This is a genomic window from Streptomyces spongiicola (assembly GCF_003122365.1).
GTDB classification, from domain to species: domain Bacteria; phylum Actinomycetota; class Actinomycetes; order Streptomycetales; family Streptomycetaceae; genus Streptomyces; species Streptomyces spongiicola.
In genome coordinates, this window is sequence record NZ_CP029254.1 from 4,117,501 (window position 1) to 4,232,843 (window position 115,343).

Sequence of the window (115,343 nt, forward strand, 5' to 3'; positions counted from 1 at the left end):
TCGTCATGGGCTGTCACCCGCTGCTGAACACATAGGCAGTGTGGAGGGAACGAGGGGAAGTGAAACATCTCAGTACCCTCAGGAAGAGAAAACAACCGTGATTCCGGGAGTAGTGGCGAGCGAAACCGGATGAGGCTAAACCGTATGTGTGTGATACCCGGCAGGGGTTGCGCATGCGGGGTTGTGGGATTGCTTTTTCATTGTCTGCCGGCGATGAGGCGAGTGAGAAACCGTTGATGTAGGCGAAGGGCATGCGAAAGGCCCGGCGTAGAGGGTAAGACCCCCGTAGCTGAAACATTAGCGGCTCGTTTGAGTTATTCCCAAGTAGCACGGGGCCCGAGAAATCCCGTGTGAATCTGGCGGGACCACCCGCTAAGCCTAAATATTCCCTGGTGACCGATAGCGGATAGTACCGTGAGGGAATGGTGAAAAGTACCGCGGGAGCGGAGTGAAATAGTACCTGAAACCGTGTGCCTACAAGCCGTGGGAGCGTCGGACGTGTTTTGCACGTCTCGTGACTGCGTGCCTTTTGAAGAATGAGCCTGCGAGTTAGCGGTGTGTAGCGAGGTTAACCCGTGTGGGGGAGCCGTAGCGAAAGCGAGTCCGAAGAGGGCGTTTGAGTTGCACGCTCTAGACCCGAAGCGGAGTGATCTAGCCATGGGCAGGTTGAAGCGGAGGTAAGACTTCGTGGAGGACCGAACCCACCAGGGTTGAAAACCTGGGGGATGACCTGTGGTTAGGGGTGAAAGGCCAATCAAACTCCGTGATAGCTGGTTCTCCCCGAAATGCATTTAGGTGCAGCGTCGTGTGTTTCTTGCCGGAGGTAGAGCACTGGATAGGCGATGGGCCCTACCGGGTTACTGACCTTAGCCAAACTCCGAATGCCGGTAAGTGAGAGCGCGGCAGTGAGACTGTGGGGGATAAGCTCCATGGTCGAGAGGGAAACAGCCCAGAGCATCGACTAAGGCCCCTAAGCGTACGCTAAGTGGGAAAGGATGTGGAGTCGCAGAGACAACCAGGAGGTTGGCTTAGAAGCAGCCATCCTTGAAAGAGTGCGTAATAGCTCACTGGTCAAGTGATTCCGCGCCGACAATGTAGCGGGGCTCAAGCGTACCGCCGAAGTCGTGTCATTGCGATATGTGCCCCCAACGGGGATCGTGATGGGTAGGGGAGCGTCGTGTGCCGGGTGAAGCAGCCGTGGAAGCGAGTTGTGGACGGTTCACGAGTGAGAATGCAGGCATGAGTAGCGATACACACGTGGGAAACGTGTGCGCCGATTGACTAAGGGTTCCTGGGTCAAGCTGATCTGCCCAGGGTAAGTCGGGACCTAAGGCGAGGCCGACAGGCGTAGTCGATGGACAACCGGTTGATATTCCGGTACCCGCTTTGAAACGCCCAGTATCGAGCCCATTTATGCTAAGGCCGTGAAGCCGTCGGCTGAGTCTTCGGACGAGGTCGGAGTGGTGGAGCCGCTGACCCGAGGTGGTAGTAGGTAAGCGATGGGGTGACGCAGGAAGGTAGTCCAGCCCGGGCGGTGGTTGTCCCGGGGTAAGGGTGTAGCCCGAGAGATAGGTAAATCCGTCTCTCATGTGGGTGAGACCTGATGCCGAGCCGATTGTGGTGAAGTGGATGATCCTATGCTGTCGAGAAAAGCCTCTAGCGAGTTTCATGGCGGCCCGTACCCTAAACCGACTCAGGTGGTCAGGTAGAGAATACCGAGGCGTTCGGGTGAACTATGGTTAAGGAACTCGGCAAAATGCCCCCGTAACTTCGGGAGAAGGGGGGCCACGCCTGGTGATCCGATTTACTCGGTGAGCTGGGGGTGGCCGCAGAGACCAGCGAGAAGCGACTGTTTACTAAAAACACAGGTCCGTGCGAAGCCGTAAGGCGATGTATACGGACTGACGCCTGCCCGGTGCTGGAACGTTAAGGGGACCGGTTAGCTCCATTTCGGTGGGGCGAAGCTGAGAACTTAAGCGCCAGTAAACGGCGGTGGTAACTATAACCATCCTAAGGTAGCGAAATTCCTTGTCGGGTAAGTTCCGACCTGCACGAATGGCGTAACGACTTCTCGACTGTCTCAACCATAGGCCCGGTGAAATTGCACTACGAGTAAAGATGCTCGTTTCGCGCAGCAGGACGGAAAGACCCCGGGACCTTTACTACAGTTTGATATTGGTGTTCGGTTCGGCTTGTGTAGGATAGGTGGGAGACTGTGATGCTTGGACGCCAGTTCAGGTGGAGTCGTCGTTGAAATACCACTCTGGTCGTGCTGGATGTCTAACCTGGGTCCGTGATCCGGATCAGGGACAGTGTCTGATGGGTAGTTTAACTGGGGCGGTTGCCTCCTAAAGGGTAACGGAGGCGCCCAAAGGTTCCCTCAGCCTGGTTGGTAATCAGGTGTTGAGTGTAAGTGCACAAGGGAGCTTGACTGTGAGACCGACGGGTCGAGCAGGGACGAAAGTCGGGACTAGTGATCCGGCGGTGGCTTGTGGAAGCGCCGTCGCTCAACGGATAAAAGGTACCCCGGGGATAACAGGCTGATCTTCCCCAAGAGTCCATATCGACGGGATGGTTTGGCACCTCGATGTCGGCTCGTCGCATCCTGGGGCTGGAGTCGGTCCCAAGGGTTGGGCTGTTCGCCCATTAAAGCGGTACGCGAGCTGGGTTTAGAACGTCGTGAGACAGTTCGGTCCCTATCCGCTGTGCGCGTAGGAGTCTTGAGAAGGGCTGTCCCTAGTACGAGAGGACCGGGACGGACGAACCTCTGGTGTGCCAGTTGTCCTGCCAAGGGCATGGCTGGTTGGCTACGTTCGGGAGGGATAACCGCTGAAAGCATCTAAGCGGGAAGCCTGCTTCGAGATGAGGGCTCCCACCCACTTGATGGGGTAAGGCTCCCAGTAGACGACTGGGTTGATAGGCCGGATATGGAAGCCAGGTGACTGGTGGAGTTGACCGGTACTAATAGGCCGAGGGCTTGTCCTCAGTTGCTCGCGTCCACTGTGTTAGTTCTGAAGTAACGAACATGCCGAGACCGTATACCGCCGGTGGTGGGGTGCTGGTCGGCTGGTTCGATGTTTTCATAGAGTTTCGGTGGTCATAGCGTTAGGGAAACGCCCGGTTACATTTCGAACCCGGAAGCTAAGCCTTTCAGCGCCGATGGTACTGCAGGGGGGACCCTGTGGGAGAGTAGGACACTGCCGAACGATTGTTGAGGGGAAGCCCCGGGCCTTACGGCCCGGGGCTTTTCCGCGTTCACCGTCGCCCGGTCCTGTCCTCGTTTCCTAGGATCGAGGACATGCGCTACGACCTCGTGATCTTCGACAACGACGGTGTCCTCGTGGACAGCGAGCCCCTGTCCAACACCATCCTTGCCGCGTACCTCACCGAGTTGGGGCATCCCACCACCTACGCGGAATCCGTGCGCGACTACATGGGCGCCGCAGTGCACCGGGTGCACGACCTCGTCCTGGAACGTACGGGGAAGCGGCTCCCCGACGAATTCGACGAGACATTCCACGCCCGTGTGTTCGCCGCGTTCGAGCGTGAGCTGACACCCGTCGCAGGGGTCCTCGACATCCTGGGGAAGCTCACGGCGGACGGGGTGCCGTACTGCGTCGCGTCCTCCGGGAGCCATGAGCGCATCCGGGTCGGGCACCGGAAGACCGGACTCGGCGCATGGTTCCACGCGGAGAACGTCTTCAGCGCCCAGGACGTGGGCCGCGGCAAGCCGGCGCCGGACCTGTTCCTGTACGCCGCAGATCGGATGGACGCCGCCCCTGCGCGCTGCGCTGTGATCGAGGACAGTCCTCTCGGCGTCGCCGCCGCCCGTGCGGCGGGAATGGACGTGTACGGGTTCACCGCGATGACACCGGCCGCGACCCTCGCCGGAGCCAGCGGACTCTTCGACGACATGTCCGATCTGGCCGATCTGCTCGCCTGATCGACCTGCCCATCGGCAGGTGAGGGGAGGCGTGGAACCAACGGGAGCGATGCCCGTCCCGACGGTGCTGGTGCCTGTGACGTGGCGGTACGCGAGGTCGTTCGAGCCGGAGCCCGACCGGTACGGTGTCGGCCATGAGCGGCCGCGCACTGTTGATGTGGGACGAAGCGGTGACGGGGTACGACTTCGGCCCCGGTCATCCGATGGATCCCGTGCGGCTCGCGCTGACCATGGGGTTGGTGCGGGCCTACGGGCTGGACCGCGCCGTGGACGTGGTCGCGGGCAGGCCCGCGGGCGAGTCGACCCTGCGGCTGGTCCACCGCGAGGACTATGTGGCGGCGGTGCGCGCCGCGTCGGAGGATCCTCGGGCGGCGGACCGGTCGTACGGTCTGGGCACCCCGGACGACCCGGCCTTCGCGGGCATGCACGAGGTGTCGGCCGTGATCGCGGGCCAGTCCGTGGGAGCGGCCGAGGCGGTGTGGCGGGGCGAGGCACCCCACGCGGTGAACTTCGCGGGCGGGCTGCACCACGCGATGCCCGGTTCGGCCTCGGGCTTCTGCATCTACAACGACGCCTCGCTGGCCGTTGCGCGGCTGCTGGAGCTGGGCGCCGAGCGGGTCGCCTACCTGGACGTCGACGTGCATCACGGGGACGGTGTGCAGGCGGCGTTCTGGGACGACCCGAGAGTGCTGACGATCTCCCTGCACGAGCACCCCGGCACGCTCTTCCCGGGCACGGGGTGGCCGGAGGAGACGGGGGGCCCTGGGGAGGGCGAGGGCTCCGCGGTGAACGTGGCGCTGCCCGCGGGGACCGGGGACGAGGGCTGGCTGCGCGCGTTCCACGCCGTCGTGCCGGAGCTGCTGAGGGACTTCCGCCCGCAGGTCCTGGTGTCGCAGCACGGAGCCGACACGCACTTCGAGGACCCGTTGGCGCACCTGGCCGTGTCCCTGGACGCCCAGCGGCTGGCGCAGGAGGCCTGCCACTCGCTTGTGCACGAGTGCGTCGAGGACGGGCGATGGCTGGCACTCGGCGGGGGTGGTTACGCCGTCGTCGACGTGGTGCCGAGGTCCTGGACCCACCTCGTCGGGATCGCCGCCCATGCGCCGGTAGACCCGGAGTCGGTGATCCCGTCCTCCTGGCGGGACGAGGTGTACGCGCGGACACGGCAGTTGGGGCCGGGACGGATGACGGACGGGCGCACACCGGCATGGCGGTCCTGGGAGGACGGCTACGACCCGGCGGACCGGCTGGACCAGGCCGTCCTCGCGACGCGACGCGCGCTCTTCCCGCTGCGTGGCATGCTCCCGTAGCCGTAGCCGTAGCCGTAGCCGTAGCCGTAGCCGTAGCCGTAGCCGTAGCCGTAGCCGTAGCCGTGCCGCGGCCCGCCCGCTGACGGGAGGGCGCCCGCCATGTCCGGGGCGGTCCGCGGCCGTTACGCCGACGGTGGGGATTCGCCGGTGTTCCCGGGGCGCCGCACCGGGCGCTGCGGCAGCATCGTCGCTGTGTTGTTGAGCAGAGGGGCGCTGCGGGCGCATCTGTTGACGGCGGGACTCGCCGGCCCGGTGGCTACGTCCCGGCAGGACAGCCTGCGGAGCTACCGGCTGTTCGCGGCACGGGACCCGAGGGTCACGCTCGGGCTCGCTCCCCGGCGGGCCTGGGGCGAGCGGGACCTGATCGCGCTGATGGCGGACAGATGCGGGGTCTCCGGGGACCCGGAGCACGTTTCCGGTCAGGACGTCATCGACCCGGAGCGCACGCTGAACGGGCTCGACGCGTTCGCCGGACGGCTGGCGGCGGTCGCCGAACGCCGCGGGACCGTGCTCTTCGGGACCGGGCATCCGCACCGCCTGCTCGGTTTCTACGCCGCGTTGGCAGACGCCCTGTCGGCGGCGGGCTGTCTTGTTCTCACACCCGCGCAGGGCCGATGTGTCGACATAACGACCCGGTTCGGCGTACGCACGTACACCATCGACTACGTACGGGGAGTCGCGATGGTGCGATCGCCCGGAGTGCGGGCCGCGGGCCGCGGGGCCGGCGTGCACACCCATTCACCCCTCCCGGTGCGGGCCGCGCTGGAGGGTGCGGCGGAGTCCGGCACCCCCCTGCCCGAGCTGGTGGTCGGGGACCACGGCTGGGTCTGCGGTGCAGGTCAGCTCGGTTTTGAGGTCATCGGCCTGGCGGACACGGACGATCCGGCGCTGTTCGTCGGGGAGGCCGAGGGGCGCGTGTCCGTCGCCGTCCCGCTGGATGACGCCGTGCGGTCCGCCTACTACCGGCCGCTTACTCGCTATGTACTCAATCGAGCGTGTCTGTCACGGTAAACGACCGATGGCTGCTCCTCTTCCCCACTCGCACCACCCGCCCCTACTCTGGGGAGTGAGCGCACCGCGACGAAGAGTCACCGGAGGGGAAGCCGGTGGGCGTCGTGTGCGGAAGGTACAGGTGGGTCATGGCTGCTGGCGAAAGGCCTCTCAACGAGGTCAAGTTCCTGACCGTGGCGGAAGTCGCCTCGGTGATGCGCGTGTCGAAGATGACCGTGTACCGCTTGGTGCACAGCGGTCATCTGCCGGCGATCCGGGTGGGCAGGTCCTTCCGGGTTCCGGAGCAAGCGGTTCACGAGTACCTCCGGGAATCCTTCGTGGGGGTCGAGTCGGCCTGAGATGCCCCTCGGATTACAAGCTCGGAGCTCGGGCCGGTAGGCTGGGCCGACGTAGGTCGTGTGGGCCCAGACGCCCCGCACCGAGTGAAGAGAAGTGAGCGAGGGTAGTCGTGGGCTCTGTTATCAAGAAGCGGCGCAAGCGGATGGCCAAGAAGAAGCACCGCAAGCTGCTCAAGCGCACGCGTGTCCAGCGTCGCAACAAGAAGTAAGCGACAGCTGTCGCGAACGCCGTGGCCCCTTTCACCCGCGAGGTGGATGGGGCCACGGTGCTTTTCCGGCCGGTGGTGTCGTGCGTTGGGACCAAAGAGCCGGGTAGCAGGCCCTGCGGTCAACACGGCGCAACGTCAACCCGCTACGGTGACGGATAGCCAGGACCGAACGGAAGGCGCTGATCTTGGGCAGGGTCGTGCTTGTCACCGGTGTGGCCCGGCAGCTCGGGGGCCGCTTCGTACGCCGTATCCAGCGCGATCCCGGAGTGGAACGGGTGGTGGGCGTCGACGCGGTGAACCCCGGGCATGGCCTCGGCGGAGCCGACTTCGTACGGGCCGACATCCGGCAGCCGGCCATAGCGCGGGTACTGGCCGAGCACGACGTGGACACCGTGGTGCACCTGGACGTCACGGGCACCCCACTCGGGTCGGGGGGGCGTACCGCCGTCAAGGAGACCAACGTCATCGGCACCATGCAACTGCTCGGTGCCTGCCAGAAGTCGCCGACCGTCCGGAGGCTGGTGGTCAAGTCCAGTACGAGCGTCTACGGCTCCGCCTCGCGGGACCCGGCCGTCTTCACCGAGACCACGCCCCCCAAGTCACTGCCGAGCGGCGGCTTCGCCAAGGACGCCGTGGAGGTCGAGGGCTATGTGCGGGGCTTCGCGCGCCGCAGGCCGGATGTGGCTGTGTGCGTGCTGCGGTTCGCCAACATCCTCGGGCCGGGCGCCGACTCCCCCCTCGCGGACTACTTCTCGCTGCCCGTCATGCCGACCGTGCTGGGCTATGACCCCCGGCTGCAGTTCGTCCACGAGGACGACGTCGTCGATGTGCTGCGGATCGCCTGCCACGAGCCCCGCCGCGGCACGCTGAACAGCGGCACGTTCAACATCGCGGGCGACGGAGTGCTGCTGCTGTCGCAGTGCTCGCGCAGACTCGGCCGGCCCACGGTGCCGGTGCTGCTGCCCGCGGTGACCTGGGTCGGTTCGGCCCTGCGCACGGTCGGTGTCACCGACTTCTCCCCGGAGCAGATCCGGCTCCTCACGCACGGCCGGGTGGTCAGCACCGTGCAGATGCGCGAGACACTGGGCTTCGACCCCGCCTACACGACCGCGGAGACCTTCTGGGACTTCGCGCGGAGCCGCGGGCCGGGCCTGCTGCCGCCGGAGACCCTGGCGAGGGCGGTCGACAAGGTCGCCGCGCTGTCGTCGGACGGCGGTGCCACCCCACCGAGCGCCGGATAAGGAGCGCGAGCAACGATGGCGGACGCCAAGGTCATTCCGTTCGACGACGACCGGTCGCGCAACGGTGCGCCGCAGCGCTCGGTGCGGCGCCGCGCCGGTTCGGGCCGGCGGAGATCCGCGGCCGAGTCGGCGCGTGAGATCACGGTCGGCTCCGTGCCGGGACAGCTGGGCGGGGACCGGGCGGTGCAGAAGCAGGCAGCGGCCCGCGGGGGCGCGGGCGCGGACGGGGAGCCGCCGCGCGGCCCGGGACCGGGCCGTACGGCCACCGGCTGGGACCGGCGCATCGCCGGTGGGCTGGCGTTTCTGCGCCGCCGGCTCACCGGTGACTACGACGTCGACGAGTTCGGCTACGACAGGGAACTCACCGACCAGGTGCTGATGTCGCTGCTGCGGCCGTTGTACGCCAACTACTTCCGGGTCGAGGTGAAGGGCATCGGCAACATCCCCGCCGAGGGCGGGGCGCTGGTCGTCGCCAACCACTCCGGGACGCTGCCCCTGGACGGCCTGATGATGCAGGTGGCCGTCCACGACAACCACCCGGCCGGCCGGCATCTGCGGCTGCTCGCCGCGGACCTGGTCTTCGTGCTGCCGGTGATAAACGAACTGGCGCGCAAGGCCGGGCACACGCTGGCGTGCACGGAGGACGCGGAACGGCTGCTGCGGCGGGGTGAGGTCGTCGGGGTGATGCCGGAGGGCTTCAAGGGTGTCGGGAAGCCGTTCAGCGACCGCTACAGGCTCCAGCGCTTCGGACGGGGCGGTTTCGTCTCGACGGCTCTGCGGGCGGGTGTGCCGATCGTGCCGTGCTCGATCGTCGGGGCCGAGGAGATCTACCCGATGATCGGCAACGCGAAGACGCTTGCGCGGCTGCTGGGATTCCCGTACTTCCCGATCACGCCTACGTTCCCCTGGCTCGGGCCGCTGGGAGCGGTACCGCTGCCGACGAAGTGGACCATTCAGTTCGGGGAGCCGATTCCGACGGACGGCTATCCGCCGGAGGCGGCCGAGGATCCGATGCTGATGTTCAACCTCACCGACCAGGTGCGGGAACAGATCCAGCACACGCTCTACAAACTGCTGGTGCAGCGGCGGTCGGTCTTCTTCTGATCGCTTTCCGCTGACTCTGCTCGGCGGTGACCGCGAACGGTCCCGCACCGGAGGGCGGGGCCGGATACGCGTGGAAGCGTATCCGGCCCCGCCCTTGCGACTCTCACCGGCCCAGCCTGCCGCGGGCTACGGCGTGTCCTCGCCGTCGAGGCCCAGGCCCGGCAGGAGCCCCGGCAGAAGCGGCGGGATCGTCACGTCGGGCACGGGCGCGGCCGGGTCCGGGGGCTTGGCGGACGGTGACGGGGAGGCGCTGTTCTGCGGTGGGTTGAGCAGTCCGCCCGTGTTGCCCCCGATGAGCTGCTCCTCGTCCACGGTGCCCGATCCGGACGGCTGGGGCCGGTTGTCCCCTTCCGGTCCGGCGGCGGACGGCGAGGAGGGCGCGGAGGGATGTGTCTCCGAGGAGCTCGGGGAGTCCCGCGGGGGTGATCCGGGCTTGCTCGACCCGAGCCGCTCCGTCTCGGGAGGAGGCGGTAGCAGCGACCGCAGCGGGCCGACCTCCTGGTCTATGGCGTCGAAGACCGAGCTGACCTGGTCGCGGACGTCCGTGAGCTGTGCGGGCAGCCTGTCCCGCAGCCCGTTCCACACGTCGCGGTGGCTGTTCGAGAAGGAGGACAGGGTGGCGATGGGGGCGAGCGAGCCGTCCCGCTCGTACGCCTGGTGCAGCAGCCGGTGGCCCTCGGAGGCGTCGTGCCGCATGCCGCTGAGCGTGTGCCTGATCTCCTTCATCGACTCGGTGTCCAGCTCGCCCGCGCGGCCGCGCTCCATGAGGCGGCGTGCCTCGTTCAGCCGGGTGGACGCCTGGTCGAGGTAGAGCCCGCCGCGGTCCGCGTCGTCGTCGGCCATGCCGAGCTTCAGGTCCTCCATGCCTCGCTTCAGCCCGTAGAGGGAGTCACCGGGGAGGGCGTCGGAGCTGGCGGCCGCCACGCCGCCGAAGGCGCCCGCGGCGACTCCCACGGTGAGTCCGCCGGCCGCGAGGCCCTTGGACCACCGGGAGCGCGGACGGAGTTTCCGCAGTGGGGAGGACCGATGGGCGCCGCGGCGGGAACTCCGCTGCTCCGGAACGGTGGGACCGCGGGCCGCGGAGCCCTCCGCGAGCATGGCTTCCATGGCAGCCACGAGCCGGGCCCGCTGCACCACCTTGACATCGGGATCCAACTCCGGCTTCGGCAGCTCGCCGAGGCCGTTCGCCAGTGCCAGCAGCTGTCCCTGCTCGGCCCGCTGGGCCGAACTCTCGGGCAGCTCGGCCGCCGCGCCCCGGAGCGCCTGAGTCTCCAGGGCCTGGGCGAAGGCGTTCGCCCGCCGGTGCGCCGAAACGTTCGCGATCACTGGCGGCACCTCCTCTCGTCATGACGGTCGACTCCCCGGGGGGTCCGTAAGGTTGCACGCCTTGAGCACATCCACACGAAGGAGTGAGTGGCTGCGCGCACGATGTGACCGCAGGGAGCCTGCATTGCGCACAACGAGCGGCTCGGCAGTTGGGTTACGCGCGAAGGATGATCGGACCAGTGCGTCATCGAGTGCTCACGGATGGTGAGTTGGGGGTGGATGGGCAGGGGACGGGCGCGTGGGGGCGGAGTGGTGCGGGTGGGGCTTTGACGGCGTGGACGGGAGGAACGGGAGGGGCGGGGAGCGGGACAGGGAGCGGGGCGGACGATGTTCAGTGGGTGTCAGCGGGCGTCGTCGGGCAGCAGCCGTGCCAGGGTGCGCACGGCCCGGTACTGAAGGGTTTTGATCGCGCCCTCGTTCTTCCCCATCACGCGGGCGGTCTCGGCGACCGAGAGGCCCTGGAGGAAGCGGAGGGTGACGCACTCCTGCTGCTGCGGGTTGAGCTTGCGGACCGCCTCGAGCAGCGCGGCGTTCGAGAGCGACTCGAGTACCGAATCCTCGGGGCTGCGCTCCACCTCGTTGGCGTCGAGCATCTCGCCGGTGGTCACTTCCAGCCGGAACCGGCTCGACTTGAAGTGGTCGGCGACCAGGTTCCGGGCGATCGTGACCAGCCAGGCGCCGAAGTCGCGGCCCTGCCAGGTGAACGTCGAGATGCGGCGCAGCGCCCGGAGGAAGGTCTCGCTGGTGAGGTCCTCCGCGGTGGCCTTGCCGCCGACGCGGTAGTAGATGTAGCGGTAGACCGTGTCGCTGTACTGGTCGTAGAGCCGGCCGAAGGCCTCGGCCTCGCCGTCCTGCGCGCGTTCGACCAGTTCCATCATCCGAGCGCTGTCGCTGTCGGCACTCGGCCGGCGGGTGGTGGTCGAGGTGGCTGCGTGCCGGCCGCCTCGTCTGCCCGCCTCCCGGTCGCCCGGCCGTCCGCCGGCCACGCCGCTGCGGGCCGGTGCCTTCTCGATGCGGTCGGCCAGGGCGTAGCAGGGACCGGCATGACCGAGGACGGCCGGGCTCGCGGCGAAGGCGGGGACGGCGTACGCGGTGGGGACGAAGCCGCGCATGTGGGCGAGGACCACCGCGCGGAGCGTAGCCAGGCCCGAGGCGTCAACCCCGACGTGTGGGTACACGGGACTCCCAGAGGCAGAGCTTCCATCACGTGCTGTGCGGGACCTGTCACTCGTCGTGGCGACGCGTGGGGGTCCATGTGCGTCTGAGGAGAATAACGCTTCGTACAGGCAGTGCTACACCCAGTTGCTCAAATCATCGAATCCGTCGCTTCTGTTACGGCAACAGTGCATGTTCGGTCGCAGTTTGTGATCGCTTGTTGATCAGACTTCTTCGCCAACTGCCGGGAGGCGTGATGGGTTGTGTTCGTCTGGGTGCGCTGCGACCGGCGGGCCGCGTGGCGGGTAGGGCCCCCGGAATGCCCGGTACCTGAATACTCGGTACCTGAATACCCGGCGCCGCAATACCCGGCGCCGCAATACCCGGTGCCGGAATGCCGGACGCGGATGCCCTTCGCCCGATGGGCGGGGTGCCCGATCCGCGATGCCCGATCCGCGATGCCGTACGGCGCTCGCCGGGCCCCGTCGCAGGGCGAGGCGCCCGCGGGTGTGCTCCCGCCGCCGGGCCGGAGGCCGGCACCGGGACCGGCCGGGCTCCGAGGCGATGCCGGCCGTGCGGTGTGGCGGCCGGGTCCACCTGCGGCGGGTCCGGCCGGCGGCTCGGCGTGTGCGTGCCGGGGCGGCCGGGCCCGGGCGCGGGGCCCCTTCGGACACGCGCGGGCGGTGCCGCCCGGTGCCCGTGGCGTGCCGTCAGCGGCGGCGCCGGTGCAGGGCCACGGCCGCCGCCGTACCGCCCGCGAGGGCGCCGACCCCGGCGGCGGCCGGGATGCCGACCTTCGCCGCCTTGCGGCCCGTGCGGTAGTCGCGCAGCCGCCAGTCCCGTTCCCGGGCGTGCTTGCGTAGTTTGGTGTCCGGGTTGATGGCGTACGGGTGTCCCACCAGGGAGAGCATCGGGATGTCGTTGTGCGAGTCGCTGTAGGCCGCGCAGCGCGACAGGTCCAGTTCCTCCGCGCTCGCGAGGGCCCGTACCGCCTCGGCCTTGGCCGGGCCGTGCAGCGGCTCGCCCACGAGCTTGCCGGTGTAGACGCCGTCGACGGACTCGGCGACCGTGCCGAGCGCGCCGGTCAGCCCGAGCCGGCGGGCGATGATCGTGGCCGTCTCCACCGGCGCGGCGGTGACCAGCCACACCTTCTGGCCCGCGTCGAGATGGGCCTGGGCGAGGGCGCGGGTGCCGGGCCAGATGCGGTCCGCCATGTACTCGTCGTAGATCTCCTCGCCGATCGACATCAGCTCGGAGACCCGGTGGCCCTTGACGATGGACAGCGCCGACTCGCGCACGTCCTGCATGTGCTCGGGGTCCTCGACGCCCGCGATCCGGAACCACGTCTGCTGCCAGGCGAACCTCGCCAGCTCCCGGCGCTGGAAGAACTTGCGCTTGTACAGGCCGCGGCCGAAGTGGAAGATCGCGGCGCCCTGCATGACGGTGTTGTCCAGGTCGAAGAAGGCGGCGGCGCCGACGTCCCCGGCCACGGGGAAGACGGGCTCGGCCGGTGCGGTGTCCGCGCCGGTCCGGGCCCGGGCGTCCGTCTCGAACTGCTGTGACGTCTTGCGTGCTGCCTCGGCTGCGGCCTCGCCGGCGAGAACGCTCCGGGCGGTCGAGGAGCGCCTACGGGGAGTGAGCCATCCCAGTGCGGCCATGTCGTGAGCATAGCCAGTCCGCTCGCCGGTTCCCGACTCACCGGTATGCCGGGTGCGTGAACTCTCGGCGGCCTGATCGCCGAAGGGGCCGTCCGGGCGGGTCCCGCGCGGGCGGACAATAGGGGGCATGACCCCTCTGCTGCCGCGTAGCGAGAAGAAGGCCGGTGACCGCGTGGTGACCCTGATCGGAAAGCCCGGGTGCCATCTCTGCGACGATGCGCGGTCCGTGGTCGAGCGGGTGTGCGCCGAGACCGGGGCGTCCTTCGAGGAGAAGGACATCTCCCGGGACGAGGAGCTGTACCGGGCCTACTGGGAGCAGATCCCCGTGGTGCTGGTGGACGGGGAGCAGCACACGTTCTGGCGGGTGGACGCCGCCCGGCTCCGCCGCGAACTGGGGGCGTGACCGAAAGACGGCTACCATCGTGGGCGTTTTGCTGGGGTCTCGGGGGCGTGGCCGTGAGGAGTGTGACCGCTTTGCCCCCTTTGGGTTCTTGGCGAGAGCCGATCGTCCCGGGTTCCGGAATGGCTCGTTCGGATTGCGTGACCCCGGTCACTTTGCACGGACAAAGCGGACACCATCTTTGTGCACGTGTTCACAAAGACATAGCCTGCTTTCGACGGGGCGGTCCTGGGACGCATGGCCGCCTGCCTCGCTCATCCCGCAGGAGCACCGTGGCAACTGGCCGAACCCACCGACCGGCGACTCGCAGCCGAGGAATCCCCGAGGCCACCGTCGCCCGGCTTCCGCTGTATCTGCGCGCGCTGACCGCGCTGTCGGAGCGCTCCGTGCCGACGGTCTCCTCCGAGGAGCTCGCGGCCGCCGCGGGGGTCAACTCCGCGAAGCTGCGCAAGGACTTCTCGTACCTCGGCTCCTACGGGACCCGCGGTGTCGGATACGACGTCGAGTACCTCGTCTACCAGATCTCCCGCGAACTCGGCCTCACCCAGGACTGGCCGGTCGTGATCGTCGGCATCGGCAACCTCGGTGCGGCTCTCGCCAACTACGGCGGGTTCGCCTCCCGCGGCTTCCGTGTCGCCGCGCTGATCGACGCCGACCCGGCGATGGCCGGGAAGCCGGTCGCGGGCATCCCCGTCCAGCACACCGACGAGCTGGAAAAGATCATCTCTGACAACGGCGTGTCCATCGGGGTCATCGCGACTCCCGCGGGCGCCGCCCAGCAGGTGTGCGACCGGCTCGTCGCGGCAGGGGTGACCTCCATCCTCAACTTCGCGCCCACCGTGCTCTCGGTGCCGGACGGCGTCGACGTGCGCAAGGTCGACCTCTCGATCGAGTTGCAGATCCTCGCCTTCCACGAGCAGCGCAAGGCCGGTGAGGAGGCCGAGGGCGAGACGACCGTGCCGCCCGTCGCCCCGGCAGGCGCCACCACCGCGGCCGACGGCCGGAAGGGACCCGACGGGGACGTGCCCGCCGTGATGCCGGCATGAGCCTCCTCGTCGTCGGCCTCAGCCACCGCAGCGCCCCGGTCAGCGTCCTGGAGCGGGCCTCGCTCTCCGCGGAGGCCCAGGGCAAGCTGCTCCAGGACGCCCTCGCCGTCGAACCCACGGCGGAGGCGGCCGTACTCGCCACCTGCAACCGGATCGAGCTCTACGCCGACGTGGACAAGTTCCACGCGGGAGTCGCCGAACTGTCGACTCTCCTGTCCCAGCACAGCGGGGTCGGGCTGGAGGAACTCACTCCCTATCTGTACGTGCACTACGAGGACCGGGCCGTCCACCATCTGTTCTCGGTGGCCTGCGGGCTGGACTCGATGGTCGTCGGCGAGGGCCAGATCCTCGGCCAGATCAAGGACTCGCTCGCGCTCGGCCAGGAACTGCACAGCGCCGGACGGTTGCTGAACGACCTCTTCCAGCAGTCCCTGAGGGTCGGCAAGCGCGCCCACAGCGAGACGGGTATCGACCGTGCCGGGCAGTCGCTCGTCACCTTCGGCCTGGAGCAATTGGCCGAGGGCACGCCAACCGGGGAGTGGGCCGAGGGCAGGAGCGCGCTCGTCATCGGCGCGGGCTCGATGTCCTCGCTCGCCGCGGCCACCCTGGCCCGCGCCGGGGTCGCCGAGGTCGTCGTCGCGAACCGCACCCGCGAGCGCGCCGAACGGCTGGTGCGGATCCTCACCGAACCCGGCGGGACGGGCGTGCGCGCCCGGGTCGTCGACATGGCCGCCGTCGCCGGCGAACTGACGCGTACCGACGTCGTGGTCTCCTGCACCGGCGCGACCGGGCTGGTGCTCGGGGCCGAGGCCGTCGAGACCGCCCTCGCGGCCCGCGAGGAGCCGCTGGCGCTGCTCGACCTCGCCATGCCCAGGGACATCGACGCCGCGGTCCACCGGCTCGCCGGGGTGCGGCTCGTCGACATCGAGTCGCTCGCCGGGGCGTCCGCGGACGTGCCGATGGCCGCCGACGTCGACCGGGTGCGCGCCATCGTGGCCGCCGAGGTCGCCGCCTTCGGGGCCGCCCAGCGCGCCGCGCACATCACGCCGACCGTGGTCGCCCTGCGCGCCATGGCCGCCGACGTCGTGGCCGGCGAGATCGCCAGGCTCGAGGGCCGGCTGCCGGGCCTGGACGAGCGGCAGCGCGCGGAGGTCGCCCAGACGGTGCGCCGGGTCGTGGACAAGCTCCTGCACGCGCCCACCGTGCGGATCAAGCAGCTCGCGGCCGAGCCCGGGGGCGCCGGGTACGCGGACGCGCTGCGCACACTCTTCGACCTCGACCCGGAGACGGTCGCCTCCGTCAGCCGGGCCGACGTCACCGACGCCGACATCAAGAACCGAGGGCGAGTATGACCGAGAGGGCATCGGGGACCGAGCGGCCCCTGCGGCTCGGAACCAGGCGCAGCAAGCTCGCCATGGCCCAGTCCGGGCACGTGGCGGAGGCCGTGCGGCGGCTGACCGGCCGCTCCGTCGAGCTCGTGGAGATCACCACCTACGGCGACACCTCGCGCGAGCACCTGGCGCAGATCGGCGGTACCGGTGTGTTCGTCACGGCACTGCGCGACGCGCTGCTCGCCGGCGAGGTCGACTTCGCGGTGCACTCCCTGAAGGACCTGCCGACCACACAGCCGGACGACCTCGTCCTGGCAGCGATCCCGCGGCGGGAGGACCCGCGTGACGCGCTGGTCGCCCGCGACGGGCTGACCCTGGACCGGCTGCCGCGGGGCGCCCGGGTGGGCACCGGCTCGCCGCGCAGGATGGCCCAGCTCAACGCGTACGCCCGCGCCCACGGGCTGCGGATCGAGACCGTGCCGATCCGGGGGAACGTCGACACCCGCATCGGTTTCGTGCGGGACGGGGAACTGGACGCGGTGGTTCTCGCCGCGGCCGGCCTGAACCGCATCGGCCGGATCGGCGAGGTGACCGGTTTCCTGCCGGTCGACGCCGTCCTGCCCGCCCCCGGCCAGGGGGCCCTGGCGGTGGAGTGCCCGGCGGCCGACGCCGCCCTCGCCGCCACGCTCGCGGAACTCGACGACCCGTACACCCGGGCCGCCGTGACCGCCGAGCGGTCCCTGCTCGCCGCCCTGGAGGCCGGTTGCAGTGCGCCCGTGGGCGCACTGGCCGACCTGCCCGCCGGCGAGCGGGCTGTTCATGAGATGCGCCTGCGGGGCGTCGTCGGCACCACCGACGGTTCCACGCTGGTGCAGCTGTCCATCACCGGTCCCGTGCCCTCGTCGCACGACGAAGCCGTGGCACTCGGGCGCGAACTCGCCTCGGAGATGCTCGCCAAGGGCGCGGCCGGTCTTATGGGGGAGCGCGCACTTTGAGCCCCACCACCTCGAACGTCCCTGCTGGTCCCGTACATGGCCAGGTCACCTTCCTCGGCGCCGGTCCCGGTGATCCGGGCCTGCTGACGCTGCGCGCCGTCGAGGCGCTGGCGGGTGCGGACGTGTTGATCGCCGAGCCGGAAGTCCTCGACGTCGTTCGCGGCCACGCGCGCGCCGGAGTGAGCACGCCCGAGCTGACCGTTGTTGACGATGCCTCAACAACCGCCGCCGTCCCGGTGTTGAGGGACGCGGCCAATCTTGTCATGGAGGCCGTGCGGGGCGGCAAGCGGGTGGTCCGTGCCGTGAGCGGGGACCCCGGGCTCGACGGCGACTCGGGCGCCGAGATGCTCGCCTGCGCAGCCGAGGGCATCCCCTTCGAGGTCGTGCCGGGTGTGGCGACCGCCGTCGGGGTGCCCGCGTACGCGGGTGTGCCGCTGCGTGACGCACACGGCACGGACGTGCGGTTCATCGACGCCCGCACGGCCGACGCCCGCTGCTGGACCGAGGTCGGCGCCTCCGACGGCACCGTCGTGGTGTCCACGACGCTGGACGCGGTGGCGTCCGCGGCCGGGGACCTGGTGTCGGCGGGGCGCAAGCCCGACACCCCGCTGACGGTGACGGTGGCCGGTACGACGACGCGGCAGCGGACCTGGACGGCGACCCTCGGCACCATCGCCCAGGTCTTCAAGCAGGGCAAGGTGCTGCCGTCGCCGGAAGGCCACCGGCCGGTCATAGCCGTGGTCGGTGAGCGCAGTGCCCCCGCGCAGCGCGACCGGCTCGCCTGGTTCGAGTCCAAGCCGCTGTTCGGCTGGAAGGTGCTCGTGCCGCGCACCAAGGAGCAGGCCGCTTCGCTCTCCGACCAGCTCAGGTCCTACGGCGCCGTGCCGCACGAGGTCCCGACGATCGCCGTCGAGCCGCCGCGCACCCCGCAGCAGATGGAGCGCGCGGTCAAGGGTCTGGTCACCGGCCGCTACGAGTGGATCGCCTTCACCTCGGTCAACGCGGTGAAGGCGGTACGGGAGAAGTTCGAGGAGTACGGACTGGACGCCCGCGCCTTCGCCGGCATCAAGGTGGCGGCGGTGGGGGAGCAGACGGCGCGGGCGCTGATCGAGTTCGGCGTCAAGCCCGATCTGGTGCCGAGCGGTGAGCAGTCGGCGGCCGGTCTGCTGGAGGACTGGCCGCCGTACGACCCGGTGTTCGATCCGATCGACCGGGTGTTCCTGCCGCGGGCCGACATCGCCACCGAGACCCTCGTGGCGGGCCTGATCGAGCTGGGCTGGGAGGTCGACGACGTCACCGCCTACCGGACCGTGCGGGCCTCGCCGCCGCCGGCCGAGACCCGGGAGGCGATCAAGGGCGGCGGTTTCGACGCCGTGCTCTTCACCTCGTCGTCCACCGTGCGGAACCTGGTCGGCATCGCCGGCAAGCCGCACAACGTGACGGTGATCGCCTGTATCGGTCCCGCGACCGCGAAGACGGCGGAGGAGCACGGGCTGCGGGTCGACGTGCTGTCGCCGGAGCCGTCGGTGCACAGGCTGGCCGAGGCGCTCGCGGAGTTCGGCGCGCGGCGCCGGGAGGCCGCGCTGGAGGCGGGCGACCCGGTGACGCGGCCGAGCGAGCGGCGTCCCGGAGCGCGCAGACGGCGGACGACGTGACCGCGGACGGTTGAGGCCGTACGACGTGACCGCCGACGGTTGACGCCGTACGACGTGACCGCGGACGGCCGCGGCGCACGGCGCGACACCGGGATGTGATCGGAATCGGAAGGGGCCGCGGGGCTGCTCCCCGCGGCCCCTTCGCGCGCGTTCCGGTTCCTGCCGCGGCCTGTTCCGGGCCGTGGCGAGGCCGCTCCGGGCCGTGGCGTGGGGGGAGCCGCGCGGTCTCCTCCGGGGACACCGTGTCGGCAAGAGCGGTCCCCGCACGGGCGTAGCGTGGTGGGCATGACTGTGTACGGATCCTTCCCCGGGGCGCGGCCGCGACGGCTGCGGACCACCTCCGCGATGCGGCGCATGGTCGCCGAGACCAGGCTGAACCCCGCCGATCTGATCCTTCCCGCCTTCGTGCGGGAGGGCGTGAGCGAGCCGGTCCCGATCGCGGCGATGCCCGGCGTGGTGCAGCACTCGCTGGACACCCTGCGCAAGGCGGCGGTCGAGGCCCGGGAGGCCGGGGTCTCCGGGATCATGCTCTTCGGCGTGCCGGAGGACTCGAAGAAGGACGCAGCGGGAACCGCGGGGACCGACCCCGGCGGGATCCTGCAGGTCGCCATCCGCGCCGTGAAGGAGGAGGTCGGCGACGAGCTGGTCGTCATGTCCGACCTCTGTCTGGACGAGTACACCGACCACGGCCACTGCGGGGTGCTCGACGCGGGCGGCCGGGTCGACAACGACGCCACGCTGGCGAGGTACGCCGAGATGGCGCGGGTCCAGGCGGACGCGGGTGTCCATGTCGTCGGCCCCAGCGGGATGATGGACGGTCAGGTCCGGGTGATCCGGGACGCGCTCGACACCATCGGCAAGGAGGACGTGTCGATCCTCGCGTACACCGCCAAGTACTCGTCCGCGTTCTACGGGCCGTTCCGGGAGGCCGTCGCCTCCTCGCTGGAGGGCGACCGCAAGACGTACCAGCAGGACCCCGCGAACCTCCGGGAGTCCCTGCGCGAGCTGGCACTCGACCTGGAGGAGGGCGCGGACATGGTCATGGTCAAGCCCGCCGGGCCCTGCCTCGACGTGCTGGCGAGGGTCGCGGAGTCGGCGGACGTGCCCGTCGCGGCATACCAGATCAGCGGCGAGTACGCGATGATCGAGGCCGCGGCGGAGAAGGGATGGATCGAGCGCGACAAGGCGATCCTGGAGACTCTGACCGGGATCCGGCGCGCGGGCGCGCAGATGATCCTGACGTACTGGGCGACGGAGGTCGCGCAGAAGCTCGGCGGTGCTCGGCGATAGCGCCCTGGCGGGCAGGTCTGCGGGAAGGCCGGTGGGAAGGCCGGCGGGAAGGCCGGCGGTGTCCGGTGCCGTGGGGCCTCCGGGGACCCGGTGGCGAACGCGGTGGTGTCAGCAGCCCATGCGGCGAGGGGGCGTGGCAACGCTCGGCAGCCCGCCCTCCGGTGGTCCGCCGAGGGGCGGCCGGGCGGGGACGGGGTGGTGATCAGCCTGCCCTCGGCGCACCCTGGGAGTGGTACCGCTGTGGAGGTGATCCGTCATGCAGACTCTCGTCGGCTGGCACGTCGATACGGAGTTCCGCGAGGAGGGCGACAAGACCAGGGCGGCCGCGATGCTCCGGCTCGCCGACGGCACGGAAGTGCGCGGCCACGGGCACGCCAGCCGCCATCCGTCCGACCCGGCCCAGCTGCGGGTAGGCGAGGAGATCGCCGGCGCCCGGGCGCTCATGGACATCGCGCAGACCCTGCTCAAGAAGGCCCATGACGAGATCGAGGAGACGACGGGACGGCCGGCCCACCCGATCAACCGCTGACGAGCCGGCGCGCGGCGAACGACCGCTGACGAGCCGGCGCGCGGCGAACGGGGGACGGCCCCGGCGGTCGGTCGCCGGGGCCGCCCGTGCCGGAGCGCCGGACCGTCCCGGTCCGGCGCCGTGTATCAGAGGCGCGCGGGGGTGCGGATGCCCAGCAGGGCCATGCCCTGCTGGAGCGTCCGGGCGGTCAGGTCGCAGAGGAAGAGCCGGTTCTCCACCCGGGCCGGGGTGTCCGCCTTGAGCACCGGGCACTCCGAGTAGAACGTCGTGTAGAGCGACGCCAGCTGGTACAGGTACGCCGCCAGCTTGTGCGGTTCGTAGCCGGATGCCGCCTCCGCGACCGCCTCGCCGAACCGGTCGACGTGCAGACCCAGCGCCCGCTCGGACGGCGTCAGGCCGATCTCCTCGTGGGCCTGCGGCTTCGCGTCCCCCGCCTTGCGCAGGATCGACTGGATGCGGGCGTACGCGTACTGGAGGTACACCGAGGTGTCGCCGTTGAGGGACACCATCTGGTCGAGGTCGAACTTGTAGTCCCGGCCGGCCGACGTGGACAGGTCCGCGTACTTCACCGCGCCGATGCCGACCTGGGCGCCCCGCTCGGCGATCTCCTCCTCCGACAGGTCCCGCGCCTTCTCCCGGACGACGGTCGAGGCCCGCTCGATCGCCTCGTCCAGCAGGTCGACCAGCCGCACCGTCTCGCCCTCACGGGTCTTGAAGGGCTTGCCGTCCTTGCCGAGGACGGTGCCGAAGGCCAGCTGCACGGCCTTGACCCGGTCGTTCAGCCAGCCTGCCCGGCGGGCGGTCTCGAAGACCATCTTGAAGTGCAGGGACTGGCGGGCGTCCACGACGTAGATCAGACTGTCCGCGCCGAGGTGCCGCACCCGGTCCCGGATGGCGGAGAGGTCCGTCGCCGCGTAGCCGTAGCCGCCGTCGGACTTCCGCACGATCAGCGGGACGGGCTTGCCGTCCGGGCCCTTCACGTCGTCGAAGAACACGCACAGGGCGCCCTCGGAGCGCACGGCGACGCCGGACTCCTCCAGGATGCGGCAGGTCTCGTCGAGCATGTGGTTGTAGCCCGACTCGCCCACCACGTCGGAGTCGTGGATCTCCATGTCGAGCTTGTCGAAGACCGAGTAGAAGTAGATCTTCGACTCGTCGACGAACCGCTGCCAGAGGGCGAGGGTCCGCTCGTCGCCCGACTGCAGGTCCACCACCCGCCGCCGGGCGCGCTCCTTGAACTCCGGGTCGGAGTCGAACAGGGCCCGGGAGGCCTTGTAGAGCCGGTCCAGGTTGGACATGGCCTCCTCGCCGGAGACGGCGGCCTCGTCCTCGTGGTCCAGCTCGTGCGGGTGCTCGATCAGGAACTGGGTGAGCATGCCGAACTGGGTGCCCCAGTCGCCGATGTGGTGGCGACGGACCACCTTCTCGCCGGTGAACTCGAGGATCCGCACCATGGCGTCGCCGATCACGGCCGAGCGGAGGTGGCCGACGTGCATCTCCTTGGCCACGTTGGGCTGCGCGTAGTCGATCACCGTCGTGCCCGCGCCGTCGGCGAGCGGCACGCCGAGGCGGTCGTCGGCGGCCCGGGCGGAGAGCGTCTCGGTGATCGCCCGGTCGGCGACCGTGATGTTCAGGAAACCGGGGCCCGAGACCTCGACCTCCCGCAGTACGCCACCGGCCGGGACGGAGGCGGCGACCTGGGCCGCGAGCTCGCGCGGATTGCCCCCGAGCTTCTTGGCGAGTGCCAGGATGCCGTTGGCCTGGAAGTCGGCCCGGTCGCTGCGTCGCAGCAGCGGGTCGGCGGAGCCCGCTTCCGGCAGGGCTGCCGAGAGGGCGTCCGCGAGGCGCTGCTGCACGGTCGAGGCGAGGGAAGGGACCGGGGCCATGAGCTTCCGTTTCCTGTGAGTCGGGCGTCGTGAGATGTCGCGGGTCGTCGTAGGTCGTCGTAAGTCGGTGTGGGTCGGTGCCGGTGGGTGCCGGTGGGTGCCGAGTGGTGGGGTCGGTGCCGGTCGGCGAGCGGTGCGGTCGGCGCTGACAATTCGGTAGTCAAGTGTCCCACGGGGGAGCAACCTGTTTGTTCCACGGGACCCGTACCTGTGGACGAACCGGAGCGGCGGGCGTGGGCCTGTGGACAACCGGCGGGTGCGCTGTTCCGTCTGGGACAATGGCAGACGCGGCTTCGACAGACTCAAGCGACCTCAAACAACCTCAAGCAACCTCAAGCAATCTCCGGCAACCTCAAGCAACCTCAAGCAACCTCAAGTAATCAAGGACGTGCCGATCGTGGCTCAGAGCAGCAACGAGACCGACTGGGTCTCCCGTTTCGCGGACGATGTCATCGCCGAGTCGGAACGGCGTGCGCCCGGGAAACCGGTCGTGGTTGCGTCTGGCCTGTCCCCGTCCGGGCCCATCCACCTGGGCAATCTGCGTGAGGTCATGACCCCGCACCTGGTCGCGGACGAGATCCGCCGCCGCGGGCACGAGGTCCGCCATCTGATCTCCTGGGACGACTACGACCGCTACCGCAAGGTGCCCGCGGGCGTGGAGGGGGTGGACGGCGCCTGGGCCGAGCACATCGGCAAGCCGCTGACGTCGGTGCCCGCGCCCGCCGGTTCGCCGCACCCGAACTGGGCGGAGCACTTCAAGGCCGCGATGGTCGAGTCGCTCGCCGAGCTGGGTGTCGAGCACGACCCGGTCAGCCAGACCGAGCAGTACACCTCGGGTGCCTACCGCGAGCAGATCCTGCACGCCGTGAAGCACCGCGCCCGGATCGACGGCATCCTCGACCAGTACCGGACGAAGGCGAAGGCCCAGGCGAAGAAGCAGCAGAAGCCGGTCGACGAGGCCGAGCTGGAGGCCGCCGAGGGCTCCGGCGCGGCGTCCGAGGACGACGGCAGCGGCGGTTCGGCCGGCTACTTCCCGTACAAGCCGTACTGCGGCAACTGCGAGAAGGACCTGACAACCGTCACGGAGTACCTCGACGCGACCACCGAGCTGACGTACTCGTGCGCGGCGTGCGGTTTCTCGGAGACGGTCCGGCTGAGCGAGTTCAACCGGGGCAAGCTGGTCTGGAAGGTCGACTGGCCGATGCGCTGGGCCTACGAGGGTGTGGTCTTCGAGCCGAGCGGTGTCGACCACTCGTCCCCGGGGTCGTCGTTCGTCGTGGGCGGCCAGATCGTCCGCGAGGTCTTCGACGGAGTCCAGCCGATCGGCCCGATGTACGCCTTCGTGGGCATCTCCGGCATGGCCAAGATGTCGTCGTCGCGCGGTGGCGTGCCGACCCCGGCCGACGCGTTGAAGATCATGGAAGCCCCCCTGCTGCGTTGGCTGTACGCCCGCCGCAAGCCCAATCAGTCCTTCAAGATCGCTTTCGACCAGGAGATCCAGCGCCTCTACGACGAGTGGGACAAGCTGGAGTCCAGGGTCGCGGAGGGTGCCGCGCTCCCGGCCGACGCCGCCGCGTACGCCCGCGCGGCCCGCACCGCCGCCGGTGAGCTGCCGCGCACGCCGCGCCCGCTGCCGTACCGCACGCTCGCGTCCGTCGTCGACATCACCGCCGGCCACGACGAGCAGACGCTGCGCATCCTCAGCGAGCTGGACCCGGCGAACCCGCTCTCCTCGCTCGACGAGGCGCGGCCCAGGCTCGACCGCGCGGAGAGCTGGATCACCACCCAGGTTCCTGCCGACGCCCGCACGATCGTGCGTTCCGAGCCGGACGCGGAACTGCTCGGCTCGCTCGGCGACGAGGCACGCGAGTCGCTGCGCCTGCTGCTGGAGGGGCTCGACGGCCATTGGTCGCTGGACGGCCTGACGACCCTGGTCTACGGAGTGCCGAAGGAGATGGCGGGTCTGGCTCCGGACGCCCGGCCGACGCCCGAGCTGAAGGCCGCCCAGCGTTCGTTCTTCGCGCTGCTGTACCGGCTGCTGGTGAGCCGGGAGACCGGCCCGCGCCTGCCCACACTGCTTCTGGCGGTCGGGGCGGACCGGGTGCGCAAGCTGCTGGCTGTCTGAGCGGTCGGGAGTCCGGAGGGCTCCCGGCGCTGCCGTACGGAGGCGGCAGGGGTCTCGCCGCGCACGGGTTCCGGAGGTGGGATCGCCGCGCGGGCAAGAGCCCTGCCGCGTCGCGGTGCCGGCCCCGACCCGAGTGCCGGAACCCGACCGCTCCGGATCTCGGTGTCCCGGTCCGGTGTCCCGGTGCGGTGGTCCGGTGTGGTGGTCCGGTGTGGTGGTCCGGCCGGGGAGCCGGGGCGGGAGCCGTGCCGGGCTCAGGCGATGTGCTCGGCCTCCATGTCCGCCTGGTAGCGGTTCTGGAACTGCTCCTTGAGCTTCCGCAGCAGGCTGGCGCTCCGCGGGTGGGTGATCCCGTGGATGTCGTTCAGATGTATGTCGAGCTGGTCACTGGTGGGGTGGCGGCCGTGCTGGTCGGTGTACTCCTTGAACACCGGGTAGGCCAGTTCGGCGAACTCCGTGTCCTCCAGGGTGGGTTCCTCGGCGGCGGCTGCCGTCTGGGCCGCCGTTCCCCTCGGCCCGGGCTCGTACCGCGGATCCGCTTCGTACCGCGGATCGGCATCGTACGGGGCAGCCGTGGTGTACCCCTCCGGTGGCCGCTCGCCCGTGTGCTCAGCCTCGGCGGTCCGGTGCGCGGTCTCGTCACCGTGACCGGCCCCGAGGCCGTGCTCCTGCTCGGGGGCGGGTTCCCGTCCGTTGCGCGGGCCGGGGCCGGGGAAGGCGCCGGGGCCGACCGGGCCGACCGGGCCGCCCGTGCGGGGCCCCGGGCCCTCCCCGTGCGGGTCGTACGCGCCCGCGTACCCCTCCTTGGGCAGCTGGGGGGCGGAGAACCACGGGCTCGCATGGGCGACCGCCTGTTGCGGCCGCTCGAACCGCTCGTCCGGGTGCGGCTGTTCGAACGGCTCGTCCGGGTGCGGCTGCGGCAACTCCTGCCGGGGCGGCGGCGCCGCGGGCAGCTCGGCGGCGGTGGCCGCCGCCGCGGACAGCTCCTCGGCGCGGGCCGGGCCGGGCGGCAGCAGCATCGGCTCGATCCCGGCCGCGGCCAGCCCCGCGGGCGCGGTCTCCGCCAGCGGCACCCCGTACCTCGCCAGCCGCAGCGGCATCAGCGCCTCGATCGGGGCCTTGCGGCGCCACGCCCGCCCGAAGCGGGCCTGCAACCGGGCCTGGTATATCAGCCGGTCCTGTTCCAGCTTGATGACCTGCTCATAGCTGCGCAGCTCCCACAGCTTCATCCGCCGCCACAGCCGGAACGTCGGCACCGGGGAGAGCAGCCAGCGGGTGAGACGGACACCCTCCATGTGCTTGTCCGCGGTGATGTCCGCGATCCGGCCGACCGCGTGCCGGGCGGCCTCGACGGACACCACGAACAGCACCGGGATCACGGCGTGCATGCCGACGCCGAGCGGGTCTGGCCAGGCGGCCGCGCCGTTGAAGGCGATCGTCGCCGCGGTGAGCAGCCAGGCGGTCTGGCGCAGCAGGGGGAAGGGGATGCGGATCCAGGTCAGCAGGAGGTCGAGCGCGAGCAGCACGCAGATGCCCGCGTCGATGCCGATGGGGAAGACCAGGGAGAACCGGCCGAAGCCCTTCTGCTCGGCGAGTTCGCGCACCGCGGCGTACGACCCGGCGAAACCGATCGCGGCGATGACCACCGCCCCGGCGACCACCACGCCGATGAGTATCCGGTGCGTGCGTGTCAGCTGCATCGCGGCCACCCGCGATCCCCTCCCTCTTCTGTTCGTGGCGCCCGCGGCGCGGCCCAAGCCTGGCACACGGAGGCGGAGTCGGGCCCTCCGGGGAGGGGCGGACTTCCGGCCGGGCGCCCGGTTCGAGGGACATGGACGACAGGTCGGGCGGGGCGCGGCGGCCGCCGCGGGTGCGGAGGGTGCGAAGCGCCGGGGCCGGCGCCGGGGGTTCGCCGGGCCCGAGCGCCGTCCCACGCCGCCGGGCTGCCGCGAGGGACGGGCTGGGGCGGGTTGTGAAGGTTCCTGCTGGCTGGTGGCGTCCGGCACACACCGCCGCCGCCCTTCGGGCGCGGAAGACGCCATGCCGCTTTGCCCGAATCGCCCCATCGGGTCCAGTGTGTCTGGTGCACCTGGCGCATCCAGTGCATCCAGTACATCTGGTGCATCCACTGTGAGGGTGATCCCCCGCCCCCGCGGTCGCACGCACCGGACGCCGCGGGCACCGCGGGCACCGCCCTGCGGGCGGACGGAGCCGGTTTCGCAACCCGCCTAGTTGGCCTTGGCGACGGAGGCGGCGGCTTCCTTGGCCGCCGTCACCGCGTCCTTCATCAGCTGCGCCGGGTCCGGGTTCTTGGCGCCCGCGAAGCCCGTGCCGTTGTAGCCGAGGGTCATCACGACATTGCCCGTGCGGGCCACGATCGTGGCGTATGCGAAGTCCTCGCCGGACTTGGTGAGGCCGTAGGCGATCGCGGTGGCCTCCTCGCCGACGCCCGCGGCGGGCGAGGACTTGACGCTCTCGGCCTTCTCCGTCGACTTGACCGCGCCCACTTCCTTCTCGTAGGCGTCCCTGGCGCGGTCCGCACCGCTGCCGATGCCCGACTCGGACGCGAAGCGCTGGAACGACACGTCGAGCCAGCGGTAGTCCGAGCCCTTGACGCCCTTGTCCTCCAGGCCGTTCCAGGAGCAGCTGCCGCGGGCGGCCGTGTCGTTGGAGGTGCCGGCGGTGCCCGCCTTGTTCTTCACCTTCGGCACCAGTGCCTCGACCGTCTTGGTGGTCAGCGCCTTGCAGGGCTCGGGCAGCTTGGCGTACTTCGCGGGCTCCACGGGCGCCGGGGACTGCTCACCGCCGGCGGCGGAGGCCTCGGGCGAGGAGGAGGAGCCGCCGGCCGGACCGGAGCCCTCGCTGCCGGAGTCCGACGAGCAGCCGGCGACGACGAGCATCACCGGGACGGCGGCGCAGGCGAGTATGCGGGTGAGTCGCGGGGCTGATCGGTGCATGGTTCCTTCAGTCGGTTGTCGTACGGTCCTCCGGAGTACCGGACGCGGGTCCGGGCCCTCCGGGTGGACGGTCCGGTGTTCCCGGGCGGCCACGGTACGCCGACACGGTACGACGGCACGGCGGTCCGGCGGGACCGGGCGGCGGAGCGGCCGAACCGCACCGGAGGCCAGGCCCGCGCGCTAGTCGTTGAAACGCTCGGCGAGTTTCCGGGCCAGTCCCCGGGCCTTTTCCTGCAGTTCCTCGCTGTCCGGGATCTGCGTGACACGGGCCGGCTGCTCGCCGTACTCGACGGTCACGATCACGTTGGATGTGCGGAACACCACGCTCACCGTGCGGTGCCGGGCGGTGGAACCGGTCCGGGTGAGGACGTCGTCGAGGAACGCGCCGTCGCCGAGGCCGTCGAGCACGCGCGGTTCGAGGCCCTCGGAGGTGCCGGGGGTGCCGGGGGAGCCGGGGGAGCCGGAGGCGGTCGCGCCGGACGGGGCGGTGGTGCCCGGGGAGGGCTCGGCGCCGGGGGAAACCGTCGCCGGGGCGCCGGTGCCGCCCTGGCCGCCCGCGGTGGGCGCCGGCAGCTGCGCCGCGTCCTGCTTCCTGGTGTACACCTCCAGGGTGCGCTGCTCGTCGCTGACGTCCAGGTCGTAGGACACCACCCGTTCGACGTCGATGCGGAGGTTGTGCGAGGCGTCGGGAGCGTCGGCCTTCCAGCTGCAGCCGACGCGGCGGTCCGTGTCGTAGGTGACGGCGGCCGTACCCCGGAAGATCTTCTCCTGCTGCTCGTCGGGGAGCTGGGCCGCGCCGGGGAGCAGGTCCCTGAGCATCGTGCGCTCGACCGCGCCGCAGGGCTCGTAGAGCGTGCGGTACTTGCCGGGAGCCGCGACGGGCCCGGCGGTCTCGCCGGCCTTGGCCTCACTGGTGGCGCCGCCGTCGGCGGATCCGCCGGTGCAGCCGGTGGCGAGCGCCGCGAGAAGCGCCGCAACGACGGGCGCGTACCCCTTTCGCCGCACGTTCCCAGGCTCCCTTCTCCGCCGTCCTGTGTCCTGCGTCCTTCGGCCCGAACCGGGAACCGGGAACCGGTCGCCGGTCGCCGACCGGTTCCCGGTGCCGCCCGGCCGCCCGTGGCCGCCCCGCCGTTGTCCGCCGTCGTCCGCGGGGAAAACGTGTTGCCGCCCGATGCGCGCCGATGGACACAATGTCTACCGCACGCGGAGCGGTGAACGCCGGTTCGACGACCCTTTCCTGGGTATCAGCGACGCTTCTGCGTTATACGTCTCATTGGGGGAATCGAGAAGCTATGTCGTATGTGGAGGTGGCCGGCGCCAAGGTCCCGATCCGGATGTGGACGGACCCGGCCGGGGTCGAGGACGTCGCCATGCAGCAGTTGCGGAACGTCGCGACGCTGCCCTGGATCGAGGGGCTCGCCGTGATGCCTGACGTGCACTACGGCAAGGGCGCGACGGTCGGTTCGGTCATCGCGATGCGAGGCGCGGTGTGCCCGGCGGCGGTCGGCGTCGACATCGGCTGCGGGATGTCGGCCGTGAAGACCTCGCTCACCGCGAACGACCTGCCCGGCGATCTCTCCCGGCTCCGCTCCAGGATCGAGCGGGCGATCCCGGTCGGGCGTGGAATGCACGACGACCCGGTCGATCCCGGGCGGGTGTTCGGACTCCCGTCGGCGGGGTTCGGCGACTTCTGGTCGCGGTTCGACGGTATCGCCGATCCGGTCAGGTTCCGCCGGGAGCGCGCGGCCAGGCAGCTGGGGACGCTCGGCTCCGGGAACCACTTCATCGAGTTCTGCCTCGACGAGAGCGGATCCGTCTGGCTGATGCTGCACTCCGGCTCGCGGAACATCGGCAAGGAACTCGCCGAGTACCACATCGGCGAGGCCCGGAGCCTGCCGCACAACCGGGGCCTGGTCGACCGCGATCTCGCGGTGTTCGTCTCGGACACCCCGCAGATGGCTGCCTACCGGAACGACCTCTTCTGGGCGCAGGAGTACGCCAGGTACAACCGCGCGATCATGATGGGGCTGTTCCGGGAGGTCGTGCGCAGGGAGTTCGCGAAGGCCAGGGTCACCTTCGACTCCGTCGTCTCCTGCGAGCAGGAGGACGCCGAAGGCCGGATGCGCACCGAGGACTGCCGCCCCGGTGTGATCAGCTGCCACCACAACTACGTCAGCGAGGAGCGCTACGAGGGGATGGATCTGCTGGTCACCCGCAAGGGAGCCATCAGCGCGGGCTCGGGGGAGTGGGGGATCATCCCCGGTTCGATGGGAACGGAGTCGTACATCGTCCGCGGCCTGGGCAACCCGAAGTCGTTCAACTCCGCCTCGCACGGTGCCGGCCGCAGGATGAGCCGGAACGCCGCGAAGCGCAGGTTCTCGACGAGGGACCTCGAGGAGCAGACGCGGGGCGTCGAGTGCCGCAAGGACTCGGGTGTGGTGGACGAGATCCCCGCTGCCTACAAGCCGATCGGCCAGGTGATCGACCAGCAGAAGGACCTGGTGCAGGTCGTCGCCAAGCTCAAGCAGGTCATCTGCGTCAAGGGGTGACGCCCACGCCCCCCGCGGCGGCGTCGAGGTTCCTGTGGATCGCGCGGGCCACCGCCTCGGTGGTCTCGACTCCGGCGGCCATCGTCCTGCTGCCGTGGGTGAGCACGGTGATGCTGTAGTCGTGGCCGCCGCCGAGGAAGGCGCCCAGGCCGTGCACCCGCCAGCCGTCCGCGGCGCGCGACAGCCAGCCGTTCTTGACGTGCGGTGCCGCCGACCGCGGTGCGCCCGCCGGGGTGCCCCAGCGCTGTGCGGGGACGACCTCGTTCATCAGTCTGAGGACGTAGGCCCGGGCGTCGTCGCCGAGCACGCTGTTCCTCGCGGTGATCAGGTCCAGCAGTTTCTGCTCGTCACCGGCCGTGATCTGGGTCAGGCCCCAGTGGCCGTCGCCGCCCGGTACCGTCCGGTTCATGCCGGCCGCGGACAGGAAGCCGCCGACCTTCGCGGTGCCGAGCTGCTTCCACAACGCGGTCGTCGCCTTGTTGTCCGACTTCGTGATCATGGCGGTTGCGAGGTCGGCCTCACGCGCCGTGAGATGGCGGTCCCGTCTGCCCGCGTCCCACAGCAGTGTCGCGAGGACGGTGACCTTGACGGTGCTGGCGGAGTCGAACCGCTGGTCCGCGCGCAGTTCGCACACCGTCTTCGTCGTGCGGTCGTGCAGGGACACCGCGGTGAGGGCGGTCCGGCCCGCCAGGGCCGCCGTGATGTCCCGCTGGAGCTTCGCCGCCAGTCCGGCCTTCTCCGAGCTGCACCTCACCCGCGGCGCCGCCGCGTGGGCGTCGGCCGCCGCGGTTCCCGCGACCACGGGGGCCACCGCGCCGACGACGAGCGCGGCGGCCAGACCGCGCCGGCCCCTTCGTATATGCACCACCTGGCTCTGATCCTCCGCTTGTCGGCCGCTTTGTCCGAACCAGTGTTGGCGACGAGCGCGCGGGACGGGGTGTGACGTGCGCTACGGAGGAGCCGGGCGGTGAGGGCCGCGGCGGGCCCGCGCCGGCGGACCCGGCCCGGCCGGGGCCCTTGCCCGTACGGGTTCCGCCGCGGCAGGGGCGGGGCGCGGTGAACCGTCCCGGGCGGTGGCGGCACCGCCCGGGTGTGACGAAGGACATGCCCGCAGCCCGGCCCCCGGCTACCGCGTCCGGGCGTCGTCCGGCCGTCTCTCACCGCGTGCCCGTTCCGTCTCCCCCTTCCACGGCTCCCACGGCTCCCACGCACCCCTCTCCCGCGACCCGCGACCCACGACCCACGCGCCCACGACCCCTGTCCGCTCTCCTCCACGAGGCGGCCGGGCGTCGCCCCGGCGCCGTCAGCCGGCCGCCGGGTGGAGCGTCGCCTCTCCCGTCACACGGATGCCCGTCCGCCCGCCGGGCCGGACCGGTACGGGGCCGGGGACGCGGATGCCGACCGGAGCGTCCACCCCGTCGACGGCGACGGTGACCATCGCGTCGTGCCCGTAGAAGTGCACGTCGGTCACCGTTCCCCGGACGTCGGCGGCGGCCGGGTCGGTCAGCCGGAGCTGCTCCGGCCGGAGCAGCACCCGGCCCTCGCGGAGCCCGCCCGGTGCGCCCGCTCCGCCCGCCAGGGCGACGCGGCCCAGGGGGGTATGCACGGTGCCGCCCTCGGCGGCGCCGCCGACGAGCACCGCGTCGCCGACGAACGCGGCGACCCAGGGGTCCGCGGGGCGCCGGTACAGCTCCTGCGGTGCCGCGCACTGCGCGACCCGGCCGTCCCGGACGACCGCGACGAGATCCGCCGTGGAGAGCGCCTCCTGCTGGTCGTGGGTGACCAGGACCGCCGTGGCGCCGGTGGCCCGGAGCGCTGCGCGCACATCGGCCCGTACCCCCGCCCGCAGTGCGCTGTCGAGGGCGTTGAACGGCTCGTCGAGGAGCACGAGGTCGGGTGCGGGGGCGAGGGCGCGGGCGAGGGCGACGCGCTGCTGCTGTCCGCCGGAGAGTTCGTGCGGCATGCGGTCGCCGTAGCCGTCGAGCCCGACGAGCCCGAGCATCTCGCCGACGCGCCGGCCGCGGGCGCCCCGGTCCAGCCCGGTGAGCCCGAAGGCGACGTTGCGGGCCACGCTGAGGTGCGGGAACAGGGCGCCTTCCTGCGGCACGATGCCGATGCGGCGGCGCTCCGGCGGCTGATGGACGCCGGGTGCGCCGAGGACGCGTCCGCCGAGGGTGACGGTGCCCGCGTCGGCGTGCAGGAAGCCGGCGACGATGCGGAGCAGGGTGGTCTTGCCGCAGCCGGAGGGGCCGAGGACGGCGGCCAGTGAGCCTCCGGGGACGGTGAGGTCGAGGTCGTCCAGGACGGTGGCGCCGGGACCGTACGCCTTGGCCAGTCCCACGATCTGAAGATCGGTCATGTGCGGTGCCTTCCGAGCAGGTACGACGGGACGGCGGCGAGGAGGATCAGCGCGGCGGCGTAGGGCGCGGCCGCGGCGAACGAGCCGGCTCCGGTCTCCGTCCACAGCCGGCTCGCCAGGGTGTCCATGCCGGTGGGCCGCAGCAGCAGGGTCGCGGGGAGTTCCTTCATGCAGACCACGAAGACCAGGGCGGCTCCCGCGGCGACCCCGGGGGCGGCCAGCGGCACGGTGACCTCGCGCAGCACCCTCAGCGGTGAGCGGCCGAGCGAGCGGGCGACGTCCTCCAGCACCGGCGGGGCCTGGAGGACGGCCGCCCGGGTGGCGGCCACCGCGACGGGCAGGAACAGCACCGCGTAGGCGCAGACGAGCAGCGGCAGTTCCTGGTAGAGCGGGCGGGCGTAGCGGACGGCGAAGAACACCAGCGCCAGGGCCACGGTGATGCCGGGCAGGGCGTGCCCGGCGTACGCGGCCTGCTCCAGCAGGTGCGCCGCCCGGCCGCGGTGGCGGGCCGCGATCACACCGACCGGCAGGGCGAGCACGGTGGTGAGCGCCGCGCCGGCCGCGGCCACGCCCAGCGTGGTGAGCGCGGTGTCGGCGAGCAGGGCGGGCTCCCAGGTCGCGGACGAGCCGACGGCCAGCCAGTAGCCGAGCACGCCCAGCGGGAAGCCCACGGCGGCGACGACCACGGTCCCGAGCCAGGCGAGCGCGGGCAGCCGAAGCCGGCCGAGCGCGAGGGGCGTCGCCGGGCGTGCGGTGCCCCGGCCGGTCCTGGAGTGCCCGGCGCGGCCCCGTGTGCGGGCCTCCGCCGCCACCAGCGCCACGGTCATGACCACGAGTACGGCGCTCAGCGCCGCGGCGGGGGTGCGGTCGAAACTGGCCCGGTAGGAGGTGTAGATGCCGCGGGTGAAGGTGTCGTACCGCATCAGCGACACCGCGCCGAAGTCCGACAGCACGTAGAGCGCGACCAGCAGCCCGCCCCCGGCTGCGGCCGGTCGCAGCTGGGGGAGGACGACGCGCAGGAACGTGCGCACGGCGCCGTGCCCGAGCGAGCGGGACACCTCCTCCTGCGCGGGGTCGATCCCGCGCAGCGCGGCCGCGACCGGCAGGTACACATAGGGGAAGCTGACCAGGGTCATCGCGAGCGCGGCCCCGGTGAAGCCGGCCAGCCAGGGCGCGGCGGACAGCCAGGTGAACGCCGCGACATAGCTGGGCACGGCCAGCGGCAGGGTCACGAGCACCGACCAGACGCGGACGCCGGGCAGTGCCGTGCGCACGGTCAGCCAGGCCAGGGACACGCCGAGCAGCAGGCAGGCCGCGACGACGACCGCGGCGAGCCCGAGACTGCGCAGCATGAGCAACCCGGTCCGCTCGTCGGCGATGACGTCCCAGGCGAAGGCGGGGCCGCGCTCCAGTGCCCGCACGGCGAGATAGCCGAGCGGCAGCACGGCGAGCGCCCCGGCCAGGCAGGCGGTGAGCAGTAGCGGCCAGGGGGGCCGGACCGCGGCGCGCCGGCGCCCGGCCGGCACGGGGGCGGCGGCCGGGCGGGGGGCTGGTCGCTTCCGGACGGGTGAATCCGGTGTGGTCACCGTCAGACCATTCCGACGTCCTGGAGCATGGCCAGGGTCGCCTTCAGTGAGTCGAGCTGCCCGAGGTCGATCTGCGGCGGCTGGAGGGAGTCCAGCGGCGGGACGCCCTCGGCCTGCTCGACGCCCGCGGCGAGCGGGTACTCCTTGGTCTCCTCGGCGAAGTAGCGCTGCGACTCGGCGGACAGCAGGAAGTCGGCGGCCTTCCGGGCGTAGGCGCTCTGCTGCTTGTCCGCGCCCTTCAGCAGACCCACTCCGGCGACGTTCACCAGGCCGCCCGGGTCGCCGTTCGGGAGGTAGTGCACCTTGGCCCGGAGCTTGTCCGCGCCCTTCTCAGCCGCCTTCTCGTACCAGTAGTAGTGGTTCAGCAGGCCGAGGGACACCTCGCCGGAGTCGACGGCGTCGAGGACGTTGAGGTTGCTCTCGTAGGCCTTCGGGCTGTTCGCCTTCAGCTTTTTCAGCCAGCCGCGGGTGGCCTCGTCGCCCTCCAGGACGCGCATACCGGTGACGAAGGCCTGGAAGGAGGCGTTGGCCGGGGCGTAGCCGACCTTGCCCTTCCACTCGGGCTTCACCAGGTCGTGCACGCTGGCCGGGGGTGCGGTCACCTTGCCGGAGTCGTACGCGATGACCCGGACCCGTCCGCTGACGCCGACCCAGTCGCCGGCCGAGCCGCGGTAGTTCGGTGTGACCTTGCCGAGGGTCGTCGGCGGCAGTGGCGCGAGCCTGCCCTCCTTGGAGAGCGCGCCGAGCGCGCCCGCGTCCTGGGAGAGGAAGAGGCCGGCCTCGGTCTCGTCCCCCTCCTCGAGGAGCTGCGCCGAGAGTTCGGCGCTGCCGCCGTACCGGACGTCGACGGTGGTGCCGAGGTGCTCCTCGAGCTTCTCGACGAGCGGCGCCACGAGGTTCTCGTTCCGGCCGGAGTAGATGACGAGACCGGCCGGCTCGCTGCTGCATCCGGCGATGACGGGCAGGGTCAGGGCCGTCGCGGCGAGGGCGGCGAGGGTGCGGGCCAGCGGGCGTCGCATGAGGAGTGAGGGCCTTTCTGACATGACCACCGTCACGAGGGGAGCGTGTCCCGTGGAGCGGGGACCAGTGCGGGAAGGGGAACGACTGAACGGAGCATTAGTAAGGTAAACCTCACCTAAGAGTCAATAGTGTCATAGGTAACGGCTTGGACACGGCGGAGGGGCCGGAAGTGGTCGCCGGGAAGCCGGGGCCCGTACTGCGTTGCGGGGGTGGGTAGTTGGCGAACGGCCCGCCGCCCGCCGTGTCGAAGGGGTGACCCGCCTCTTCCCGATAAGGAAAGGCTTACCTACGATGCGCCCGTGACGCTCCACTCCGCACCCTCCGCCAACGGCCGGATACCGCCCCTCGCCGCACCCCCCGCCGATGCCCGGATACTGCCCCTCGCCGACCGCCTCGCCACCCACGGCGACCGCACGGCCCTCATCACCGCCGACGGCGAGACCTCCTACCGCGAACTCGCCGCGCGGGTCGCGGGCACCGCACAGCGTCTCGGCTCCGAGCGGCGGCTCGTGCTGCTTCCCGGAGCGAACACGGCCGAGGCCCTGGTCGCGTATCTCGCCGCGCTGGCGGCGGGACATCCCGTCCTCCTGGTGCCGGGCGACCATCCGGACGCGATGGAGTCGCTGATCGCGGCGTACGACCCCGATGTCGTCGTGCGGCCGGCGCCGGGGAGGTGGGAGTTCGAGGAGCGGCGCGCGGTCTCCGCCCACGAACTGCATCCGGAACTCGCTCTGCTGCTCAGTACGTCCGGTTCCACCGGCTCGCCGAAGCTGGTCCGCCTCTCGCACGAAAACCTCCGGGCGAACGCCGAGTCGATCGCCGAGTACCTCGGCATCCGCGACACCGACCGGGCCGCGACGACCCTTCCCCTGCACTACTGCTACGGGCTCTCCGTGGTCCACAGCCATCTGCTGCGCGGGGCGGGCCTCGTCCTCACCGGACTGTCGGTGGCCGACCCGTGCTTCTGGGACCTCTTCCGCGGTGCCCGCGGTACCACCCTGGCGGGCGTCCCCTACACCTTCGACCTGCTCGACCGGGTCGGATTCGCCGACATGGACCTTCCGCATCTGAGGTACGTCACCCAGGCCGGCGGTCGACTGGCGCCCGAGCGCGTGGCGCACTACGCCGCTTTGGGGGCGCGCCGGGGCTGGGACCTGTTCGTGATGTACGGCCAGACCGAGGCCACCGCCCGGATGGCCTATCTGCCGCCCGATCTGGCCGCCGCCCATCCGGCGGCGATCGGGGTGCCGATTCCCGGTGGGGCGTTCCGTATCGCACCGGTCGAGGACCACCCCGGAGCCGGCACCGGGGAGCTCGTGTACTCGGGGCCGAACGTCATGCTGGGCTACGCCCGCGGTCCGGAGGACCTCGGGCTCGGGCGGACGGTGGACGAACTGCGCACCGGCGACCTCGCGCGGCGCACCCCGGAGGGGCTCTACGAGATCGTCGGGCGCCGCAGCCGGTTCGTGAAGCTTATGGGTCTGCGGATCGACCCCGAGCGGGTCGAGGCCATGCTCGCGGGGCACGGGATCACCGCGCTGTGCACCGGCGACGACGAGGCCCTCGCGGTCGCGGCGATCGCCCCCGGCCGCCGGGGTGGCACAGGGGACCGCGGCGGCCCCGGGGACGGCGGCGGCCCGGGGCACTCGGACGGCTCCGGGCACGACTTCAGACAGTCCGGTGGCCCGGACGACTCCGTTGACTCCGGCGGTCCGGACGACTCCGGGGCCGCCGGCGAACTGCGGATACGGCGACTGATCGCGGACGAGTGCGATCTGCCGGCGCGCGCCATACGTGTCCGGGTCCTGGACGAACTGCCCCGTCTGGCCACCGGCAAGGCCGACTACCCCGCCGTGCTGGCACTCACCCGCCCGGACCGCGGCGAAACACCCTCCGCGCTCTCCGGCGGTGACACGGCGGCGGACCTGTGCGCGCTCTACACACAGATCCTGGACCGCCCGGACGTCACACGGGACAGCACCTTCGTCGGCCTCGGCGGCGACTCGCTGACCTACGTGGAGATGTCCATCCACCTCGAGGAACGCCTTGGCCGTCTGCCGGCCGACTGGCACACGACCCCGATCCGCGAACTCGTCGGGCAGCCCGGGCAGAGACCGCCATCGGGGCGGCCCCGCTCCCGAAGACGCAGACTGGAGACCGGCGTCGCGCTGCGCGCCGCGGCGATCTTCTGCGTCGTGGGCTCGCACATCGGCGTCTTCACGATCAGGGGCGGAGCCCATCTGCTGCTCGCGGTCGCCGGGTACAACTTCGCCCGCTTCCACCTCACGGACGCCGCACGGCGCGAACGCCTGGGCCGCGTCGGGCGCAGCATCGCCCGTATCGCCCTGCCGAGCATGGCCTGGATCGGTTTCGCGCTCCTCGTCAGCGACGACTACACGCTGTCCAACCTGTTCCTGCTCCACAACGCCCTGAGGCCGCAGGACACGGGGCCGGGCATCCACACCTGGTTCATCGAGGCCCTCGTCTACATCCTCGTCGCGGTCGCCGCCGTCCTCTGCCTGCCCTTCGCGGACCGTGCGGAACGCCGCTTCCCCTTCGCCCTTCCCGCGGCGCTCACCGGCCTCGGCCTGCTCACGCGCTACGACCTCGTCGGACTCCCGCACCGCTCGCAGATGACGGACGCGGTGACCGTCTTCTGGCTGTTCGCGCTCGGCTGGGCGGCGGCGAAGTCCCGGACGGTGGCGCAGCGGCTGCTGGTGACCGCGGCCGCCGTCGCCACCGTGCCCGGGTTCTTCCCCGGTGAGCCCTGGCGCGAGGCGGTCGTGGTCGCCGGTTTCGCGCTGCTGGTGTGGCTGCCGACGCTGCCCAGCCGGGAGCGTGTCAACCAGGTGGCCGGGCTGGTGGCGGCCGGCTCGATGCACATCTATCTGACGCACTGGCAGATCTACCCGCTCGTGGACGGTTTCTCGAAGCACCTGGCACTGCTGGTCTCGCTCGTCTTCGGCGTCGCCTACGCGATCGCGGTGACGCGCCTGATGCGGGGGCTGCCGCTGGTGCCCGCGGACGCGTCGCTGTCCCGGCTGAGGTCCCTGTCCTTCCTGTCGTCGCTGGCCTTCGCGCAGGCTCCGGGCCCTGCGCGGCCCTCCGCCCGCCGCCGGTTCGCGGGCCTGTTCCGTGCCCACCGGAGTCAGGGCGTGCGGCGGAGGTAGCCCCGCCGCGGCCGATCGGTCATCCGCCTGCCCGGCCGCGGGTGCGCCGCGGCGCACGGGCCCGGACGGGCCTCGCCCCGGTGGCGGCGACACGCCGCCGCACCGCACGATTCCGGTCTTCCGACCCGGGGCCGGGCGGAGCACGGGCCCGGACGGGCTGCCGTCCGGCGGGGCGGGTCAGTGTTCCCGGTGGACCTTGGTGTTCGACGCCTGGGCCCGGGGGCGGACGACCAGCAGATCGATGTTGACGTGGGCCGGGCGGGTGACCGCCCACGTCACGGTGTCCGCGACGTCCTCGGCGGTGAGCGGTTGGGCCACACCCTCGTAGACCTTGGCGGCCTTCTCGGTGTCGCCCCGGAACCGCGTGGCCGCGAATCCCTCCGTCTTCACCATGCCGGGGGCGATCTCGATCACGCGGACCGGGGTGCCGACGATCTCCAGGCGGAGGGTCTCGGCGAGGACGTGCTCCCCGTGCTTCGCCGCGACGTATCCCGCGCCCCCCTCGTAGGTGCCGTGGCCCGCGGTGGACGAGAGGACGACCACGGTGCCGTCACCGCTCGCGGTGAGCGCGGGGAGCAGGGCCTGCGTGATGTTCAGCGTGCCGATGACGTTGACCTCGAACATCTGACGCCAGTCCGCCGGGTCGCCGGTCGCGACCGGGTCGGCGCCGAGAGCCCCGCCCGCATTGTTGACCAGGACCTTCACGGGGCCTGAGCCGTCGAGGGAGGCCGCGAGGGCGTCCACGGCGGCGCGGTCGGTGACATCGAGGGCGTGGGCCGCGGCCAGGTGCCCGGCCTCCGTCAGCTCGGCGGCGAGGGCTTCGACCCGCTCCTTGCGCCGGGCGGTGAGCACCACGTGGTAGCCGGCCGCGGCGAGACTCCGCGCGGTGGCGGCGCCGATTCCGCTGCTCGCTCCGGTGACGACGGCTATGGGCGTGGCGGTCATGGCGGCTCCCGGGTCGGATGATCGTTGCCACCCGCCAGGATAGGCAGAGGGTCAGCGACCGCGCGGTCCGTACATGATCACCGCCATGCCCGCCAGGCAGACCAGGGCGCCCACAACGTCCCAGCGGTCGGGGCGGTATCCGTCGGCGACCATGCCCCAGGCGATCGAACCCGCGACGAACACCCCGCCATAGGCCGCGAGAACCCGCCCGAAGTCGTCCTGAGGCTGGAAGGTGGCCACGAACCCGTACGCCCCCAGTGCGAGAACGCCCGCGCCGATCCAGACCCAGCCCCGGTGCTCCCGCACTCCCTGCCAAACCAGCCAGGCGCCGCCGATCTCGCAGACGGCGGCGACGACGAACAGGGACACGGAGCGGGCGACGACCATGGGGGCAGCTTGGCACGGTCGGCCGCCGCGGCCGGGACGCGGGGTCGGTCCGCGCCCGGCCCGGTCCGTGCCGCGTGTGTGTGCGGCCGCGCCCCATGCTCACTCCCGTGCCCATGCGATGTACCCGTCCGGTCGGATCAGCAGCGCCTTGCGGTGCGGGTCGCGCCAGTGGGCCCTGGTGACGGGGCCGGGCGCCGCCGGCGGGGCTGCGTCCGAGCCGTCCGGTGCCACCAGGACGAACCCGCCCGCGCGCAGCAGCTCGTAGAGCCGGCCCTCCCGGAGGGCCAGGTCGGGGGCGCGCCTGCCGGTCAGCCGGTGGCTGCCGCGCGGGGCCCCGTACGAGATGCCGGTGCCCGAGATCATGCCCACCGCCTTGTCCGCCGCGGGCCGGACCGCGTTGAGGAAGCTCGTCGCCAGGACGCGGGTGAGGCGCTGGAGGGGTGTGTGCGCCATGGCGAGACGCACGATCGCCCCGCTGCTGCGCACCACCAGGGCGCCGACCGGGTGCCGTTCGGACTGGTAGGTGTCGAGAAGTGCTTCGGGGTCCGGGGCGTCGCCGCGCAGGACGGCGGTGAGCTTCCAGGAGAGGTTCGCCGCGTCCTGGAGGCCGGTGTTCATGCCCTGGCCGCCGGCGGGGGAGTGCACATGCGCCGCGTCTCCGGCGAGGAAGACGCGGCCCCGGCGGTACTCGGGGACCTGGCGCTCGTCGCTGTGGAAGCGGGAGAGCCACCGAGCGTCCCGCATGCCGTAGTCGGTGCCGAGCGCCTCGCGGGCGATCTCGCGCACCTCGTCCAGCTCGACCGGCCGGTCCTCCGGCTGGGAGCGGTCGCGCCGCCAGCCCATCACCCGGTACCAGCCGTCGCCGAAGGGGGCGATGAAGGCGAAGGCACGTCCTGTGCCGTTGACCGCGAGCAGGCTCTCCGGCTCCTCGGTGAGCCGCACGTCCGCGAGCAGGATCGAGCGGATGGCAGAGACCCCGGGGAAGGGCAGACCGAGTGACCGCCGGACCGCACTGCGCATCCCGTCCGCGCCGACGAGGTAGCGGGAGCGCAGCGCCGTCTCCGCGCCGTGCTCCCCGCGGAGGTCGGCGGTGACCGATCCGGCGTCCTGGTGCAGCCCGCGCAGCTCGGTGCCGTACCGGAAGGCGGCACCGGCGGCACGCGCACGGCGCTCCAGCAGCCGCTCCACCTCGTACTGCGGGGCTATCAGCAGATAGGGGAAGCGGGAGCGCAGCCGGGACAGGTCGAGGGAGAGCCGGCGGAACAGGCTCAGTCCCGTGATGGGCGTGCCCCGCGACACCAGCTCGTCCGCCAGGCCCCGGGCGTCCAGGAGCTCCAGTGTGCGTGCGTGCACCCCGAAGGCCCGGGTCAGATTGCTCCTCGCGGGCGCCCGCCGCTCGACGACGGTGACGCGGACGCCGGCTGCCGCGAGGTCGCCCGCGAGGAGAAGCCCGGTGGGCCCCGCCCCCACGACCGTTACCTGTGTCTCCGCCGCCGTCTCAGCCGTCTCGGTCTCCGTCTCGGTCTCCGTCTCCGTCTCCGTCTCCGTCCCGGTCCAGGCGGAGGCGGGCGTGGGGGCGGGGGAGGTGACCGTGGCGGTGATGGCGCTCCGGGCTGCGGTCTCGTCGGTCATGACGGTGCCTCCTGTCGATGGTCGTGCGCCGGGGAGCCGGTGCCCTGGAGTGGGCCACGGGGCGGCGCCTGCAGGTCGGCGAATGTTCGCCAACGAATGTTTGCCAACGCTTGTAGGCGACAGTAGACCCCGGCGCATTGGCATGTCAACGGTTGTTGGCCTACAGTTGTTGGCGTGACTCCCGAACCGCATGCCACCCCGCGCCGCTCCGACGCCACCCGCGCCGCGATCCTCGAAGCCGCTCGCGAGCGCTTCGCCGCGGACGGGTACGACCGCGCCACCATCCGTGCCATCGCCAGGGACGCGGGGATCGATCCGTCGATGGTGATGCGCTACTACGGCAACAAGGAGGGCCTGTTCGCCGCGGCCTCCGAGATCGACCTGCGGCTTCCCGAGCTGGGGGCGATGCCCGGACGGCACATCGGAGCCGTGCTCGTCTCCCACTTCCTCGACCGCTGGGAGCGCGACGAGGTGCTGACGGCCATGCTCCGGGTCGGGGTCACCAACGCCGCCGGCGCCGAGCGCATGGCGGAGGTGTTCCGGGGGCAGCTGCTTCCCGTCACCGCCGGAGTGTGCCCCGTGCAGGAGGAGGTTCCGCGCCGTGCCGCGCTCGCCGCGTCCCAGATCCTGGGCATGGCGCTCGCCCGCTATGTGCTGCGGATACCGCCGGCGGTCGACATGACCCGGGACGAGGTGATCGCCTGGCTCGCCCCGACGGTCCAGCGGTACCTCACGGCCGCGGCACCGTGAAAGCCGCCCGGGACGGCGCGCATGCCCCGGCCTCCGCCGTCGGCCGCGAAGGCGCGCATTCCCCGCCCGCCGCGGTCCACGGCGGTCCGCCGCCGTCGGCCGCGCCGGGACGGCCCTCAGCCGCCCGCGCCGCCGAACTCGCGCAGTGCCCCCTCGACGATCGACTGCAGCCGTGCATGGTGGGCGCCGCGCCAGTAGACCCGCTCGCAGGCCGTGCACTGCGCGAACACGTCGTACGAGCGCTGTGTGCCCTGCTCCAACCGGTGCTCCACCGCGGCCTTGTCCGCGTTCGAGAGTCGGCCGTTGCAGGCCGTGCAGCGGGTCCACGGCTCGAGAGCGGGAGCGAATCGCTGCAGCACGTCACGGAGCTGGTCGTCCGGGCGGTCGCTGTAGACGTACGCCCCCGACCACAGCTCCCGGCGGCGCAGCAGGCCCCGATCCCGGGACAGCATCACACGCCGCTCGCGGGCCGAGAGCGCGGCCAGTGCCGCGTCGCCGAGGTCCTCGCTCTCGTACGCGGCGTCGACGCCCAGGAGCCGCAGCCGCCGGGCGAGGGTGCCCAGATGGACGTCGAGAAGGAACCGGAGAGGGGCGCCGGGCACCCGCTGCGGGCGTTCGACGCCCATGACGCTGACATGCTCGCCTTCCGAGGGGACGTACGCGGTCTCGACGCGGTCTCCGTCCACCAGCAGCCGCCCGGCCTCGGTGAGCGGGACGCCGAGCGACTCCACGACATGCCCGAGGCTCGACGAGCCGTCCGTGACGAGCGGGGTCCGCCCCTCCCGGCGCTCCGCCGGGACGAAGAGCCGCAGCTCGGGGGCGAAGCTGATGTGGATCTCCGGTCCGCTCACGCCGCCAGCATGCCATCGGGCGGACGGCCCCAGCCAGCGGTCTCCACCGGACCCGAAGCGCCCGGCGCACTCCGGAAGGGCGGGCCCGGCCCGGGGGTGGACCGGCCGGTCCTCACCGGGCCTTCGCCGCGAGGCGGTCAGGGGCCCGGCACCGCCGCGCCGGCCCGGTGCGGTCACCGCCGCGGGGACACCGGCCAGGCGGCCCCGGCTTCCCGGGCCGCCGGTCCCCGCCCGATCTGCGAGCGCCCTCGCTCAGGGCCACACCAGGCAGTACGGCTGGTGCCCCGCCTCGTGCAGACGATGGCTGAAATCCTGCCACTCGTGCAGCAGTTGGTAGACGTCGAACGCGTCCCGCGGCCCACCGCGGTCCGGCACGGTGGACCAGATGAACGCCGCCGCGCCCACCGACTCCTCGCCGATGTCGCGGAGCGGGTCGACGACCGTCATCGGGAGCTTCACCACCGCGTAGTCGGGGTGGAGGACCACGAGTTCGAGCGGGGGCACCTTGTTCAGAGGCATGCCCTGAATGCCCGTCAGGACCATCGCGGCTATCGTCTCGGGTTTGATCTTGGTGAACATGCCGCCCATGCCGAGTTCGTCACCCCCGAGTTCCTCCGGGCGCATCGAGATCGGCACCCGGGCGGCCGTCGCACCGTCGGGCGCGCCGAAGTACTTGTAGGTCACCCCCATGCCCCGGCCACCCCTGCTCTCCACGGGCTCGGGCGCACCCGCCTCGTGCCGCCGGTGCTTCCCACGCCGGGCAGGCTCGGGACCCAGGTCGTCAGTCCCCTCGCCCAGTCCGCCACCGCGATGCATATCTCCACCCGACTGCTTTTAGGACGCACGGCCCCCGCCGCGCAACCCGATCATCGTGACAGTGACCTCCCCCGCGGACGTGCTGTGAAACACCTGTCCGCAAGAACGTCCCGTGCCTCTGACACCATGGATTCCGTGAGCTTTCCCTATGACGCCCCAGTTTCGCAGACGCTCTTCGACCGTGCCTCCCTCGTGACGCCCGGCGGCGTGAACTCTCCCGTCCGCGCCTTCCGGGCCGTGGGCGGTATCCCCCGGTTCATGGTGTCCGGCAGCGGCCCGTACCTGATGGACGCGGACGGCCGCGAGTACGTGGACCTCGTGTGCTCCTGGGGCCCGATGATCCTCGGGCATGCCCATCCCGAGGTCACCGCCGCCGTGCAGGAGGCCGTCGCACGCGGCACCTCGTTCGGCACGCCCGGTGAGGGCGAGGTCGCGCTCGCCGAGGAGATCGTGGCCAGGGTCCGGCCGGTCGAGCAGGTGAGACTGGTCTCCTCGGGCACCGAGGCGACCATGTCGGCGATCCGGCTGGCGCGCGGGTTCACCGGGCGGGCCAAGGTGATCAAGTTCGCCGGCTGCTACCACGGGCACGTGGACGCGCTGCTCGCGGCCGCCGGCTCCGGGGTGGCGACCTTGGGGCTGCCGGACACCCCGGGTGTCACGGGCGCGCAGGCGGGCGACACGATCGTGCTGCCGTACAACGATCCGGACTCGGTCCGCGCCGCCTTCCGGGCGCACCCCGGCGAGATCGCCTGTGTGATCACGGAGGCGTCCCCGGGCAACATGGGCGTCGTCCCGCCGCTGCCCGGTTTCAACCAGGGGCTCAAGGACGTCTGCGCCGAGAACGGCGCGCTCTACATCTCCGACGAGGTCATGACCGGTTTCCGTACGTCGAAGGCCGGCTGGTACGGCGTCGACGGCGTGGTGCCGGACCTGATGACCTTCGGCAAGGTCATGGGGGGCGGTTTCCCGGCGGCGGCGTTCGGCGGCCGGGCCGACGTCATGGGGCACCTCGCCCCGGCCGGTCCGGTCTACCAGGCGGGCACGCTCTCCGGGAACCCGGTCGCGACCGCCGCGGGCCTCGCCCAGCTCCGGCTCCTGGACGACGCGGCGTACGCCAGGGTCGACGGGGCCGCCACGGCGGTGCGGGGACTGGTCGCGGACGCGCTGGCCAAGGAGGGAGTCGTCCACCGGGTGCAGACCGCGAGCAACATGTTCTCGGTGTTCTTCACCGACGGCGAGGTGCGGGACTACGAGGACGCGAAGCGGCAGGAGGCCTTCCGCTTCAACGCCTTCTTCCACTCGATGCTCTCCCAAGGGGTCTACCTTCCGCCGTCCGCCTTCGAGTCCTGGTTCGTGTCGGCCGCCCACGACGACGCGGCCGTCGAGCGGATCGCCGCCGCGCTGCCCGCCGCTGCCCGCGCCGCCGCGGAGGCCACGGCATGACCGGTACGGGAATCAATACGGAGAGGACCGTCGTCCATCTCATCCGGCACGGTGAAGTGGACAACCCGGACGGCGTCCTCTACGGGCGGCGCCCCGGCTACCACCTCTCCGAGCTGGGCCGCCGGATGGCCGACCGGGTCGCCGAGTACCTGGCCGACCGCGACGTCACCCATGTCGCGGCCTCCCCGCTGGAGCGGGCACAGGAGACGGCAGCGCCGATCGCCAAGTCCCACGGGCTGACCCTGGACACCGACGAGCGGCTGATCGAGGCGGCCAACGTCTTCGAGGGCAAGACCTTCGGCGTAGGCGACGGCGCGCTGCGCAGGCCGGGCAACTGGCGGCACCTCACCAATCCGTTCCGGCCGTCCTGGGGAGAGCCGTATGTGGACCAGGTGGTGCGGATGATGGGCGCCCTCGGCTCCGCCCGGGACGCCGCCCGCGGCCACGAGGCGGTCCTGGTGAGCCACCAGCTGCCGATCTGGATCGTGCGCAGCCATGTGGAGAAGCGCCGGCTCTGGCACGACCCGCGCCGCCGGCAGTGCACCCTCGCATCGCTGACGACCTTCACCTTCCAGGGCGACGGGATCGTCTCGGTCGCGTATGCGGAGCCCGCGCGCGATCTTGTGCCTCCGCATCTCCTCGCGGGTGCCAAACCGGTCAAGGGAAAGTCCAAGGCGTTTGGCGCATAGCCGTATGGCCGTCCCGCACATTCCGTGCTGACCCCGGGAACCCCCTCGTTCCGCACGCCATCTCTCTCCATGCGAGTACGTGCGGGAACGCGACAGGGAAACGGGGGCGGCCGGCATGCGCGACATCACTCGAAGGAGCCTGCTCGGAGCGGGACTCGGTGCCGCCGCGGCCATCGGTGCCGCGGGCTGCGGCGCCGGTTCGCGCGGCGGTGAACCGGGACGGGGCGGCGGTCAACCGGGACGGAGCGGGGATGACACGAGCGGGGGCGGCAGCGAGAGGCCCGGTGCGTCGCAGCGGCCGGTGCGCCCCATAGGCGACGGCTCGACGGCCGACACGGGAGAGCAGCCCGGGCAGCCGGGGCCCCCTGCGCCGCTCGAACCAGGCCAGGCGCCGCCGCAGTTCGTGATCTTCTCCTGGGACGGCGCGGGTGAGGTCGGCAACGGCCTCTTCCCGCGTTTCCTCGAACTCGCCAGAGAACACGACGCGTCGATGACGTTCTTCCTCTCCGGGCTCTATCTGCTGCCCGAGTCCAGGAAGGCGCTCTACCGTCCGCCCAACAATCCGGTGGGGGCCTCCGACATCGGCTATCTCACCGACGCGCACATCAGGGACACCCTGAAGTACATACGGCAGGCATGGCTCGAAGGGCACGAGATAGGCACGCACTTCAACGGGCATTTCTGCGGCGGGCAGGGTTCGGTCGGCAACTGGACGCCCGCCCAGTGGGAGAACGAGATCCACCAGGCCGTGTCCTTCGTCACCCGGTGGAAGAGCAACAGCGGCTGGACGGACCTCGATCCGCTCCCCTTCGACTACCGCAGGGAACTCGTGGGCGGCCGCACCCCCTGTCTGCTCGGTCAGGAGAACCTCCTGCCGACGGCGAGGAAGCTGGGCTGGCGCTACGACGCCAGCTCACCGGGCGGCCGCCAGCAGTGGCCCGGGAAACGCGGTGGAGTGTGGGACCTGCCGCTACAGGCCGTGCCGTTCCCCGGCCACTCCTTCGAGGTGCTCTCGATGGACTACAACATACTCGCCAACCAGTCCCGGAATTCGACCAACGGGGTGCCCTCCCGCTACCCGGGCTGGCGCAAGCAGGCCACCGGGGCCTATCTCGGCGGATTCCGCCGGGCCTACGAGTCGAATCGCGCGCCGCTGTTCATCGGCAACCACTTCGAGCAGTGGAACGGCGGTATCTACATGGACGCCGTCGAGGAGGCCCTGAAGGCCATGGCCGGGAAGAAGGACGTGCGCCTCGTGTCGTTCCGGCAGTTCTGCGACTGGCTCGACGCGCAGGACCCGGAGATTCTCGCCAGGCTCCGCTCCCTCGAGGTCGGGCAGTCCCCGGACGGCGGCTGGGGAACCTTTCTGAGAGCCGTGTGAGGGGGCCCTCGGCCGACGCCGTCGCTCCGCACCGGACAGGGGCGGAGCGACGGCGTGCGTCAGCCCTGCTTCGGGTGGGGGCGCCTGACGAACTCGACGCCCTCCCCGTCGGGGCCGTACACGAAACCGACGTACAGCGTCATCGGCATCGTGCCGGTGGTCTCGATCTCGGTCGGGGCCGTCAGCGAGCGTGCGCCGGCGTCGACGGCCCGCCGGTAGAGGGTGTCCGGGTCTTCCGTGCGGAGGGCGAAGTGCACGAGGGCGGCGGCGCGGGCCCGCTCCTCGTCGGTCGGGAGGGGAGGCGTGTCGAAGGGCCGGCCCGAACCGGCCGGGCGGGGTGGAACCCGCGTCGAAGAGTTCGAGCACCCGTTCGTCGCCCGTGTCCAGGAAGACGCAGCGGTGGACTCCTGCCCGAGGCGCGCTCCACTCGCGTCGAACCGGAAGCCGAGCGCTTCGGTGCAGAAGCGGACGGTGGCGTCGAGATCGTGGGTGCGGAGGGCGACATGGTCGAGGCCCTGGTTGGGTGCGGCAGCACCCATGGCGGTGCTCTCCTCGCGGTCGTCTGCGTGTTCGTCCGGGCGGTCGTCTGCTGACCGGGGTGGGGCCCGCGGCGCCGAACGGCCCCGTCGATGCCCTGGCGCCCCGACGGCACGCCCGGCAGGGCTCCCGAGGCACGGCCGACGCACCGTCTCCGCCGGGCGCCGCGGCGCCGGATCGTGAGGCCGTTGTCTGTTCCGCGGTTCTGCGGTTCTGCGGCTCTGCGGCTTCGCGTCTCCGCAACGAGGGGCGAGGGGGCCAGGGCAACCCCAAGGCAACCGCAGGGCAACCCCGAGGCGCTCCGGGGATCCCGAGAGAGCACGGTGGGCCGAGGGGCCGAGCCGGACCGGCGGACGCCTACCGGTTCCATCCGCCCGTACGTCTCGCCGGACTTCTCCGGGGAAGGCCACTGCCGAGGTCGGTTCGCCGGACCGGTCGCCTGTCCGATGGTCCTGTTACCGCAATGCCGGCCCGCCGTACGCGGTCCGGGCGTGCCCGCGCGGCTCGGGGCCGCCTCAGCGACCGGAGGGGGACTCTCCAGTGCCGGCCGGGCCGCCGGCCCCGCTCTCCGGTGACCGGCTCGCAACCCGGCGGCAGTTCACGGACGCCGCCGGGAGGCGGGCGGGTGGCGTGCCGCGGCCCCGTCCGTGCTGCCCCAACCCAGCCGGAGAAGGGACGGTACGGGCGGCGAGCGCCACGGACGGCAAGGGGGGCGGCCAAGATCCCCTGAACCCGCATGCGAAACTTTTCACATGAGTCTCGTCCGTGCCCCTCGACGCACCCTGATCACCGTCGGCGCGCTCGCCGCCGCGTTCGCCCTGTCGGCGTGCACCGGCGATGCCGGGGGCAGGTCCGGCGGCGGCGGCGACACCAACTTCGTCACCGGCACGAGCGGGATCTCCACCGTCGCCGAGGGCAAGCGGACGACCGCTCCGCGGCTGTCCGGCGAGGACCTCACGGGCAAGCCGCTCGACCTGGCCGACTACCAGGGCAAGGTCGTCGTCCTGAACCTGTGGGGCTCGTGGTGCGCGCCCTGCCGCGCCGAGGCACCGTACCTGAGCAAGGTCGCCGAGGAGACGAAGAGCCAGGGCGTGGAGTTCATCGGGATCAACACCCGCGACCCGCAGACCGGCCCGGCGCTCGCCTTCGAGAAGGACTACGAGGTCGGCTACCCGAGCTTCCACGACCCCATCGGCAAGCTGATCCTGAAGTTCCCCAAGGGCAGCCTCAACCCGCAGGCCATTCCGAGCACGATCGTCATCGACCGTGAGGGGAAGATCGCGGCCCGTGCCCTGACGGGGCTGGACGACAAGCAGCTCCGCTCCATGATCGATCCCGTGGTCGCGGAGAAGTAGGGATGCAGAACGAGACGGTCATGAGCGGCGCGATGCTGCTCGCGCTCCCCGTCGCCGTCCTGGCGGGTCTGGTGTCCTTCTTCTCCCCCTGCGTACTGCCGCTGGTCCCGGGCTATCTGTCCTATGTGACCGGCGTCACCGGCACCGATCTCGCCGAGGCCCGGAAGGGGAGGATGGCCTCCGGAGCGGCTCTCTTCGTGCTCGGCTTCTCCGCCGTCTTCGTCTCCGGAGGGGCTCTCTTCGGCTTCTTCGGCTGGACCCTCCAGGAGCACCGCGAGGTGCTCACCACGGTCCTCGGTGTGCTGATGATCCTGATGGGCCTCTTCTTCATGGGCCTCATGCCCTTCCTCACCCAGCGCGAGTTCCGCTTCCACAAGCGGCCCGCGACGGGACTCGTGGGGGCACCCGTGCTCGGAGCGCTCTTCGGCATCGGCTGGACCCCGTGCATCGGCCCGACCCTCGCCTCGGTGACGGTGCTCTCCGCGCAGCAGGGCAGCGCGGGCCGCGGAGCGCTGCTGACCGCCGCGTACTGCCTCGGCCTCGGGTTGCCGTTCGTGCTCGCTGCCGTCGCCTTCCGCAGGGCTCTCGGTGCGTTCGGCTGGGTCAGGCGCCACTATGCCTGGGTGATGAGGATCGGCGGCGGCATGATGATCGCGACCGGCGCGCTGCTGCTGACCGGCGCGTGGGACGTCCTCGTGCAGGAGATGCAGAGCTGGTCCCAGGGCTTCCAGGTGGGAATCTGATCCATGAGCGAGACCGAGACGACTACCGGGAACGGGACGGCGAACGAGTCGGCCACCGGGACGACTACCGGGAACGGGACGGCGAACGAGCCGGCCACCGGGACGACTACCGGGAACGGGACGGCGAACGAGCCGGCCACCGGGACGATTACCGGGACGACTGCCGGGACCAGGACGGCGGATGAGCCCGGGACCGGGGCCGTCGGCGCAGAGCGGGCCGACCAGGAGCCCGGCGACCTCGGCGGCGCGGGGGACCAGCTCTCCACCGCCCCCCAGGAGCGGGCGGTGCCCGGCTCCTTCGGCGGGCGGCGCGCTCCGGGCCCCGTCGGCGCGGTCGCCTGGGGAGTCCGTGAGACGACCGGCTGGATCCGGTGGTTCTGGCGCCAGCTGACCTCCATGCGGGTGGCGCTCATCCTGCTGTTCCTGCTCTCCCTGGGCGCGATCCCCGGTTCCCTCGTCCCGCAGAACAGTGCGGACGAGGTGAAGGTCGGCACCTGGAAGGCGAACAACGAGTTCTGGACGCCGGTCTTCGAGAAGCTCCAGCTCTTCGACGTCTACAGCTCGGTGTGGTTCTCCGCGATCTACATCCTGCTGTTCGTCTCGTTGATCGGCTGCATCGTCCCGAGGACCTGGCAGTTCGCCGGTCAGCTGCGCGGCCGCCCGCCGGGCGCGCCCAAGCGCCTGACCCGGCTGCCCGTGTACACGACGTGGCGGACCGAGGCCGAGCCCGGGGCGGTCGGCGAGGCCGCGCTCGCGCTGCTGCGGAAGCGTCGGTTCCGGGCGCATGTCGCCGGGGACGCGGTGGCCTCGGAGAAGGGCTATCTGCGCGAGGTCGGGAACCTCCTCTTCCATGTCTCCCTGATCGTGATGCTCGTGGCCTTCGCCGTCGGGCAGCTCTTCAAGTCCGAGGGGGGCAAGCTGGTCGTCGAGGGCGACGGCTTCGCCAACACCCTGACCCAGTACGACGACTTCAGGTCCGGGTCGCTGTTCGACATCGACGACCTGGTCCCGTTCAGCTTCACCCTGGACCAGTTCACCGGCACATACGAGCCCAGCGGCCCGCAGAAGGGCACACCCCGCACCTTCGAGGCCGCGGTCACCTACGCCGAGGGCGCCGAGGGCAAGGACCGGAAGGCCGTCGTCCGGGTCAACGAGCCGCTGGAGATCGACGGCTCCAAGGTCTATCTGCTCGCCCACGGCTACGCGCCCGTCGTGACCGTCCGCGACGGCAGGGGCCAGGTCGTCCACCGGGCCGCCGTCCCGCTGCTGCCCATCGACAACAACGTCAGCTCCACCGGTGTCATCAAGGTGCTGGACGGCTACCGCGACGGGGACGGCGAGAAGGAGCAGCTCGGCTTCCCCGCCTTCTTCGTGCCCACCTACGCGGGCAAGGGCCACGGCCAGATGTTCTCCCAGTTCCCGGCCCTGGTGTTCCCGGCGCTCAACCTGAGTGCGTACCGGGGCAGCCTCGGCGTCGACTCCGGTGTCCCGCAGAACGTGTACCAGCTGGACACCCGCAAGATGAAGCCGTTCAAGGACGCCAAGGGCGAGGTGTTCAAGCAGACCCTGCTGCCGGGGGAGACGATGCAGCTGCCCGACGGCGCGGGCTCGGTCACCTTCGAGAAGGAGATCAAGGAGTGGGCGAGCTTCCAGATCTCCCAGCAGCCGGGCAACGGGCTCGCGCTCGCCGGTGCCGTCGCCGCGATCACCGGGCTCGTCGGTTCCCTGTTCATCCAGCGCCGCCGGGTGTGGGTGCGTGCCGTGCGCGGCGAGGACGGTGTGACGGTCGTGGAGATGGCGGGGCTGGGCCGGAGCGAGTCGGCCGGGCTCCCCGAGGAACTGGCCGACCTCGCCGCATCGCTCAACGCCGAGGCGCCGACCGCGCCCGACCCCGAACCAGCCGCAGCTGTTCCCGCCGAAGGGGCTGAGAAGTGAATCTCGCCGCCGCCAACAACGAGAGCCTCGCCGAGTTCAGCAACGTGCTGATCTACTCGGCCATGGCCGTGTACACCCTGGCCTTCCTCGCGCATATCGCCGAGTGGACGTTCGGCAGCCGCAGCAGGGTCGGCCGTACCGCCGCCGCCCTGACGGCGGACGGCCGGGCCGCCGCACCGGGGGTCCGGGTCGCCCGCAGGGGCGGCGGGACCACCGTGCTGGACCGCCCCAGGGTCGTCACCCGCTCCGCGGCCGGCACCCGGGACGTCCCCGACGGCCCCGGCGCGGCCGGCGGTGACCGGCAGGGCGACCTGTACGGCCGGATCGCGGTCTCGCTGACCGCCCTCGCCTTCCTGATCGAGGCCGCGGGCGTCGCGACCCGAGCCGTCTCGGTGCAGCGTGCCCCCTGGGGCAACATGTACGAGTTCTCCACCACCTTCTCCACGGTGGCGGTCGGCGCGTACCTCGGCTTCCTCCTCGCCAGGAAGAACGTGCGCTGGATCGGGCTGCCGCTCGTCACCACGGTCCTGCTGGACCTGGGCATCGCGGTCACCTGGCTCTACACCGAGAGCGACCAGCTCGTCCCGGCCCTGGACTCGTACTGGCTGTGGATCCACGTCTCCACCGCGATCTTCTGCGGCGCGGTCTTCTACCTGGGCGCGGTCGCCACCCTGCTGTACCTCTTCCGGGACTCCTACGAGAACAAGCTCGCCGAAGGCGGCGACCCCGGCTCCTTCGCCCGCTCCGTGCTGCACCGGTTGCCGTCCGCCGCGTCCCTGGACAAGTTCGCCTACCGCATCAACGCCGCGGTCTTCCCGCTGTGGACGTTCACCATCATCGCGGGGGCGATCTGGGCGGGCGACGCATGGGGCCGCTACTGGGGCTGGGACGCCAAGGAGGTCTGGTCCTTCATCACCTGGGTGGCGTACGCCGCGTATCTGCACGCCCGCGCCACCGCCGGATGGAAGGGCCGCAGGGCCGCGTACATCGCGCTGGTCGCCTTCGCCTGCTTCCTCTTCAACTACTACGGCGTCAACCTCTTCGTGAACAGCCTCCACGGCTACGCGGGGGTCTGAGCCGCCCACCGGTTCAGGGGAGGCCCCTGGGAGGCGCCGAAGAGGTCCGGCGAGGTCGGGAGAGGTCCGGCGAGGTCGGGAGAGGTTCCGATAGGTCCGGCGGGTCCCGGCGGGCGTCCGAGTGGGCGCGTACGGTAGCGGGCCCGGTCCGCAGGGGCGACGCTGGTGCCATGACGGAAGCGATCCCGTACGGCACCAGCGAGACCCGGGCCGGTGACGGCGGTCCGGTGCACGTCCTGCACTTCGTGTTCCTTCTGCCGCACCCGGTGGTGCGGGTGTGGGCGGCCGTCGCCACGCCCGAGGGCCTGCCGCAGTGGTTGGCCAGGGCGGACCTGCTGGAACCCCGGTTGGGCGGCGCGGTGACGCTCCGTTGGCTGAACGCGGAGGAAGGCGCCGAGGGGGCCGTGGTCTCCGGACGGGTCACGGCCTGGGACCGGGAGGCCGTCGCCGAGTACACCGTCGGGACTTACGGCCGCATCCGCTTCCACATGGAGCCGGCCCCCGCGAACTCGCTGGCGTCCGTGCTGCGCTTCACCAACGAGTTCGCCGGCCCGGACGGGCGGCGGCTCGACAACCTGGCCCGCTGGCACCGGCACTTCGAGTACCTGTCGGACGCGCTCGACGGCAGGCCCGCCGACCGGTCCGCCCGGACGCCCGAGCGCCTCGGCCGGCTCCGCGCGGAGTACGCCGCTCGCACCTGACCGCTCGTACCAGACCGCTCGCACCTGACCGGGCGGATCGCACGGGACGGCACGCACGCACGCACGTACGGCCGGCGCCGGCCCGGGGCAGTCGTCGTGGCCGATGCCCTCGTGCCACAGCTCCGGGTGAGCGTCGGCGAACTCCCGCGTTCGCCGGTCCGTTTCCCGGTCCGCCTCCCCGACCGTTCCCCGGCCCGTTCGCCCGTTCGTTTCCCGCTCCGGCTCCGGCTCCGGCTCCTGTTCCTGTTCCAAGGCCAGGCCAAGGCCAGGGCCGGGCCAGGGCCCTCCCGCCCCCTCAGGACGTGCCCGGGTCCTCGTCGCGCGTCTGGTCCTTGGCCCGGTCCCGGGGCTGCTTGGGGCCGTCCTCGTCGAGGGACTTCAGGAACTCGGGGTTGTCGTCGGGAGCCACCCAGCCGCCGCGCCTCGACGGACGCCGCGGGCCGCGGTTCTTCCCGGCGATCAGCCAGGAGATCGAACCCACCAGCGGGAAGAGCAGCACGAGGATCGCCCAGAGCGGCTTGGGGATGTGCCTGATCTCCTTCTCGTCCGTGGAGATGCAGTCGATGAAGGCGTAGATGCTGAGCGCCAGCGGCACCAAGAACATCAGCACCCGAAGCATTGGCGGCCCCCTGCGTGCGGAGAACGGGGCCGTGGAACGGCCCCCGTGACAAGTCCAGCGTAGCGAGTGGCAGATACTGGACGGCATGGCTTACGACGATCTTCGCTCGTTGCTCCGGGCACTGGAGCGTGAGGGCGACCTCAAGCGCATCAAGGCCGAAGTCGACCCGTATCTGGAGGTCGGGGAGATCGTCGACCGGGTCCAGAAGTCCGGCGGCCCCGCGCTGCTCTTCGAGAACGTGCGCGGTTCGTCCATGCCGCTGGCGATGAACGTGTACGGCACCGACCGCAGGCTGCTGAAGTCGCTGGGGCTGAAGGCGTACGACGAGATCAGCGCGAAGATCGGCGGGCTGCTCAAGCCCGAGCTGCCGCACGGCTTCGTCGGGGTGCGCGAGGCGTTCGGCAAGCTGGGCGCGATGACGCACGTGCCGCCGAAGAAGGTGCGGGACGCGCCGGTGCAGGAGGTGGTCCTGCGCGGTGACGAGGTCGATCTGGACCGGCTGCCCGCGCTGTTCACCTGGCCCGAGGACGGCGGTTCCTTCTTCAACCTGGGCCTCACCCACACCAAGGACCCCGACACCGGGGTGCGCAACCTCGGCCTGTACCGCCTCCAGCGCCACGACAACCGCACCATCGGCATGCACTGGCAGATCCACAAGGACAGCCGCAACCACTACCAGGTGGCGGCGCGGCGCGGCGAGAAGCTGCCGGTCGCCATCGCCTTCGGCTGCCCGCCCGCGGTGACGTACGCCTCCACCGCCCCGCTGCCCGCGGACATCGACGAGTACCTGTTCGCCGGCTTCGTGCAGGGCAGGCGCATCGAGATGGTCGACTGCAAGACCGTGCCGCTCCAGGTTCCGGCGCAGGCGGAGGTGGTCCTGGAAGGCTGGCTTGAGCCGGGGAGGATGCTTCCGGAGGGTCCGTTCGGGGACCACACCGGCTTCTACACGCCGCAGGAGGACTTCCCGGCGCTGACGATCGACTGTGTGACGATGCGCAGGCGCCCGCTGCTCCAGTCGATCGTGGTGGGGCGGCCCCCGACGGAGGACGGTCCGCTCGGCCGGGCGACGGAGCGCTTCTTCCTCCCGCTGCTCAAGATCATCGTGCCGGACATCACGGACTACCACCTGCCCGAGTCGGGGGGCTTCCACAACTGCGCCATCGTCTCGATCGACAAGAAGTACCCGAAGCACGCCCAGAAGGTGATGCACGCCATCTGGGGCGCGCACATGATGTCGCTGACCAAGCTCATCGTCGTGGTGGACTCCGACTGCGACGTCCACGATCTGCACGAGGTGTCGTGGCGGGCGCTCGGCAACACCGACTACGCCCGCGACCTGACCGTCGTCGAGGGGCCGGTGGACCACCTCGACCACTCGTCCTACCAGCAGTTCTGGGGCGGCAAGGCGGGCATCGACGCGACCCGGAAGTGGCCCGAGGAGGGCTACACCCGCGACGGGGGCTGGCCGGAGATGGTCCTCTCGGACCCGGACACGGCGGCGCTGGTCGACCGCCGGTGGAAGGAGTACGGCCTGTGAGCGCGTCGGCGGCGGCGGCCGTTCCGCGCCCCGGCCGGACCAGGGCCTTCCTGCGGCTGGTGATGATCGAGCACTCGGTGTTCGCGCTGCCGTTCGCCTATATCGCCGCGCTCACCGCGATGTTCGAGAGCGGCGGGAGCGTCGACTGGGTGACGCTGCTGCTCGTCACCGTCGCCATGGTCGGCCTGCGGACGTTCGCGATGGCCTGCAACCGGATCATCGACCGCGAGATCGACGCCCGCAACCCGCGGACCGCCGGCCGCGAACTGGTGACCGGGGCGGTGTCGGTGCGGTCCGCCTGGACCGGTGCGGGCATCGCCGTGGTGGTCTTCCTCGGTGCCGCCGCCCTGCTCAACCCGCTGTGCCTGGCGCTCGCGCCGGTCGCGGTCGTGCCGATGGTGGTCTATCCGTACGGCAAGCGCTTCACCAACTTCCCGCACGCGATCCTCGGGCTCGCCCAGGCCATGGGCCCGGTCGGCGCCTGGCTCGCGGTCACCGGGTCCTGGTCCTGGGACGCGGTGGTCCTCGGGCTGGCGGTCGGCGTGTGGATCGGCGGCTTCGACCTGATCTTCGCCTGCCAGGACGTGCGGGCCGACCGCGCCCACGGCGTGATGTCGGTCCCGGCCCGCTTCGGCATCCCGGCCGCGCTGTGGGGTGCCCGGGCCTGCCACGCCGTGACGATGGGCCTCTTCGCCTGGTACGCCCTGGCCACCGGCGCCGGGGCCTTCCTCTGGCTGGGCCTGGCGGTCGTCGCGGTGGCGTTCGTCTACGAGCACTCGATCGTGACGCCGCACGACCTGTCCCGGCTGAACCGGGCGTTCTTCACCGTCAACGGTTTCATCGGCATTGCCCTCTTCGTGTGCGCGCTGACCGATCTGTCGGTCAGGGGCCTCACCCCGTAGCCACCGTGCGGCCGGCCCTGGCCGGCCCTGGTCGGCCCGGGGCGTCGGCGCCTGCTCGGCCTCAGGCGCCCGCCCGTCAGACGGTGGTCGCGGCCGGTCTCCGGCGGAACACGAACGCCGCCACCACGCCCGCCACCAGGCCGATGAGGTGCCCCTGCCAGCTCACGCCCGTGTTCGCGGGGGAGAGGCCCAGCAGGATCGAGCCGCCCCAGAGCGCGCCGACCACCAGGCCGACGCCGATGTCCAGCGGCCGGCGGTCCACGAAGCCGCGGACCAGCAGATAGCCGAAGAGGCCGAAGACCAGACCGGACGCGCCCGCCGTGTTGGAACCGGGCGGCGAGAGCAGCCACACGCCGAGACCGCTGGCCACGATGATCAGCGCGGCCACCGCCAGGAAGCGGCGGATGCCGCCGAGTGCGGCGAGGAAGCCGAAGACCAGCAGCGGAACGGTGTTCGACGCCAGATGGCCGAAGCCGAAGTGGATGAAGGACGCCGGGACGACGTCCGCCAGCTCCGCGGGCTCGCGCGGGGTGATCCCGTATGCGTCGAGGCCGTGGCCCGTGATGTGGTCGAGCGCCTCCAGCGCCCAGAGCAGCGCCACCCAGGCCAGCATCAGCTTGCCGGCGGCCTTCGCCCGGTCGGTCCGGCTCGGCTCCAGCGAGGTGGTCGGCATCCTGTCCCCTCTGTGGTTGCGGCGTCTTTCCCCGGAAACGTCCGGGGCACCTGACTCGGTTCCGCCACCCGGTGGCCGGATAGGCTCACTGCCATGAACGACGCCAACCGCACCCCGTGGGTCGTCGGGGTCTCCGGCGCGTCCGGGACCCCCTACGCCGCGGCCGTGCTGCGCGGGCTGCTCGACGCGGGCGAGAGCGTCGACCTGGTGGTGTCGCGGGCCTCGCGGCTCACCCTGCTCGACGAGACGGGGATCGCGTTCCGGGACGCCCACTGGCAGGACGATCTGCGCACCTGGCTGGAGCGGGGCGCGGACGGCAAGCCCGGCACCTTCCGGGTGGACGTGGGCGCGGTGCGCCACTGGGCGGCCGGCGACCTGGCCGCCGGGCCGTCCTCGGGGTCGTACCCGGTGAAGGGCATGCTGATCGTGCCGGCGTCCACCGCCTGCGTCGCCGGGGTGGCGCTCGGGTTGTCCAAGGACCTGCTCCAGCGGGCGGCGAGCGTCACACTGAAGGAACGGCGCAGGCTTGTCGTCGCCGTGCGGGAGACCCCGCTGAACGGTCAGACCCTGCGGCATCTGGTGGCGCTCGACGAGGCGGGTGCGCAGGTCCTGCCCGCGTCCCCCGCCTTCTACGCGGGGGCGACGCACATTCAGGACCTGGTGGACTTCGTGGCGGGGCGGGTGCTGGACGCGGCGGGTGTCGCCCACGGCCTGTACCGCCGCTGGGAGGGAGAGCTGGGGGGCTCCAGGGCCGACTAGCGAAGTACGGGACCAGCCGACCGACCGACGCGCGAGGGGCGGCCCGTCCCGTCCGGGCGGCCCGTGTCCGCGATCGTTCCGGATACGCATGGGCAACGCGGGGCGTACACCTGCGCGCCTTGGATTACACACGTAAAATTGCGGTAGCGATGAATAATGGAAGGCTCAGGCATATGGACGCCGTGGATAGGCAGCTCATCCAGGCCCTGCGCGAGAACGGCAGGGCCTCGTACGCCGAGCTCGGCCGGCTCGTGGGACTCTCCGGTCCCTCCGTCACCGACCGCATCAACCGCCTGGAGGCCGGTGGCGTCATCACCGGGTACCGGGCGACCGTCGACGCCGCCTCGCTCGGCCTCGGCGTCACCGCCCTGATCGGCATCTCCCTCTCCGACGCCACCGACCACGAGGACGTCGCGCAGCGGCTGCGCGACCTCGCGGAGATCGAGGACTGCTGGTTCATCGCGGGCGACGACTCGTACATGCTCAAGGTGCGCGCCGGCGACGTCGACGGCCTGGAGAAGACGATCCGCCGGCTGTCGGGCACGAAGGGCGTGTCGCGGACGCGTACCACCATCGTGCTGTCCACGAAGTGGGAGAACCGGGTCGGGGACCTCCCCGAAGAGGTCTAGGCGTAACGTGGGTGCGGCCTCCGGCGATCCGGGGGCGCGCCCGGGGAAGGCCCCGGGACAGGCGCAGTACGAGGACATCGCAGTACGAGGACATCTGGGAGGCGGCCGCATGGACGCGGGGCTCAAGCGCGAGCTGGAGGAGAAGGTCCGGGCCGGCGAGCGGCTGACCCGCGAGGACGGCATCGCCCTCTACGCGTCGGACGACCTGGCCTGGCTCGGCGGTCTCGCCCACGAGGTCCGTACGCGCAAGAACGGCGACGTGGTCCACTTCAACGTCAACCGCCACCTGAACATGACGAACGTCTGCACGGCGTCGTGCGCGTACTGCTCCTTCCAGCGCAAGCCGGGTGAGAAGGACGCGTACACGATGCGCATCGAGGAGGCCGTCCGTCTCGCCAAGGCGATGGAGAGCGAGAACCTCACCGAGCTGCACATCGTCAACGGGCTGCACCCGAACCTCCCCTGGCGCTACTACCCCCGGTCGCTGCGCGAGCTGAAGCAGGCGCTGCCGGACGTCTCGCTGAAGGCCTTCACCGCGACCGAGATCCACCACTTCGAGACGATCTCCGGGCTGACCGCCTCGGAGATCCTGGACGAACTGATCGACGCGGGTCTGGAGTCGCTGACCGGTGGCGGCGCCGAGATCTTCGACTGGGAGGTCCGGCGGCACATCGTGGACCACCGCACCCACTGGGAGGACTGGTCCCGGATCCACCGCCTCGCGCACCAGAAGGGCCTGAAGACTCCGTGCACCATGCTGTACGGGCACATCGAGGAGCCCCGCCACCGGGTGGACCACGTCCTGCGGCTGCGTGAACTGCAGGACGAGACAGGCGGCTTCCAGGTCTTCATCCCGCTGCGGTACCAGCACGACTTCGTCGACATGCAGGACGGCAAGGTCCGCAACAGGCTCCAGGCGCGGACGACGATGGCGACGGGCGCGGAGGCCCTGAAGACGTTCGCGGTCTCCCGGCTCCTGTTCGACAACGTCCCGCACGTCAAGGTCTTCTGGGTGATGCACGGTGTGCAGACCGCGCAACTGGCGTTGCAGCACGGTGCGGACGACATGGACGGCTCGGTCGTCGAGTACAAGATCACACACGACGCGGACAACTACGGCACGCCGAACAAGCTGACGCGCGACGACCTGCTGGAGCTGATCCGCGACGCCGGCTTCCGGCCGGTGGAGCGGAACACCCGCTACGAGGTCATCCGCGAGTACCCGGGCCCCGACGGCGACCGCCGGGAGTCGCCGCAGCCCATGCGGGTCTGACGTACCCGCTTCCGTACGCGGCCCCGTGCGGGGCCGACGCAGACGCCCCCGTGCGCGCCCCCTTGCGGCTCCCGCACGGGGGCGCGCCGCGTCGCGCCGCCGCCCGCGAGGACGAACCGGCCCGCCAAGCCGTCGACGCGGGCCGTGCGGGCCTTCCCCGCCGTTCCCGCTCTCCCCGCCGTGCGTGCCTTCCCCGCCGTTCCCGCCGTTCCCGCCGTTCCCGCCGTCCGGGCCGTCCGGGCCGTCCGGGCCGTCCGGGCCGTGCGTGCCTTCCCCGCTCTCCGGGCCGTCCGGCCGACCGTCCGTGCCGGCCCGCAGCGGGGCGTTGTTATCGTCGGGCCATGGCTCTGGAATTCTCGCTCGATCCGCCCGTCGGCCCCGTGCTCCGCGACGGGATCCTGGGGCTCTGGACCGATGTGAGCAACGCGGACGGGGCCGTGGGGTTCGTACCGCCGGTCAGCCGGGAGGACGTCCGGCCCGAACTGGTACGGCACCTGGTCGCGATGGCCGAGGGACGGGCGCGGCTGCTCGTCGGGCGGGACGCGGACGGCGAGGTCGCCGCCGCGGCGTTCCTCACGTACAACGCGCACCGGCTGATGCGCCACTGGATCTGGCTCTACACCGTGATGGTGCATCCCCGGCACCAGGGCAGGGGCTACGGCCGGCAACTGCTCGCCGCCGCCGCCGACGCCGCCCGCGGGATGGGCGGTGTCGACGCGATACGGCTCACCTGCCGCAGCGGTGCGGGCCTGGAGCGGTTCTACGCCTCGTGCGGATACAAGGAGGTCGGACGGGTGCCCGACGCGATCCGAGTCTCCGACGGCGACTACCGCGACGACATCACCATGCTGCTCCCACTGGTCTGATCTTCCCCGGGTGCCGTCCGCGGCGGAGGGGCCGGAGCCGCCTGAATGAGCCGAACCGGGACATGCTTCACTGGACGGGCGACTCAGAGAAGGAAAGGGGCCGTCGTGTCCGACAGCAAGACGAGCGCCACGCTCCGGTACACCCTCATGCGGTTCGGCGTCTTCGCCGGCTGCTTCCTCGTCCTGTGGGGGCTGGTGTACCTGCGCGTACTGCCGCGCGGCCTCGGTGACTCCAACCTGCTGTGGGTCCTCGTGCTGTCCGTCCTGGTCTCGGCGCCGCTGAGCTTCGTGCTGCTGCGCCGCCAGCGCGAGGCGATGTCCGAGCAGATCGTCACCAAGGTCGACCGGGCGAAGACGCGGCTGGAGGCCAACCGCACGCGCGAGGACGTCCAGTAGCGCGCCAAGCCGTCCGCCGACTCCACCGGCGTGAGTGAGCTTCCTCACGACCGGCCTTCTCCATCCTGCCGCCCTGGCGGGGAGTGCCCGCTCCCGCGCCGGGGTGGCGCCGTTTTCGGACATCCATGGCGTGATCGTGGCCCAAAGTGCGGCTTTGAGGGTCTCAAAGTTCAAGTGTTAACGTGTGGTCCATGACGACAGCAGTGTGCCCTCGAACGGTCATGAGCCTCCCGCTCGTGACGCGGCTGCACGTCGGCCCGCGCCCCTCCCTCCCCCTCGCGCCGCACCGCGCCGGCGCCGGGGGCGCCCCCGGCATGTCCGCGGCCAGTCGCCGTTCGGCCTGTCGCCACTCCGCCTGTCGCCGTTCGGCCTGACCGGGCTTCGCGGGGCGGCCCTCCCCGAGTGCACGGGCGCCGCAGCTGCGCACCTCTCTTCTCGATCCTCCCGACTTCCCCGATCTCCCCCGCCTCTCCCGTTTCCCCTGCCTCACCTGCTTCCTCCCGTTTCCCCGATATGCCTCACCGGAGCGTGCCCGTGTCCGCGAACTCCGCGACGCCCACCCGGCCCAGCCGAATCCCGAAGGTCCCCTTCTGGGCCCAGATCGTCGCCGGCCTGGTCGCCGGCGTCCTGCTCGGCTGGCTGGCCCGCAGCCAGGACGTCACCTGGCTGCGTACCACCCTGGAGCAGATCGGCGACATCTTCGTCCAGCTGCTGAAGTTGGCCGTCGCCCCGCTCGTCTTCTTCGCGATCCTGGTGTCGATCACCAATCTGCGGAAGGTCAACAACGCCGCACGGCTGGCCGGCCGCACTCTGCTGTGGTTCATGATCACTTCGCTGATCGCCGTGGCGATCGGCCTCACGATCGGCCTGCTCACCAACCCCGGTGCGGGCACCGGCCTCACACCGCGGGACGGCGAGAAGCCGGAGAAGGCCGGCTCCTGGATCGACTTCCTCACCGGCATCGTGCCCACGGACGTCATCACGCCCTTCACCGAGCTGAACGTCCTGCAGATCGTCTTCATGGCCGCCGTCGCCGGTGCCGCCGCCCTCAAGCTCGGTGACCGGGCCCAGCCGATCCTCGCCTTCAGCGAGTCCGTGCTCGAACTGCTCCAGAAGGCCCTGTGGTGGGTCATCCGGCTCGCCCCGATCGGCACCGTCGGCCTGATCGGCTACGCGATCGCCGACTACGGCTGGGACCTGATCGGCAAGTACGCCACCTTCACGGCCGACGTCTACATCGGCTGCGCGCTGGTCATGTTCGGCGTGTACCCGCTGCTGCTGGCCACCGTCGCCAAGGTCAACCCCCTGCAGTTCTTCAAGGGCGCCTGGCCCGCCATCCAGCTCGCCTTCGTGTCGCGCTCCTCGGTCGGCACCATGCCGGTCACCCAGAAGGTCACCGAACGACTCGGTGTCCCGAAGGAGTACACCTCGTTCGCCGTGCCGTTCGGCGCGACGACCAAGATGGACGGCTGCGCCGCCGTCTACCCGGCGCTCGCCGCGATCTTCATCGCGCAGATCTTCGACGTCCCGCTCGGTGTGCAGGACTACGTGCTGATCGCCTTTGTCTCGGTCGTCGGATCCGCGGCCACCGCGGGTCTCACCGGGGCGACGGTCATGCTGACGCTGACCCTCTCCACGCTGGGTCTCCCGCTGGAGGGCGTGGGTCTGCTGATGGCGATCGACCCGATCCTGGACATGATGAGGACCGCGACCAACGTCGCCGGCCAGGCCGTCGTACCGGTGATCGTCGCCGCACGCGAGCGGATCCTCGACCGCGACGCGTACGACTCGGCCTCGGCGTCCCCGGTGGACGAGGGCGGGATGCCCGAGCCCGGCCGGCAGCAGGCCGTTCCCGCCGCCGTGTGACGTGCCGCCGCCGGCCCCGCGGAGGAGGCGGAGCGGCCGTTCCGGCCTGCCGCGGGTGCTGCCGGCCGTTCCGGCGTGCCGCGGGTGCTGCCGGCCGTTCCGGCGTGCCGCGGGTGCTGCCGGCCGTTCCGGCGTGCCGCGGGTGCGGAGCCGGAGGGCGGACCTCACTTCGCCTAGGCTGGCCGGATCGTCGTTCTCGTCCGGAAGCGGGAGATGAGCACCATGTCGAAGCGCGGCAACAAGCGGCGGGCCAGGAAGAAGAGGAAGGCGAACCACGGCAAGCGCCCCAACGCCTGACCGTCCCCACACCCGGTCGCTTCCAGGCCCGTCCGTTCCCGGCGCCTGACCGCCACCGCCGGTCCGGCGCAGGCCGCCCGAGGACCGGTCCGCGAATCCCGCGGACCGGTCCTCGGCGGTTGCGCCCGGCGGAGAGCCTTAGGCTTACCGGACAAGAGTTCGGTGGCCGCTGGCCGGGAGGACGTCTGACGTGGGTGGGGCCGGTGGGAGCAAGCGGATGCCGCGTGCCGTGCGGGAGCAGCAGATGCTCGACGCCGCGGTGCGGACGTTCGGGCAGCGGGGGTACCGGCCGGCCTCGATGGACGAGATCGCCGAACTCGCAGGGGTGTCCAAACCGCTGGTCTACCTCTATCTGAACTCCAAGGAGGAACTCTTCACCGCCTGTATCCGGCGGGAGTCGGCGGCGCTCGCCGCGGCCGTTCGGACGGCGGTGGACCCGGGGCTTCCGGCGGACCGCCGGCTCTGGCAGGGCCTGACCGCGTTCTTCCGGCACACCAGCGAGCACCCGGACGCCTGGGCCGTACTGCACCGGCAGGCCCGTACCCACGGTGAGCCGTTCGCGGCCGAGGTGGCCGTGCTGCGGGACGAGATCGTCGCGCTCGTGACGGGCCTGATCGGGGAGGCGGCACGAGAGACCCGCGGGCCCGGCGAACTCGCCGCCAGGGAAGCGGCGGGCCTGGCGCAGGCGCTGGTCGGGGCGGCGGAGTCGCTGGCCGGTTGGGCGAACGACACCCCGGGTGTCTGTGCGGGGGAGACGGCTTCGACGCTGATGGACTTCGCGTGGCAGGGCCTGGGGAAGCTGATGCAGGGTGAACGCTGGTCGCCCTCCGCCCGATGAGGTCCCGCCGGCCGTCGCGGCCGGCCGCGTGTGACCGGTCCCGCGTGTGACCGGTCCCGCGTGTGGCGTCCGCTCCGCGCGGCCGGGTACGGCGGCGGCTGCGCGGAGCGGACGGCCCGGGTGTCCGGACCGGCCGGTTGGCGTCCCGTCAGGCCCGCCTCAGCCGCCACTCCCGGACGACCTCGTCCGCGTCGTAGGGCCGGCGCCCGAGCGGTGGGCCCGGGGGCGGCATCAGGAGCATCTCGGTGATCTTCTCGTTGATCTCCGTGACGATCCGGCGCACCGCGGCCTCCGAGGGAGCGCGGTGGGCCTTCTCCAGCGCGTCCTCGGCCTCCTTGCGCAGGGCGAGCGCGGGGGGCAGCACGGTGATCCCCTCCTGGTGCATCTTGCCCTTGAGCCACCAGAGTTCGTCGTAGGGTGCCAGGTCGTCGGGCAGGGGCTTGCCGAGGCCCGGCAGATCCTCGAACTCGCCGCGGTCCTCCGCGTCGCGGATCTGCTTGTCGACCCACGACTCGATACTGATGCCCGGGGGCTTTCGCTCGGTCATGGCTTCCAGGGTACGGACACGGGGAGGGCCGGTCAGGGCTCCGGGACAGGGGAACCGCGCCGACGCGACGGCGACCGGGCCGGAGCCGGAGCGGATCCGGCGGTTCCGGGTCCCTGGGCACGGCGGGGTGGCGCCGAGCATCACGTTCCGGGAGTCGCGAGGCGTTCGGGGGAGGCTTTCTTTCCGCTCCCGTTCACCGTCTTTTCCGCAGTGGTTTCCTTTTCCGGTTTCGCTTTCCGGTTCTGGTTTCCGGTTCCGGTTTTCGGCCGTTCGGGTGGCGAATGCGGCTGCCGGCCGGTTTCCGGCAGCGTCCCGGAAGGGCAGGAGCCCCGTCCCGTACACGAAGTACGGGCGGGGCTCCTTGGGTACTGCTAAGTCGTGCGCGATCGCCGACCCGGTCGCGTCAGGCCGGGGTGACGTTCTCCGCCTGCGGGCCCTTCGGGCCCTGGGTGACGTCGAAGTTCACGACCTGGTTCTCCTCGAGGGAGCGGAAGCCGGTCGCGTTGATCGCGGAGTAGTGGACGAAGACATCCGGGCCGCCGCCGTCCTGGGCGATGAAGCCGAAGCCCTTTTCAGCGTTGAACCACTTCACGGTTCCGGTAGCCATAAGCCCTCCTTGGGCCAAAGGGTTGCCCTGCTCCAGAACCTGCAAACAAGTCTGAAAACTACAAAAGCCTGCGGGTCACATGCTCCGCAGGCTCTGCACTGCAAGGGAAACCAAACTGCAACTTGCGTTGAGCCTAGCACGCACGGTGTTCAGATGGGTAGAGGGAAAGATCACGTCACCCGGACGTTTGATGCAGCCTTGACATGCTGACGCTCTCGGGCGCGGTGCCCCGGTCATTCGAAGGCGGGTCCCCCGGTCTAGCCTCACGATGTGGACAGTCACGCAGCACCCGCGGAACACGCCGAGAACGCCGCTGCCGATCACGGCCGTCGCAGCCGGCCGCGGGTCGGTCACATCCAGTTCCTGAACTGCCTCCCGCTGTACTGGGGCCTCGCGCGCACCGGGACACTCCTTGATCTCGAGCTGACGAAGGACACCCCGGAGAAGCTCTCCGAGCGGCTGGTCGCCGGTGATCTCGATATCGGCCCGATCACCCTCGTGGAATATCTGCGCAACGCCGGTGAACTCGTCGCTTTCCCCGATATCGCGGTCGGCTGCGACGGGCCGGTGATGTCGTGCGTGATCGTTTCGCAGCTGCCCCTGGAGCGGCTGGACGGCGCCCGGGTCGCCCTCGGGTCCACCTCCCGCACCTCGGTGCGCCTGGCGCAGCTGCTGCTCGCCGAGCGGTACGGGGTGGCTCCCGACTACTACAGCTGCCCGCCCGACCTGGGCGTGATGATGCAGGAGGCGGACGCGGCCGTGCTGATCGGCGACGCGGCGCTGCGCGCGTCGCTGCACGACGCGCCGCGGCTGGGGCTGCGGGTCCACGACCTGGGCCGGATGTGGAAGGACTGGACCGGCCTGCCGTTCGTCTTCGCGGTGTGGGCGGCCCGGAGGGACTACCTGCGGCGGGAGCCCCGCGTCGTACGGCAGGTCCACGAGGCGTTTCTGGCCTCCCGCGACCTGTCCCTCGAGGAGGTCGCGAAGGTCGCCGAGCAGGCGGCCCGCTGGGAGGCGTTCGACGCGGCGGTGCTCGAGCGGTACTTCACGACGCTGGACTTCCGCTTCGGCCCCGAGCAACTGGCCGGTGTCCGGGAGTTCGCCCGGAGGACCGGCCCGACGACGGGCTTCCCGGCGGATGTGGCGGTCGAACTGCTCGGCATCTGAATCTGGCGCCCGCGCCGCCGGCCGGCCCCGGCCCTTGCCTGTCCCTGCCCCTGCCCCTGCCCTTGCCCTTGCCCCTGTCTGTCCCCTGCCGCGGGCGCGGGCGGCGTCGCGAGGCCGAGCGCCCCCGGCAGAGCCCCTCCCGCGGGCACGTCTCCGCCTCCCGCGGGCACGTCCCCGCCTCCGGCGCGCTGCGGGCGCCCGCCGGCCCCCACCTCCCCGGGGGGAACCGCCGAGGTGCCCCCGCGGGCCGGTCACACGGCCTGCCGTAGGCTGGCACGGTCCGGCAACGCCCGCTCCACCACCGAAAGGCGACACCCCGGTGACCCAGAAGGCCGACCTCCAGTCCGTCCTGGACCGCGCCGCCGAGGGCGGGCGGATCACCCCCGAGGAAGCACTCGGCCTCTACCGCTCCGCGCCGCTGCACTCGCTGGGCGCCGCAGCGGACGCCGTGCGCCGCCGCCGCTACGCGGGCACCGAGCACATCGCGACGTACATCATCGAGCGCAACATCAACTACACCAACGTCTGCGTGACGGCCTGCCGGTTCTGCGCCTTCTACGCGCCGCCCAAGGACACCGCCAAGGGCTGGACCCGCGACCTCGACGACATCCTGCGGCGCTGCGCCGAGACGGTCGAACTCGGCGGCACGCAGATCATGTTCCAGGGCGGTCACCACCCGGACTACGGCGTGGAGTACTACGAGAAGCACTTCTCCGCCATCAAGAAGGAGTTCCCGCAGCTGGTCATCCACTCCCTCGGCGCGTCCGAGGTGGAGCACATGGCCAGGATCTCGGGAGTGTCCGTGGAGGAGGCCGTCCGGCGCATCAGCGCGGCCGGTCTGGACTCCTTCGCGGGCGCCGGCGCCGAACTGCTGCCGGAGCGGCCGCGCAGGGCGATCGCCCCGCTGAAGGAGTCCGGCGAGCGCTGGCTGGACATCATGGAGACGGCGCACGGGCTCGGTGTGGAGTCGACGTCCACGATGCTCATGGGCACCGGTGAGACCAACGCCGAGCGCATCGAGCACCTGCGGATGATCCGCGACGTGCAGGACCGTACGGGCGGTTTCCGGGCCTTCATCCCGTACACCTACCAGCCCGAGAACAACCACCTCAAGGGCCGGACCCAGGCGACGATCTTCGAGTACCTGCGGATGATCGCGATCGCCCGGCTCTTCTTCGACAACGTCGCCCACATCCAGGGCTCCTGGCTGACCACGGGCAAGGAGGTCGGGCAGTTGTCGCTGCACTACGGAGCGGACGACCTCGGCTCGGTCATGCTGGAGGAGAACGTGGTCTCCTCGGCGGGAGCGAGGCACCGCTCCAACCGGCAGGAGATCATCGATCTGATCCGCCGCGCGGACCGGGTTCCGGCGCAGCGGACGACGACGTACGAGCACATCGTCGTGCACGACGACCCGGCGAACGACCCGGCCGACGACCGCGTCGTGTCGCACATCTCGTCGACGGCGATCGAGGGCGGCACCGCGCACCCGGAGCTGAAGCTGCTCAGCGCCAACTGACCGCGCCGTGCTGACGATCCACGCGGCGGACCTGCTGCTGCCCGGCGGCCGGGAGGCGCCCGTGCCGGGTGGCGCGGTCGCCGTCCTGGGAAGCGGGATCGCCGCCGTGGGCCCCTACCGGGAGGTGGCGGCCGCGTATCCGCGGGCGCGGGTGCGCCGCTGGCCCGGTGTGCTGACGCCGGGCCTGTGCAACCCGTACGGACCCGAGCTGCTGGAGCGGGCGTACCACCCCGACCCGCGCGAGGCGGACGAGCTGGGCACGGAGCCGATCACCGGCGCCGCGCTCGCCGCGCTGGAGATGACGGACGCCCGGTGGGGGGCCGGCGCGCGGCGCGGCGCACAGCGGATGCTCGCGCACGGCACGGTGGCGGTGGCCGGTGACTTCCGGCGCCGCGCGGTCCTGGACGCGGTGACCCGGGCCGGGCTCGGCCGCGAGGAGCGCGTCACGGAGCCGGAAGGGCGGCCGTCCCTGGATCCGTTCGAAGGCCGGCCCGCGGCCGAGGCGTTCCTCGAGCCACTGGGCCCCGGGGCCGCGGGCGCGGACTTCGCCGTGTTCGACGTGCCGCCGGACGGCGACCCGTTCGCCGCCCTGCGCGAGCACGGCGCCCGCAGCTGCGTCGCCACCGTCCTCGGGGGCCGGCTGGTGTACCGGCGGCGCTGAACCCCACCGGGCCCGGCCCCGCCCGGGACCCGCGGGCACGCCCCCACCGGAACCGCCGCGGCGCGCCTGAGACAATGGCCGGCGAACCGTCCGCACCCGACACAGCGAGGCCGAACGCCAGTGACCCGCGCATCCCTGGACAAGCAGCCGCACGAAGTCGCCTCGATGTTCGACGATGTCGCGGCGAACTACGACCTCACCAACGACGTGCTCTCGCTCGGCCAGGACCGCCGCTGGCGCAGGGAGGTCGCCGAGGCCGTCGGCGCGCGGCCCGCCGAGCGGGTCCTCGACCTGGCCGCCGGGACCGGCACCTCCTCGCTGCCGTTGACCCGCACCGGCGCGTACGTCGTGCCCTGCGACTTCTCCCTCGGCATGCTGCGCGAGGGCAAGCGGCGGCACCCGTGGCTGCCGCTGACCGCCGGGGACGCGACCAGGCTGCCCTTCCGGGACGGCTCCTTCGACGCCGTGACGATCAGCTTCGGTCTGCGCAACGTCCGGGACACCGACCGGGCCCTGCGCGAGCTGCACCGGGTGACCAAGCCCGGCGGCCGCGTGGTCGTCTGCGAGTTCTCGCACCCCACCTGGGCGCCCTTCCGGACCGTGTACGAGGAGTACCTGATGCGGGCGCTGCCGCCCGTCGCCCGCGCGGTGTCGTCCAACCCCGACGCGTACGTCTACCTCGCCGAGTCGATCCAGTCCTGGCCCGATCAGGCGGACCTCGCGGCGATGCTCCAGAGGGCCGGCTGGTCGAAGGTGGCCTGGCGAAGTCTGAGCGGCGGGATCGTCGCGCTGCACCGCGGCACCAAGTCCCGGTAGGTCCCGGCGGTACGGCGCACCATGGACTACCGGTCGATCCTCGAGCGGATCGCGCAGGACGTCGCACCGCTGCTCGGCAGCGGCACCCCGGCCGAGTACATCCCGGCCCTGGCCGCCGTCGACCCCCGCCGTTTCGGCATGGCCGTCGCCGACCTCGACGGCAGGGTCCACGGTGTCGGCGACTGGGAGCGGCCGTTCTCCACCCAGTCGGTCACCAAGGTCTTCGCCCTGGCCCTCGCCCTCTCCCTGGACGGCGACGGCCTCTGGGAGCGCGTGGGCCGCGAGCCCTCCGGCAACCCGTTCAACTCGCTGGTGCAGCTGGAGTACGAGAACGGCATCCCGCGCAATCCGTTCATCAACGCCGGGGCCCTCGTCGTCACGGACCGGCTGCTGACGCTGACCGGCGACGCGAGCAGCGAGGTGCTGGAGTTCCTGCGGAAGGAGAGCGGCAACCCGGAACTGGGCTTCGACCCGGAGGTCGCCGAGTCCGAGTCCGGGCACGGCGACCGCAATGCCGCGCTGGCCCACTTCATGGCGTCGTACGGCAACATCGCCAATCCCGTCCCCGCGCTGCTCGACCACTACTTCTGGCAGTGCTCGATCGAGATGAACTGCGCCGATCTGGCCCGCGCGGCCCGCTTCCTGGCCCGTCACGGACTCCGCGCGGACGGCAGCCGGCTGCTGACCCGCAGCGAGTCCAAGCAGATCAACGCGGTGATGCTCACCTGCGGTACGTACGACGCGGCGGGCGAGTTCGCCTACCGGGTCGGGCTGCCCGGCAAGAGCGGCGTCGGCGGCGGGATCGTGGCGGTGGTGCCGGGCCGGTGCACGCTGTGCGTGTGGAGCCCGGGGCTGGACGGGCAGGGCAACTCGGTGGCGGGCGTGGCGGCGCTGGACCGCTTCACCACGCTGACCGGGCTGTCGGTGTTCTGACCGCGCGGAGCCGGCCGCCGGGGTCGCCCCGTCGGGCGGCCGGCCGGTTGGTGAAGCGCTTGCCGTACGGATAGACCACGGTCGCCCGGTCCGGGCGCGGCCGGCCGCGCCCGGACCGGGCGACTCCGGAAGCGGCTGGACGGGGCGACCCGGAAGCGGCTGGAGCGAGTCGGCGGACTCCGGCGGGAGCGCAGGACGGGGCGTTCGCACCGGCGCGTCCGGACCGCTCCCGGAGTTCACCCTCGGTGCCGGGCTGGCGTCGGGCTCGGCGCCGGGCCCCGCGTCGGGCCCGGCAGCGAACGTGGCGTCGAACCGCCCCTGCCGCGGGAACACCTCCCCGGCCGGGCGGACACCGGCGCGTCCTCGAGGCGGCCCTGTCCGCCCGCGCCACGGACGCGGCGTTCAGCGGAGGGCGAGCCGGAAGCAGAGCCCCTTGCGGTCGAGTTCCGGGACGGCGTACGTCTCGGCGAGTTCCATGCCCAGCCGCCGGGTCACCGCGATCGACCGCTCGTTGCGGGAGTCGACCATCGCGACCACGGACGGGACACCCGCCGCGCGCAGCCGGTCCAGTGCCGTCCGCGCGGCGGACGTCGCATAGCCGCGGCCCCAGTACGGGCGCGCGAGCCGCCAGCCGATCTCGATCTCCCCGACCGGGCCGAACGCTTCGTGCGGCCACGGCTGCGCGCCCGTGAAGCCGCACACCTCGCCCGACTCGTCCAGCAGCGTCCACAGGCAGAAGCCGCGCTCGGCGTCGTGCCGCCGCTGCCGCGCGGTGAGTTCCTCGTAGACGGACACCTCGGCGGACCTGCCTCCGTGGAACTCCATCACCTCGGTGTCGTCGAAGGCGCGGTGCCAGGCGAACGCGTCCTCCTCGGTGGGCACGCGGAGCTTGACGACGGGGAGAGACGCTGCGGTCATCGTGGGGAGCCCTTCGGTCGCCGTTCGGTACGCCCCCATAGACTGCACACGACCTGTGCCGCCCGGCACGTGAATTCGAGTCTTCGGGAGAACCGCCGTGACCGAGACGACCCCCTCCGAGCACACCGCAGATGTGATCGTCGTCGGGGCGGGCCCGGCCGGTTCGACGACCGCCTACCATCTGGCCAGGTCCGGCCTCGACGTCCTGCTGCTGGAGAAGACGGCGTTCCCCCGCGAGAAGGTCTGCGGCGACGGGCTCACCCCCCGCGCCACCAGGCAGCTGGTCGCCATGGGCATCGACGTGTCCGAGGAGGCCGGCTGGCTGCGCAACAAGGGCCTGCGGATCATCGGCGGCGGGGTCCGGCTGCAACTGGACTGGCCGGAGCTGGCCAGCTACCCCGACTACGGACTGGTGCGCAAGCGGGACGACTTCGACGAGCAGCTGGCGCGGCAGGCGCAGAAGGCCGGCGCGCGGCTGTACGAGCGCTGCAACGTCGGCGCCCCGGTCCTCGACGAACGCACCGGGCGCATCACGGGTGTCCATGCCAGGCTCGGCGACGAGAAGCGCGAGGTCACCTTCCGCGCCCCGCTCGTGGTGGCCGCGGACGGCAACTCCTCCCGGATCTCCCTCGCCATGGGGCTGCACCGGCGCGAGGACCGCCCGATGGGCGTCGCCGTCCGCACCTACTTCACCAGCCCGCGGCACGACGACGACTACCTGGAGTCCTGGCTTGAGCTGTGGGACCGCCGCGGTCCCGGGGAGGACCGGCTGCTGCCCGGCTACGGGTGGATCTTCGGCATGGGCGACGGCACCTCCAACGTCGGCCTCGGCGTGCTGAACACCTCGGCGTCCTTCAAGGAGCTGGACTGGCGCGAGGTCCTCAAGGCCTGGTGCGCCTCGATGCCGGAGGAATGGGGCTATGTGCCCGGCAACATGACCGGCCCGATCCGCGGCGCCGCGCTCCCCATGGCCTTCAACCGGCAGCCGCACTACACCAGGGGCCTGCTGCTGGTCGGTGACGCGGGCGGCCTGGTCAACCCGTTCAACGGCGAGGGCATCGCCTACGCCATGGAGTCCGGGCAGATCGCCGCCGACGTCATCGTCCAGGCGCACGCCCGGGCCACGCCCGCCCAGCGGGAACTGGCCCTGCGCGGCTACCCCGAGGTCCTCAAGGACACCTACGGCGGCTACTACACGCTGGGCCGGGCGTTCGTGAAACTGATCGGCAACCCGAAGGTCATGAAGATCGCGACCCAGCGGGGCCTGACGCACCCGGTGCTGATGAGGTTCACGCTGAAGATGCTGGCCAACCTCACGGATCCCACCGGCGGCGACGCGATGGACCGGATCATCAACGGCCTCTCCAAGGTGGCCCCACGTTCGTGACGATTCAACCGGCGTCGTTCCGCGCCGGGTTGTGCGTGTGAGGCCCTCGGGCTTGGCCCCTTCCCACCGCAGACATGAATCCGCCCGCCGGGGGCGCAGGCCCCGGCGGGCGGATTCAGCGTTTCGCGGTCCGCTACCGCAGGGTCAGCCCGTCCCGGAGCGTCCCCGGGGCGGCCTGGGGAGCGCGGTCGGGACAGGCGTGGACGGTCACGCTCGGGCCGCTGGCGCGCTCGACACGGCTCACGGGAACGGGTGCCTCGGTCTCCCGCGCGCAGAGGCCGCCCCGACGACCTCGCCCTGACCGGCCGCCGGCGACGACTCGGTCTCCCGCGCAGAGGCCGCCCCTCCGGGGAACGGACGTGGCAATGGTGACGTTTCTCGGTCTCCCGCGCGCAGAGGCCGCCCTGGCCCGCCGGCGACCGTCCGGCGGCCGGGGGCTCTCCCGCCGGACGGCGAAGGGCCCAGGGGGCACGACGCGAAGGCCACCGCCCCCGGACGGGGAGACGGTGGCTGTCCCGGTCATCCCGGCCGTCCCGTTCGTCCCGGGACGAACGGGACGAAGCGGGTGTTCCGGGGGAGCGCTTCGGGGCCGCTCAGAGCACGCGGACGGCGCCGCTCGCCGGATAGCCCGACAACTCCTGGATGACGACGCCCTTGCCGGGGTTGGCGGCGTCGAGGTACTTGCCGTCGCCGATGTACACACCGGTGTGGTAGGCGGAGCCCGCGCCGCCCCAGTAGAGGATGTCGCCGACCTGGAGGTTGCCCAGGGACACCTGGGTGCCCGCCACGGACTGGTCCTGGGAGACGCGCGGCAGGTCGATGCCGACCTGGCGGAACGCGGCCTGGACCAGGCTGGAGCAGTCCCACGAGTTGGGGCCGGTGGCGCCCATGACGTAGGCGTCGCCGAGCTGGGCCTTGAGGAAGGCGACCACGGTCGCGGCGGAGCCGGAGGCGTCGGAGACGCCCTGCGAGGGGGCGGACAGGGTGGTGCGCTCCGAGGAGCGGGAGGAGCGCTCCTCGGCCGCGGCGCGGGCGGCCTCCTCGGCCTTCCGCTCGGCTTCGGCCTTCCGCTCGGCCTCGGCTTTGCGCTCGGCCTCCGCCTTGGCCTTCTTCGCGGCCGTCGCCGCCTTGACGGCGGCGGCGTTCTCCTGGGTCTTCAGGTCGAGGGCCAGGGCCGCCTGCTGGGTCGCCTCGGCGGAGAGGGCGACCGCCTCGGCGAGTTCCGGGCTGTCGACGGTGAGCGCGGGCATCTCGATGGTCTCGGTCACCGGCTCGGCGTTCGCCGGCCCGGCGCTTCCGGCCACCGCGATGGTGCTGAGGACGCCACCGGCAACTCCGGCGCGCAGCGCGAGCTTCGAGGAGCTGCGGCGGGGCTTCCGGTGGCTACGTATGTGAGCGGTGTGGGACATGGGTACAACCGCTATCAGGGCTCAACGGTTCCCTTCAAGAAACGTGCTTTCCGCCACAGTTGCCGCCCCGGACCGGCGAATCGGCCCGCGTGTCGCCTTTATTGACGCCGTAACGGGCAAAACGGGCAGTCGTGATCAAGGTTGTGATCTTGGGTTTTCGCGAAAAGGTCCGGATTGCCCGCCGCTTACCACCCCTTCACACCGATGGCCAAGACCCGGTTTTCCGGACCTCGTCCCGAGTGGCGCAGGTCACAGAAAGGTCACCGCCGGCGACCCGGGGTGTCGCTCGTGAACGCGTGCACACGTCCACTTCCGTCCGCGCGGTCCCCTCGCGTGAGTGAAGGCCGTCCTTTATCACTCGGTCCGGTCCGTCGCGAATTTGCCTGGACGTCTCGGCCCCTGCTAGAGGCGATGGCCTCTGACCAGCAGTAACGGGGAAAATGTTCACTTTTCGTAGTCGCTTGTGCGCTTCCCGTGTGAAGATCACCGCTCATCCGGCTTCATGATCCTTCGTCAGGTGGTGGAGATCACAAAGTCCTTGGCCCACCCCGTGTCGCAGATCACAGACCGACGGGCATAGGATGCGGAGCAGTCGGGCTTGTGAACTGCCTCACATGAGCATGATCTTCGCGGGGCGGCGAGACGAGTCCCGGTGCGGTCCAACGGTCAAGGACGACTGGAAGGAGCGAGGAGCGTGAATGCCTACGCGCCCATCCTCGTGCTCGGCGCCCTAGGGGCAGGCTTTGCGATCTTCTCCGTGGTCATGGCGACGCTCGTCGGCCCGAAGCGGTACAACCGCGCGAAGCTCGAGGCGTACGAGTGCGGTATCGAGCCGACGCCGACGCCGGCCGGAGGGGGCCGCTTTCCGATCAAGTACTACCTGACGGCGATGCTCTTCATCATCTTCGATATCGAGATCGTCTTCCTCTACCCCTGGGCCGTCAGCTTCGACGCCCTGGGGATCTTCGGGCTCGTGGAGATGCTGCTCTTCGTGCTCACCGTCTTCGTCGCCTACGCCTACGTCTGGCGGCGCGGCGGCCTGGAATGGGACTGAGGGGCTGAGGGGCAATGGGACTCGAAGAGAAACTGCCGAGCGGCTTTCTGCTGACCACCGTCGAGCAGGCCGCGGGCTGGGTGCGCAAGTCATCCGTCTTCCCCGCGACCTTCGGCCTCGCCTGCTGCGCCATCGAGATGATGACCACCGGCGCGGGCCGCTACGACCTCGCCCGCTTCGGCATGGAGGTCTTCCGCGGCTCCCCCCGGCAGGCCGACCTGATGATCGTGGCCGGGCGGGTGAGCCAGAAGATGGCGCCCGTCCTGCGGCAGGTCTACGACCAGATGCCCAATCCCAAGTGGGTGATCTCCATGGGTGTGTGCGCATCGTCGGGTGGAATGTTCAACAACTACGCGATTGTGCAGGGTGTTGACCACGTTGTTCCTGTTGACATCTATCTGCCCGGCTGCCCGCCTCGGCCGGAGATGCTGATGGACGCCATCCTCAAGCTCCACCGGAAGATCCAGACCTCCAAGCTCGGAGTGAACGCGGAGGAAGCCGCCCGTGAGGCGGAGGAAGCGGCGCTCAAGGCGCTCCCGACGATCGAGATGAAGGGGCTGCTCCGGTGAGCGACGCGCGCACGGCCCCCGGGCCGCAGACGACGACGGAACCCGCGCCCCCGCGAGTTGCGGGCACGGACGCGGCGAAGGGGGTGCGCAGGTGACCGACCAGCCGAACCCCGAGAAGGAGCTCTCCGAGCAGAACCTGCCCGGGCAGCGCGGTGAGCACGGCGAGGAGATCCGCGTCCAGCGCGGCATGTTCGGCGCCGGTGACGGCGGCGACACCTCCGGCTACGGAGGGCTCGTCCGCTCCGTCCGGCTGCCCGGCGCCGCCACCCGCCCCTACGGCGGCTGGTTCGACGAGGTCGCCGACGAACTGGAGGGCGCCCTCGAGGAGCAGGGCGTCGTCCCGGAGAACGCGATCGAGAAGACCGTCGTCGACCGCGGCGAACTCACCTTCCACGTCTCCCGCGAGCACCTCGTCCGCGTCGCCAGGACGCTGCGCGACGACCCGGCGCTGCGGTTCGAGCTGTGCACGGGCGTGAGCGGCGTCCACTACCCGGGCGACAAGGGACGCGAGCTGCACGCCGTCTACCACCTGCGCTCGCTCACCCACGGCCGGCTGCTCCGCCTGGAGGCCGGCGCCCCGGACGCGGACCCGCACGTCCCGTCGCTCGTGGAGGTCTATCCGACCAACGACTGGCACGAGCGCGAGACCTACGACTTCTTCGGCCTGGTCTTCGACGGCCACCCCGCCCTCACCCGGATCATGATGCCGGACGACTGGCAGGGCTTCCCTCAGCGCAAGGACTACCCCCTCGGCGGCATCCCCGTCGAGTACAAGGGCGCCCAGATCCCGGCTCCGGACCAGCGGAGGTCGTACTCGTGAACGCATCGGCTGCCCACCGGCCCCCCGGCGACCAGACCGCCCAGGGACCCTCCGGAACGCCCCTCTCGACCGCCCGCGAGACGACCGAGGGAACCGTGTACACGGTCACCGGCGGCGACTGGGACGAGGTCGCGGAGACCGCGGCCAAGGCGGACGACGAGCGCATCGTCGTCAACATGGGCCCCCAGCACCCGTCCACCCACGGGGTGCTCCGGCTGATCCTGGAGATCGACGGCGAGACCGTCACCGAGGCCCGCTGCGGCATCGGCTATCTGCACACCGGCATCGAGAAGAACCTCGAGTACCGGACGTGGACGCAGGGGACGACCTTCGTCACGCGCATGGACTACCTGACGCCGTTCTTCAACGAGACGGCGTACTGCCTCGCCGTGGAGAAGCTCCTCGGTATCGAGGAGCAGATCCCCGACCGCGCCTCGGTCATCCGCGTGCTGCTGATGGAGCTCAACCGGCTCTCCTCCCACCTGGTGTGCATCGCCACCGGCGGTATGGAGCTCGGCGCCACCACCATCATGATCTACGGGTTCCGCGACCGTGAACTCGTCCTCGACATCTTCGAGCTGATCACCGGACTGCGGATGAACCACGCGTACATCCGCCCCGGCGGTCTGGCCCAGGACCTGCCCCCGGGCGCCGTGGACCAGATCCGCGAGTTCGTGAAGAAGATGCGGAAGAACCTTCCCGAGTACGACAAGCTCGCCACCGGGAACCCCGTCTTCAAGGGCCGGATGCAGGACATCGGCTACCTCGACCTGGCCGGCTGCATGGCCCTCGGCGCGACCGGCCCGGTCCTGCGCTCCACCGGGCTGCCGCACGACCTGCGCCGGACCGACCCCTACTGCGGTTACGAGACCTACGACTTCGACGTCCCCACCGCGGACACCTGCGACGCCTACGGCCGCTTCCTGATCAGGCTGGAGGAGATGCGGCAGTCGCTGCGGATCGTCGAGCAGTGCCTGGACCGGCTCGACCCCGGCCCGGTGATGGTCGAGGACAGGAAGATCGCCTGGCCCGCGCAGCTCGCGCTCGGCCCGGACGGCCTCGGCAACTCCCTCGACCACATCAAGAAGATCATGGGCACCTCCATGGAGGCCCTGATCCACCATTTCAAGCTGGTGACCGAGGGCTTCCGGGTCCCCGCCGGACAGGCGTACGCGGCCGTCGAGTCCCCCAAGGGCGAACTCGGCGTCCATGTCGTCTCGGACGGCGGCACCCGCCCCTACCGGGTCCACTTCCGCGACCCGTCGTTCACCAACCTGCAGGCCGTGGCGGCGATGTGCGAGGGCGGCCAGGTGGCCGACGTCATCGTCGCCGTCGCGTCCATCGACCCCGTGATGGGAGGCGTCGACCGGTGACAGACGTATCGCTCGGGATGCCCCAGCTCCCCGCCCCCGACTATCCGGCCGAGGTGCGCGAGAGGCTTGAGGCGGACGCCCGGCAGATCATCGGCCGCTACCCGGAGAGCCGCTCCGCGCTGCTGCCGCTGCTGCACCTCGTGCAGTCGGAGGAGGGTCACGTCACCCGCACCGGCATGCGGTTCTGCGCGGAGATGCTGGACCTGACGACGGCGGAGGTCACCGCGGTCGCCACCTTCTACACCATGTACCGCCGCAAGCCGTCCGGCGACTACCAGGTCGGCGTCTGCACCAACACCCTGTGCGCGGTGATGGGCGGCGACGCGATCTTCGACGGCCTCAAGGAACACCTCGGCGTGGGCAACGGCGAGACCACCGGGGACGGCCTGGTCACCCTCGAGCACATCGAGTGCAACGCGGCCTGCGACTTCGCCCCCGTGGTGATGGTCAACTGGGAGTTCTTCGACAACCAGACGCCCGAGTCCGCCCGCCGGCTCGTCGACGACCTGAGGGCGGGACGCCCCGTCGAACCCACCCGCGGCGCCCCCCTGTGCACGTTCCGGGAGACCGCCCGCATCCTGGCCGGCTTCCCCGACGAGCGCCCCGGAGCCGTCGCCGCCACCGGCGGGGCCGGCCCCGCCACCCTCGTCGGTCTGCAACTGGCCAGGGGCGAGGCCCCCCAGCCGAGGGTCGTCCACCCGCGCGGCGCGGCCCCGGAGGACGAACCGCCCGGTGAGCACCCCGGCTCCCACACCCGCCCGTCGCCCGACCAGCACTCCCCGGCGGGTCCCTCCGGGACGCAGAGCGGCCCACAGGACACGTCGGCGTCCGACCCGGCCCACCCGGCCGGCCCGGTTTCCGAGGAGGGGGAGTGATGACCGTGTCCACCGAGTACGGGCCGGAGGCCGGCGGCGGGACCAGCCCCGAGAAGCTGCTCGTGCCCGTCCTTTCCGCCTTCTGGGACCGGCCCGAGTGCTGGACCCTGGACACCTACCGCGAGCACGAGGGCTACGAGGGGCTGCGCAAGGCCCTCGAGATGGCCCCCGACGAACTCATCGCGTACGTCAAGGACTCCGGTCTGCGCGGCCGCGGCGGCGCCGGCTTCCCCACCGGGATGAAGTGGCAGTTCATCCCGCAGGGCGACGGCAAGCCGCACTACCTCGTCGTGAACGCCGACGAGTCGGAGCCGGGCACCTGCAAGGACATCCCGCTCCTCTTCGCCAACCCCCACTCCCTCATCGAGGGCATCGTGATCGCCTGCTACGCGATCCGGTCCCGCCACGCCTTCATTTATGTGCGCGGCGAGGTCGTCCCCGTACTGCGCAGGCTGCACGAGGCCGTCCGCGAGGCGTACGACGCCGGCTACCTCGGCAGGAACATCCTCGGCAGCGGGCTCGACGTCGAACTCACCGTGCACGCCGGCGCCGGCGCGTACATCTGCGGCGAGGAGACCGCCCTGCTGGACTCCCTGGAGGGCAGGCGCGGACAGCCCCGGCTGCGGCCACCCTTCCCCGCGGTCGCCGGTCTGTACGCATGCCCCACGGTGGTGAACAACGTCGAGTCCATCGCGTCCGTTCCCGCGATCCTGAACAACGGCAAGGAGTGGTTCCGCTCGATGGGCAGCGAGAAGTCACCCGGCTTCACGCTGTACTCGCTGAGCGGCCATGTCGCCCGCCCCGGCCAGTACGAGGGCCCGCTCGGCATCACCCTGCGCCAACTGCTCGACATGGGCGGCGGGATGCGCCCGGGCCACCGGCTCAAGTTCTGGACCCCCGGCGGCTCCTCCACCCCGATGTTCACCGACGAGCACCTCGACGTGCCGCTGGACTACGAGGGCGTCGGCGCCGCCGGGTCGATGCTCGGCACCAAGGCACTCCAGTGCTTCGACGAGACGACCTGCGTCGTCCGGGCCGTCACCCGCTGGACCGAGTTCTACGCCCACGAGTCCTGCGGCAAGTGCACGCCCTGCCGCGAGGGCACCTACTGGCTGGTCCAGCTGCTGCACGACATCGAGGCCGGCAAGGGCGCCATGGCGGACCTCGACAAGCTGAACGACATCGCCGACAACATCAACGGCAAGTCGTTCTGCGCCCTCGGGGACGGTGCCGCCGCGCCGATCTTCTCCTCGCTGAAGTACTTCCGCGAGGAGTACGAGCAGCACATCACCGGCCGGGGCTGCCCCTTCGACCCCGCGAAGTCCACGGCCTGGGCCGTGCCGAACCTGGAGGTGGACGCATGACCGTCACCACGTCCGCCGCGTCCGGAGGCGGGGGGAGCGCCGCGGTCCCGCCGGAGGACCCGGTCACCCTGACCATCGACGGCATCGAGATCTCCGTGCCGAAGGGCACCCTGGTCATCCGGGCCGCCGAGCAGCTCGGCATCGAGATCCCCCGGTTCTGCGACCACCCCCTCCTCGACCCGGCCGGCGCCTGCCGGCAGTGCATCGTCGAGGTCGAGGGCCAGCGCAAGCCGATGGCCTCCTGCACCATCACCTGCACCGACGGCATGGTCGTGAAGTCGCAGCTCACCTCGCCCGTCGCCGAGAAGGCGCAGCAGGGCGTGATGGAACTGCTGCTCATCAACCACCCGCTCGACTGCCCGGTCTGCGACAAGGGCGGCGAGTGCCCGCTGCAGAACCAGGCCGTCTCGCACGGCCGCGCCGAGTCCCGCTTCGAGGGCAGGAAGCGGACCTACGAGAAGCCGGTCCACATCTCCACCCAGGTGCTGCTCGACCGCGAGCGCTGCGTGCTCTGCGCGCGCTGCACCCGCTTCTCCGACCAGATCGCGGGCGACCCGATGATCGAACTCCTGGAGCGCGGCGCGCTCCAGCAGGTCGGCACCGGCGAGGGCGACCCCTTCGAGTCCTACTTCTCCGGGAACACCATCCAGATCTGCCCGGTCGGCGCGCTGACCTCGGCGGCCTACCGGTTCCGCTCCCGGCCCTTCGACCTGGTGTCGTCGCCGACCGTCTGCGAGCACTGCGCCGGCGGCTGCGCGACCCGCACCGACCACCGGCGCGGCAAGGTCATGCGGCGGCTCGCCGCCGAGGACCCCGAGGTCAACGAGGAGTGGATCTGCGACAAGGGGCGGTTCGCCTTCCGCTACGCCCAGCAGCGCGACCGGCTCACCACCCCGCTCGTCCGCAACGTCGAGAGCGGCGAGCTGGAGCCCGCGAGCTGGCCGGAGGCCCTCGCGGCGGCCGCCACCGGACTCTCGGCCGCCCGCGGCCGGGCCGCGGTGCTCACCGGCGGCCGGCTCACCGTCGAGGACGCCTACGCGTACGCCAAGTTCGCCCGGATCGCCCTCGGCACCAACGACATCGACTTCCGGGCCCGGGTCCACTCCCCGGAGGAGGCCGACTTCCTCGCCGCCCGCGTCGCCGGCCACGGCCGGGACCTCGACCGCGCCGGCGTCACCTACACCTCGCTGGAGAAGGCCCCGGCCGTACTGCTGGCCGGCCTCGAGTCGGAGGAGGAGGCCCCCGGCGTCTTCCTCCGGCTGCGCAAGGCCGCGCGCAAGCACGGCCAGCGGACGTTCTCCCTGGCCACCCACACCACCCGCGGTCTGGCGAAGGCCGCGGGCGTGCTGCTGCCGACCGCCCCCGGCACCGAGGCCGAGTGGCTGGGCGCGCTGGCGTCCGGCACCGGGCTCGACGGGGACGGCGCCACCGCCGCCGAGGCGCTGCGGTCGGAAGGCGCCGTGATCGTCGTCGGCGAGCGGCTGGCCGGCGTGCCGGGCGCGCTGAGCGCCGCGGTGCGCACGGCCGCGGCGACCGGCGCCGCGCTCGTCTGGATCCCGCGCCGGGCCGGGGAGCGCGGCGCGGTCGAGGCGGGCGCACTGCCGTCGCTGCTGCCCGGCGGCCGTCCCGCCACCGATCCGCGGGCCCGCGAGGAGACCGCGGCGGCCTGGGGCGTACGCGAACTCCCGCACCGCTACGGCCGGGACACCGGGCAGATCCTGGAGGCGGCCGCGGGCGGCGAACTGGCCGCCCTGGTCGTCGCCGGGGTCGAGGTCGCCGATCTGCCCGACCCCGCCCGCGCCCGGGAGGGGCTCGACTCGGTCGGGTTCCTCGTCTCGCTGGAGCTGCGGCCCTCCGAGGTCACCTCGCGGGCCGACGTGGTCTTCCCGGTCGCGGCCGTGGCCGAGAAGGCCGGTACGTTCCTCAACTGGGAGGGCAGGGCACGGCTCTTCGAGGCCGCGCTCAAGCCGGACCAGCTGACCCGCCCGCCGGCCCCGGCGGACGCGCGGGTGCTGCACATGCTCGCCGACGCGCTGGACGTCCATCTCGCCCTGCCCGACCTGCGGTCCGTGCGGCGCGAGATGGACCGCCTCGGCACCTGGACCGGGCCCCGGGCGGACGCTCCCGCCGAGCCCGCCCGGCCGCTGCCCCGCCCCGGCGAGGGCGAGGCGGTCCTGGCCGGCCACCGGCTCCTGCTCGACCGGGGCCTGCTGCAGGAGGGCGACGAGGCGCTGGCCGGCACCCGGCACGCGGCGGTCGCCCGGCTCTCCGCCACCACCGCGGCCGAGACCGGGGTCGAGGACGGCGATCTGCTCGCCGTCAGCGGCCCCTCGGGGTCCGTGCACCTCCCGCTGCGGGTGACCGAGATGCCCGACCGCGTGGTGTGGCTTCCGCTCAACTCGGCCGGCGGCGGTGTGCCGGGCGACACGGGCGCGACGCCCGGCGCGCTCGTCCGCGTCGGCCCCGCGGCAACGGCCGGCCACGGGACCGCCGGCCCCGACGACGTACCGGAGGTGCGCGCGTGAACCCGGTACTCCTCGACCAGACGCTGCTCGCGGCGGAGGACCTCTCGCTGTTCGGGCGGGACCCCTGGTGGCTCGTCGTCGTCAAGGCGGTGTTCTGCTTCGCCTTCCTGATGGTGACGGTGCTGTTCTCCATCGTGTGGGAGCGCAAGGTCGTCGCCTGGATGCAGTTGCGCATCGGCCCCAACCGGCACGGGCCGTGGGGCCTCCTCCAGTCCCTCGCGGACGGCGTCAAGCTGATGCTCAAGGAGGACGTGGTCGTCCGGCGCGCGGACAAGGTGGTCTACGTCCTCGCTCCGGTCATCGCGGCGATCCCGGCGTTCATGGCGATCGCGGTCATCCCGTTCGGCCCGGCCGGCAACGAGGTCTCGATCTTCGGCCAGCGGACCACGATGCAACTCACCGACCTGCCGATCGCGGTGCTCTACCTCCTCGCGGTCGCCTCGATCGGCATCTACGGCATGGTGCTCGCCGGCTGGTCGTCCGGTTCGACGTACCCGCTGCTCGGCGGACTGCGCTCGGTGGCACAGGTCATCTCGTACGAGATCGCCATGGGTGCCGCGTTCGCCTCGGTCTTCCTCTACTCCGGGTCGATGTCGACCTCGACGATCGTGGAGGCGCAGGCGGACCGCTGGTACGTGCTGCTGCTGCCGGTCTCGTTCCTCATCTACGTCGTGACGATGGTCGGCGAGACCAACCGGGCCCCGTTCGACATGCCGGAGTCCGAAGGCGACCTGGTCGGCGGCTTCAACACCGAGTACTCGTCGATCAAGTTCGCGATGTTCATGCTCGCCGAGTACGTCAACATGGTCACCGTCTCGGCGGTCGCCGTCACCCTGTTCCTGGGCGGCTGGCGGGCTCCGTGGCCCGTCAGCACCTTCTGGGAGGGCGCGAACCACGGCTGGTGGCCGATGCTCTGGTTCGTCCTCAAGGTGCAGTTGCTGCTCTTCTTCTTCATCTGGCTGCGCGGCACGCTTCCGCGCGTCCGCTACGACCAGCTGATGAAGCTCGGCTGGAAGGTGCTCATCCCGGTCTCGGTCGTCTGGCTGATGCTCGTGGCGACCGTGCGGGCGCTGCGCAACGACGGCCGCGACTTCTCGCAGATCGTGCTGTACGTCGGCGGTGCGGTCCTCGCCGTGCTGCTGCTGTCCTTCGTCGCGGACCTCTTCCGGGGCAGGAAGGAGCGGGCCGACGCGGAGGCGAGGGAGGCGGCAGAGGCCGAGGGGGGCGGGGCGCCCGGCGTGTTCGACCCGATGGCCGGCGGCTTCCCGGTGCCCCCGCTGCCCGGACAGGTGCTGCCGCCGGCTCCGCGCAGGCGGCCGCGCCGCGACGGAGAGCTGATTGTCAGTGGTGGCGTCAATACTGACAGTGACGGTCCTCGTGACGGAAAGGAGGCTGACGGTGTCTGAGCGACCCGAGGATTCCGGGAGCGCGTTCCAGAACCCGCTCGCCGGCTTCGGCGTGACCTTCAAGGCCATGTTCAAGAAGCGGCTGACCGAGCAGTATCCGGAGCAGCAGAAGACCACGGCGCCGCGCTTCCACGGCCGGCACCAGCTCAACCGGCATCCGGACGGGCTGGAGAAGTGCGTCGGCTGCGAGTTGTGCGCCTGGGCCTGTCCGGCGGACGCCATCTATGTGGAGGGCGCGGACAACACCGAGGAGGAGCGCTACTCACCGGGCGAGCGGTACGGCCGCGTCTACCAGATCAACTACGCCCGCTGCATCCTCTGCGGGCTGTGCATCGAGGCGTGCCCGACCCGGGCGCTGACGATGACCAACGAGTTCGAACTGGCCGACAGCTCCCGCGAGAACCTGATCTACACCAAGGAGCAACTGCTGGCGGGCCTCGAGCCCGGCATGGTCGACACCCCGCACGCGATCCACCCCGGCACGGACGAGCAGGACTACTACCGGGGCCTGGTCACCGAGGCCGCGCCCGGGACCGAGCGCCAGCCGGCCGTCTCCAAGGGGGAGAAGCCCCAGGACGCCGCTTCGGCCCCCGGGTCCGCGGACCCGGCGGCGCAGAAGGAGGCCGACGCATGAGCGCTCTGGCCGCCGCGACCTCCACCGGCGAGGCCGTGCAGTTCTGGGTGCTCGGCACCGTCGCCGTCGTCGGGGCGCTGGGCACCATCCTGATGAGGAAGGCCGTGCACAGCGCGCTGTGCCTCGCCGCGACCATGATCATCCTGGCGGTCTTCTACCTCGCCAACGGCGCGTACTTCCTGGGCGTCGTCCAGATCATCGTCTACACCGGCGCGATCATGATGCTCTTCCTCTTCGTCGTCATGCTCGTCGGTGTCACGGCCGCCGACTCCCTGAAGGAGACGCTCAAGGGCCAGCGCTGGTGGGCGGCCCTCTGCGGCATCGGCTTCGGCGTGCTGATGATCGCGGGCATCGGCCAGGCCTCACTGGGCCCCGGGGCCTTCGTCGGACTCGGCGAGGCCAACGCGGCGGGCAACGTCCAGGGCCTGGCGGCGCTGATCTTCACCAAGTACGTCTTCGCCTTCGAGGTCACCGGCGCCCTGCTCATCACGGCGGCGGTCGGCGCGATGGTACTCACCCACCGGGAGCGCACCGAGCGCGCCATGACCCAGCGCGAACTGGCCGAGCAGCGGGTGCGCGAGGCGACCGCCCCGCCGTCCGCCGGCCGCCACCCCGCGTCGGCGGACTACGGCTGGAAGCTTCCGACCCCGCTGCCCGCCCCGGGCGTGTACGCCCGGCACAACGCGGTGGACGTCGCCGGTCTGCTCCCCGACGGCACTCCGTCGGAACTCACCGTCAGCAAGACGCTGCGCGACCGCGGCCAGATCCGCGACGTGTCCCGGGAGGCGCTGAACGACCTCAGGGCGCTGGAGCGGCGCTCCGAGGAGCGGCTCGGCCGGGACCGTGACGAACTCGACCGGGGCGGCCGGGGCGAGGGACAGGAGGCCAAGCGGTGAACCCCGTCAACTATCTCTACCTCGCGGCCCTGTTGTTCACCATCGGCGCATCCGGCGTGCTGATCAGGCGGAACGCGATCGTGGTCTTCATGTGCATCGAGCTCATGCTCAACGCCTGCAACCTCTCGCTGGTCGCCTTCTCCCGGATGCACGGCAATCTCGACGGCCAGATCGTCGCCTTCTTCACGATGGTCGTCGCCGCAGCCGAGGTCGTGGTCGGGCTCGCGATCATCGTGTCGCTGTTCCGCTCCCGCCACTCGGCCTCGGTCGACGACGCCAGCCTGATGAAGCTGTAAGGGGTCGCAGACTCGTGGACAACGCAGAGAACCTGATCGCGCTGCTGGTCGCGGCGCCCCTGCTCGGAGCGGTGGTGCTGCTCCTCGGCGGACGCCGGCTCGACCGTGCGGGGCACTGGGTCGGCACCGCGCTCGCCGCCGCCTCCTTCGTCGTCGCCGTCGTGCTCTTCGCCGACATGCTCGGCCGGCCCGGCGACGACCGCACCCTGTACCAGCACCTGTTCAGCTGGATCCCGGTCGGCGGCTTCCAGGCGGACGTCGCCTTCCAGCTCGACCAGCTGTCGATGACCTTCGTGCTGCTGATCACCGGAGTCGGCTCGCTGATCCATCTGTACTCCGTGGGGTACATGGAGCACGACGAGCGCCGCCGCCGCTTCTTCGGCTACCTCAACCTGTTCCTCGCGGCGATGCTCCTGCTGGTGCTCGCCGACAACTACCTGCTGCTGTACGTCGGGTGGGAGGGCGTCGGTCTGGCCTCGTACCTGCTCATCGGCTTCTGGCAGCACAAGCCCAGCGCGGCGACCGCCGCGAAGAAGGCCTTCCTGGTCAACCGGGTCGGCGACATGGGCCTCTCCATCGCCGTCATGCTGATGTTCACCACCTTCGGCACCTTCGCCTTCGGTCCGGTGCTGGACTCCACGGGCGGGGCGTCCGAGGGCACCCTGACCGCCCTGGGGCTGCTCCTGCTGCTCGCCGCGTGCGGCAAGTCCGCCCAGGTGCCGCTGCAGTCCTGGCTCGGGGACGCGATGGAGGGCCCGACCCCGGTCTCGGCCCTGATCCACGCGGCGACGATGGTCACCGCCGGCGTCTACCTGATCACCCGCTCCGGGGCGATCTTCAACGCCGCCCCGGACGCCCAGCTCGCGGTCGTCACCGTCGGCGCGGTCACGCTGCTCTTCGGTGCGATCGTCGGTTGCGCCAAGGACGACATCAAGAAGGCACTGGCCGGATCGACGATGTCGCAGATCGGCTACATGATCCTGGCGGCCGGCCTCGGCCCCCTCGGCTACGCCTTCGCGATCATGCACCTGGTCACCCACGGCTTCTTCAAGGCCGGGCTGTTCCTCGGCGCCGGTTCGGTCATGCACGGCATGAACGACGAGGTGGACATGAGGAAGTACGGCGGACTGCGCAAGTACATGCCGATCACCTTCGTCACCTTCGGCCTCGGCTACCTCGCCATCATCGGCTTCCCCGGCCTGTCCGGCTTCTTCTCCAAGGACAAGATCATCGAGGCGGCCTTCGCCAAGGGCGGCGCCGAGGGCTGGATCCTCGGCGGCGCGGCCCTGCTGGGCGCGGCCGTCACGGCCTTCTACATGACGCGTGTGATGCTGATGACCTTCTTCGGCGAGAAGCGCTGGCAGCCCGACGCCAGGGGCGAACTGCCGCATCCGCACGAGTCGCCGCGGACGATGACCGTTCCGATGATCGTCCTCGCCTTCGGCTCGGTCTTCGCCGGCGGGCTGTTCTCCTGGCACGAGTCGTTCGTGAAGTGGCTGGAGCCGGTCACCGGCTTCGACCACGGCCATTCGCCGCTCAGCGCCGCCGCGGTCACGACCGCCACGGTCGCCGTGATGCTCCTCGGCGTCGCCCTGGCATATCTCCAGTACGGCCGGCGCCCGGTACCGCTCACCCCGCCGCGGGGCTCGCTGCTCACCCGGGCCGCCCGCCGCGACCTCCTCCAGGACGACTTCAACCATGTGGTCCTGGTCCGGGGCGGCGAGCATCTGACCCGGTCGCTCGTGTACGTCGACCACAGCCTGGTCGACGGGGTCGTCAACGGCACGGCGGCGTCGTTCGGCGGTCTCTCCGGCCGGCTGCGCAAGCTGCAGAACGGCTACGCCCGCACCTACGCGGTCACGATGTTCGGAGGTACGGCGGTGCTGATCGCCGCGACCCTGCTGATGAGGGCGGTGTAACCGACATGTCCTTCCCGCTCCTCACCGCGGCGGCGGCGCTCCCGGCACTCGGCGCGATCGCCACCGCCGCCGTCCCCGCCGGCCGGCGCACCGCCGCCAAGTGGCTGGCCCTGCTGGTCTCCCTGGGCACGCTGGTGCTCGCGGCGGTGATCGCCGTCCGGTTCGAGCCCGGAGGCGAGCGCTACCAGCTCACCGAATCCCACTCCTGGATCGCGGACTTCGGGGTCCGCTACGAACTGGGCGTGGACGGCATCGCGGTGGCGCTGATCGCCCTGACCGCCGTACTGATCCCGTTCATCATCCTGGCCGGCTGGCACGACGCCGACCCCTCCCCCGTCCCCGGCGGGGACACCCCAGCCGAGACGAAGAACTACCGGTGGCGGCCGACCCAGGGCTTCTTCGCCCTGATCCTGTCGGTCGAGGCGATGGTGATCCTCTCCTTCGAGGCCACCGACGTCTTCCTCTTCTACATCCTCTTCGAGGCCATGCTCATCCCGATGTACTTCCTCATCGGGGGCTTCGGGGACCGCGCCCACACCGGCAGCGACGAGCACGCGGCGGCCCAGCGCTCCTACGCCGCGGTGAAGTTCCTCCTCTACAACCTGGCCGGCGGCCTCATCATGCTGGCCGCGGTCATCGGGCTCTACGTGGTCGCGGGGAACTTCTCGCTCACGGAGATCGCCGCGGCCCGCGCCGACGGCACCCTGGAGATGGCGACCGACACCGAGCGGCTGCTGTTCCTCGGCTTCTTCTTCGCCTTCGCGGTGAAGGCGCCGCTGTGGCCGCTGCACACCTGGCTCCCCAACGCGATGGGCGAGTCGACCGCCCCGGTCGCCGTGCTGATCACGGCGGTGGTCGACAAGGTCGGCACGTTCGCCATGCTGCGCTTCTGCCTCGGGCTGTTCCCCGAGGCATCCGAGTGGGCGACTCCGGTGATCCTGGCCCTGGCCCTGGTCAGCATCATCTACGGTGCCCTGCTCGCCGTCGGCCAGCGCGACATCAAACGCCTGGTCGCCTATGCGTCGATCTCCCACTTCGGCTTCATCGTCATGGGCATCTTCGCGATGACCACCCAGGGCCAGTCGGGGTCCACGCTCTACATGGTCAACCACGGGATCTCGACGGCCGCGCTGATGCTGGTGGCCGGTTTCCTGATCTCGCGGCGCGGTTCCCGGCTCATCGCCGACTACGGCGGAGTGCAGAAGGTCGCGCCGGTTCTCGCCGGCACCTTCCTGATCGGCGGCCTGGCGACCCTGTCGCTTCCGGGACTCGCGCCGTTCGTCAGCGAGTTCCTGGTACTCGTCGGGACGTTCGCGCGCTATCCGGTGGTCGGCGTCATCGCGACCCTCGGCATCGTGCTCGCCGCGCTCTACACGCTGGTGCTGTACCAGCGGACGATGACCGGACCGGTGAAGGAGGAGGTGCGGACCCTGCCCGATCTGCGGCTGCGCGAACTCGTGGTGGTCACCCCGCTCATCGCACTGCTGATCTTCCTCGGCGTCTATCCGAAACCGCTGACGGACATCGTCAACCCGGCCGTCGAGCACACCATGTCCGACGTCCAGCAGAAGGACCCCCGGCCCGAGGTGGAGGCGGCCAAGTGAGCACGACAGCTGTCCACGGCCTGTGGACCACGGCGGCGGCTCAGCCGCTTGACAGGATCCAGGCCCCGCACATCGAGTACGCACAGCTCGCGCCCATGCTGATCGTGTTCGGGGCGGCGATCCTCGGTGTGCTGGCCGAGGCCCTCGTCCCGCGCAGGGGCCGCTACCACACACAGATGTTCCTCGCCGTCGTCGCGCTGACCGCCGCGTTCGCCGCGGTGCTCGGCCTGGCCGCCGGGGGCTACGGCACGACCAGGGCGGGCATCGCGGCGATGGGCGCCATCGCGGTCGACGGCCCCGCCCTGTTCCTGCAGGGCACGATCCTGCTGGCAGCGCTGGTCGCGGTCTTCACCTTCGCCGAGCGGCGGCTCGACCCCTCGGCGGACGGCAGGCGCGTCGACTCCTTCGCCGCGCAGGCCGCCTCCGTACCGGGCAGCGACAGCGAGAAGGCCGCGGTCAAGGCCGGGTTCACCACCACCGAGGTGTTCCCGCTGGCCCTCTTCGCAGTGGCGGGCATGCTCGTCTTCCCCGCCGCGAACGACCTGCTGACGCTGTTCATCGCCCTGGAGGTCCTCTCCCTCCCGCTCTACCTGCTGTGCGCACTGGCCCGCCGCAAGCGGCTGATGTCGCAGGAGGCCGCGGTGAAGTACTTCCTCCTCGGCGCCTTCTCCTCCGCCTTCTTCCTCTTCGGCATCGCCCTGCTGTACGGCTACGCGGGCTCCGTCGCGTACGCGCGCATCGCCGACGTGGTCGACGGCACCGTCCAGACCATCGACCCGGCGCTCGCCGCCACCATGGGCAACGACGTCCTGCTGCTGATCGGCGGAGCCATGATCCTCATGGGTCTGCTCTTCAAGGTCGGCGCGGTGCCGTTCCACATGTGGACCCCGGACGTCTACCAGGGCGCGCCCACCCCGGTCACCGGGTTCATGGCGGCGGCCACCAAGGTCGCGGCCTTCGGCGCGCTGCTCCGGCTGCTCTACGTGGTGCTGCCCGGGCTGAGCTGGGACTGGCGGCCGGTCATGTGGGCGATCGCCATCGTCACCATGCTGGGAGGGGCGATCGTCGCCATCACCCAGACCGACATCAAGCGGCTGCTGGCGTACTCCTCGATCGCGCACGCCGGCTTCATCCTCGCCGGTGTCATCGCGGCGACTCCGGAAGGCATCTCGTCGGTGCTCTTCTACCTGCTCGCCTACTCCTTCGTCACCATCGGCGCGTTCGCCGTGGTCACGCTGGTGCGCGACGCGGGCGGCGAGGCCACCCACCTGTCCAAGTGGGCCGGTCTCGGCAGGCGGTCGCCGCTGGTGGCGGCGGTCTTCGCGGTCTTCCTGCTGGCCTTCGCCGGGATCCCGCTGACATCGGGCTTCTCCGGGAAGTTCGCCGTGTTCCGGGCGGCCGCGGAGGGAGGCGCCGGAGCGCTGGTCGTGATCGGTGTGATCTCCTCCGCGATCGCCGCGTTCTTCTACATCCGGGTGATCGTGCTGATGTTCTTCAGCGAGCCGCGGCCGGAGGGCCCGACGGTCGCCGTCCCGTCACCGCTGACGATGACGACGATCGCGGTCGGCGTCGCGGTCACACTGGTGCTCGGGGTGGCGCCCCAGTACTTCCTGGATCTGGCGGGCCAGGCGAGCGTGTTCGTGCGGTAGGCGGCGGTCCGCGGGGGGTCTCTCCCGCACGACCCGAGGGCCCGCTGCCCTCCGGAGGGGATGCTGCCGGCACCGGCATCCCCCGGAGGGCGCCGGGCCCTCGCGCTGCGCAGGCCCGCGCGGCCGGCCGGCCCGGAAGCGACTACGCTCGGTCATAGGGCGAGACCGTCGGTCGAGGAGGAACGTCATGATCGACCAGTACCAGGAGCCCGAGTACACCACGCCCTCGCAGGCCGAGGGAGAGGACCGGGAGTCGACCGAGGAGCAGCACCCCGACGTCGACCGGACCACGCCTTCCCAGGCCGAGGGCGAGCGCATCGCGGACGACATGGCCTGACCGGGTCCGAACCGGGTCGGGACCGGGTCCGAACCGGGTCGGGACACCCGGCGCCGGCGGTTCCGCGGCGCCGCCCGACACGGTGGAGCACCCATCACGCCGGGGGGAGGGCCCGCCCGTGCCCCGCCCGCTCTCCGCGGACCGCGCCGGAGGCACGGGAGGGGCCCCGGCGGCTTCGGGTGCCCGCCACCACCGCCGGGCCTGCGCGGAAGAGCCCCGCCGCCACTCACGGGCCTGCGCGGAAGAGCCCCGCCGTCATCCGGCGGCAGGCGCGATCCGGCCGGTGACCTCGCCGAGGCCGACCCTGACGCCGTCCGGGCCGGGCGCCCACGCGGTGACGGTCACCTCGTCCCCGTCCTCGAGGAACGTCCGCTTCCCGTACGGCAGCTCGAGCGGCTCACGGCCGTTCCAGGTGAGTTCGAGCAGCGAGCCGCGCTGGTGCACGCCGGGACCGCTGACCGTGCCGGACCCGTAGAGGTCCCCGGTGCGAAGCGAGGCGCCGTTGACGGTCATATGGGCCAGCTGCTGGGCCGCGGTCCAGTACATGGTTGCGAAGGGCGGCTCGGACACGATCTCCCCGTTGACGGCGACGGAGATACGCAGGTCGAAGCCGCCGGGCTCCTCGTCGCCCGAGTCGTCGAGGTACGGCAGGAGGCCGAAGTCCCGGGTGGGCGGGGAGACCCGGGCCGCGTCCAGGGCCTCCAGCGGGGTGACCCAGGCAGCCACGGACGTGGCGAACGACTTGCCGAGGAACGGGCCGAGCGGCACGTACTCCCAGGCCTGGATGTCGCGAGCGGACCAGTCGTTCAGCAACTGCAGCCCGAAGACGTGGTCGCGGAAACCGTTCAGCGGGACGGGCCGGCCGAGTTCCGACGGGGTGCCGACGACGAAGCCGACCTCCGCCTCGATGTCCAGCTTGGCCGACGGGCCGAAGACGGGGGCCGCGTCGCCCGGGGCCTTGCGCTGCCCGGAGGGGCGGACGACCTCCGTACCGGACACGACGACGGTTCCCGAGCGGCCGTGGTAACCGATCGGCAGGTGCTTCCAGTTGGGTGTGAGCGGCTCGCCGTCCGGGCGGAAGATGCGCCCCACGTTGGTGGCGTGGTGCTCGCTGGCGTAGAAGTCGACGTAGTCGGCCACGTCGTAGGGGAGGTGGAGGGTCACCGAGCCCAGCGGGTGGAGCAGCGGCTCGATGTCACGGCGGTGGGCCGGCACCGTCACCCAGGCCGTGAGCGCCCGGCGCACGTCCCGCCAGGCGGTACGGCCGGCCGCGAGCAGCGCGCCCAGACCGGGCTGCGCGAGCAGCGCCGCGTAAGGGGAGCCGAGGGCCTGCGCCGCGGCTCCGGCGTCGAGCACATGGCCGCCGATCCGGACCCCGAGCCGGCGCCGGTCCGGCTCGTCCGCCGTGGTGAAGACGCCGTACGGGAGGTTGTGCGGGCCGAAGGGATCGCCCTCGGCCAGATCGAGCGGGCTCTGCTCGGGCATCGGTGCTTGCCTCGCTTTCCACGGGTGTGGAGGACACGTTACGTGGAGTGTGCAGCCGGCGTCAGGGCCCGCCCGGACACCCGGCACGGGGCCGCCCGGCCCGTGCTCCGGTCAGTCAGCGCTCCGGGGGATCCGTCCCTGCCGGGCGTCGTGGAGGACCGCCTCGCGGCCGTGCCGGCACAACGCCTCGCCGGTGGTGGGGGAGTGCTCCCCGTCGCGACTGACGACTGACGACTGACGTCCGGCGTCCGGCGTCCGAGTGCCTCTCGCGAGTGCGTCTCGACCGCCGTGTCCCCGATGGCGCGGTCCCGTCGTTCGGCCGGCAGGGCGGGTACTCGGGCAGGGCCGGCACGGGCTCGCCGGTGACCGGGCGCCTGACCCGGCGGCCTGACCCGTCGGTCGGACCCGGCGGCTTGACCCGGCAGCAGGGCCGTACGGCAGGCCCGTGCCCCCTCCGGGGAGTCGCGTTCCGGGATCCTGACGCCGACCCTGCGGGTCCCGTACGGGTAGCCGGCGCCGGTCTTCCCGACGGCGGTCCCGGCGGGCTCGGCACACTGTTCCGGGGGCCGCGCCCGCCCGCGGGAAGGGGAGGCCGCAGCGCTCCGCGGGCCCATGTGAACCCGTCCCCGCGGGCATGATCGAGATTCCGGACAAGGCTTCCATGTCCAGTCTTATCAGCTGATCAAGAACATACCGGGGGTGGCGGGAAGGCGCCCATGGTGATCGAAAGGCGACCGGATACGCTGACTTGAGTGGTGGCAGCGACACATCGACAATCCGTGTGATCGTCAGCAGACAGGAGTACCTCTCGTGACCGTCGTCGGGCCGTTCGGGCTGAGCGTGCGGGACCAGGCTCTTGAGGCCGATGTCCAGGCCGGGTTGGCGGCCGTGGAGTCGGGGCTTCTCAACGCCACCAAGAGCGGGGTTCCCTTCATCACGGAGGCGGCGCAGCACCTCGTACGAGCCGGCGGGAAGCGGTTCCGGCCGCTCCTGGTGATGCTGGCCGCCCAGTTCGGGGACCCCGACGCCCCGGGAGTGGTGCCCTCGGCGGTCGTCGTCGAGCTGACCCACCTGGCGACGCTCTACCACGACGACGTGATGGACGAGGCCGAGGTGCGCCGCGGGGTGCCCAGCGCCAACGCGCGCTGGGGGAACTCCCTTGCCGTCCTCACCGGCGACTTCCTCTTCGCCCGGGCCTCGCACATCCTGGCCGACCTCGGCCCCGAGGCCGTCCGCATCCAGGCCGAGGCGTTCGAACGCCTGGTGACCGGCCAGATCCTGGAGACGGCCGGACCGCGCGACGGCCGGGACCCGGTCGAGCACTACCTGGACGTACTGCGCGGCAAGACGGGGTCGCTCGTCGCCGTCTCCTGCCGTTTCGGGGCGATGATGTCGGGCGCCGACGAGCGGACCACCGACGTCCTCACCCAGTACGGCGAGCGGCTCGGCGTCGCCTTCCAGCTCGCCGACGACGTGCTCGACATCGCGTCCGACTCCCACGAGTCCGGCAAGACCCCCGGCACCGATCTGCGCGAGGGAATCGCCACCCTCCCGGTACTGCGGCTGCGGGAGCAGGCGGACGCACACGGCCGGCGAGAGGACCTGGAGCTGGTCGAGCTGCTCTCCGGTGATCTGACGGACGACGCCCGGCACGCCGAGGCGCTGGCGAGGCTGCGGGTCCATTCCGCCCTGGCGCAGGCCAGGCGCGACACGGTGCGGGCCGCGCAGGAGGCCCGCGCGATGCTGGAGGCGCTCCCCGAGTGCATCGCGAGGGCCGCGCTGGAGGAGCTGTGCGACGCGGTGGTCCACCGCGCGGGCTGACGCGCCGGCCCCCGGACGTGCCGCCTGCCGCCTGCCGCCGGGCGGCGCTGTCACCGCGCGGGCCGACGCGCCGACCGCCCTACCCCTACTGGAACGGTGCCCGAACCGGCCCCCGTGTCATACCGCAGCAGTACGCGGAGTTGATCCCGGGGGCTGACGCGTTCGTCTGCGCGATTTGGTCAGATGGACGGCAACCACTCCTCACCGAAACGACCGAAACGGGTGAGAATGGCGGCGCGGGGTGGACTTGTGCACTGGACGGATGACGCCGCCGATCACGGAGGTAGGGCACACCATGGCACCGAAGGACACCGTACGGACCACCGACGAGACAGGGGAGGGCAGCGTCGTCCGCCGGAAGGCGGCGCGGTACGCGGTCCCGGTCGCGGTGGCGGGGATCGCCGCGGCGACCATCGGGCTCGTCCCGGCGCTCGCCGCGTCCGGTGACCCCGATCTGCCGGACGTCACGGCGGAGGAACTCATCGCGAAGATCGCCGCGTCGGACGCGGAGCAGCTGTCCGGCACGGTCAGGATCAGCACCGACCTGGGCCTCCCGTCGCTCGCCGGGCTGGCCGGTGACGCCGCGGACGGCCTCGTGCCCGGCGCGGGGAAGGGCGGCTCGTCCGCCGCGCCCGACGCCAGGCTGATGGAGCTGGCGTCCGGCACCCACACGCTGCGGGTCGCGGTCGACGGTCCCGACCGGCAGAAGCTGTCGATCCTCGACGACGCAGCGGAGTACAGCGTCATCCGCAACGGCGACGACGTCTGGGCCTACGACAGCGAGTCCGGCGAGGTCTACCACGCGGAGGACGCCGAGGACGCCGAGGACGCCGGGGCGGCCGCAGAGCGGGAGCGCCCGGCCCCGCAGGAGCCGTCCACCACCCCGCAGGAACTCGCCGAAGAGGTGCTGAAGGCCGCGGGCGACACCACCTCGGTGACCGTCGACGGCACGGCCAGGATCGCCGGCCGCGACGCCTATCAGCTGCTTGTGAAGCCGAGGCAGAGCGGCTCGACCGTAGGCTCCGTCAGGATCGCGGTGGACGCCGAGAACGGTGTGCCGCTGAAGTTCACCCTGCTGCCGAGCGGTGGCGGAAAGGCCGTCGTCGATGCGGGCTTCACCAAGGTCGACTTCTCCCGGCCGCCCGCGTCGACCTTCGACTTCACCCCGCCGAAGGGTGCGAAGGTGACCGAGGCGGACGAACTCGGCGGCCCGGAGAAGGGGGCGGCCCGGCACGCCGAGGACCTGGCGGGTCTGAAGGGCCTGAAGGGTATCGAGGGTCTGGAGGGTCTGGAGGGCGTCGGGGGCCTGGGTCCCGTCGGGGAGGGCGGTCAGGCGGTGAACGTCATCGGCGAGGGCTGGACGGCCATCGCCGAGATCAAGGCCCCTGGCGGCGCCGGCACCACAGCCCCCAAGCCGGGCGACGCCCCGCCCGAGGCCCGGAAGCTGCTGGACTCCTTCGGCGACCGGGTGAAGGGCGACTTCGGCACCGGCACGGTCTTCAAGACCCGCCTGGTCAACGCGCTGATGACCGACGACGGCAAGGTGTACGTGGGCGCGGTCACGCAGGATGCCCTCGTCGGGGCTGCGAACGCGGCGAAGTAGGACGGCCGGGGTGCGGGGCGGGTCCACCGTTTCCCGCACCCCTGTTCCTGCCCCGGCACACGCAGAGGCCGGAAGGCTCACGAGGGGGCGGACGACCGGTGTCGCCGCCATCGGGACGTGCGGTTCGGATCGGCGGCGAGGGCGCGGTGCGCCTTGAGGGCTTGAGGGACGTCCCGGCCTGAAGGTGCGGTGGCGTCGGGCGGTGCGTGGCGGGATGGCGTGGTGGCGTCGGGGCGGTGCGTGGCGGGATGGCCCTGTGGGGTCCGGGCGGCTCGGCCGGCGTGGGCCGGTCCGGGAATGACCGCATGCGCACACGGTGTCGCGTGCGCATGCGGCCCGTGGGGGGTGGGTCCGGAGCCGGCGGTTCAGAAGGTGAGCCGCCAGCTGTCGATGTAGCCGGTGTCATAGCGGGCCACGTCCTGCACCCTGAGCTGCCAGGTGCCGTCGGCCGTCTCGCCGGAGGCGTTCACGGTGTACGTCGTGATGACGTTGTCGGCGGAGTCGCTGCCGCTGGAGTCCTTCAGCCGGTACGCGGTGCCGTCCGGCGCGAGCAGGTCGACCACGAGGTCGCCGCGCCAGGTGTGCTTGATGTCCACGCCCACCTTGAGGGCGGCCGGCGCGTTGCCCGTGCGTCCCGACACGGTGACGGGCGAGGTCACCGCGGCACCGTTGTCCGGGATGGCGACGTCCTCGGTGGTCTCGTAGACGTCGCCGGGCGGCACGGTCGACCCGGCGGACAGGGTCCAGACGGCGTACGCCATGGCGTCGCTGTTGCGGTCGAGCGCCGTGTCGTTGATGTTCGACGTGGTGTCGCAGGACGAGTGGTAGCAGCGGTCGAAGGCCTGGCCGGCCGTCCCGCCCCACTTCTGTGCCTGCGCAGTCGACTTGGTACGGCCGGCGCCCGTGAACAGACCACCCACCGCTATCCCGGCGTTCTTGAACGAGGCGTGGTCCGAACGGCCGTCGCCCTCGGTCTCGATCTCGGTCGGCACGCCGATTCCGGCGTAGAAGTCCTTGAAGGTCTGCTCCATCACCGGGTCGTCGTCGTAGACGAAGTAGCCGGGGTTCGGTGAGCCGATCATGTCGAAGTTCAGATAGCCGGAGATCTTCGAACGGTCCGTGGAGGAGAGGTTGCCGACGTAGTAGCGGGAGCCGACGAGTCCCAGCTCCTCCGCGCCCCACCAGGCGAACCGCAGATGCTTTGCGGGCTGCAACTGGGCACGGGAGACGGCCAGGGCGGTCTCCAGCACGCCGGCCGACCCTGAGCCGTTGTCGTTGATGCCCGGTCCCGAACTCACGGAGTCGAGATGGCCGCCGGCCATCAGCACCTGGTCGGGGTCGCCGCCCGGCCAGTCGGCGATCAGGTTGTAGCCGGTGGAGCCGGAGGAGGTGAACTGCTGCACGGTGGTGGTGAAGCCGGCCGCGTCCAGTTTGGCCTTCAGATAGTCGAGCGAGGCCTTGTAGCCCGGCCTGCCGTGGGCGCGGTTGCCGCCGTTGGCGCCGGCTATGGACTGGAGCTCGGACAGATGGGCCTTGACGTTGGCGAGCGGGATGTCCGGCGCGGCGAGCGCTGCCGTGGAGGTGGCGGCGGCTGCCCCGGAGACGGATGCGGAGGCGGAGGCCGGGGGGCCACCGGGCGCCGCGGTCGCCGGAACCGCCGCGGTGAGCAGTCCGGCGAGGGCGAGAACAGCGGCGGCGGCGGTACGTCTGTGCGCGGAGTGACTCATGTGGGGGCTCCGGATTCCGTACGGGGACAGGACGGAACGTGCGAGACCCCCTGCGACGACGGCGTCGCAGGGTGCTGGAGCTGTGCGCGGTGCGGCTGTGTGCTGAATGTTCAGCGAGAGGGTGACTGACCGTCAAGGGCGGAAACCGGTCAGTCGGGTTCGATAGGCGGACATCGTGGATCAGCCGCCCCCGCACGGTGCTGGGGGCGGGATCCGTCCCACGCCGGGCCGGGAGGCCACGCGAGCCTTCGCCGGGAGGACCACCGGCTTTCCTCGATGCCCCGGATGCCCTCAAGCCGTCGAGTCCCCGATGCCCAGATGCTCTCAAGCCGTCGATCGCCCCGATTCCCCGGATCCGCCGATTCCCCGGATCCGCTGGCTCCCCGGATCCGCCGATTCCCCGGATCCGCCGGCTCCCCGGATCCGCCGGCTCCGCCGGCAAGGACGGTGTCGTGGGCCGTACTTCCCCGGGCGCGGGGTTGTTCCCGGAGGGTCGGGATGTCGTCAGGCCGCGGGCTCCGGACGCCGCCCGGGAGCCGTCTCCGGGGCCGCCGGTGCCTCGGGCGGCGAGTCCGCGGCTGCCGCGGCGCGGGCCTCGGCCGCGAGCCGCGCCGCCTCCGCCCGGACGCGCCGGGCGTTGCGCAGCGCATCCCAGGTGAGGATGGTCAGCGCCAGCCACACCAGCGAGAACCCGGCCCACCGCTCGGCTGGCATGGCCTCGTGGAAGTAGAGGACACCCAGCAGGAACTGGAACACCGGTGCCAGGTACTGGAGCAGCCCCAGCGTCGAGAGAGGTACCCGGATCGCGGCCGCGCCGAAGCAGATCAGCGGCACCGCGGTGACGATCCCGGTGGCGGCGAGCAGGGCGGCGTGCCCGGCTCCGTGCGCGCCGAAGTCGGCCGCACCCCGGGAGCCCAGCCACAGCAGATAGGCGAGGGCCGGCAGGAACTGCACCGCCGTCTCGGCCGCCAGTGATTCGAGGCCGCCGATGTTGGTCTTCTTCTTGATCAGCCCGTAGACCGCGAACGTGAAGGCCAGGACCAGCGAGATCCACGGCGGCCGGCCGTACCCGACCGTGAGCACCAGCACCGCGGCGAAGCCGATGCCGACGGCCGTCCACTGTGCGGGCCGCAGCCTCTCCTTCAGCAGCAGCACGCCCATCGCTATGGTGACCAGGGGGTTGATGAAGTAGCCGAGCGACGCCGCCACCACCTGGCCCGCGTTCACCGCCCAGATGTAGACACCCCAGTTCACCGTTATCACTGTGGCGGCGACGGCGATCAGGCCGAGCCGGCGCCGGTCGCGCAGCAGGGGGCGGAGCCATCCCCAGCGGCGCAGCGCCAGCAGGGCGATCCCGACGACCGCGAGGGACCACACCATGCGATGGGCGAGGATCTCGACGGCGTCGGCCGGCTTCAGCAGCGGCCAGAAGAGCGGGACCAGGCCCCACATCCCGTAGGCACCCATCCCGTACAGCAGGCCCATGCGCTGCTCGTTGTCCGCCTTCACCGAATCTCCTGCCGCGCCGTGCCGCCCTGTCCCGGTCGAAGGTAGCGCCGGGCAGGGCGCGGTGTCATGTTCGTATCGCCATACGGTCATGACGGAGCCGCCGGTGGGGGTCGGGAGTACCGCGACGGACTTCTCCACCGCGTCGGTCTCCCCGGTCGCGGTGGCCTTTCCCGGGCGGGACGGCCGGACGGGCCGGCCGGGGCGGTCGGGGCGGTAGACGCGGGCAGGACGGACGGGACAGACAGGGCGGACAGGACGGACCAGACCGGATTGGACGGATGGATCGTGCGGGTCGGGCATGAGGGGCCGGACTGGACGGGCCGGACAGGAGGGGGCCCGGACCTCCTGAGCGGGGGTCCGGGCCGGTGTTCGACAGGGGTGCCGGGTGTCCGGGGGCGACAGGCGTCAGCCGACGACGGTCCAGGTGTCGTTGCCCGTGAGCAGCGCGCCCAGGTCGCCCTTGCCGTTCTGCTCGATCGCCGCATCGAGCTGATCGGCCATCAGGGTGTCGTACACGGGGCGCTCGACGCTGCGGAACACCCCGATGGGCGTCTGGTGCAGCGTGTCAGGGTCGGCCAGCCGGGACAGCGCGAACGCGGTCGTCGGACTGGCGCTGTGGGCGTCGTGGACGAGGATCCGGGACTCGTTCTCCGCGGAGACCGTGACGACCGTGAGATCGCCGGTCGCCGGGTCCCGCACCACGCCCTTCGAGCCGCCGGGGCCGAACCGGATCGGCTGCCCGTGCTCCAGCCGGATCACCGCCTCCTCGGCCTGATCCTTGTCCTTGAGCGCCTCGAAGGCGTTGTCGTTGAAGATGTTGCAGTTCTGGTAGATCTCCACCAGGGCCGTGCCCGGATGGTCCGCCGCCGCGCGCAGCACCTCGGTGAGGTGCCTCCGGTCGGAGTCGATCGTGCGGGCGACGAACGACGCCTCGGCGCCCAGCGCCAGCGACACCGGGTTGAAGGGCGCGTCCAGCGAGCCCATCGGCGTCGACTTGGTGATCTTGCCGAGTTCGGAGGTGGGGGAGTACTGCCCCTTCGTCAGACCGTAGATCCGGTTGTTGAACAGCAGGATCTTGAGGTTGACGTTGCGCCGCAGGGCGTGGATGAGGTGGTTGCCGCCGATGGACAGCGCGTCGCCGTCACCCGTGACGACCCACACGCTCAGGTCACGCCGGGAGGAGGCGAGCCCGGTCGCGATCGCGGGGGCGCGGCCGTGGATCGAGTGCATCCCGTAGGTGTTCATGTAGTACGGGAAGCGGGAGGAGCAGCCGATGCCGGAGACGAAGACGATGTTCTCCCTCGCCAGGCCGAGCTCGGGCATGAAGCCCTGCACGGCGGCGAGGATCGCGTAGTCACCGCAGCCCGGGCACCAGCGGACCTCCTGGTCCGACTTGAAGTCCTTCATGGACTGCTTGGCCTCGGCCTTGGGAACCAGGGACAGCAGTACGGACGCTGTCTCAGTCATCGATGGCCTCCTTGAGAGCCGCCGCGAGCTGCTCGGCCTTGAACGGCATTCCGTTGACCTGGTTGTACGGCTGTGCGTCGACGAGGAACCTCGCCCGGATCAGGGTGGCGAGCTGGCCCAGGTTCATCTCCGGCACCACTACCCTGTCGTAACGTCCGAGAGCCTCCCCGAGATTCCTCGGGAACGGGTTGAGATGCCTCAGATGGGCCTGGGCGATGGCGCCGCCCTCACGGCGGATGCGGCGGACCGCGGCGGTGATCGGCCCGTATGTGGAACCCCAGCCGAGGACCAGCGTCCTCGCGCCGTCGGGGTCGTCGACCTCCAGGTCCGGGACCTCGATGCCGTCGATCTTGGCCTGGCGGGTGCGGACCATGAAGTCATGGTTCGCCGGGTCGTACGAGATGTTCCCGGTGCCGTCCTGCTTCTCGATGCCGCCGACCCGGTGCTCCAGACCCGGCGTGCCGGGCACGGCCCAGGGGCGGGCCAGTGTCCGCGGGTCGCGCTTGTAGGGCCAGAACACCTCGGTGCCGTCCTCGAGCGTGTGGTTCGGGCCCGTGGCGAACCGGGTCCGGAGATCCGGCAGCTCGTCGACGTCCGGGATCCGCCACGGCTCGGAGCCGTTGGCGAGGTACCCGTCGGACAGCAGGAGCACCGGGGTGCGGTACGTCAGCGCGATCCGGGCCGCGTCAAGCGCCGCGTCGAAGCAGTCCGCCGGGGTGCGCGGGGCGACGACCGGCACCGGTGCCTCGCCGTTGCGGCCGTACATGGCCTGGAGCAGGTCGGCCTGCTCGGTCTTGGTCGGCAGGCCGGTCGAGGGCCCGCCGCGCTGGATGTCGACGACGAGCAGCGGCAGTTCCAGAGACACCGCCAGGCCGATGGTCTCCGACTTCAGGGCCACGCCGGGGCCGGACGTGGTGGTCACGGCCAGCGAGCCGCCGAACGCGGCACCGAGCGCCGCGCCGATACCGGCGATCTCGTCCTCGGCCTGGAAGGTGCGCACGCCGAAGTTCTTGTGGCGGGACAGCTCGTGCAGGATGTCCGATGCCGGGGTGATCGGGTAGGAGCCGAGGTACAGCGGCAGGTCGGCCTGCCGGGACGCGGCGATCAGCCCGTAGGACAGCGCCAGGTTGCCCGAGATGTTGCGATACGTGCCGGGAGGGAACGCGGTGCCGGCCGGGGCCACCTCGTAGGAGACGGCGAAGTCCTCGGTGGTCTCCCCGAAGTTCCAGCCGGCCCGGAACGCCGCGACATTCGCCTCGGCGATCTCCGGCTTCTTCGCGAACTTGGCTCTCAGGAACTTCTCGGTGCCCTCGGTGGGCCGGTGGTACATCCACGACAGCAGGCCCAGCGCGAACATGTTCTTGGAGCGCTCGGCCTCCTTGCGGGAGAGCCCGAACTCCTTGAGCGCCTCGATCGTGAGTGTGGTCAGGGGGACGGGGTGCACGCTGTAGCCGTCCAGCGAGCCGTCCTCCAGCGGGGAGGTCTCGTAGCCGACCTTGGTCATGGCGCGCTTGGCGAACTCGTCGGTGTTGACGATGATCTCGCCGCCGCGCGGTACGTCGGCGATGTTGGCCTTCAGTGCGGCCGGGTTCATCGCCACCAGCACATGGGGGGCGTCGCCGGGGGTGAGGATGTCGTGGTCGGCGAAGTGCACCTGGAAGCTGGACACGCCCGGCAGGGTGCCGGCGGGCGCCCGGATCTCGGCGGGGAAGTTGGGCAGGGTCGACAGGTCGTTCCCGTACGAAGCCGTCTCCGAGGTGAAGCGGTCACCCGTCAGCTGCATACCGTCACCGGAATCACCCGCAAAGCGGATGATCACCCGGTCCAGTTGGCGTACTTCCTTCTCGCCGGGAGGCCGTCGCTGCCCCCCGACGAGGGACTCCCCGGCCCCGTCTGCCTCGTCCGCGTGCTCTGCTGGGCTGCTGACCTGGCTGGTCACTGAACTGGACCTCCCTCGAGGCGGCTGGTTCGCGGCCGGCGTACCGGTCGCTCCATGGTCAACCCTACGTCCGTGAGCACGGCCTTCCGGGGACCGCTCACATGTCGGACGTCGATCTGAGATACCGCCGTGTCCTGGTTTGCCATGTTCCGTTCGCCCCCCGGTCTGTTCGCCGGGAAGGTTCCCGGTGATCGATCGCATCTAACTGACAGGGTGTCAGGTAGCGATGGTTCCGGACAGGTGGGCACGGCCGACACACGCCGACCGCCCCCGCACCCGCTCCCGTCCCTGTCCCCGCTCCCGCACCCGCCCCTGTCCCCGCTCCCGTCACCGAGAGTCGGTCCGGAGCCGCGGGAGACGCCGCCCGGGGCTTCTCCGCGGCACCGCCGCTCACTGCGGGCCGCCGGGCGATCACGCCTGGGTGCCGGGGCCCGGGCGGTGGCGGCGCGAGCGGACGGCCGCGTGCACGGCCCCGTCGGGACGGGCCGGGGCATCCGCAGGTCGACGGCGACGACGCCCGGAAGGCCGTCCCGAGCGGCCGGATACCCCGTCGGCCCTGATCGGCGCGCATGCGTCCCCCTCCGGCGTCCCTGCATCCCGCGTCCTGCATCCTGAGTCCTACGGCCCGCGTCCGGTCGCCCACAGCATCGCACCGTTCGCGCGGCCGGGCAGCTGTTTCGTGTGCGCGGGGCCTGCGGCGCCTGCGGGCCGCGGGGCCGGTCACGGGCCGCGGGGCGATCGGGCGCGGTGCACACCCCCAGGGCGGCGGTGCCGGTTCCCGGGCGCGACGCCGTTCCCGGGCGCGACGCCGTTCCCGGGCGCGGTCCCGGTTCTCGGTCGCGGTCCATGGTCCTGGTCTCGGTTCCGGGACCCGTGGCCCTGGCTGTCAGGCCCGGTGCCCGGTGCGGGCGCGGGGCGAGGTCCCTGCCCTCCCGCAGGGCGGCCCCGATCAGGCCGTCCGTCGCGGGCGCGGGGCGAGGGCGGACGAGGGGCGGGGCCGGGAACGCCGTCCGGTTCCGCGGCCGACAATCCGTCCGGTTCCGCGGCCTGCGATCCGCCCGGCCGTATCCGTGCAGGTCATAAGGGGCGTGGGAAGGCGGGGGCGGGGATATCCGCACCGGCGGGATATCCGTTCCGGTGCGATGACCGACACGCCTGCTTACCGTTTCTTTAACAGGGCCTAGACTCCCGTGCGTACAGATCGTCGAAGGGGCAGGGAGCGAGGGGCGGACGTGCGGACACCTCCCGATTCGTCGACCGTGCTCGCGGCCGACTACTTCCAGAGCTACTCGGTCGTCGGGCTGCTCGCCGTCGTCGGCGTGCTCTTCGTCGCCGTGGCGTTCGGTGCGGGACGCCTGCTGCGGCCGGTCGTGCCGACGCCGGAGAAGCTGCTCACCTACGAGTGCGGGGTCGACCCCGTGGGAGAGGGCTGGGCGCACACCCAGGTCCGCTACTACGTGTACGCCTTCCTCTACGTGATCTTCGCAGTGGACTCGATCTTCCTGTTCCCGTGGGCCACGGTCTTCGCCGCGGCCGGATACGGCGCGACGACGCTCGTGGAGATGTTCATCTTCCTCGGCTTCCTGGCCGTGGGAATTCTCTACGCATGGAAGAAGGGCGTCCTCACATGGACGTGACCCCGCGGACCCCGGGAGCGGAGGGCCCCGAGCCGGCCGCTGACCCGGTGCTGCTGCCGGAACCCAGGAGGCTGGGAGCCCTCTCCCGGCTGGCGCCCGAGCCGATGAAGGTGATCCTGAACTGGGGCCGCCGCTACAGCCTCTGGGTCTTCAACTTCGGCCTGGCCTGCTGCGCGATCGAGTTCATCGCCGCGTCGATGGCACGGCACGACTTCATCCGCCTCGGTGTGATCCCGTTCGCGCCCGGTCCCCGCCAGGCCGACCTGATGGTTGTCTCGGGCACGGTCACCGACAAGATGGCGCCCGCGGTGAAGCGGCTGTACGAGCAGATGCCCGAGCCCAAGTACGTCATCTCCTTCGGAGCCTGCTCGAACTGCGGCGGCCCGTACTGGGACTCCTACTCCGTGACCAAGGGCGTCGACCAGATCATCCCCGTGGACGTCTACGTCCCGGGCTGCCCGCCGCGGCCCGAAGCGCTGCTGCAGGGCGTTCTCAAGCTTCAGGAGAAGATCGCCCGCGAGTCGCTGGGCGAGCGGTACGCCACCGCTCCCGGGCGGGCCTCGGTGAGCGAACTCCGCAGCGGGCTGGTGACCCCGCCCGCGCCGGCCGGGAGCGTCCCGGACTCCCCGTCCGGCGCGACGCCGCCGGGTGAGGCGCCGGACGGGCGCGGGTCCGACCGGGGAGCCGCCTCGTGAGCACCTTCGGGACGGACATCGCGGAGCGCTTCGGTCCGGAGGCGACCGCCGAGGCGGCGTACGAGCTGCTGACCGTGGACGTCCCGGCCTCCTCCTGGCCGGACGCGCTGCGGATCGCCCGCGACGAACTCGGCTGCACCTACTTCGACTGGCTCAGCGCCGTCGACGAGCCGGGCACCGGCTTCCGCGTCTGCGCGCACGTCGTCTCGCTGGAGAAGGGGGAGAAGGGGGAGAACGGGGAGGCGGGAACCTCCGTGCGCAGGCTGATGCTGCGTACCACCGTCCCGCACGACGCACCCGCGCTCCCCACCGCGGTGGAGGTCTTCCCGGGAGCGGGCTGGCACGAGCGCGAGACCCACGAGATGTTCGGCGTGGACTTCACCGGCCATCCGCACCTGGCGCCGCTGCTCCTCCCCGAAACGTTCGAAGGGCACCCGCTGCGCAAGGACTTCGTACTCGCGGCGAGGGTCGCCAAGGCATGGCCGGGCGCGAAGGAGCCGGGCGAGTCGGAGCACGGCGGACCGAAGCGGCGCCAGATGCTGCCGCCCGGCGTCCCGGACCCGAACGAGTGGGGCCCCCTCAAGGGCCGGCTCCCCGCTGCCCCCACCCGCCCGGCCCGCACCCCGCGCGCCGCCGGCGAACGCCCTCCGCGCCGGACCCGCAGCGCGTCGGAGGGGTCGGCGAGTCAGGCCGGTTCGGGCGGTCCGGCGGCTTCGGGCGGTCCGGCCGACACGGCGGGTCCGGCGGCTTCGGGCGATCCGGCCGCCGCGGCGGAGGGACCGAGGGCAGCCGGCGGCGGACCCGTTGCGCGGCGCTCCCGTTCCGCCGCCGAGGGGTCGGCGAGCCAGGCACCCGTTCGACGCTCGCGGTCCGCGTCCGAGGGCTCGGCCGATCCGCGCGGCGCTGCGGAGGAGGCGGCCGCCCCGCCAGGCAGCGCCCACGGCGCCGCGGACCGGCCAGCGGGCCGGCCCGGCGAGGCGGAACCCCCGTCGGCCCCGGCCCCGGGCACCCGCGGCGCCGACGCTCCCTGGCACCATGCCCGCCCGGCGTTCGACGCCTCGGAGCGGCCGAGGCCGGAGTCCGCGGCTCAAGCCGGACGGGGCGAGCGCGAGGCGCCGTTGTCGCCCGGGGGCGCCGCTGCCGGGACCCGGCCCGAGGCCGGTGCGGGTTCGGGCAGTGGCAGTGGCAGTGGCAGCGGCACCGTCGGCACCGAGCAGGGCAAGGACGCGACCGGATCCCCGCATGTGTCGGGGCCCGAGCGTGAGTCCGCCCCCGAGCAAGGACCCGAGCCGGGGCCTGAGCGGGAACCCGAACAAGGACCCGAGCGGGAACCCGCCCCTGAGCCGTCACCCGAGCCGTCCCCTGAGCCGTCACCCGAGCGCGACCCGGGGGCGGGCCCCGACGGCGCCCCGGCCGCGTCCCCACCCTCTCGGCCAGGCCCCGACGGCACCCCACCCTCGTCCCGGACACCCTCGTCCCGGACACCCCGGCCGGGCGGCGGGTCCGATGAAGGACCCGGTCCGCGGCCCGACGACGCCACAGGAGGCGACCGCGCGTGAACGACGCACTCGACGTCGCCCTGCGGCTCCTCGCCGTGTTCGCCGTGTTCCTGGTGCTGCCCCTCGTCATCGGGCAGACCGAGCACAAGGTGATGGCCCATATGCAGGGCCGGCTCGGCCCCATGTACGCCGGCGGCTTCCACGGCTGGGCGCAACTCGTCGCGGACGGGGTGAAGTTCGCGCAGAAGGAGGACGTGGTCCCGGCCGCCGCCGACCGCCGCGTGTTCCAGCTCGCGCCGGCCGTCGCGCTCCTCCCGTATCTGCTCGTGCTGGTCGCGATCCCGATCGGTCCGGGCGAGGGAGCGGTCGGCGTCGTCGTCGACGCGGGCGTCTTCTTCGTACTCGCCGTCATGGGCGTCGGTGTGCTCGGTTCGCTGATGGCGGGCTGGGCCTCGGCCAACAAGTTCTCGCTCCTCGGCGCCCTGCGGACCGCCGCGCAGCTCCTCGCCTACGAGCTGCCGATGCTGCTGGCCGCCGCGTCCGTCGCCATGGCCGCCGGTACCGTCTCCCTCCTCGGCATCCTGGACGCCTTCGAGTGGTGGTGGCTGCCCTGGCAGATCGTGGGCGCCCTGGTGTTCTTCGTGGCGGGTCTCGCCGAGTTGCAGCGCCCGCCGTTCGACATGCCGGTCGCCGACTCCGAGATCATCTTCGGCGCGTACACGGAGTACACCGGACTGCGCTTCGCCCTGTTCCTGCTCGCCGAGTACGCGGGCATCGTCGTCCTCTGCGGTCTGACCACCGTCCTCTTCCTCGGTGGCTGGCACGGCCCGTTCGGCGCCGAGGGCCTCGGCTGGCTGTGGACCCTGCTGAAGACCGCGGTGCTCGCATTCGTCGTGATCTGGATCCGTGTGTCCTATCCGCGGCTGCGGGAGGACCAGCTCCAGCGGCTCGCCTGGACGGCGCTCGTTCCGCTCGCCCTCGCCCAGATCGCCCTCACCGGCGTCGTCAAGGTGGTGATCCAGCCATGACCGGCTCCCATCCGCCGTCCCGGTCCCGCATCCCGGGATCCGGCCTGGCCAAGGGGCTCGCCGTCACCCTGCGGACGATGACGAAGCGCGCGCACACCGCGCGGTACCCCGACGTGCAGCCCGAACTCCCGCCCCGCTCGCGGGGTGTGATCGGCCTGTTCGAGGAGAACTGCACGGTCTGCATGCTCTGCGCCCGCGAGTGCCCCGACTGGTGCATCTACATCGACTCCCACAAGGAGACGGTCCCGGCCGCCGCACCGGGGGGGCGTGAGCGCTCCCGCAACGTCCTCGACCGGTTCGCCATCGACTTCTCGCTCTGCATGTACTGCGGCATCTGCATCGAGGTGTGCCCCTTCGACGCGCTGTTCTGGTCGCCGGAGTTCGAGTACGCGGAGACCGACATCCGAGAGCTGACCCATGAGCGGGACAGGCTCCGCGAATGGATGTGGACGGTTCCGGCGCCGCCCGCGCCGGACACGGCCGCCGAGGAGCCGAAGGAACTCGCCGCGGCCCGCAAGGCAGCGGAGAAGCTCGCCACCGCGCACGCCCGGGCCGGCGAGGCCGGGCAGGCGCCGGGGGCACCGGACGCCACGGGCCAGGCCACTCCTCGGGACGAGGGGGGCCGTCCATGACCCTCGCCCACGCCGTCGCCCAGACCGGGAACGGCTTCCTGTCCCCGACGGGTGTCGAGATCGCCTTCCTGCTCGTGGGCGTCGCCACCCTGGCCGCCGCCGTCCTCACCGTCACCACCCGGCAACTGGTGCACGCCGCCCTGTGGCTGGTCGTGGCGCTGGGCGGGCTGGCCGTCGAGTACCTCCTGCTGACCGCCGAGTTCATCGCCTGGGTGCAGGTGCTGATCTACGTCGGCTCCGTGGTCGTCCTCCTGCTCTTCGGGCTGATGCTCACCAGGGCCCCCATCGGCCGCTCCCCCGACGCCGACTCCGGTAACCGCCCCGCCGCACTCACCGTGGCCGCCGCCGCGGCGGCCGCCCTGGTCTGGGTGGTCGTCGACGCGTTCCGTACGACGTGGATCGACCTCGAAGGACCGGCCCAGGGCTCCACCCGGGTCGCCGGTGAGATCCTCTTCCGGCACTGGGTGCTGCCGTTCGAGGCGCTCTCCGTGCTGCTGCTCGCCGCGCTGGTCGGAGCGATCGTCCTGTCCCGCAGGAGCGCCGAGGGCCGGGAGGGGAAGAGCTGATGCATCTCGTCTATCCGGCGGTGCTCTCCGTCCTCCTCTTCTGCACCGGGCTGTACGGGGTGCTCGCGCGCCGCAACGCGATCCTGGTCCTGATGTCGGTCGAACTCATGCTCAACGCCGTCAACCTCAACCTCGTCGCCTTCGACGTGTGGCTGCGCGACGCGCTGCACAGCGGCCAGGCCCTGACCCTGTTCACCATCGCCATCGCCGCCGCGGAGATCGGTATCGGCCTGGCGATCGTCCTGATGGTGTACCGCAACCGCGGCACCTCGGACATCGACAAGCTCCGCGACACCGCCGAGGGCCGTGAACCGGCCGGCGGCCCCGCGGCGGCGGAGAAGGCCGAGGCCACCGCGTGAACACGACGACCCTCGCCGTTCTCGTCCCCCTCCTTCCCCTCCTCGGCGCCGCCGCCGGCCTGCTCCTCGGCCGCACCTCGCCCGGATTCACCCGGCCCCTGGCCGTGCTCCCCACGCTGGCCGCCGCCGTGCTCGCCGTACTGGTCGCCGTACGCCAGGGCGGCGGACGGCCGATCAGCGCGTCCACCGAGCTGACCCCCACCGGGTCGGTGCCCGTCGAACTGGCCCTCTACCTCGACGGCTTCGCCGTCCTGGTCGCGGTCCTGGTCGGTGTCATCGCCTCCTGCGTGCAGATCTACTCGACGGCCTATCTGCGCGACGACCCGCGTTACCCCTCCTACGCGGCCCTTGTCTCGCTGTTCACCTCCGCGATGCTGCTCGTCGTCTACTCGGGTGACCTGATGGTGCTGCTGGTCGGCTGGGAGGTCATGGGCATCTGCTCGTACTTCCTGGTCGGCCACTACTGGGAGACGCCGGAGGCACGGGCGGCCTCCCTGAAGGCGTTCCTGGTCACCAAGCTCGGTGACGTGCCCTTCCTCTTCGGTCTGTTCGCGCTGGCCGTGGACGCCGGAACGTTCCGCATCACCGGAATCCTCGGCGCCGTCGCGGCGGGGGCGATCGAGCACCCGACCCTGGTGGCGCTGCTGCTGCTCGCCGGTGTCGCGGGCAAGTCCGCCCAGTTCCCGCTGCACACCTGGCTCCCCGACGCCATGGCCGGCCCCACACCGGTCTCCGCGCTGATCCACGCCGCGACGATGGTCGCCGCGGGCGTCTACTTCGTCGCCCGGCTCCTCCCCGTCTTCGCCGCGTCCGCCGCGGCGCTGACCGTCCTCGCCGTGCTGGCGGCGATCACCATGGCGGGCGCCGCCCTCGCCGCCCTCGCCCAGGACGACATCAAGCGGGTCCTCGCCTACTCGACGATCAGCCAGCTCGGCTATATGTCGGGTGCGCTGGCCGTGGGGGACCGCGGCGCCGCCCTCTTCCACCTCCTGTCGCACGGTGCGTTCAAGGCACTCCTCTTCCTCGCGGCCGGTGTGGTCATCCATGCCGCAGGCACCAACTCGCTCGCCGCGATGTCCCGGATGAGCGGCCTGGCCCGGCGGATCCCCGACGCCTACTGGACGATGACCATCGCCCTGCTGGCGCTCGTCGCCATCCCTCCCTTCGCCGGCTTCTTCTCCAAGGAGGCCGTGCTCGTGGCAGCCGAGCGGACCGCGCTCGGGGAGTCCGCCGCCCCGGTCGCGGCGGGCTGGGCCGTGCTGGTCTCCGGTCTGCTCACCGCCCTCCTCACCGCCGCGTACGCCACCCGCCTGTGGCTGCTGGCCTTCCGCGGCCGGGGCGCCGAGGCCCCCGACCACGGTCGGCAGCCCGCGGCGATGACCGCGGTCCTCTGGGTGCTGGCCGCACCGTCGCTCGCCTTCGGTCTGACCGCGGGCTTCATCGACGACTGGTTCGACGGCAGGCCGCTGCAGCCGACCCTCACCACCGCGGTACTGGGCACGGGAGTCGCCCTCGTCGGCGGGCTCGTCACCTACGCCACCTGGCGGCATGCGACGGCCCTGGCCGCACGTGTCCCGATCGGCGACGTCGCCGCCCGCCCCGAGGCCGGGCCCCCGGTCTCCGAAGCCCCGGTCTCCGAAGCCCCGGTCTCCGAAGCCGCCGTCTCCGAACCCCCCGAGGCGGTCACCAGCCGTGAACCCGTGTACCGGGACATCGCCGCCGCAACCGACCCGGCCGACCCCGGCCGGCTGCTGCTCGGCCCGCTGCACCGGCCCGCCGCGGCGGGCTTCCACCTCGACGCCGTCTACCGCGCCCTGTTCGTACGCCCCGTCACGGCCGGCGCCCAACTGGTCGGGTTCCTCGACCGGGAGGTCGTCGACACCTATGTGCGCGGCGCGGGAACCGGCACCAACTGGCTCGGGTGGCTCGTCCGCCAGGCCCAGACCGGAAACGTGCAGACCTATCTCAGCGCACTGCTGGCCGGCTCCGTCGTCCTGGCGATCGCCGTCGTACTCGTCGCCGCGGGAGTGTGAGCCGTGCTCGATATCAGTGAGTCCGTGATGCGGTTCCTTCTCGCGTTCATCGTGGTCGGCCCGCTCATCGGCGCCGCAGCGGCCCTCCTGCCGGCCCCGCCGGGACTGAAGGGGAAGTCACCCGGCCAGGCCGTACTGCGGCACGGTGTGACCGTCACCGGCGTGGTCCTCGCCGCGACGATGGTCCTCGCGCTGGGCTTCGACCACGACCAGCCGTCGAAGATGCAGGCCACGACGGACATCAGCTGGATCCCCGCGCTGGACGTGCGGATCCACCTCGGCACCGACGGCATTTCCCTCCCCCTCCTCGTCCTGACCGCGCTGCTGACCTTCCTCTGCGCGCTGTACAGCTACTTCAAGATGCCCGAGGGCCCGTCCCCCAAGGCGTTCGTCGCGCTGATCCTCGTGCTCGAGTCCGGCACCCTCGCCACCTTCGCCGTCCTCGACCTGCTGCTGTTCTTCCTCGCCTTCGAGACGGTCCTCATCCCGATGTACTTCCTCATCGCCCGCTGGGGCGGCGCCGGCCGGCGCCCCGCGGCCTGGAAGTTCATCCTCTTCACGCTGCTCGGTTCGGTCGTCATGCTGCTCGGCCTGCTCCTCGTGGGACTGCAGGCCGGCACCTTCGACATGCTGGCACTCGCCACTGACAACGGCCGCGGCCTCAGCCTCTCCCTGCAGGTCGCCGCCGTCCTCGCGATCGGGATCGGCCTCGCCGTGAAGACCCCGATGTGGCCGCTGCACAGCTGGCTGCCCGACGCCCACACCGCCGCACCGACGGTCGGCTCGGTCCTGCTCGCCGGGGTGCTGCTGAAGATGGGCACCTACGGCTTCGTCCGGATCCTCCTGCCGATCGCGCCCGACGGCATGCTGGTCCTCGCCCCGTACCTCGCCGCCTTCGCCGTCGTCGGCGTCGTCTACGGGTCCCTCGCCTGCCTCGCACTCGCCCGGCCCGGCTCCAGGGGCGACCTGAAGCGCCTGATCGCGTACTCCTCCGTCGGCCACATGGGCTTCGTGCTCCTGGGCATCGCGACCATGACCCCGACCGGCGTCAACGGCGCGCTCTTCGCCAACATCGCCCACGGACTCATCACCGGTCTGCTGTTCTTCCTGGCCGGCGCCGTCAAGGACCGCTACGGGACCGCCGACCTCGACACCCTCGCCGGCGCCACCGGCGCCGCGCTGTACGGCCGCGCGCCCCGCCTCGGCGGCCTGCTGGCCTTCGCGGCCGTGGCCTCGCTGGGCCTGCCCGGCCTGGCCGGGTTCTGGGGCGAGATGCTCGCCCTCTTCGGCGCCTTCGATCCCGCCGACGGCCTCAGCCGTCCCGCCTTCCTCACCTTCATGGCGATCGGCGGCCTCGGCACCCTCCTCACCGCCGCGTACCTGCTCGTCGTCGTGCGCCGGGTCTGCATGGGCGGCGCCCGGCCCGCCGGAGAGGCGCGGCTCGCCGACGTGCGCGGCTACGAGTTCGCCGCCTGGACGCCGCTCGTCGCCCTCACCGTCCTCGCCGGGCTCTGGCCCGCGGTCCTCCTCGGCCTCACCGACCCGGCCGTGCAGAAGCTCCTCTCTGGAGGAAAGGCATGACCCTGGCCGTCGCACCGCAGGCGCCCGCCGCGCCCGCCGCCCAGCCCGCCGCCGAGTCCGTGGTGCAGTCCGTGGTGCAGTCCGTCGACTGGCTCGCGATCGCCCCGCCCACCATCACCGCGGTGGCCGCCCTGCTCATCCTGGTCGCCGACCTCTTCGTCGCCGGGCGGAAGAAGGCGCTGCTGGGCTACGCGGCCATCGCCTCCCTCGCCGTCGCCATGCTCTCGCTGGTGCCGCTGCACACGGCCGACCGTGCCACGTTCTGCCTGACCACCGCCCCCGAGGTGTGCAGCTACACGGTGGACCGGTTCACCCTCGTCATCCAGTTCCTGGTGCTGGGCGGGGCGCTGGTCACCGCGCTGCTCTCGGTCACCGAGACCCGGAGGCGGCTGCCCGCCGGGGAGTACTGGTTCCTGCTGCTGTCCTCGGCGGCCGGAGCGGCCCTGCTGCCCGCCGCGCGGGACCTGGCCACCCTCGTCGTCGCCCTCGAGGTAGCCTCGCTGCCCGCGTTCGCGCTGGTCGGCCTGCGCCGAGGCGACCGGATGTCCAGCGAGGCGGCGCTCAAGTTCTTCCTGTCCTCGGTCACGGCCACCGCCGTGATGCTGCTGGGCGTCAGCTTCGTCTACGCGGCGACGGGGAGCCTGCACCTGACCCGGATCGCGGCCCGGATGGACGACGTCCCCGGCCCGCTGGACACGCTGGCCGCGACCGGTGTGGCGCTCACCCTGGTCGGCTTCGCCTTCAAGACGGCGGCCGTGCCGTTCCACTTCTGGGTGCCCGACACCTATGTCGGCGCGCCGCTGCCCGTCGCCGCCTACCTCTCCGTCATCGGCAAGGCCGTCGGCTTCTCCGGGCTGATCCTGGTGACGGTCATCGCCTTCCCCGCCCACGCCGACGTGTGGGGCCCGGTCGTCGCCGTGCTGGCGGCCCTGACCATGACCGCGGGCAACGTCGCCGCGGTACGCCAGTCGCCCACCCGCGCGCACAGCGCCGTACGGCTGCTGGCCTGGTCCTCCGTGGGGCAGGCGGGCTACATCCTGGTCCCGGTCGCCGCCGCCGCCCGGTCGGGGGACGTACCGATCGGCGCCACCGTCGCGTACGCCCTGATGTACGCCGTCGTGAACCTCGGGGCCTTCGCCGTGGTCGCCCTGGTCGCCCGTACGAAGCCGCTGAACCGGATCGCGGACTACCGCGGCCTGTACGCGACGCGCCCCGCGGCCGCCCTGGCGCTGGGCTTCTTCCTGCTCTGCCTGGCCGGCCTGCCGCCCGGCGTCATCGGTCTCTTCGCCAAGGTCGCCGTGTTCTCGACCGCGGTCGACGCCGGCCTCGGCTGGCTCGCCGTCGTCATGGCCGTCAACGTCGTGATCGCGCTCTACTACTACCTGCAGTGGACCGCGCTGCTCTTCCGGGCGCCGGAGGAGGCGCCCGCGCCCGCACCGGAGGGCCCGCCGGCCCGGCGCCGCGGCCCCGCACTGGTCACCACCGCCATCGCCCTCACCGCCGCCGCGGGCGTCGTACTGTCCGGCTGGCCGCAACTGGTGCTCCGCTTCGCGGCCGTCGACCTCTTCTGACCCGCCGGCGAGGGGAGCGGGCGGGCCCCTGCCCCGCTCCGCCCCCGCCCTGCCCTGCCCCGCTCCGCCCTGCCCCGCCCTGCCCTGCCGGGGCCGGCCCCGGCCGGGACCCGCCCGAGTCCGCGGAGGCCCCGTCGCCGGTCAGGCGGAACCGGCGGTTCGACAAGCGGCGCCCCGAGCGGGCACGGTGGTGACCGCGCACGGACGGCAGCAGGGCCGACACGGCGGCAGCGACGGCAAAGGAGTACCGCTGTGCTGAGCGGGTTCAAGGACTTCATCCTCCGCGGGAACGTGATCTCCCTGGCGATCGGTCTCGCGGTCGGATCCGCCTTCACGGCGGTCGTCACGGGATTCAGCAACGCCTTCATCACCCCGCTGGTCGGCGTGGCCACGCAGGGCGCCGGCGACTTCAGCAAGGCGGTCTTCACCGTCCAGGGGGTGAAGTTCCCCTACGGGCTCTTCGTCAGCGCCGCCATCGCCTTCCTCATCACCGCGGCGGTCCTCTACTTCTTCGTCGTCGTCCCGATGCTGAAGGTGCAGAACCGCTTCGCCAAGGAGGAGCCGGTCGGGATCAAGGCCGCCGTGCGCGACTGCCCGCGCTGCTACACGGAGATCCCCGCGATCGCCAGCCGCTGCGCGCACTGCACCAGCGATGTGCAGCCGCTCCCCGAGGCACTCGAGAAGGCCGGGCTGCTCCCCTCGCAGCGCTGAGCCGGCCGGGTCACCCGAACGGCCCAGCGGTGCCGCCGCCCACGCCCGCGGCGGCGGGGGAACCCGCGGCTCCCGCCTGGCGTTGACCAGTACGGGAGGGTCCACT

At 71.5% G+C, this 115,343-nt stretch carries 98 protein-coding genes, 2 rRNA genes and 1 pseudogene (1 of these 101 running past the window's edge); 73 read left to right on the top strand and 28 right to left on the bottom strand.

Annotated features, from left to right (window positions below; translation table 11 throughout):
• The 10 genes and pseudogenes from DDQ41_RS18155 to DDQ41_RS18205 form a co-directional block, all read left to right on the top strand.
• Positions 1–2,985, top strand: a 23S ribosomal RNA gene (locus tag DDQ41_RS18155) (it extends 135 nt beyond the left edge of the window).
• A 104-nt stretch (positions 2,986–3,089) separates the two neighbouring features.
• A 5S ribosomal RNA gene (gene rrf, locus DDQ41_RS18160) occupies positions 3,090–3,206 on the top strand.
• A 92-nt stretch (positions 3,207–3,298) separates the two neighbouring features.
• Positions 3,299–3,943, top strand: a complete 645-nt coding sequence (locus DDQ41_RS18165) for an HAD family hydrolase (RefSeq protein ID WP_109295427.1) — start codon at positions 3,299–3,301, stop codon at positions 3,941–3,943.
• A gap of 43 nt (positions 3,944–3,986) precedes the next feature.
• Positions 3,987–4,124, top strand: a pseudogene (locus DDQ41_RS33245) (MFS transporter); the annotation flags it as partial.
• The gene (locus tag DDQ41_RS18175; protein WP_109295428.1) at positions 4,078–5,253 is read left to right on the top strand and encodes an acetoin utilization protein AcuC; all 1,176 of its coding nucleotides are present in this window, start codon (positions 4,078–4,080) and stop codon (positions 5,251–5,253) included. The pseudogene DDQ41_RS33245 and the gene DDQ41_RS18175, both read left to right, overlap by 47 nt.
• 195 nt (positions 5,254–5,448) lie before the next feature.
• Complete coding sequence (locus DDQ41_RS18185) at positions 5,449–6,264, top strand: phosphatase (RefSeq protein WP_109297809.1); 816 nt, start codon at positions 5,449–5,451, stop codon at positions 6,262–6,264.
• Positions 6,265–6,392: 128 nt separating this feature from the next.
• Complete coding sequence (locus DDQ41_RS18190) at positions 6,393–6,602, top strand: helix-turn-helix domain-containing protein (protein ID WP_158687078.1); 210 nt, start codon at positions 6,393–6,395, stop codon at positions 6,600–6,602.
• Between the two features lie 110 nt (positions 6,603–6,712).
• Complete coding sequence (locus tag DDQ41_RS18195; RefSeq protein WP_003948845.1) at positions 6,713–6,811, top strand: 30S ribosomal protein bS22; 99 nt, start codon at positions 6,713–6,715, stop codon at positions 6,809–6,811.
• 185 nt (positions 6,812–6,996) lie between these two features.
• Positions 6,997–8,052 (top strand): NAD-dependent epimerase/dehydratase family protein, encoded by a 1,056-nt coding sequence (locus tag DDQ41_RS18200; protein ID WP_109295431.1) that lies wholly within the window; start codon positions 6,997–6,999, stop codon positions 8,050–8,052.
• A 15-nt stretch (positions 8,053–8,067) separates the two neighbouring features.
• Positions 8,068–9,156 carry a lysophospholipid acyltransferase family protein gene (locus DDQ41_RS18205; RefSeq protein ID WP_109295432.1) on the top strand — a complete coding sequence of 363 codons (1,089 nt, stop codon included), beginning with the start codon at positions 8,068–8,070 and terminating at the stop codon, positions 9,154–9,156.
• A 126-nt stretch (positions 9,157–9,282) separates the two neighbouring features.
• Here DDQ41_RS18205 and DDQ41_RS18210 read toward each other — a convergent pair whose 3' ends face one another.
• From DDQ41_RS18210 to DDQ41_RS18220, 3 genes are all read right to left on the bottom strand, one after another.
• Positions 9,283–10,482 carry a DUF5667 domain-containing protein gene (locus tag DDQ41_RS18210; protein WP_109295433.1) on the bottom strand — a complete coding sequence of 400 codons (1,200 nt, stop codon included), beginning with the start codon at positions 10,480–10,482 and terminating at the stop codon, positions 9,283–9,285.
• Between the two features lie 341 nt (positions 10,483–10,823).
• Positions 10,824–11,660, bottom strand: a complete 837-nt coding sequence (locus tag DDQ41_RS18215; protein WP_109295434.1) for an ECF subfamily RNA polymerase sigma factor, BldN family — start codon at positions 11,658–11,660, stop codon at positions 10,824–10,826.
• Between the two features lie 687 nt (positions 11,661–12,347).
• Positions 12,348–13,295 (bottom strand): HAD family hydrolase, encoded by a 948-nt coding sequence (locus DDQ41_RS18220; protein ID WP_109295435.1) that lies wholly within the window; start codon positions 13,293–13,295, stop codon positions 12,348–12,350.
• Positions 13,296–13,422: 127 nt separating this feature from the next.
• On the opposite strand from DDQ41_RS18220, the gene DDQ41_RS18225 reads away from it, so the two are divergent.
• The 7 genes from DDQ41_RS18225 (at position 13,423) to DDQ41_RS18255 (ending at position 20,541) form a co-directional block, all read left to right on the top strand.
• Positions 13,423–13,698 carry a glutaredoxin family protein gene (locus tag DDQ41_RS18225; RefSeq protein WP_109295436.1) on the top strand — a complete coding sequence of 92 codons (276 nt, stop codon included), beginning with the start codon at positions 13,423–13,425 and terminating at the stop codon, positions 13,696–13,698.
• A gap of 269 nt (positions 13,699–13,967) precedes the next feature.
• Entirely contained in the window at positions 13,968–14,741 is a 774-nt protein-coding gene (locus DDQ41_RS18230; RefSeq protein WP_109295437.1) for a redox-sensing transcriptional repressor Rex, read from the top strand.
• Positions 14,738–16,093: a glutamyl-tRNA reductase gene (locus tag DDQ41_RS18235; RefSeq protein ID WP_109295438.1), complete on the top strand. Its 1,356-nt coding sequence runs from the start codon at positions 14,738–14,740 to the stop codon at positions 16,091–16,093. The genes DDQ41_RS18230 and DDQ41_RS18235 overlap by 4 nt, the downstream gene beginning before the upstream one ends.
• Positions 16,090–17,067, top strand: a complete 978-nt coding sequence (gene hemC / locus DDQ41_RS18240; protein WP_109295439.1) for a hydroxymethylbilane synthase — start codon at positions 16,090–16,092, stop codon at positions 17,065–17,067. The genes DDQ41_RS18235 and hemC overlap by 4 nt, the downstream gene beginning before the upstream one ends.
• Positions 17,064–18,722, top strand: a complete 1,659-nt coding sequence (locus tag DDQ41_RS18245) for a bifunctional uroporphyrinogen-III C-methyltransferase/uroporphyrinogen-III synthase (RefSeq protein WP_109295440.1) — start codon at positions 17,064–17,066, stop codon at positions 18,720–18,722. The genes hemC and DDQ41_RS18245 overlap by 4 nt, the downstream gene beginning before the upstream one ends.
• Positions 18,723–19,007: 285 nt before the next feature.
• Positions 19,008–20,012 (top strand): porphobilinogen synthase, encoded by a 1,005-nt coding sequence (hemB, locus tag DDQ41_RS18250; protein ID WP_109295441.1) that lies wholly within the window; start codon positions 19,008–19,010, stop codon positions 20,010–20,012.
• 256 nt (positions 20,013–20,268) lie between these two features.
• Positions 20,269–20,541: a DUF1876 domain-containing protein gene (locus tag DDQ41_RS18255; RefSeq protein ID WP_109295442.1), complete on the top strand. Its 273-nt coding sequence runs from the start codon at positions 20,269–20,271 to the stop codon at positions 20,539–20,541.
• Positions 20,542–20,666: 125 nt separating this feature from the next.
• On the opposite strand, the gene argS is transcribed toward DDQ41_RS18255, so the two are convergent.
• Complete coding sequence (argS, locus tag DDQ41_RS18260) at positions 20,667–22,427, bottom strand: arginine--tRNA ligase (RefSeq protein ID WP_109295443.1); 1,761 nt, start codon at positions 22,425–22,427, stop codon at positions 20,667–20,669.
• Positions 22,428–22,815: 388 nt separating this feature from the next.
• Between argS and lysS the strand changes: the two genes are divergently transcribed.
• Complete coding sequence (gene lysS, locus DDQ41_RS18265; RefSeq protein WP_109295444.1) at positions 22,816–24,552, top strand: lysine--tRNA ligase; 1,737 nt, start codon at positions 22,816–22,818, stop codon at positions 24,550–24,552.
• 254 nt (positions 24,553–24,806) lie between these two features.
• Here lysS and DDQ41_RS18270 read toward each other — a convergent pair whose 3' ends face one another.
• From DDQ41_RS18270 to DDQ41_RS18280, 3 genes are all read right to left on the bottom strand, one after another.
• Positions 24,807–26,261 carry a DUF2637 domain-containing protein gene (locus tag DDQ41_RS18270; RefSeq protein ID WP_109295445.1) on the bottom strand — a complete coding sequence of 485 codons (1,455 nt, stop codon included), beginning with the start codon at positions 26,259–26,261 and terminating at the stop codon, positions 24,807–24,809.
• A gap of 519 nt (positions 26,262–26,780) precedes the next feature.
• Positions 26,781–27,509 carry a DUF3558 domain-containing protein gene (locus DDQ41_RS18275; protein ID WP_109295446.1) on the bottom strand — a complete coding sequence of 243 codons (729 nt, stop codon included), beginning with the start codon at positions 27,507–27,509 and terminating at the stop codon, positions 26,781–26,783.
• A gap of 180 nt (positions 27,510–27,689) precedes the next feature.
• Positions 27,690–28,514, bottom strand: coding sequence for a hypothetical protein (locus DDQ41_RS18280; RefSeq protein WP_109295447.1), 825 nt, complete (start codon positions 28,512–28,514; stop codon positions 27,690–27,692).
• 287 nt (positions 28,515–28,801) lie between these two features.
• Here DDQ41_RS18280 and DDQ41_RS18285 point away from each other — a divergent pair, with 287 nt between their 5' ends.
• Positions 28,802–30,058: an RtcB family protein gene (locus DDQ41_RS18285; protein WP_109295448.1), complete on the top strand. Its 1,257-nt coding sequence runs from the start codon at positions 28,802–28,804 to the stop codon at positions 30,056–30,058.
• On the opposite strand, the gene DDQ41_RS18290 is transcribed toward DDQ41_RS18285, so the two are convergent.
• The 4 genes from DDQ41_RS18290 to DDQ41_RS18305 all read right to left on the bottom strand — a co-directional run bounded on the left by DDQ41_RS18290 (position 30,048) and on the right by DDQ41_RS18305 (position 35,022).
• Positions 30,048–30,926: a serine hydrolase gene (locus DDQ41_RS18290; RefSeq protein ID WP_109295449.1), complete on the bottom strand. Its 879-nt coding sequence runs from the start codon at positions 30,924–30,926 to the stop codon at positions 30,048–30,050. The two genes, DDQ41_RS18285 and DDQ41_RS18290, sit on opposite strands and share 11 nt — an antisense overlap.
• Positions 30,927–31,361: 435 nt before the next feature.
• Entirely contained in the window at positions 31,362–32,417 is a 1,056-nt protein-coding gene (locus tag DDQ41_RS18295) for an ABC transporter ATP-binding protein (protein ID WP_109295450.1), read from the bottom strand.
• Positions 32,414–34,003: an ABC transporter permease gene (locus tag DDQ41_RS18300; RefSeq protein ID WP_109295451.1), complete on the bottom strand. Its 1,590-nt coding sequence runs from the start codon at positions 34,001–34,003 to the stop codon at positions 32,414–32,416. The genes DDQ41_RS18295 and DDQ41_RS18300 overlap by 4 nt, the downstream gene beginning before the upstream one ends.
• A gap of 2 nt (positions 34,004–34,005) precedes the next feature.
• On the bottom strand, positions 34,006–35,022 hold the full coding sequence (locus tag DDQ41_RS18305) for an iron ABC transporter substrate-binding protein (RefSeq protein WP_109295452.1): 1,017 nt from the start codon (positions 35,020–35,022) through the stop codon (positions 34,006–34,008).
• Positions 35,023–35,358: 336 nt separating this feature from the next.
• Between DDQ41_RS18305 and DDQ41_RS18310 the strand changes: the two genes are divergently transcribed.
• Positions 35,359–38,193: an AMP-binding protein gene (locus DDQ41_RS18310; protein WP_109297810.1), complete on the top strand. Its 2,835-nt coding sequence runs from the start codon at positions 35,359–35,361 to the stop codon at positions 38,191–38,193.
• A gap of 177 nt (positions 38,194–38,370) precedes the next feature.
• Here DDQ41_RS18310 and DDQ41_RS18315 read toward each other — a convergent pair whose 3' ends face one another.
• From DDQ41_RS18315 to DDQ41_RS18325, 3 genes are all read right to left on the bottom strand, one after another.
• Positions 38,371–39,138: an SDR family NAD(P)-dependent oxidoreductase gene (locus tag DDQ41_RS18315; protein ID WP_109295453.1), complete on the bottom strand. Its 768-nt coding sequence runs from the start codon at positions 39,136–39,138 to the stop codon at positions 38,371–38,373.
• Between the two features lie 51 nt (positions 39,139–39,189).
• A complete protein-coding gene (locus DDQ41_RS18320) occupies positions 39,190–39,525 on the bottom strand; it encodes a YnfA family protein (protein ID WP_109295454.1) in 336 nt (111 codons plus the stop codon).
• A gap of 99 nt (positions 39,526–39,624) precedes the next feature.
• Positions 39,625–41,157: an FAD-dependent monooxygenase gene (locus DDQ41_RS18325; protein ID WP_109295455.1), complete on the bottom strand. Its 1,533-nt coding sequence runs from the start codon at positions 41,155–41,157 to the stop codon at positions 39,625–39,627.
• Between the two features lie 174 nt (positions 41,158–41,331).
• Here DDQ41_RS18325 and DDQ41_RS18330 point away from each other — a divergent pair, with 174 nt between their 5' ends.
• The gene (locus DDQ41_RS18330) at positions 41,332–41,907 is read left to right on the top strand and encodes a TetR/AcrR family transcriptional regulator (protein WP_109295456.1); all 576 of its coding nucleotides are present in this window, start codon (positions 41,332–41,334) and stop codon (positions 41,905–41,907) included.
• 116 nt (positions 41,908–42,023) lie between these two features.
• Here the strand turns inward: DDQ41_RS18330 and DDQ41_RS18335 are convergent, their stop codons facing one another.
• Together DDQ41_RS18335 and DDQ41_RS18340 are read right to left on the bottom strand one after the other, a co-directional pair.
• Positions 42,024–42,758, bottom strand: coding sequence for a Mut7-C RNAse domain-containing protein (locus DDQ41_RS18335; RefSeq protein ID WP_109297811.1), 735 nt, complete (start codon positions 42,756–42,758; stop codon positions 42,024–42,026).
• A gap of 252 nt (positions 42,759–43,010) precedes the next feature.
• Positions 43,011–43,574: a hypothetical protein gene (locus tag DDQ41_RS18340; protein WP_109295457.1), complete on the bottom strand. Its 564-nt coding sequence runs from the start codon at positions 43,572–43,574 to the stop codon at positions 43,011–43,013.
• Positions 43,575–43,700: 126 nt separating this feature from the next.
• Here DDQ41_RS18340 and hemL point away from each other — a divergent pair, with 126 nt between their 5' ends.
• The 3 genes from hemL (at position 43,701) to DDQ41_RS18355 (ending at position 47,087) form a co-directional block, all read left to right on the top strand.
• Positions 43,701–45,017, top strand: a complete 1,317-nt coding sequence (gene hemL, locus DDQ41_RS18345) for a glutamate-1-semialdehyde 2,1-aminomutase (protein WP_109295458.1) — start codon at positions 43,701–43,703, stop codon at positions 45,015–45,017.
• Complete coding sequence (locus DDQ41_RS18350; RefSeq protein ID WP_109295459.1) at positions 45,014–45,706, top strand: histidine phosphatase family protein; 693 nt, start codon at positions 45,014–45,016, stop codon at positions 45,704–45,706. The genes hemL and DDQ41_RS18350 overlap by 4 nt, the downstream gene beginning before the upstream one ends.
• Positions 45,707–45,821: 115 nt before the next feature.
• Positions 45,822–47,087 carry a polysaccharide deacetylase family protein gene (locus tag DDQ41_RS18355; protein WP_109295460.1) on the top strand — a complete coding sequence of 422 codons (1,266 nt, stop codon included), beginning with the start codon at positions 45,822–45,824 and terminating at the stop codon, positions 47,085–47,087.
• A 59-nt stretch (positions 47,088–47,146) separates the two neighbouring features.
• Here DDQ41_RS18355 and DDQ41_RS18360 read toward each other — a convergent pair whose 3' ends face one another.
• On the bottom strand, positions 47,147–47,626 hold the full coding sequence (locus DDQ41_RS18360) for a VOC family protein (RefSeq protein ID WP_109295461.1): 480 nt from the start codon (positions 47,624–47,626) through the stop codon (positions 47,147–47,149).
• Positions 47,627–48,376: 750 nt separating this feature from the next.
• Here DDQ41_RS18360 and DDQ41_RS18365 point away from each other — a divergent pair.
• From DDQ41_RS18365 to DDQ41_RS18385, 5 genes are all read left to right on the top strand, one after another.
• A complete protein-coding gene (locus tag DDQ41_RS18365; RefSeq protein ID WP_109295462.1) occupies positions 48,377–48,979 on the top strand; it encodes a TlpA family protein disulfide reductase in 603 nt (200 codons plus the stop codon).
• A gap of 2 nt (positions 48,980–48,981) precedes the next feature.
• The gene (locus tag DDQ41_RS18370; RefSeq protein ID WP_109295463.1) at positions 48,982–49,722 is read left to right on the top strand and encodes a cytochrome c biogenesis CcdA family protein; all 741 of its coding nucleotides are present in this window, start codon (positions 48,982–48,984) and stop codon (positions 49,720–49,722) included.
• A 3-nt stretch (positions 49,723–49,725) separates the two neighbouring features.
• Positions 49,726–51,657 carry a cytochrome c biogenesis protein ResB gene (resB, locus tag DDQ41_RS18375; protein WP_109295464.1) on the top strand — a complete coding sequence of 644 codons (1,932 nt, stop codon included), beginning with the start codon at positions 49,726–49,728 and terminating at the stop codon, positions 51,655–51,657.
• Positions 51,654–52,733 carry a c-type cytochrome biogenesis protein CcsB gene (gene ccsB / locus DDQ41_RS18380; RefSeq protein WP_109295465.1) on the top strand — a complete coding sequence of 360 codons (1,080 nt, stop codon included), beginning with the start codon at positions 51,654–51,656 and terminating at the stop codon, positions 52,731–52,733. The genes resB and ccsB overlap by 4 nt, the downstream gene beginning before the upstream one ends.
• 170 nt (positions 52,734–52,903) lie before the next feature.
• Positions 52,904–53,434 carry an SRPBCC domain-containing protein gene (locus DDQ41_RS18385; RefSeq protein ID WP_109295466.1) on the top strand — a complete coding sequence of 177 codons (531 nt, stop codon included), beginning with the start codon at positions 52,904–52,906 and terminating at the stop codon, positions 53,432–53,434.
• A 295-nt stretch (positions 53,435–53,729) separates the two neighbouring features.
• On the opposite strand, the gene DDQ41_RS18390 is transcribed toward DDQ41_RS18385, so the two are convergent.
• The gene (locus tag DDQ41_RS18390; protein WP_109295467.1) at positions 53,730–54,053 is read right to left on the bottom strand and encodes a PLD nuclease N-terminal domain-containing protein; all 324 of its coding nucleotides are present in this window, start codon (positions 54,051–54,053) and stop codon (positions 53,730–53,732) included.
• An 85-nt stretch (positions 54,054–54,138) separates the two neighbouring features.
• Between DDQ41_RS18390 and DDQ41_RS18395 the strand changes: the two genes are divergently transcribed.
• Together DDQ41_RS18395 and mqnP are read left to right on the top strand one after the other, a co-directional pair.
• Positions 54,139–55,590 (top strand): menaquinone biosynthesis decarboxylase, encoded by a 1,452-nt coding sequence (locus DDQ41_RS18395; RefSeq protein WP_109295468.1) that lies wholly within the window; start codon positions 54,139–54,141, stop codon positions 55,588–55,590.
• Positions 55,587–56,492, top strand: a complete 906-nt coding sequence (gene mqnP / locus DDQ41_RS18400; RefSeq protein WP_109295469.1) for a menaquinone biosynthesis prenyltransferase MqnP — start codon at positions 55,587–55,589, stop codon at positions 56,490–56,492. Before DDQ41_RS18395 ends, mqnP begins: the two co-directional genes overlap by 4 nt.
• Positions 56,493–56,568: 76 nt before the next feature.
• Here mqnP and DDQ41_RS18405 read toward each other — a convergent pair whose 3' ends face one another.
• A complete protein-coding gene (locus tag DDQ41_RS18405; RefSeq protein WP_109295470.1) occupies positions 56,569–57,165 on the bottom strand; it encodes a rhomboid family intramembrane serine protease in 597 nt (198 codons plus the stop codon).
• A gap of 93 nt (positions 57,166–57,258) precedes the next feature.
• Here DDQ41_RS18405 and DDQ41_RS18410 point away from each other — a divergent pair, with 93 nt between their 5' ends.
• The 8 genes from DDQ41_RS18410 to DDQ41_RS18445 all read left to right on the top strand — a co-directional run bounded on the left by DDQ41_RS18410 (position 57,259) and on the right by DDQ41_RS18445 (position 64,089).
• Positions 57,259–57,924, top strand: coding sequence for a UbiX family flavin prenyltransferase (locus DDQ41_RS18410; RefSeq protein WP_109295471.1), 666 nt, complete (start codon positions 57,259–57,261; stop codon positions 57,922–57,924).
• A gap of 173 nt (positions 57,925–58,097) precedes the next feature.
• Entirely contained in the window at positions 58,098–58,553 is a 456-nt protein-coding gene (locus tag DDQ41_RS18415) for an Lrp/AsnC family transcriptional regulator (protein ID WP_109295472.1), read from the top strand.
• Between the two features lie 109 nt (positions 58,554–58,662).
• On the top strand, positions 58,663–59,826 hold the full coding sequence (gene mqnE / locus DDQ41_RS18420; protein ID WP_109295473.1) for an aminofutalosine synthase MqnE: 1,164 nt from the start codon (positions 58,663–58,665) through the stop codon (positions 59,824–59,826).
• A 341-nt stretch (positions 59,827–60,167) separates the two neighbouring features.
• The gene (locus DDQ41_RS18425; RefSeq protein WP_109295474.1) at positions 60,168–60,692 is read left to right on the top strand and encodes a GNAT family N-acetyltransferase; all 525 of its coding nucleotides are present in this window, start codon (positions 60,168–60,170) and stop codon (positions 60,690–60,692) included.
• Positions 60,693–60,797: 105 nt separating this feature from the next.
• Positions 60,798–61,088 (top strand): DUF4229 domain-containing protein, encoded by a 291-nt coding sequence (locus DDQ41_RS18430; RefSeq protein WP_109295475.1) that lies wholly within the window; start codon positions 60,798–60,800, stop codon positions 61,086–61,088.
• 513 nt (positions 61,089–61,601) lie between these two features.
• Positions 61,602–62,954 (top strand): dicarboxylate/amino acid:cation symporter, encoded by a 1,353-nt coding sequence (locus DDQ41_RS18435; protein ID WP_245991346.1) that lies wholly within the window; start codon positions 61,602–61,604, stop codon positions 62,952–62,954.
• Between the two features lie 222 nt (positions 62,955–63,176).
• Positions 63,177–63,251: a 50S ribosomal protein bL37 gene (locus DDQ41_RS33060; RefSeq protein ID WP_106430099.1), complete on the top strand. Its 75-nt coding sequence runs from the start codon at positions 63,177–63,179 to the stop codon at positions 63,249–63,251.
• 217 nt (positions 63,252–63,468) lie between these two features.
• Positions 63,469–64,089: a TetR/AcrR family transcriptional regulator gene (locus DDQ41_RS18445; RefSeq protein WP_172607754.1), complete on the top strand. Its 621-nt coding sequence runs from the start codon at positions 63,469–63,471 to the stop codon at positions 64,087–64,089.
• Between the two features lie 148 nt (positions 64,090–64,237).
• Here the strand turns inward: DDQ41_RS18445 and DDQ41_RS18450 are convergent, their stop codons facing one another.
• Positions 64,238–64,636, bottom strand: coding sequence for a DnaJ family domain-containing protein (locus DDQ41_RS18450; protein ID WP_109297813.1), 399 nt, complete (start codon positions 64,634–64,636; stop codon positions 64,238–64,240).
• Between the two features lie 403 nt (positions 64,637–65,039).
• Positions 65,040–65,243, bottom strand: coding sequence for a cold-shock protein (locus DDQ41_RS18455; RefSeq protein WP_017948713.1), 204 nt, complete (start codon positions 65,241–65,243; stop codon positions 65,040–65,042).
• A 270-nt stretch (positions 65,244–65,513) separates the two neighbouring features.
• On the opposite strand from DDQ41_RS18455, the gene DDQ41_RS18465 reads away from it, so the two are divergent.
• The 5 genes from DDQ41_RS18465 to DDQ41_RS18485 all read left to right on the top strand — a co-directional run bounded on the left by DDQ41_RS18465 (position 65,514) and on the right by DDQ41_RS18485 (position 70,339).
• Complete coding sequence (locus DDQ41_RS18465; RefSeq protein WP_109295477.1) at positions 65,514–66,410, top strand: menaquinone biosynthetic enzyme MqnA/MqnD family protein; 897 nt, start codon at positions 65,514–65,516, stop codon at positions 66,408–66,410.
• A 319-nt stretch (positions 66,411–66,729) separates the two neighbouring features.
• Complete coding sequence (gene mqnC / locus DDQ41_RS18470) at positions 66,730–67,929, top strand: cyclic dehypoxanthinyl futalosine synthase (protein ID WP_109295478.1); 1,200 nt, start codon at positions 66,730–66,732, stop codon at positions 67,927–67,929.
• Positions 67,930–67,936: 7 nt separating this feature from the next.
• Positions 67,937–68,590 (top strand): hypothetical protein, encoded by a 654-nt coding sequence (locus DDQ41_RS18475; RefSeq protein WP_109295479.1) that lies wholly within the window; start codon positions 67,937–67,939, stop codon positions 68,588–68,590.
• A gap of 120 nt (positions 68,591–68,710) precedes the next feature.
• Complete coding sequence (locus tag DDQ41_RS18480; RefSeq protein WP_109295480.1) at positions 68,711–69,406, top strand: demethylmenaquinone methyltransferase; 696 nt, start codon at positions 68,711–68,713, stop codon at positions 69,404–69,406.
• Positions 69,407–69,427: 21 nt separating this feature from the next.
• Positions 69,428–70,339: a glutaminase gene (locus tag DDQ41_RS18485; RefSeq protein ID WP_109295481.1), complete on the top strand. Its 912-nt coding sequence runs from the start codon at positions 69,428–69,430 to the stop codon at positions 70,337–70,339.
• A gap of 402 nt (positions 70,340–70,741) precedes the next feature.
• On the opposite strand, the gene DDQ41_RS18490 is transcribed toward DDQ41_RS18485, so the two are convergent.
• Entirely contained in the window at positions 70,742–71,257 is a 516-nt protein-coding gene (locus tag DDQ41_RS18490; protein ID WP_109295482.1) for a GNAT family N-acetyltransferase, read from the bottom strand.
• 97 nt (positions 71,258–71,354) lie between these two features.
• On the opposite strand from DDQ41_RS18490, the gene DDQ41_RS18495 reads away from it, so the two are divergent.
• Complete coding sequence (locus tag DDQ41_RS18495; RefSeq protein WP_109295483.1) at positions 71,355–72,644, top strand: geranylgeranyl reductase family protein; 1,290 nt, start codon at positions 71,355–71,357, stop codon at positions 72,642–72,644.
• A gap of 593 nt (positions 72,645–73,237) precedes the next feature.
• Here the strand turns inward: DDQ41_RS18495 and DDQ41_RS18500 are convergent.
• Positions 73,238–74,053, bottom strand: coding sequence for a C40 family peptidase (locus DDQ41_RS18500; RefSeq protein WP_109295484.1), 816 nt, complete (start codon positions 74,051–74,053; stop codon positions 73,238–73,240).
• Positions 74,054–74,747: 694 nt separating this feature from the next.
• On the opposite strand from DDQ41_RS18500, the gene DDQ41_RS18505 reads away from it, so the two are divergent.
• The 15 genes from DDQ41_RS18505 (at position 74,748) to DDQ41_RS31715 (ending at position 91,374) form a co-directional block, all read left to right on the top strand.
• On the top strand, positions 74,748–75,107 hold the full coding sequence (locus tag DDQ41_RS18505) for an NADH-quinone oxidoreductase subunit A (RefSeq protein ID WP_017948722.1): 360 nt from the start codon (positions 74,748–74,750) through the stop codon (positions 75,105–75,107).
• Between the two features lie 14 nt (positions 75,108–75,121).
• Complete coding sequence (locus tag DDQ41_RS18510) at positions 75,122–75,676, top strand: NuoB/complex I 20 kDa subunit family protein (RefSeq protein WP_109295485.1); 555 nt, start codon at positions 75,122–75,124, stop codon at positions 75,674–75,676.
• Between the two features lie 91 nt (positions 75,677–75,767).
• Entirely contained in the window at positions 75,768–76,496 is a 729-nt protein-coding gene (locus DDQ41_RS18515) for an NADH-quinone oxidoreductase subunit C (protein ID WP_109295486.1), read from the top strand.
• Positions 76,497–76,591: 95 nt separating this feature from the next.
• Entirely contained in the window at positions 76,592–77,869 is a 1,278-nt protein-coding gene (locus tag DDQ41_RS18520; protein ID WP_109297815.1) for an NADH-quinone oxidoreductase subunit D, read from the top strand.
• 17 nt (positions 77,870–77,886) lie between these two features.
• Entirely contained in the window at positions 77,887–78,744 is an 858-nt protein-coding gene (nuoE, locus tag DDQ41_RS18525; RefSeq protein WP_109295487.1) for an NADH-quinone oxidoreductase subunit NuoE, read from the top strand.
• Positions 78,744–80,108: an NADH-quinone oxidoreductase subunit NuoF gene (gene nuoF, locus DDQ41_RS18530; RefSeq protein ID WP_109295488.1), complete on the top strand. Its 1,365-nt coding sequence runs from the start codon at positions 78,744–78,746 to the stop codon at positions 80,106–80,108. Before nuoE ends, nuoF begins: the two co-directional genes overlap by 1 nt.
• On the top strand, positions 80,105–82,633 hold the full coding sequence (locus DDQ41_RS18535; RefSeq protein ID WP_109295489.1) for an NADH-quinone oxidoreductase subunit G: 2,529 nt from the start codon (positions 80,105–80,107) through the stop codon (positions 82,631–82,633). The genes nuoF and DDQ41_RS18535 overlap by 4 nt, the downstream gene beginning before the upstream one ends.
• The gene (nuoH, locus tag DDQ41_RS18540) at positions 82,630–84,039 is read left to right on the top strand and encodes an NADH-quinone oxidoreductase subunit NuoH (RefSeq protein WP_109295490.1); all 1,410 of its coding nucleotides are present in this window, start codon (positions 82,630–82,632) and stop codon (positions 84,037–84,039) included. The genes DDQ41_RS18535 and nuoH overlap by 4 nt, the downstream gene beginning before the upstream one ends.
• Positions 84,032–84,673: an NADH-quinone oxidoreductase subunit NuoI gene (gene nuoI / locus DDQ41_RS18545; RefSeq protein ID WP_109295491.1), complete on the top strand. Its 642-nt coding sequence runs from the start codon at positions 84,032–84,034 to the stop codon at positions 84,671–84,673. Before nuoH ends, nuoI begins: the two co-directional genes overlap by 8 nt.
• Positions 84,670–85,569 (top strand): NADH-quinone oxidoreductase subunit J, encoded by a 900-nt coding sequence (locus DDQ41_RS18550; protein WP_109295492.1) that lies wholly within the window; start codon positions 84,670–84,672, stop codon positions 85,567–85,569. Before nuoI ends, DDQ41_RS18550 begins: the two co-directional genes overlap by 4 nt.
• Positions 85,566–85,865: an NADH-quinone oxidoreductase subunit NuoK gene (nuoK, locus tag DDQ41_RS18555; RefSeq protein ID WP_109295493.1), complete on the top strand. Its 300-nt coding sequence runs from the start codon at positions 85,566–85,568 to the stop codon at positions 85,863–85,865. Before DDQ41_RS18550 ends, nuoK (DDQ41_RS18555) begins: the two co-directional genes overlap by 4 nt.
• Before the next feature lie 14 nt (positions 85,866–85,879).
• Entirely contained in the window at positions 85,880–87,784 is a 1,905-nt protein-coding gene (gene nuoL / locus DDQ41_RS18560; protein WP_109295494.1) for an NADH-quinone oxidoreductase subunit L, read from the top strand.
• 5 nt (positions 87,785–87,789) lie between these two features.
• Positions 87,790–89,388, top strand: coding sequence for an NADH-quinone oxidoreductase subunit M (locus DDQ41_RS18565; protein ID WP_109295495.1), 1,599 nt, complete (start codon positions 87,790–87,792; stop codon positions 89,386–89,388).
• Positions 89,385–91,037, top strand: coding sequence for an NADH-quinone oxidoreductase subunit NuoN (gene nuoN, locus DDQ41_RS18570; protein WP_109295496.1), 1,653 nt, complete (start codon positions 89,385–89,387; stop codon positions 91,035–91,037). Before DDQ41_RS18565 ends, nuoN begins: the two co-directional genes overlap by 4 nt.
• 187 nt (positions 91,038–91,224) lie before the next feature.
• Entirely contained in the window at positions 91,225–91,374 is a 150-nt protein-coding gene (locus DDQ41_RS31715) for a hypothetical protein (RefSeq protein ID WP_167450266.1), read from the top strand.
• 255 nt (positions 91,375–91,629) lie between these two features.
• On the opposite strand, the gene fahA is transcribed toward DDQ41_RS31715, so the two are convergent.
• Positions 91,630–92,859 carry a fumarylacetoacetase gene (fahA, locus tag DDQ41_RS18575; protein WP_109295497.1) on the bottom strand — a complete coding sequence of 410 codons (1,230 nt, stop codon included), beginning with the start codon at positions 92,857–92,859 and terminating at the stop codon, positions 91,630–91,632.
• An 810-nt stretch (positions 92,860–93,669) separates the two neighbouring features.
• Between fahA and DDQ41_RS18585 the strand changes: the two genes are divergently transcribed.
• Positions 93,670–94,680: a polyprenyl synthetase family protein gene (locus tag DDQ41_RS18585; protein WP_109295499.1), complete on the top strand. Its 1,011-nt coding sequence runs from the start codon at positions 93,670–93,672 to the stop codon at positions 94,678–94,680.
• A gap of 295 nt (positions 94,681–94,975) precedes the next feature.
• The gene (locus DDQ41_RS18590) at positions 94,976–96,283 is read left to right on the top strand and encodes a LolA family protein (RefSeq protein WP_109295500.1); all 1,308 of its coding nucleotides are present in this window, start codon (positions 94,976–94,978) and stop codon (positions 96,281–96,283) included.
• Between the two features lie 365 nt (positions 96,284–96,648).
• On the opposite strand, the gene DDQ41_RS18595 is transcribed toward DDQ41_RS18590, so the two are convergent.
• The 4 genes from DDQ41_RS18595 to DDQ41_RS18610 all read right to left on the bottom strand — a co-directional run bounded on the left by DDQ41_RS18595 (position 96,649) and on the right by DDQ41_RS18610 (position 102,925).
• Entirely contained in the window at positions 96,649–98,010 is a 1,362-nt protein-coding gene (locus tag DDQ41_RS18595; RefSeq protein WP_109295501.1) for a M28 family metallopeptidase, read from the bottom strand.
• A 504-nt stretch (positions 98,011–98,514) separates the two neighbouring features.
• Positions 98,515–99,519: an EamA family transporter RarD gene (rarD, locus tag DDQ41_RS18600; RefSeq protein WP_109295502.1), complete on the bottom strand. Its 1,005-nt coding sequence runs from the start codon at positions 99,517–99,519 to the stop codon at positions 98,515–98,517.
• 405 nt (positions 99,520–99,924) lie between these two features.
• Positions 99,925–100,986: a 2-oxoacid:ferredoxin oxidoreductase subunit beta gene (locus DDQ41_RS18605; RefSeq protein ID WP_109295503.1), complete on the bottom strand. Its 1,062-nt coding sequence runs from the start codon at positions 100,984–100,986 to the stop codon at positions 99,925–99,927.
• Positions 100,979–102,925: a 2-oxoacid:acceptor oxidoreductase subunit alpha gene (locus tag DDQ41_RS18610; protein WP_109295504.1), complete on the bottom strand. Its 1,947-nt coding sequence runs from the start codon at positions 102,923–102,925 to the stop codon at positions 100,979–100,981. Before DDQ41_RS18610 ends, DDQ41_RS18605 begins: the two co-directional genes overlap by 8 nt.
• 1,232 nt (positions 102,926–104,157) lie before the next feature.
• On the opposite strand from DDQ41_RS18610, the gene DDQ41_RS18615 reads away from it, so the two are divergent.
• The 11 genes from DDQ41_RS18615 to mscL all read left to right on the top strand — a co-directional run bounded on the left by DDQ41_RS18615 (position 104,158) and on the right by mscL (position 115,237).
• Positions 104,158–104,562: an NADH-quinone oxidoreductase subunit A gene (locus DDQ41_RS18615; protein WP_109295505.1), complete on the top strand. Its 405-nt coding sequence runs from the start codon at positions 104,158–104,160 to the stop codon at positions 104,560–104,562.
• Complete coding sequence (locus DDQ41_RS18620; RefSeq protein WP_109295506.1) at positions 104,553–105,257, top strand: NADH-quinone oxidoreductase subunit B; 705 nt, start codon at positions 104,553–104,555, stop codon at positions 105,255–105,257. Before DDQ41_RS18615 ends, DDQ41_RS18620 begins: the two co-directional genes overlap by 10 nt.
• Complete coding sequence (locus tag DDQ41_RS18625; protein WP_109295507.1) at positions 105,254–106,816, top strand: NADH-quinone oxidoreductase subunit C; 1,563 nt, start codon at positions 105,254–105,256, stop codon at positions 106,814–106,816. Before DDQ41_RS18620 ends, DDQ41_RS18625 begins: the two co-directional genes overlap by 4 nt.
• Entirely contained in the window at positions 106,813–107,784 is a 972-nt protein-coding gene (locus DDQ41_RS18630) for a complex I subunit 1/NuoH family protein (protein ID WP_109295508.1), read from the top strand. The genes DDQ41_RS18625 and DDQ41_RS18630 overlap by 4 nt, the downstream gene beginning before the upstream one ends.
• Entirely contained in the window at positions 107,781–108,416 is a 636-nt protein-coding gene (locus DDQ41_RS18635; RefSeq protein ID WP_109295509.1) for a NuoI/complex I 23 kDa subunit family protein, read from the top strand. The genes DDQ41_RS18630 and DDQ41_RS18635 overlap by 4 nt, the downstream gene beginning before the upstream one ends.
• Positions 108,413–108,982, top strand: a complete 570-nt coding sequence (locus tag DDQ41_RS18640; RefSeq protein WP_109295510.1) for an NADH-quinone oxidoreductase subunit J family protein — start codon at positions 108,413–108,415, stop codon at positions 108,980–108,982. The genes DDQ41_RS18635 and DDQ41_RS18640 overlap by 4 nt, the downstream gene beginning before the upstream one ends.
• Complete coding sequence (gene nuoK, locus DDQ41_RS18645) at positions 108,982–109,341, top strand: NADH-quinone oxidoreductase subunit NuoK (RefSeq protein WP_109295511.1); 360 nt, start codon at positions 108,982–108,984, stop codon at positions 109,339–109,341. Before DDQ41_RS18640 ends, nuoK (DDQ41_RS18645) begins: the two co-directional genes overlap by 1 nt.
• Complete coding sequence (locus tag DDQ41_RS18650; RefSeq protein ID WP_109295512.1) at positions 109,338–111,374, top strand: NADH-quinone oxidoreductase subunit 5 family protein; 2,037 nt, start codon at positions 109,338–109,340, stop codon at positions 111,372–111,374. Before nuoK (DDQ41_RS18645) ends, DDQ41_RS18650 begins: the two co-directional genes overlap by 4 nt.
• A gap of 27 nt (positions 111,375–111,401) precedes the next feature.
• On the top strand, positions 111,402–112,955 hold the full coding sequence (locus tag DDQ41_RS18655) for an NADH-quinone oxidoreductase subunit M (RefSeq protein ID WP_109297816.1): 1,554 nt from the start codon (positions 111,402–111,404) through the stop codon (positions 112,953–112,955).
• Positions 112,952–114,526, top strand: a complete 1,575-nt coding sequence (locus DDQ41_RS18660) for an NADH-quinone oxidoreductase subunit N (RefSeq protein WP_109295513.1) — start codon at positions 112,952–112,954, stop codon at positions 114,524–114,526. Before DDQ41_RS18655 ends, DDQ41_RS18660 begins: the two co-directional genes overlap by 4 nt.
• Before the next feature lie 252 nt (positions 114,527–114,778).
• Positions 114,779–115,237, top strand: coding sequence for a large conductance mechanosensitive channel protein MscL (gene mscL / locus DDQ41_RS18665; RefSeq protein ID WP_109295514.1), 459 nt, complete (start codon positions 114,779–114,781; stop codon positions 115,235–115,237).
• The last annotated feature ends 106 nt before the right edge of the window (positions 115,238–115,343 follow it).

Excerpts from the sequence above, each read along its gene's own strand:
- DDQ41_RS18165 (WP_109295427.1), top strand. The coding sequence starts at position 3,299 with ATGCGCTACGACCTCGTGATCTTCGACAACGACGGTGTCCTCGTGGAC.
- DDQ41_RS18175 (WP_109295428.1), top strand. The coding sequence starts at position 4,078 with ATGAGCGGCCGCGCACTGTTGATGTGGGACGAAGCGGTGACGGGGTAC.
- DDQ41_RS18190 (WP_158687078.1), top strand. The coding sequence starts at position 6,393 with ATGGCTGCTGGCGAAAGGCCTCTCAACGAGGTCAAGTTCCTGACCGTG.
- DDQ41_RS18205 (WP_109295432.1), top strand. The coding sequence starts at position 8,068 with ATGGCGGACGCCAAGGTCATTCCGTTCGACGACGACCGGTCGCGCAAC.
- DDQ41_RS18220 (WP_109295435.1), bottom strand. The coding sequence starts at position 13,295 with ATGGCCGCACTGGGATGGCTCACTCCCCGTAGGCGCTCCTCGACCGCC.
- DDQ41_RS18225 (WP_109295436.1), top strand. The coding sequence starts at position 13,423 with ATGACCCCTCTGCTGCCGCGTAGCGAGAAGAAGGCCGGTGACCGCGTG.
- DDQ41_RS18235 (WP_109295438.1), top strand. The coding sequence starts at position 14,738 with ATGAGCCTCCTCGTCGTCGGCCTCAGCCACCGCAGCGCCCCGGTCAGC.
- hemC (WP_109295439.1), top strand. The coding sequence starts at position 16,090 with ATGACCGAGAGGGCATCGGGGACCGAGCGGCCCCTGCGGCTCGGAACC.
- hemB (WP_109295441.1), top strand. The coding sequence starts at position 19,008 with ATGACTGTGTACGGATCCTTCCCCGGGGCGCGGCCGCGACGGCTGCGG.
- DDQ41_RS18255 (WP_109295442.1), top strand. The coding sequence starts at position 20,269 with ATGCAGACTCTCGTCGGCTGGCACGTCGATACGGAGTTCCGCGAGGAG.
- argS (WP_109295443.1), bottom strand. The coding sequence starts at position 22,427 with ATGGCCCCGGTCCCTTCCCTCGCCTCGACCGTGCAGCAGCGCCTCGCG.
- DDQ41_RS18275 (WP_109295446.1), bottom strand. The coding sequence starts at position 27,509 with ATGCACCGATCAGCCCCGCGACTCACCCGCATACTCGCCTGCGCCGCC.
- DDQ41_RS18285 (WP_109295448.1), top strand. The coding sequence starts at position 28,802 with ATGTCGTATGTGGAGGTGGCCGGCGCCAAGGTCCCGATCCGGATGTGG.
- DDQ41_RS18295 (WP_109295450.1), bottom strand. The coding sequence starts at position 32,417 with ATGACCGATCTTCAGATCGTGGGACTGGCCAAGGCGTACGGTCCCGGC.
- DDQ41_RS18305 (WP_109295452.1), bottom strand. The coding sequence starts at position 35,022 with ATGCGACGCCCGCTGGCCCGCACCCTCGCCGCCCTCGCCGCGACGGCC.
- DDQ41_RS18315 (WP_109295453.1), bottom strand. The coding sequence starts at position 39,138 with ATGACCGCCACGCCCATAGCCGTCGTCACCGGAGCGAGCAGCGGAATC.
- DDQ41_RS18320 (WP_109295454.1), bottom strand. The coding sequence starts at position 39,525 with ATGGTCGTCGCCCGCTCCGTGTCCCTGTTCGTCGTCGCCGCCGTCTGC.
- DDQ41_RS18325 (WP_109295455.1), bottom strand. The coding sequence starts at position 41,157 with ATGACCGACGAGACCGCAGCCCGGAGCGCCATCACCGCCACGGTCACC.
- DDQ41_RS18340 (WP_109295457.1), bottom strand. The coding sequence starts at position 43,574 with ATGCATCGCGGTGGCGGACTGGGCGAGGGGACTGACGACCTGGGTCCC.
- hemL (WP_109295458.1), top strand. The coding sequence starts at position 43,701 with ATGGATTCCGTGAGCTTTCCCTATGACGCCCCAGTTTCGCAGACGCTC.
- DDQ41_RS18350 (WP_109295459.1), top strand. The coding sequence starts at position 45,014 with ATGACCGGTACGGGAATCAATACGGAGAGGACCGTCGTCCATCTCATC.
- DDQ41_RS18355 (WP_109295460.1), top strand. The coding sequence starts at position 45,822 with ATGCGCGACATCACTCGAAGGAGCCTGCTCGGAGCGGGACTCGGTGCC.
- DDQ41_RS18360 (WP_109295461.1), bottom strand. The coding sequence starts at position 47,626 with ATGGGTGCTGCCGCACCCAACCAGGGCCTCGACCATGTCGCCCTCCGC.
- DDQ41_RS18365 (WP_109295462.1), top strand. The coding sequence starts at position 48,377 with ATGAGTCTCGTCCGTGCCCCTCGACGCACCCTGATCACCGTCGGCGCG.
- DDQ41_RS18370 (WP_109295463.1), top strand. The coding sequence starts at position 48,982 with ATGCAGAACGAGACGGTCATGAGCGGCGCGATGCTGCTCGCGCTCCCC.
- resB (WP_109295464.1), top strand. The coding sequence starts at position 49,726 with ATGAGCGAGACCGAGACGACTACCGGGAACGGGACGGCGAACGAGTCG.
- DDQ41_RS18385 (WP_109295466.1), top strand. The coding sequence starts at position 52,904 with ATGACGGAAGCGATCCCGTACGGCACCAGCGAGACCCGGGCCGGTGAC.
- DDQ41_RS18390 (WP_109295467.1), bottom strand. The coding sequence starts at position 54,053 with ATGCTTCGGGTGCTGATGTTCTTGGTGCCGCTGGCGCTCAGCATCTAC.
- DDQ41_RS18395 (WP_109295468.1), top strand. The coding sequence starts at position 54,139 with ATGGCTTACGACGATCTTCGCTCGTTGCTCCGGGCACTGGAGCGTGAG.
- DDQ41_RS18405 (WP_109295470.1), bottom strand. The coding sequence starts at position 57,165 with ATGCCGACCACCTCGCTGGAGCCGAGCCGGACCGACCGGGCGAAGGCC.
- DDQ41_RS18410 (WP_109295471.1), top strand. The coding sequence starts at position 57,259 with ATGAACGACGCCAACCGCACCCCGTGGGTCGTCGGGGTCTCCGGCGCG.
- DDQ41_RS18415 (WP_109295472.1), top strand. The coding sequence starts at position 58,098 with ATGGACGCCGTGGATAGGCAGCTCATCCAGGCCCTGCGCGAGAACGGC.
- mqnE (WP_109295473.1), top strand. The coding sequence starts at position 58,663 with ATGGACGCGGGGCTCAAGCGCGAGCTGGAGGAGAAGGTCCGGGCCGGC.
- DDQ41_RS18425 (WP_109295474.1), top strand. The coding sequence starts at position 60,168 with ATGGCTCTGGAATTCTCGCTCGATCCGCCCGTCGGCCCCGTGCTCCGC.
- DDQ41_RS18435 (WP_245991346.1), top strand. The coding sequence starts at position 61,602 with ATGCCTCACCGGAGCGTGCCCGTGTCCGCGAACTCCGCGACGCCCACC.
- DDQ41_RS18445 (WP_172607754.1), top strand. The coding sequence starts at position 63,469 with ATGCCGCGTGCCGTGCGGGAGCAGCAGATGCTCGACGCCGCGGTGCGG.
- DDQ41_RS18450 (WP_109297813.1), bottom strand. The coding sequence starts at position 64,636 with ATGACCGAGCGAAAGCCCCCGGGCATCAGTATCGAGTCGTGGGTCGAC.
- DDQ41_RS18455 (WP_017948713.1), bottom strand. The coding sequence starts at position 65,243 with ATGGCTACCGGAACCGTGAAGTGGTTCAACGCTGAAAAGGGCTTCGGC.
- DDQ41_RS18485 (WP_109295481.1), top strand. The coding sequence starts at position 69,428 with ATGGACTACCGGTCGATCCTCGAGCGGATCGCGCAGGACGTCGCACCG.
- DDQ41_RS18490 (WP_109295482.1), bottom strand. The coding sequence starts at position 71,257 with ATGACCGCAGCGTCTCTCCCCGTCGTCAAGCTCCGCGTGCCCACCGAG.
- DDQ41_RS18500 (WP_109295484.1), bottom strand. The coding sequence starts at position 74,053 with ATGTCCCACACCGCTCACATACGTAGCCACCGGAAGCCCCGCCGCAGC.
- DDQ41_RS18510 (WP_109295485.1), top strand. The coding sequence starts at position 75,122 with ATGGGACTCGAAGAGAAACTGCCGAGCGGCTTTCTGCTGACCACCGTC.
- nuoE (WP_109295487.1), top strand. The coding sequence starts at position 77,887 with ATGCCCCAGCTCCCCGCCCCCGACTATCCGGCCGAGGTGCGCGAGAGG.
- nuoF (WP_109295488.1), top strand. The coding sequence starts at position 78,744 with ATGACCGTGTCCACCGAGTACGGGCCGGAGGCCGGCGGCGGGACCAGC.
- DDQ41_RS18535 (WP_109295489.1), top strand. The coding sequence starts at position 80,105 with ATGACCGTCACCACGTCCGCCGCGTCCGGAGGCGGGGGGAGCGCCGCG.
- DDQ41_RS18550 (WP_109295492.1), top strand. The coding sequence starts at position 84,670 with ATGAGCGCTCTGGCCGCCGCGACCTCCACCGGCGAGGCCGTGCAGTTC.
- DDQ41_RS18565 (WP_109295495.1), top strand. The coding sequence starts at position 87,790 with ATGTCCTTCCCGCTCCTCACCGCGGCGGCGGCGCTCCCGGCACTCGGC.
- DDQ41_RS31715 (WP_167450266.1), top strand. The coding sequence starts at position 91,225 with ATGATCGACCAGTACCAGGAGCCCGAGTACACCACGCCCTCGCAGGCC.
- fahA (WP_109295497.1), bottom strand. The coding sequence starts at position 92,859 with ATGCCCGAGCAGAGCCCGCTCGATCTGGCCGAGGGCGATCCCTTCGGC.
- DDQ41_RS18590 (WP_109295500.1), top strand. The coding sequence starts at position 94,976 with ATGGCACCGAAGGACACCGTACGGACCACCGACGAGACAGGGGAGGGC.
- DDQ41_RS18595 (WP_109295501.1), bottom strand. The coding sequence starts at position 98,010 with ATGAGTCACTCCGCGCACAGACGTACCGCCGCCGCCGCTGTTCTCGCC.
- DDQ41_RS18605 (WP_109295503.1), bottom strand. The coding sequence starts at position 100,986 with ATGACTGAGACAGCGTCCGTACTGCTGTCCCTGGTTCCCAAGGCCGAG.
- DDQ41_RS18620 (WP_109295506.1), top strand. The coding sequence starts at position 104,553 with ATGGACGTGACCCCGCGGACCCCGGGAGCGGAGGGCCCCGAGCCGGCC.
- DDQ41_RS18635 (WP_109295509.1), top strand. The coding sequence starts at position 107,781 with ATGACCGGCTCCCATCCGCCGTCCCGGTCCCGCATCCCGGGATCCGGC.
- DDQ41_RS18640 (WP_109295510.1), top strand. The coding sequence starts at position 108,413 with ATGACCCTCGCCCACGCCGTCGCCCAGACCGGGAACGGCTTCCTGTCC.
- nuoK (WP_109295511.1), top strand. The coding sequence starts at position 108,982 with ATGCATCTCGTCTATCCGGCGGTGCTCTCCGTCCTCCTCTTCTGCACC.
- DDQ41_RS18655 (WP_109297816.1), top strand. The coding sequence starts at position 111,402 with ATGCGGTTCCTTCTCGCGTTCATCGTGGTCGGCCCGCTCATCGGCGCC.
- DDQ41_RS18660 (WP_109295513.1), top strand. The coding sequence starts at position 112,952 with ATGACCCTGGCCGTCGCACCGCAGGCGCCCGCCGCGCCCGCCGCCCAG.